We start from the raw sequence: 115,343 nt of genomic DNA on the forward strand, positions 1-115,343 counted from the left end.
GGCGCTCTGCGCCGAACAGGACATCACCGACGTCGAGCTCGTCGGCTGGTCAGTGGGGGGTGTACTGGCCCAGGCGTGTGCGGTCCGGCTCGCCGACACCGGTATCCGGGTACGGCACCTCGTCCTCCTCGACGCCTACCCCGCCGAGCTCTGGCGCGGCAAACCCGCCCCCGACGACCAGGAGCGGCTCCGCGGCGTTCTCGTGATGGCTGGGCAGGATCCGGACGATTACGGCGAGCTCGACACCGCCACCGTCGTCGCCGCACTACGCGCCGCGCCCGGGGCGTTCAGCGCGCTCCCCGATTCCGTGCTCTCCTCCGTCACCACCATGATCGGGCACAACGCCCGCATCATGCGGGAGCACCGCACGATCCCGTGGTCGGGAACCATCGACATGTTCCGCGCCGAACTCAACCCGGAGCACATGGACGAAGGGACGTGGCGACCGTTCTGCGGTGACCTTCGTGTCCATCGGATGCAGACCACGCATCCGGGCATGGTGTCACCCGAGGTGTTTGCCCGGGTCGCTGATCTCATTCAATGACCCGGTGCGTGTGCACCGGCGCCGCATCCACAATGACGAAAGGCCGCCCTCCCCGAGGTTCGGGGAGGGCGGCCTTGTCGGCGGGCTGACGGAGACTAGCGCTCCTGGCCCGGCTTCTTGAAGGGGAAGCCCAGCTCGCGGAGCAGGGCACGGCCTTCATCGTTGTTCGTTGCCGTGGTGACGACGGTGATGTCCATACCACGGGGACGGTCAACCTTGTCCACGTCGATCTCGTAGAACATGGTCTGCTCCGTGAGGCCGAACGTGTAGTTGCCGTGGCCGTCGAACTGCTGATCCGACAGTCCGCGGAAGTCGCGGATACGGGGCAGGGCGACGGTCAGCAGGCGGTCCAGGAACTCCCACATGCGGTCACCGCGGAGGGTGACGCGGGCGCCGATGGGCATGCCCTCACGCAGTTTGAAGTTGGCGATGGACTTCTTGGACCGACGGATCTCCGGCTTCTGACCGGTGATCAGGGTGAGGTCCTCGAGTGCGCCGTTGATGAGCTTGGCGTCACGGGCGGCGTCGCCGACGCCCATGTTGACGACAACCTTGACGACGCCGGGGATCTGCATGACGTTGTCGTAGTTGAACTCTTCAGACAGCGCGGTGCGGATGTCCTCGCGGTAGCGGGTCTTCAGACGCGGGGTGTAGTTCTCGCTCATGTTCAGATGTCCTTCCCGTTGCGTCGGGAGATGCGCACGCGCTTGCCGTTCTCATCGACACGGTAGCCGACGCGGGTCGGGTTTCCGTCGGAATCGATGACCATGACGTTGGAGACATGGATCGGCGCTTCCTGGGTGACGATGCCACCGGACTCGGCGCCACGCTCGGGCGCGGAGTTCGCGACGTGCTTCTTGATGCGGTTGACTCCCTCGACCAGGACCTTGGAACGCTTCGGGTAGGCCTCGATGACCTTGCCGCGTGCGCCCTTGTCCGGACCGGAGATGACGAGGACGTTATCGCCCTTGTGGATCTTCATTTAGATTACCTCCGGTGCCAGCGAGACGATCTTCATGAACTTCTTCTCACGGAGTTCACGTGCGACGGGGCCGAAGATACGGGTACCGCGCGGATCGCTGTCGTTCTTGATGATGACGGCTGCGTTCTCGTCGAAACGAATGTAGGAGCCGTCCGGACGACGGGTCTCCTTCTTCGTGCGCACGATGACGGCCTTGACGATTTCGCCGGCCTTCACGTTGCCGCCGGGAGTGGCTTCCTTGACGGTGGCGACGATGACGTCACCGATACCGCCGAAGCGTCGGGTGGAGCCACCGAGAACGCGGATGCACAGAATCTCCCGTGCACCAGTGTTGTCGGCGACCCGCAGACGCGATTCCTGCTGAATCACTATGGGTCTCCTGACCTGGATTTCAATGTGCGCCGGATTTCCGACCCGGACACACGCGGTCTGATGTACTTGCACGGCCGCTGACGCTCCGGGAAGAACCCGGTGAAGGCGACGAACACCGTACATGAGCAAGCACCGGCCAACCGGACACAGTCCGCCCGGCAGTACCTGCGATGTCGAAGGGTCTCGGCCCGCGCTCGGAAACGCACGGCGAGCCGACCCACGTCAGCGACCGAATTATTGAACCATACCGGACGAATTGCGGCAACCTCATCCCCCTGCCCCGCGGTCCAGGAACACGGGCGGAATACCAGGCAGACGCACTGGAAAGGGACGCTCTCTCCGATTCGGCCTCGGTTACCGTCGAGTGGCCGTGATCCGCCAGAAACCCCACCCGGCGGGTTCCGCAGCGTCGAGAACATAGCCGGCCCGCCCGAGCGTGTCCCGGATGTCCCGGCGGGTCGGGACCGACGCCCCGGAGACACACAGGCGGATGAGATCGGCCTCGTAATCCTCCGCGTCCCCGGCGCTCTCCTCCAGTTGCTGTGTCACCAGGACCAACCTCGGAACCCCGGTGGCGGCGAGCAGATCAGCAACGTCACCCGGGAGCGTACGGGCGAACGGGTCCACCACAACCAGCGTATCGACGCCCGAGACCTGCTCACCCGGCGCGTAACCGCGGCGGACGACCCCGTCGGCGCGCTGCACATCCGGCTCCCCCGCCGCGCACAGGCACACCACGGAGACATCCGTTCGGCGGTGCGCGCACTCCTCCGCATATGACGCTGCGGCGGCCCCCATGAAGCCGACCACCGGCCGACGGTCGCCGTCCGCCCGGAGGTCGAGCGCCGCTATCACGGCGGGCGCCGTCCACGCGGCCGCTGCCGCCTGCTGACTGCCCACTACCCGGGACACCGTTCCCGCGACGTCGAGGCCCCCCGCGTCCGCCCGGGCACCGAGGTCAACCGCACCACCGCTGCACACTGCTGCGTCGAGACGCAGAAACGCCAACAGCTTCACCAGCCCCGGACCCGCGAGCATCTGCACCGTACTCGATTCCGGGTCAGCGAGTTCCCGGCCCATCGCCGTCAACCGGACACCGGTGACCACTGGGCCATCTTCCTGCGTTTCAACGACGAGCCGAAGCAGCGCCTGCGATTCGAGGTACCGGAGGAAACGCACCGTGATCGACTCATCCATGCCGGTCGCGGCAGCGAGCGCCGCCGGGGTGTCATGACCGGCCCCAACCGCCGTGAAGATTCCGGTCCGCACCGCCGCCCGGAGCGCCAGCCCACCGGAGACATCCGCGAGGCGGGCCAACGCCCGCACCGGGGCGGCCCCGCCACCGTCGTCCTCGGCCTGCTCACGCCAGTAGCCGGTCAGTTCCCGATCCGCCGGATCAACATCATGGTCCTTGATGACCTGGCGCATCGCCCGCAGTTGTCCCGCTTCCCCGGCACACCACACGTAGACGCGACCCTCCGGCCAGTCCATCTTGGCGAATTCCTCGGCGAGATCCCCACCATCGGCACGGACTATCCAGCGCAGATCCACTGCGGCGGTGCTGTCGAGCTGCTGGATATGACACTGCTCCGCAACCTCCACGAGCACGGTCACGGACGCGGACGCAGGCAGCTCCTCGAGACAGCGGCCGATCGCCGGAAGCGCCGTAGCATCCCCCACCAGGACGAGGTGATCCGTGTGGGTCGGCAACACACCGCACCGTTTCGGCCCCGCGACCCAGACCTTCGCCCCAGGTGCCGCGGACAACGCCCAGCCCTCCGCGAGGCCGTGGCCGTGGCGGGCGAAATCGATGGAGACCTCACCTTCGTCGGCATCGAAGTGCCGCACGGTGTAGGTCCGGAAAAGGCGGTTCACCTCTTCATTCCACTGGAGCCTCCCGTCGCCCGTCGGCGGCGGGTACGGCCGCGATCCGGTGACGGGGTCGGGGAAGATGATGCGCACATCATCATCGAATCCATCGCTGATGAACGCGGGAACGTCATGCCCGTCACGGACGTGCGACCGAAGACCCGGTCCACCGAGAACCACCCGACGCATTCCGGGCGTGACATCCTCCGTCCGGATCACCTCGAGCTCCCGGATGCTAATCGGATAGATGTCGTGGTGTCGGCTGCTCCGCGCCATATGGGTACGACCCTTCCAAAAAGTGGGTAATAAGGTTAGGAAACCCTCATTCTACCCAACATGTAAAGGAGCGAACAAAGTTACCTCTTGCTCTTTCCACCGCCCCCGGAATTCCCCGGAAGGAACCTCCGCTCACCGGGCGAGATGACGCTCGATCACCGGCGCCATCGATTCCCACGCCTGAAGGGAGCTCATCGCGAGGTGGGCGCTGTCCACGGTGTGTGAACTGACCGGCTCCACACCGTCCAGGTCCTCCCAGGCCTTCAGCGGCTCCCAATTCAGGCCCGCCATATCCGTCGTGTCCCCGGCCCGGAGAACAAGCACCGGCCCCGTATAGGGCGAACGGGTGGCGGTCATGTGAATCATGAAACACCTCCCGGAGGCATCCTTCATGGCGTCGATCTCCTCATCAGAGAAGTTCGGGGCGTCCGCCGCCCGGATCATCTCTCCGATCAGTGCGTCATCGAAGTGCTCCAGAACCGCGAGAATGTCACCGAACCCACCGTCTCCCGGAAGCTCGGGGATCTCTTCATCCGGCTTATGGTGACGAATGAAGGTGTCCAACGCCGCAGCCAGACCGTTCGGGGTGTCCGGAGATATTCCAGACGGGTACGCATCTATGACACCGAGGAACTCGATGACCTCGCCATCCTGCTGCAGCATCCCCGCGATGGTGTGCGCGAGGGCGCCCCCGGACGAGTACCCGAGAAGCCGGTACGGTCCCTCGGGCTGTACCTGACGCACGAGGTCGAGATAGTAACGGCACAGCGCATCATGATCGAGGCCGATCGACAACGTGGTCTCCGCATCCGGTAGCTGCACACCGATCACCCGATAGTCCCCCTCGAGCAGCCCCGCCAGAGGAGCGTAGCTCCAGGCAAGCCCGACGACGGCATGGAAACAGAAGATCGGGGCGCCGCCGCCACCGGAAAAATCAACCAACACGCCCTCACCCGGCAACTGGACACGCGGTGCGGCACCATCCCCGTCAGAAGCGGTGACGGCGGCGGCGATGGCTTCCGGGGTGCGGTGGGTGAGGATCGTGTCAACACCCACGTCGAGCCCGGCACGCCGCAACCTGCCGAGCAACTTCATCGCGGACAGCGAGTGTCCCCCGCATGCGAAGAAGTCATCACTTGGCACAAGGTCGGTTCCGGTCAGTTCGCTCATGTGCCGGGCGATGAGCTCCGTGGCCTCCGCGCGATCCGGAATGGCACTGGAATTCTTGGTCATGATGCAGGAGGCTCCTTGGAGATGTGCTGTGCGGGACAACGTCGAAAAAGGGAAGTCACTTCCGGGAATGGTAGAGCCGGACCAGCTCTCGGCGATCCAGCTTTCCGTTCCCGGTGACGGGGAGTTGGTCAATCAGGGTGATCGTCGAGGGAACCGCGTAGGCGGGCACCCGGCCCCGCATCTGTGCAGCCAGGGTGTCGTAGTCCGGGCATCCCGGGTCCGCCACGATGAATCCCCGCAGCTCCGGATTCTCCCCTGTCGTGTCGGCCACCGCCGCAGCGGCACGAACGCCGTCGAGCCCACTCAACGCCGACTCGACCTCACCGAGGGTCACCCGGTTCCCGCGGATCTTCACCTGATCGTCGACCCGCCCGGCGTAGTACATCTGCCCCCGGTGCCAGCCCGCGAGATCACCGGTCCGGTACATACGGCCACCCGCATCCCCCTCGAAGGGACTGGGCACGAACGTCCGGGCGGTGAGCTCCTCGTCGCCGACGTAACCGGCGGCGAGCTGCACGCCGGCCAGATACAGCTCACCCGTCTCATCATCACCGACTTCGTTTCCCTCGGCGTCGAGAATGTGGACGGTGACATTGTCCTCGGGCAGCCCCAGCAGACAGGTGCCCTCCGGGCAGGGCGGGGTCGAATCCGCGGTGTACTCGACACAGGTCACGTCCATGGCGGCCTCCGTCGGACCGTACAGGCCCAGTATCCGGCATCCGATCTCATCCAGGCAGCGCTGCGCCAGATCCGTCGGTACCGCCTCCCCGCCGAGGAGCAGGAACCGGAGTCCGTTCAGTGTATCGAGGGAGTCACCGAAGTCCTCCAGGACCTCCGCGACGACCCGCATGTGGCTCGGCACCATAGACAGCACCGTGACCCGGTTGTCTCGGATGACATCCACGAAACCGTCGACATCCCCCGGCCACCAGGTCGCGGACGGAAGGACAACGGCTCCACCACCGGCCAGTGGGGTGATCATCTCCGCAACACTCACGTCGAATCCCACGGGCGCCTTCTGCATCCACCGGAAATCCTCGACCGGCCCCAGCGTGCGCACAAACCACTGCATGTGGGCGGCCGCACCCCGGTGCACGTTCAGGACGCCCTTCGGGGCACCCGTCGTCCCGGAGGTGTAGATCAGGTAGACGCCATCCTCCGGGGTGACCGGCCGAGTGAGCTCCCGCGCGTCGACGGCGGAAGTGTCCCCCTCCGGAGCCAGGGGGACCGGAATCACCGGCAGATCCGTGGCGGGAAGCTCCACGTCCCCGACGGTGAGCACCAGAACGGGCTCGGAGTTCTCCAGGATGTAGGCGATCCGCTCCGCCGGGTTCGACGGATCGACGGGGGTGTAGACGCCACCGGCACGGATCACTGCTGCCGCGGCGATCGGCAGTGCGGCCGACCGTCGGGCAACGACAGCGACCCGGTCCCCCGTGCAAACACCCGCGTCGAGGAGAGTCCGGGTGAACGCGTTGACCCGGGCATCGAACTCACGGTGGGTGAGCGTGGCATCCGCCGCCACCACGGCGTCGAGATCCGGGTGCCGCTGCGCCGCGAGTCGGATCATCTCGTCAACCGTCGCGGGCTCAACCGGGACCACCGGGCCACGGTTGCGTGCGGGTACGGGGCGGAGCTGAGAGGGTGAGGGTGAGGTTGAGGTCATGGATCCATTCTCGTCTGATGGTCTGGTGCGCCTGGCTGGTTCGTCGTCACCGGGAAACGCGGTCAGCCTCTGTCGCTGATGGCCCGGCTGCCCACGGAGACGAGTCCGTCACCGTCACCCGAGATGCCCCCGAGGATCCGGTCCGCGAGCAACCCGAGGCAACTGAGATTTCCGAATCCCGGTCCCTGGTTGAAGCCTGCCAACGTCGGGAGCACGAGAGGCGGGTCCATGCCGTCGACCGTGAGGTCACGTCTGATGCTTCCCTCGATACCAGCGACGAACCCCGCCCTCCTGGTGCCTCCTTCCGGATCAAACCCGGCGGCCATGGCGAGCTGGGCCCGGGCGCCATCGCCGAGGAGACCGATGAACCAGGACGGGTCGGCGCCGCGGGCATCGATGACCGTGTCGGCGGCGACGGAACTCCCGGGGTGCTCCACGTGGACGACGGGGCCGGTGGCGCTCGCTGTCACCGAGGACACCGATCCCATGACGTGCCTGCACCTTCCATCGCGTCCGATGAGTTCCAGGGACTGCAGGGAGAGGACACCCCGGTCCGTCCGGCAGAGCATCGCCCGTCGGGTGGCGGCGTCGAGTGACGTCCAAACTTCCGGGTCGGTGTAGAGCGCATTCTCTTGGAAGTTCTCTCCTCGGGACAGGAGGCAGGCGGTCGGTGCGACCGTAACGATCTCCGCGACCCGGTGGGCCGTGAGCTCTTCGATAATGCTCGCCGCGGTCTCTCCCCCACCGATGACACAGACGCGGCCGGTGAATCGGGCATCCGCGGCAATGCGGGCCCAGAAACCGGCGACGCTCAGCACGTTGCTGTGCTGGAGGAACCGACGCTCACTCGTTCCGGGGCCGGTGAGCATGAGGGCATCCGACGAGAGGATTCTCGGTGTCCCGGAGATCGCGTCCTCCACCCGGATGCGCCAATCGTTGTCGGAGATCTCAGCGTTGGTGACCCGTCCGGGCACGGGGTTCAGCCCGATCCGTTCACTGACCCAGCGGAGGTAAGCAGCCCATTCGCTGTGCATGGGCTGTGGGCGAGCTCTGTCAATCCACGCGGCGTACGTTCCCGCGTCGATGAGATGGGAGGTCCAGGACAATGCCGCCATTCCACGGTCGATCTCAGCGTCGATCCGGTGGTCGCCCGTGAGTTCGGTCCTGTAGGGGAAGCCGACGTCCTTTTCTGGGGACGTCCCCAACCGGTGGCGACCGTCCGTCCAGCCGCCCGCGGCCAGCCAGTGTGCACCGACGCCATGTGGATCGATCACCGTGATCTCCGGGACGTCCAGTCCGAGACGCTCGGCGACGTGGGCCTTGGCCGCGACCGCGACCGCTTTCGGGCCGGCTCCGACGATGGTGAGGGTGCTCACTGGGTTCTTCCGCTCCTGTCATTGTGTGGCGAGACGACTTGGGATCTGGAGCGCGGGACAGCACGACAAATCGCCAGCCGGTCCACGGACTCGTTGGAGGCCCCACATGCCGTAGGACAGCCTTAGCTTCAGCTTTTAACTAGCTTACATTGCCACAAGTCTTACCTAACCCACGGCACCCTAGTTGAGATTGGTTGGTCGTGGATCGTTCGCTGGATGACCACTTCACACCGTGGGCGGGGACGCATGGGGGCCAGTTGCACCGGTCAGGTCCTCGTCATGTCCTCCACCCGCCGGATCAGGGGGTCAAGCTCGGCCGAGATCCGCTCGGCGACGATCACCCCGGTGCTCAGGGCCTCGAGGATGAACTCATCGAGTTCCTCTGCGGGAATCGGCGCACCGAGCGGAAAATCGAACGTGACCGTCAGTATCCCTACATCGGGCAGGAGCGAAACCTTACCCGGTCCGGGGATGCCGTTGAGGGCGGCGGACAGCAGCTCCCCGGCGAGAGTCTCCGTCCGACCTTGGAGCGGCCTCGGGTAGGCCGTGGTGACGGTCAATCTGTCGCCAGGTTTACACACCTTGAACCAATAGGTGAGTTCCCCGACGATCACGATTAGCTCGCCGTCACGTGTGCCGGTGCCGAATCCGAGCGCGTGGAGCCGATCGCGGATGACGCCGATACCCGTGGGTGACGTGGATGGTGGCATCGTTGCCTTTCACTTCGATTGATGGCAGGTGACATCCCGGTTGCACACTGCCGACGAGGGCGCCGCGGAACGAAGGGCCACCTGAATGACTGAAGGCCCCGACCGGGTTCGGTCGGGGCCTTCAGGTTGGCTGGTCTCGGGCGTTCCCCGTGGCGGTTACCCCGCCACCGGAAATGGACCCCGGATGAAGCCGGACGGAACTAGCGGGCCTTCTCGACGATGTCGAGGAGACGGAAGTGCTTGTCCTTGCTCAGCGGGCGGGTCTCGATGATGCGGACGAGGTCGCCGACACCGGCGGTTCCGTCCTCATCATGGGCCTTCACGCGGCTGTTCGTGCGGATCGTCTTGCCGTACAGCGCGTGCTGACGGCGATCCTCGAGCTCGACGACGATGGTCTTCTGCATCTTCGTCGAAACAACATAGCCGGTGCGGACCTTGCGGGCGCCCCTCTCGTTGGTGGATTCCTGGTTGTTCACGTTTGCCTCACTCATGATTAGCCTTCAGCTCCCGGAACGACGGACAGACCCAGTTCACGTTCACGAATGACCGTGTAGATGCGGGCGATGTCACGCTTGACCGTCTTCAGGCGACCGTTGTTGGTCAGCTGGCCGGTGGCCATCTGGAAGCGGAGGTTGAAAAGCTCCTCCTTCGCCTCGTTGAGGCGGGTGACAAGCTCCTCGGCGTTGAGCTCGCGGAGCTCGAATGCGGGGGTACCGTTAGCCATTAGAGCTGGTCCTCCTTCTTGATGATGCGGACCTTGCAGGGCAGCTTCTGGGCTGCGCGACGGAGTGCCTCGAGGGCGACTTCCTCGTTGGCGTAGCTCATCTCGAAGAGGACGCGGCCGGGCTTGACGTTGGCCACCCACTTCTCGACGGGGCCTTTACCGGAACCCATACGCACGCCAAGCGGCTTCTGGGTCAAGGGACGGTCCGGGAAGATGTTGATCCACACCTTGCCGCCACGCTTGACGTGGCGGTTGATCGCGATACGCGCGGATTCAATCTGACGGTTGGTGATGTAGCAAGGCTCAAGAGCCTGGATACCGTAGTCACCGAAGGTAACGCGGTTTCCGCCCTTGGACACACCTGTCCGGGTGGGACGATGCTGCCGGCGGTACTTGACGCGCTTAGGGATAAGCATCTGTCTAGCCCTCCTGCTTCTGCTCGGCGCGCTGGCGACGCTGGCCGCCACGGCGCGGACGCTCGCGACGCTCGGCGCCACCACGACCACGGCGGTCGGACGGAGCGTTCATTTCACTCTCGCGCTTGCCGCCGACAACGTCACCCTTGTAGATCCAGACCTTCACGCCGATACGGCCGAAGGTGGTGTGGGCCTCGTAGGTGCCGTAGTCGATTTCCGCACGCAACGTGTGCAGCGGAACGCGGCCCTCATGGTAACGCTCGGTGCGAGACATCTCAGCGCCGCCGAGACGACCGGAACACACGACCTTGATGCCCTTGACCTGTGGCTGGCGCATCGCGGACTGGATGGCCTTACGCATCGCGCGGCGGAAGGCCACACGGTTGGTCAACTGCTCCGCGATGGACTGTGCCACCAGCTGAGCGTTGGCGTCGATGTTCTTGACCTCAAGGATGTTGAGGGCGACCTGCTTGCCGGTGAGCTTCTCGAGCTCGCCGCGGATGCGGTCGGCCTCGGAGCCACGGCGACCGATCACGATGCCCGGACGGGCGGTGTGGATGTCGACGCGGACCCGGTCCCGGGTGCGCTCGATGACGACGTCGGCGATGCCGGCGCGGTCGAGGCCCTTGGACAGGAAATTACGGATCTTGATGTCTTCAGCGACGTAGTCGCTGTACTGCTTGTCGGCGTACCAGTGGGACTTCCAGTCGGAAGTGATGCCCAGCCGGAGGCCGTGGGGATGAATTTTCTGGCCCACTACTGAGCACTTCCCTTCTGGCTCTCAACAACCACGGTGATGTGGCTGGTGCGCTTGCGGACGTGGAAGGCACGGCCCTGGGCGCGCGGACGGAAACGACGCATCGTCGGTCCCTCGTCGGCGTAGGCCTCGGAGATGACGAGTGAGTCGCGGTCCAGGCCGAAGTTGTTCTCGGCGTTGGCTGCCGCTGAAGCGACGACCTTGGCAACCGGCTCGCTGGCCGCCTGCGGGGCGTACTTCAGGATGGCGAGGGCCTCGGCCACGGACTTGCCGCGGACCAGGTCGATGACCCGCCGTGCCTTCATGGGGGTGACGCGGACGTAACGGGCCGTCGCGCTTGCGGACGTGATGGTGTCTTCGCTCATCGCTTATCGACGTCCCTTCTTGTCGTCCTTGATGTGACCCTTGAAGGTCTTGGTCGGGGCGAATTCGCCCAACTTGTGTCCGACCATCGAGTCGTCCACGAACACCGGCACGTGCTTACGACCGTCATGGACGGCGAAGGTGTGACCGATGAAATCGGGGAGAATGGTGGACCGACGGGACCAGGTCTTGATGACCTGCTTGGTGCCCTTCTCGTTCTGTGCATCAACCTTGGCAAGGAGGTGCTCATCGACGAACGGGCCTTTTTTGAGGCTGCGTGGCATTGTCTGTTACCTCCTAGCGCTTCTTGTTCTTGTTGCTGCGGCGACGACGCATGATCAGCTTGTCGCTCGGACGATTCGGGCGGCGGGTCCGGCCTTCAGGCTGGCCCCACGGGGAAACGGGGTGACGACCACCGGAGGTCTTGCCCTCGCCACCACCGTGCGGGTGGTCGACGGGGTTCATGACGACACCGCGGACGGTCGGGCGCCAGCCCTTCCAGCGCATACGGCCGGCTTTGCCCCAACGGATGTTGATCTGATCGGCGTTGCCGACCTCACCGATGGTGGCACGGCAGCGGATGTCCACGCGGCGGATTTCGGAGGAGGGCATACGCAGGATCGCATATTTTCCTTCCTTACCGAGGAGCTGGATGGACGTTCCCGCAGAACGGGCCAGCTTGGCGCCGCCACCGGGCTTCAGCTCGACGCAGTGCACTGTGGCACCAGCTGGGATGTTGCGTAGCGGCAGGTTGTTACCGGGCTTGATGTCGGCATTGGCGCCGGCTTCGACGGTGGCACCCTGACGCAGGTTGCGAGGGGCGATGATGTAGCGCTTCTCGCCGTCGACGTAGTGCAGCAGCGCGATGTTGGCGGTGCGGTTCGGGTCGTACTCGATGTGAGCGACCTTCGCCTCGATGCCGTCCTTGTCGTGCCGCCGGAAGTCGATCAGGCGGTACTGGCGCTTGTGTCCGCCACCCTTGTGGCGGGTGGTGATGTGGCCGTGAACGTTACGGCCGCCGGTCTTGTGCAGGGGACGCAGCAGTGACTTCTCCGGCGTCGAACGAGTGATTTCCTCGAACATCGACACGGAGCTTGCGCGCCGGCCCGGCGTAGTCGGCTTGTACTTGCGAATAGCCATGGGTTTTCTAAGTCCTTACCTTCGGCGCGCTTACGCGGCCGAACCGCCGAAGATGTCGATGGAATCGCTGCCTTCAGCGAGCGTCACGAAGGCGCGCTTGGTGGCCTTGCGCTGACCGAAACCGGAACGGGAGCGCTTGCGCTTGCCCTCACGGTTGGCGGTGTTCACGCTGGCGACCTTCACACCGAAGATCTGCTCGACAGCGATCTTGATCTGGGTCTTGTGGGCGTCCGGGGAGACGAAGAACACATACGTGCCCTGCTCCATGAGTCCGTAGGACTTCTCGGACACCACCGGGGCGATGATGATGTCACGCGGGTTGGCGATCGTGCTCATTAGTTCTCCTCCTCCTTGACCGCGCCGGTGGCCCGGTTGATGAAGGTGGTCAGAGCCTCAACGGAGAACACGATGTCGTCCGACTTGAGGACGTCGTAGGTGTTCAGCTGGTCCTCGGTGAGGATGTGCACGCCCGGCAGGTTGCGGACAGACTTCCAGGAGGTGACATCCTCACGGGTGAGGATGACCAGCACGTTGCGGCGTTCGGTCAGACGCTCGATGAAGGCGCGCGCCGACTTGGTCGACGGCGTCTGGCCCTCGACCAGTTCACTGACGACGTGGATACGCTCATGGCGGACCCGGTCGGTCAGGGCACCGCGAAGTGCAGCGGCCTTCATCTTCTTGGGGGTGCGCTGGGAGTAGTCGCGCGGCACGGGGCCGTGCGAGATACCGCCGCCGGTGAAGTGCGGAGCGCGGATCGAGCCCTGACGGGCCCGACCGGTTCCCTTCTGGCGGAACGGCTTACGACCGCCACCGGACACCTGTGCGCGGGTCTTGGTGGAGTGCGTGCCCTGGCGCTTGGCCGCGAGCTGTCCGAGGACGACCTGGTGCATCAGTGCAACTGATGCCTCGCGGTCGAAGATCTCGGCAGGCAGCTCGACCTGGCCGGCGGTTGCGCCGTCGGCCTTCTGGACGTCAAGCTTGAGGTTGGTCATGCGTGTGCACCGCCCTTCACTGCGGTTTTAACGGTTACGACGCCGCCACGCACACCCGGGATCGCGCCCTTGATGAGCAGCAGGTTGGCGTCGGCATCAATCTTCTGAACCTTGAGGTTCTGGGTGGTGACGCGCTCATTACCCATGCGTCCGGCCATCCGGGTGCCCTTGAAGACACGACCGGGTGTGGCGCAGGCACCGATACCGCCGACGCGGCGGTGTGCTGCCTGGTTACCGTGGGACGCACCCTGACCGGCGAAACCGTGGCGCTTCATGGCGCCGGCGTAGCCCTTGCCTTTGGACGTACCGGTGACGTCGACGAAGGTGATGCCCTCGAAGATATCGACGGTAACGTCCTGTCCCAGCTCGTAACCGGAGACATCGTCCATGCGGATCTCCGCCACGTGCCGGCGGGGGGTAACGCCAGCCTTCTTGAAATGACCACCGGCAGGCTTGTTCGCCTTGCGCGGGTCAATGTCGCCGTAGGCGATCTGGATGGCGTTGTAGCCATCGTTGTCGATGGTGCGAATCTGGGTGACCACGCATGGCCCAGCTTCGACAACGGTGACCGGGATGACCCGGTTGTCGTCATCGAAGACCTGGGTCATACCGAGCTTGGTGCCCAGAATGCCCTTGATCTCTGTTTCACTCATTACTTATTCTCCACTGGCTGAAAGACTGTTGTACGCGATCACTGGATGTTGACGTCGACACTTGCGGGAAGGTCGATGCGCATGAGCGCGTCGACCGTCTTCGGCGTCGGGTCAAGGATGTCGATGAGGCGCTTATGCGTGCGCATCTCGAAGTGCTCGCGCGAGTCCTTGTACTTGTGGGGAGAACGAATAACGGCGTACACGTTCTTTTCAGTGGGCAGCGGCACCGGGCCGACGACGCGTGCACCCGTCCGGGTGACGGTCTCGACGATCTTCCGCGCGGACGCGTCAATCGCTTCGTGGTCGTAGGCCTTCAGCCTGATGCGGATCTTTTGTCCCGCCACGTTTGTCCTCTTCCTTCGCTTCCCCACATCGCAATGATTGGTGGGGGATCGCTGTTGTCATCTCTATAACGTTGTCCGGCCGTGAACCACGGAAACTCGGGCGCAACGCCAGTTGTCCTGACCTGAACCTGTCTGAAAATCTGACCGGGAAAATCACCGGGTCACATGAACCACAAACAACCACCCGTTCTTCCACGCAGAGACCGGTTCTCAGATGATCCCGGATACGGAAATCATGATCGAACTAGTTACTGTGGGCGTATGAGGTGTGTCAGGTCGTCGGGATACGGACCACTCGACGCCAGAACCCCAGATGACTGAAATATATTCAGCTACCTGATTTCCGGCGTGGGCGGGCATCCTGCCTACTGCCGCTGTTTATTTGCCATGCTCCCTTGATGGTTCCCGGTCTCCGCAAGAGGAGGAAGCTAGAGCTTCCGCCATCTGCGGAGACACCGAGATTTCAGCAGTACCCTGATCAGATCGGGGAACCACAGACATCAGGTGCCATGTTTGCTCCACCAGCGCCATCGCCCGAACCGCGCAACCGCAACTGCAGGAGCTACGTGGTCAGCGCATACGGGTATGCCGTGTTGGAGCAACCTGAGTATTGAAACACACCCCTCGCCGAGTGGCAAGCGAACCCCCAAAAAGCGTCAAACATGTAACGTATTACGTACAGGGCAGCGCGATACCCACGCCCTCACCTAGGATCAACCTAGTGCACCGCCGACATGGTGCATCCACTACCGCTTGATTACACGAGGAGCATCTCAATGAGCGAAAACAAGTCCGACAGCAAGTCCCCCGCCACCGTCGAAGACAACAGCATCGAGCGCAACTCCGCCCTCGAGACCGACCACGGCCGCACCCACATCGATGACGTCGTCGTCGCGAAGATCGCAGGCATGGCCGCACGTGAGGTTTCCGGCGTTCACGCCCTCGGCGGCGGCGCCGCCCGCGCCCTGGGCGCACTGCGCGACATGGCTGGCTCCCGTGTTGACGTCCGCCAGGGTGTCTCCGTCGAGGTAGGCGAGACTCAGGCCGCAGCCGATGTTGCAATCGTCGCCGAGTACGGTGTCGCGATCCACGAGCTGGCCGACGCGATCCGCCGCAACATCATCAACGCTATCGAGCGGATGACCGGTCTCGAGGTGACCGAGGTCAACGTGACCGTCCACGACGTGCACCTCGATCTGGATGACGACAACCAGGAGTCCGCGGAGGATGAGGTCAAGGAACTCGAGGCGGCCGAGGTTGAGGTCGACCGCGAGCCCCGCGTCAAGTAGGACCTGACTCCGTGCAACCTGATCCCATCTCCTTCGAGCAGGCCGAAGCACTCCGGGATGAGATTCTCTCCCTCCCGGGGGTTGCCGGCATGCACGGTGGACAGTTCGGTGAGGTTGCGATGCTCTACCCCGGCGCCCGGGTGCGTGGACTCCACCTCTTCACGCCCCGCGGCCGTCCGGCCGAGACCCGGATGGAAATCCATCTCATCGCAGATCTGTCTCAGCTACCCGACCTCGGCGCACTAGCCGATAAGGTTCGCACCACCGCGGGAAGGTATGTCTCCGAACCCGTTGACGTCTTCTTCAGCGACGCTAGCTGACTGACGGTCCCCCACCCGTTCTGCCCGCCCGTCCCCATCACACTTCTACTCTGAAAGAGTGTCATGAAATCTCTTACCGTGATCGGCCTCATTCTCGGCTTCGCATTCGCTTTTGCCGTGATCGTCGGTGGTCTGGTCGGCTTCCTCTGGGCCCTCCTCTTCGTCACCGTCGGAGGCGTCATTGGCGCCCACTTCGACGGCAAAATTGACCTCCGCGCCATCATCAACGGCTCCAGCAACAGGGGGTAATCTCGTTGACGAAACGTTCTGGAAGATCCCGCAAATCCACGCGGCGCTCCAGCACCGATCCCTCAGCCACGACCGGCGCCCCCCAGAACGGAAATGGGGGAACCACCACCGGATCTGCTGAGTCTCGCCTGCGCGCGGAAGCTGAGCGTCGCGCGGATCAGGCGCTCGCCGAGATCGCCGATGCCGACGACAAGGCTGACGAGGATCGGCGCATCCTCCGAGGCAACGGGGTCTCCGTCCACCCCGGCGATGCCGACTGTGGAGATGCCGTCACCGATGTTCCTCAACCCGAGGAGTCAACGGAATCTCCGGATGCGCTTTCGTCAGAGTTCCCCGGACCGAATGATGGTCATGAAGGCGAGGAAGCCTCCGCTCGATCGGCCTCCGTCGAGCCCATGCCCGCCCCTGAACCCGACCCCGGGACCCCGGCCCGGAGCCGGGAGCCCGCGCCTGGACCCGCTACCGACGTACAGCCGGACTTGGTCGACCCCTCCGCAAACGACGAGGCCACCATCACAACCCCCGATCGCGACAACGAGCAGGCCGTTTCAGCGCGCGCCGAAACACCCGTCGAGGAAGTATCCGACGGAACGCTCAGCTCTGGGACCGGGGCAACGCAGAAACTTTCAGAGGCCCCAGATTCCGATGTCCCCGGGTCTACCGGAAACACGGTTCCGGACTACCTCCGGACTCCCAGGGGATCGGAGTACCACAGCCCAAGCCGCGGGCGGGTGAAGATCTCCGAAAAAACCGTTACTAAGATCGTCCGTCAGGCGGCAGCGAGTGTCCCCGGCACCACGGGTCAGGCCGGAGGCCTGGATGTACTCGGACGCAACTACCCGCGCTTCGACGTGGAGCTCGACCGCAACGCCGATGCCGTGGCCATCGATGCCTACATCGCCGTCAGCTGGCCTTCCCCCGTGACCCGAGTCGCCGAAACCGTCCGTACGACCATCTTCGACTGGGTGCGCGACATGACGAATATCCCGGTCGTCCGCGTCAACGTCACCGTCGGCCCCATCGTCCCCGGCGCAGACCGCGTGACCGAGGCCGAGCTCAGTGCCTTCGACACGACGCCGCGCCTGAGATCCGTCGTCGTCACCGCGACGAACGCGGCGCTCAACGAAATCACCTGCAGCTCCCGCGGTTCTGAACTAAAACCGGTGTCGGTCACATCCGGAAGCGACACGCTCCGACCGGTCACTGTCTCCGGACCGGACAACGCCGCACTCCGGGAGATCTCGACCGGAGTGCCCGAGGATCTGAGGCCGATCACGGTTTCCGAGCCCGGAGAACTCCATACCGTCTCCGTCACCGGAAAAGCAGCCGCACAGGTGTTCTCACCCCAGGTCTCCGCTAGCGCTCCATTACAGGAAATCTCCGTAGCGGATCCGCGGCCGCTCGCCGACATCACCGTCTCCGAGTCCCAGCCGCTCGCCGACATCACCGTGCCTGATCCCGCACCCTTGAAACCCGTGACTGCCCGAGAGCTCCCCTCGGTCGCGGTCTCCGTACCGGAGGCCCCCCAGCCCCGGTCCGTGATGGTCCCGCATCCGCAGGCACTCCGTAAGGTCGAGACCCCTGAGCCGACCCGGTTGGTCAGCGTCCATGCTCCGGACAGTCACCGCCTGGCCCAGATCCATGCCGAGACCCTACGGGTGAGTTCCATCAGAGAACCACGTCCGGTCCGGCTGACACCGGTCAAGCGTAATCCGATTGGTGTCACACGAAAGCCGCGGGTAGACGCACGACCGGTTTCCGAGGGGCGTCCGGTCAGTCGACGTAGGGTCAATGTCACTCCGACAGAACTCCGACCGATCACCATCAAACCCAGTACTATCGTTCCGGTCCGCGTCGACCCTGCCAATGTGAAGGCGGTTTTCAGAGATGAGTGAAGTCCAGACGGTCCGAGGGCACCGGCCAGCCGCCAGTCCCGTCGCTCGCTATCTGGCGATCTTGCTCGGCCTGCTGCTGCTTGCGGCAGCGGGCGTCGCCGGACGGGATCTCTACATTCGCTATGCCGACGTTGAGTGGCAGCCATGGGTTTCCACCGCAACCAACTGGATCAGCGCTCTCAGCTACCGGAACTGGATGCTGCCGGCAGGTATCGCTGCTCTCATCATCGGTCTTCTGCTGCTCTGGGCGTCAGTCCGCCCGAGAACGAAGACGCACCGGGAGATCAACTCCGAGGTCGCCGTCTGGATGCGACCCGTCGATATCGCCCGGATGTGCACCGCAAGTGCTCAGCGGGTCCCGGGTGTCATGGGAGCGCACACCGTCGCCCGCAAGCGCTCCATTGACGTCACCGTGATCGGCAACCCCCAGGACCAGAAGTTGCGGGACGAACTGCAGCAGTCCCTCCGGCCCCTGGCCGACCTGGTCGCGGGCGCGCCTGCGCTGAACGTTCAGGTCCAAAAAAAGGAGGCCTCCAAGTGAGCCACGGACTAGCTTTTGTCGACCGTCTGCTTGTCTTCGTCGTGGGTCTCGCATTGACCTTCCTCGGGGTTTGGTCCATCGGATTGTTCTTCGATGTCCCCGAGGCGCACCGCGTCACCGAGTATGCGGATCAGCAGATGTGGGCGAACGCTCCCGAACTCGGGTGGTACGACTGGGCGCTCGTTGGGGTCCTCGTCGGCGGTATCATCATCGGGCTCTGGTTGATCGTCGCAAATGTCCTACGCCGTTCTGTCACCGTGGTCACCAGCAGTGCATCCACCGACATGGGCGACATCAACTTCAACCTCAGCTCCCTCGCGGACGCCGTCGCTGACTCCCTCGAAGACACACACGGGATTTCGAAGGTCCGGAAGCGCGTCGTCATTGACCGAGGACTGACCACCATCGAATTCACCGTTGATGCCGCCTCCGACTGCAGCGTTCAGGGAATACAGACCGCAATCGAACAGGCCGATCGGGACCTCCGGGACGCCATCGGTCCGAGCGATGCCGCGACGTCCTACCGGATACACATGGACAGGGTCCCACAGAACCATGAACTCTGATTAACCTGAGGCGCTCCGTAACCTACGGTATCCGGTAGACCCCGCAGCGATCTCCCCTTCGGGGGCAGCTGCGGGGTCTCATCGTTGTTCGATGAACCAGACCCGGTACCGGCTCCTAAGCACTCGAACGGTCGACGCCCATGGCTAACCATCCGGGATGAGGTTCTCGGTCTCCCCGCGTTGAAAACCAGGGAGGCTATCCGGCATGCCCCGACCGATACAGCAACTCAGGGCACGGTCTCCGGTCACAGGAGTACACGTTAGGGCTGCAGTTCCCGCCCATCATCACCACTCCACAGATGAGCCCAGGACCCGGGCCCCGCATCCCCTCCCGTCGTGGAACTGTTCCTCAGCGGGCCTGTGAAAGAGCCCCATCTGAAAAGCGCAGGCACCCTCGATCGGGTGCTTACTGCCAGGCCTACCGGGGGACCGTATCCGACAGCCCGTATACAGAAACACACGCACCGCGCCTCCGATCACCGTAGCGACCCTGTTCGGAAACCTGTGTGCGCCCGAGACTGCTCTCAGAAATTCCGAAACCCCGGCCCACGCTGTACGTGGAACGGGGTTTCGGGTGCTAGGTTCCCGGGCGTCAGCCCTAGGACCTAGTCAAGATCATCGGTATTACTTGATGATCTTGGTGACGCGACCGGCGCCGACGGTGCGGCCGCCCTCGCGGATAGCGAAGCGCAGGCCTTCGTCCATGGCGACCGGCTGGATCAGGGTGACGGACATGTCGACGTTGTCGCCGGGCATGACCATCTCCGTGCCCTCCGGCAGCTTCACGACGCCGGTGACGTCGGTGGTGCGGAAGTAGAACTGCGGACGGTAGTTGTCGAAGAACGGGGTGTGGCGACCACCCTCATCCTTGGACAGGATGTAGACGGAGCCCTCGAACTCGGTGTGCGGAGTGTAGGCACCCGGCTTGGCCACGATCTGGCCACGCTCGACGTCCTCGCGCTTGATGCCACGGAGGAGCAGACCACAGTTGTCGCCGGCTTCGGTGTAGTCGAGCAGCTTCCGGAACATCTCGATGCCGGTGACCGTGGTAGTCTGGCTCTTCTCGCGGATGCCGAGGATCTCGACCTCCTCGTTGACCTTCAGCTGGCCACGCTCGACACGACCGGTGACGACGGTGCCACGACCGGTGATCGTGAAGATGTCCTCGATGGGCATCAGGAAGGGCTTGTCGGTCTCGCGCTCGGGGTCCGGGATGGACTCGTCGCAGGCCTTCATGAGCTCAACGATCTTCTCGGACCACTCGGGGTCGCCCTCGAGAGCCTTCAGCGCGGAGATGTGGATGATCGGAGCTTCCTCATCGTACTCCTGCTCACCGAGGAGCTCACGGACCTCCATTTCGACGAGCTCGAGGATTTCCTCGTCGTCGACCATGTCGCACTTGTTGAGCGCAACGAGGATGTAGGGGACGCCAACCTGGCGCGCGAGCAGAACGTGCTCACGGGTCTGGGGCATCGGGCCGTCGGTGGCGGCGACAACGAGGATGGCACCGTCCATCTGAGCCGCACCGGTGATCATGTTCTTGATGTAGTCGGCGTGACCGGGGGCGTCGACGTGCGCGTAGTGGCGCTTCTCGGTCTGGTACTCCACGTGGGAGATGTTGATCGTGATACCACGCTCCTTCTCCTCCGGCGCCTTGTCGATGGCGTCGAAGGCGAAGGCCTGGTTCAGATCCGGGTAAGCCTCAGCCAGAACCTTGGTGATGGCTGCGGTGGTGGTGGTCTTACCATGGTCGACGTGACCGATGGTACCGATGTTGACGTGCGGCTTCGTACGCTCGAACTTCGCCTTTGCCACTGTATGTCCTCCTGGACTTCGCGGTGGCTACGACTCTCGCAGCCACATAGGTGGTAGTGCCATACTGCCGACAGCCCCACGTCTTTCGAAAGGGGGCATACGGGTATGACTGGTTCATTTTTGTGCCAGTTACCTGATACTAGGTGCTCACGCCACGTTTTTCAAACCACGTGCGCGAGCCCCGTAACTCGGGTAACGGCCGGCTCAACATCCGGTGTGCGGAGGTTCAGCGGACCGTTACCCGAAACTGGGAAATATCCTCGGGGACGTGTCACCGAAACTCTCTGAGTAGCGGTGCCGCTCCTTCGGTCTCCGGATTGTTCCGGCCCCGTCCGCCCCGCGGTCGCGGGAACACCGACTGCGGGGGCGTGGGGAGGTGCCCGGGGATGAGGAACCAGTCATGGCGTTCTTCATCCCCGACCGGCGACCTCCTAGTTGGAGGTGCCGTTACGCTCGGCAATGATCTCGGCCGCCACGTTCGTGGGAACCTCCGCGTAGGAGTCGAAGATCATCGAGTAATTGGCACGGCCCTGCGTCTTGGAACGCAGGTCGCCGACGTAGCCGAACATCTGGGAGAGCGGGACCTTGGCCTTGACGACCTTGGCGCCCGCGCGGTCCTCCATGGCCTGGACCTGGCCACGACGGGAGTTGACGTCACCGATGACCTCACCCATGTATTCCTCGGGGGTGGTGACCTCGACGGCCATGACGGGCTCAAGCAGGACCGGCTTGGCCTTTGCTACCGCTTCCTTCAGTGCCTGTGAACCGGCGACCTTGAAGGCCATTTCGGAAGAGTCGACCTCATGGTACTGGCCGTCAAGCAGGGATGCCTTGATATTGACCAACGGGAACCCTGCGAGGTAACCGTACTGCATGGCGTCCCGGATACCGGCGTCGACGGAGGGAATGTACTCGCGCGGGACGCGACCACCGGTAACGGCGTTCTCGAACTTGTAGATCGCGGACTCGCCCTCTTCAAGGTCCTCGGGATTCGGCGAGTAGGGCTCCAGGGCGATGACGACCTTCGCGAACTGACCCGAACCACCGGTCTGCTTCTTGTGGGTGTACTCGAGCTTCTCGACGGGCTTACGGATCGTCTCGCGGTAGGCGACCTGCGGAGCACCAACGTTGGCCTCGACCTTGAATTCGCGGCGCATACGATCGACGAGGACGTCGAGGTGGAGCTCGCCCATGCCGCCGATGACGGTCTGACCGGTCTCATCGTCGAGCTTGACGGTGAAGGTGGGATCCTCTTCCGCGAGCTTTTGGATGGCGGTACCGAGCTTCTCCTGGTCAGCCTTCGATTTCGGCTCGATGGCGACCTGCAGAACCGGGTCCGGGAAGTCCATGGACTCCAGGATGATCTGGTCGTTGAGGTCGCAGAGGGTGTCACCGGTAGTGGTGTCCTTCAGACCGATGAACGCGTAGATGTTACCTGCGCGGGCCTCCTCTACCGGGTTCTCCTTGTTGGCGTGCATCTGGAAGAGCTTGCCGATGCGCTCCTTGTTGCCCTTGGTCGAGTTCATGACCTGGGCGCCCGGGTCAACACGGCCAGAGTAGACGCGAACGAAGGTGAGCTTGCCGAAGAACGGGTGTGCGGCGATCTTGAAGGCAAGAGCAGAGAAGGGCTCGTCGACGCTGGGCTTGCGGGACATCTCGACGGCTTCGTCGCCGACCTTGTGCCCGTGCACCTCACCGATATCCAGCGGGGTCGGGAGGTAGTCGATGACGGCGTCGAGCAGGGGCTGGATGCCCTTGTTCTTGTAGGCGGAGCCACAGAGAACCGGGAAGACCTCGGAGTTGACCGTCATCTTCCGGATGGCGCCCTTGATCTCCTCGATCGACAGGCCGTCACCACCGAAGTACTTCTCCATGAGCTCTTCGTCGGACTCCGCGACAGCCTCGAGCAGCTTCTCGCGGTACTCCTCGGCGATCTCCTTGAGATCCTCGGGGATCTCCTCGTAGGTCGGCTCGGTTCCGATATCGACCTTGCCGCGCCAGGTGATCGCGCGCATGTTCAGCAGGTCGACGACACCGTCGAAGTCGTCCTCCGCACCGATGGGCAGCTGGAGAACCAGCGGCTTGGCGCCGAGGCGCTCGATGATCGTCTTGACGGTGAAGTAGAAGTCGGCGCCCAGCTTGTCCATCTTGTTGACGAAGCAGATACGCGGGACCTCGTACTTCGCGGCCTGACGCCACACCTGCTCCGACTGGGGCTCGACGCCCTCCTTACCGTCGAAGACGGCGACCGCGCCATCGAGGACGCGCAGGGAGCGCTCGACCTCGACGGTGAAGTCGACGTGACCGGGGGTGTCGATGATGTTGATCTGGTTGTTGTTCCAGAAACAGGTGACCGCGGCGGAGGTGATGGTGATGCCGCGCTCCTTCTCCTGCTCCATCCAGTCGGTGGTCGAAGCACCGTCGTGGGTCTCGCCGACCTTCCGGTTGATACCGGTGTAGAAGAGAATTCGCTCGGTAGCGGTGGTCTTGCCGGCATCGATGTGGGCCATGATGCCGATGTTGCGGACCTTATTCAGGTCAGTAAGCACTTCTTGTGCCACAGTGTTCCCCAAACTCGTTGGTTCTTGGTGATTGCCCGGACGTCTGCCCGGACGGTGTTGTCACCGGTGGATATGAATTCTTTGCCGTACCGCGCCACGGCCCGTACCCGGGCCAGCCGCTCGTAGAGAGCTTAGGCCCTCCGGGTGAACCGGAGGTGAACGGCGCCGGCTGTCCCGCAACCCGCATCGTCGTGGACACGGGCCGGAAACGACCGACCGTCGATGAGCACGATGACCCCGACACCGGACCACGTCGTCCCGACCGCGCCGAATACGAGAGGCATCCGGGACGGCGGGTGTGACACGGTGTGAACGGCGAGGGGGCCATCAGCTGATCTACTGCTCTTACCAGCGGTAGTGGGCGAAGGCGCGGTTGGCCTCAGCCATCTTGTGGGTGTCCTCGCGACGCTTCACCGAGGCACCGAGGCCGTTGGCGGCATCCAGGATCTCGTTGGCGAGACGCTCGGTCATCGTCTTCTCACGGCGCTGGCGGGTGAAGTTCACGAGCCACCGCAGGGCGAGGGTGTTGGCGCGGCCCGGGCGGACCTCGACGGGCACCTGGTAGGTGGCGCCACCGACGCGACGGGAACGGACCTCGAGATCGGGCTTGACGTTGCCGAGGGCCTTCTCAAGGGTGCCGACGGGATCGGTTCCGGTCTTCTCGCGGCAGGTCTCGAGCGCGCCGTAGACGATGCGCTGAGCGGTGGACTTCTTGCCGTCCAGGAGCACTTTGTTGACCAGCTGGGTCACGAGCTCGGAGTTGTAGACCGGATCCTTGACTACTTCGCGCTTCGGCGCTGCAGACTTACGCATGTCTTACTTCTCCTTCTTCGCACCGTAGCGGGAACGGGCCTGCTTGCGGTCCTTGACACCCTGGGTGTCGAGGGAACCACGAACGATCTTGTAACGGACACCGGGAAGGTCCTTCACACGGCCGCCGCGCACGAGCACCATGGAGTGCTCCTGCAGGTTGTGGCCCTCACCGGGGATGTAGGCGGAAACCTCGATGCCGGAGGTCAGGCGGACACGCGCGACCTTTCGGAGCGCCGAGTTCGGCTTCTTCGGGGTGGTGGTGTACACGCGGGTGCACACGCCACGGCGCTGGGGCGAACCCTTGAGCGCCGCAGTCTTCACCTTGGTGGTCTTGTCGTGGCGGCCCTTACGGACCAGCTGCTGAATAGTGGGCATGAACCGTCTTTCTTGTCTGATCGGCTTCCTCGGTTCGATGTAGCCGACCGAGTACTGTACGTTCCTTGCTTGTCGCCTGAAAGCGCAAATCTAATGAAAACACGCGAAACCCAGTCAGCCGCTCTCGCTGGCCTACCGGGGAATTCAGGCTCCCACCATGGAGACGTGGGACTGTTGGATCAGACTACCCCATCAGTCACAGAAAAACCAACTCTCGGCCGCGGAGATCGTATGCAGGCTCGAACTTACTCCCCTCGCGTTTTATCACCGACACTGTCCATACCGTCGTGACAGCACCCGCAGCGATCCCCGGACGGTGGAACAGGGAAAGCCCCCGGTGAGATGGAGGTCATCTCACCGGGGGCTTCAGGGTAACGGGGGAATCAGGTTCCCCAGTTTTCCACCGCTGACTAGCTGTAGTCGTCCAGCGGGACGGAGGCGCCGGTGAACTCACCGTAGCCGTCGTCGCCGTAGATCGAGTCGCCGTAGGTCGGGATGGCGTACGCCGCGTTCCGCGCCGCCTCGGTCGGCTTGACCGAGATGTTGCGGTAGCGGGAGATGCCGGTACCGGCCGGGATGAGCTTACCGATGATCACGTTCTCCTTGAGCCCGATGAGCTTGTCGGAGCGCTTGTTGATCGCCGCGTCGGTGAGCACCCGGGTGGTCTCCTGGAAGGAGGCCGCCGACAGCCAGGACTCGGTCGCGAGCGAGGCCTTGGTGATACCCATGATCTCGCTGCGCAGGGCAGCCACCTCGCCGCCGACCGCACGGGCCTCGGCGTTGGCCAGCTTCGCTTCGGCGAGGTCCACGAGCGTTCCGGGGAGGAACTCGGTGGAGCCGGACTCGATGACGGTGCCGCGACGCAGCATCTGGCGGATGATGATCTCGATGTGCTTGTCGTGAATCGCCACACCCTGCGCACGATAGACGGCCTGCACCTCATCGATGAGGTGCTGCTCCACACCGCGGCGCCCGAGAACCTCGAGCACGTCGTGCGGATCGGCCGGTCCGCGGAGCAGTCGGTCGCCCACGTCAACGTGGTCGCCTTCCTGCAGAGTGCGGTCAATGTGCGAGCCCGGGGAGTACTCCATCGGGGCGTTGATCATCGCGAGACCCTGCCGCTTGGACAGTTTCTCGTAGACGACCTCATCCGAACCGTCATCCGGGGTGATGGTCAGGGTCCAGAAGTTGCCCTCATCCTCGAGGTGCACAGTTCCGGCAACCGACGCGATCGGGGCCTTGTTCTTCGGGACGCGGGCCTCGAAGAGCTCCTGAACACGGGGCAGGCCACCGGTGATGTCGCCACCGACACCACCCTGGTGGAACGTACGCATGGTCAGCTGGGTACCGGGTTCGCCGATCGACTGGGCGGCGACGATGCCGACGGCCTCGCCGATGTCGACCTGCTTACCGGACGCCATCGAGCGGCCGTAGCACTTCGCACAGACACCAGTGGGCGTCTGGCAGGTGAGAACGCTGCGGAGTTTGACCTCCGCGACACCGGCCTCGACGAGAGCGTCGATCTCCAGTTCACCCAGGTCGGAACCAGCGGCGAGAATGACCTCGCCCGCCGGATTCGTGGCATCAGCCGCGAGCACGCGACCAGTGACGGAGGTCTCGATGAGCTGGTGGCGACGGTAGCCGGTGACGTTGCCCAGTGCGTCGGTGACCTCGACCGCGACGGGGGCCTTGACACCCTGACGGGTGGCGCAGTCCTCCTCGCGGACAATGACGTCCTGCGCGACGTCGACGAGGCGACGGGTCAGGTAGCCGGAGTCGGCGGTACGCAGCGCGGTGTCGGCCAAGCCCTTACGCGAACCATGGGAGTTGTTGAAGTACTCCAGAACGGACAGGCCCTCGCGGAAGGAGGTCTTGATCGGACGGGTGATGTAGTCACCCTTCGAGTTCACGACCATGCCCTTCATGCCCGCCAGCGTCCAGATCTGGCGCATGTTACCGGCGGCGCCGGACTTCACGATCATGGGGATCGGGTTGTCGTCGGGGTACATGTCCTCAACGGCCTTACCCACGGTGTCCGTGGCATCCTTCCAGAGCTCGACCAGACGGTCGTAGCGCTCACGCTCGGTGAGTGCACCCTGGACCCAGTACTTCCGCTCGACCTCGCGGGCCTCGGCCTCGTACCGGTCGAGGATCTCGGCCTTGTTGGGGAGCACGAGCACGTCAGACATGGTGATGGTGACGCCGGACCGGGTGGCCCAGTAGAAGCCGGCGTCCTTCATCTTGTCCATCGTTTGCGCGACGGTGATCATCGGGTACCGCGAGGCGAGATCGTTGATGACGTCACCGAGCATGATCTTGTCGGTGCCGCCGCCCTTACGGACCATGACGCCTTCAAGGTAGGGGTAGTTCCACGGCAGCAGATCGTTGAACATGATGCGGCCGAGAGTGGTGTGCGCCATCCAGACGTCGCCGCGCTTCCAGCCATCGGGGAACTGCTCCGCCTCGATGTCCGCCGGTGGACGCAGGTGCGAGATACGGACCTTGATCGGGGCCTGCAGGCCCAGCACACCTCGGTCGTAGGCCATGATCGCCTCGGCGAAGGAGCTGTAGATACCACGTTCGGGGCCGTTCTCGGTCGCGGGCTCGTACGCGCCCTGACCACCCAGCTCGTCAGGGTTCTTGTCCAGCGTGAGGAAGTACAGACCCGTGACCATGTCCAGTCGGGGCATGGCCAGCGGCTTACCGGACGCCGGGGAAAGGATGTTGTTCGAGGCGAGCATCAGGATGCGGGCCTCGGCCTGGGCCTCCGCGGACAGCGGCAGGTGGACGGCCATCTGGTCACCGTCGAAGTCGGCGTTGAAGGCCTCACAGGCGAGCGGGTGCAGCTGGATGGCCTTACCCTCGACGAGCACGGGCTCGAAGGCCTGGATACCCAGGCGGTGCAGGGTGGGGGCGCGGTTCAGCATCACGGGATGCTCGGAGATGGCCTCCTCAAGCACATCCCAGACCTCGGGGCGCTGGCGCTCGACCATGCGCTTCGCGGACTTGATGTTCTGCGCGTACTCGCGCTCGACCAGGCGCTTCATGACGAAAGGCTTGAACAGCTCCAGCGCCATCAGTTTCGGCAGGCCGCACTCGTGCAGACGGAGCTGCGGGCCGACGATGATCACGGAACGACCGGAGTAGTCGACGCGCTTACCGAGCAGGTTCTGACGGAAGCGACCCTGCTTGCCCTTGAGGAGATCGGACAGCGACTTCAGCGGGCGGTTGCCCGGGCCGGTGACCGGACGGCCGCGGCGACCGTTGTCGAACAGGGCGTCAACGGACTCCTGCAGCATCCGCTTCTCGTTGTTGACGATGATCTCGGGGGCGCCAAGATCGATCATGCGCTTGAGGCGGTTGTTGCGGTTGATCACGCGACGGTAGAGGTCGTTCAGGTCGGAGGTGGCGAACCGGCCACCGTCGAGCTGGACCATCGGGCGCAGCTCCGGCGGGATCACCGGGATGCTGTCCAGGACCATGCCCGCCGGGTCGTTGCCCGAGCGCTGGAACGCGGCGACGACCTTGAGGCGCTTCAGGGCGCGGGCCTTCTTCTGGCCCTTGCCCTCGTTGATGATGGTGCGCAGTTCCTCGGCCTCGGCGTCGAGATCGAAGTTGCGGATGAGCGTCTGGATGGCCTCCGCGCCCATGCCGCCGGTGAAGTAGTCCTCGTAGCGGTCGACGAGCTCCGAGTAGATCGTCTCGTCGACGATCATCTGCTTCGGGGCGAGCTTAACGAAGGTGTTCCAGATCTCGTCGAGTCGCGCGACCTCGCGCTCCGCACGCTCGCGGATGTGCTGCATCTCCTTGTCCGCGGCGTTCTGCACCTTGCGGCGAGCATCGGCCTTCGCACCGGCGGCCTCGAGTTCGGCGAGGTCCTCCTCAAGCTTCTGGGCCCGGTCGGCGATGTCGGACTCGGCGTCGGCCTCGACGTCCTTCTTCTCCAGGAGCATCTCGGCTTCGAGAGTGGACAGGTCGTTGTGGCGGGCTTCATCATCGACGGAGGTGATGATGTTCGCCGCGAAGTAGATGATGCGCTCAAGGTTCTTGGGCGCGAGATCCAGCAGGTAGCCGAGACGCGACGGGACTCCCTTGAAGTACCAGATGTGGGTGACCGGAGCGGCGAGCTCGATGTGTCCCATGCGCTCACGGCGCACCTTGGACTTGGTCACCTCGACGCCGCAGCGCTCACAGATGATGCCCTTGTAGCGGACGCGCTTGTACTTGCCGCAGGCGCACTCCCAGTCTCGGGTGGGTCCGAAGATCCGCTCGCAGAACAGGCCGTCCTTCTCGGGCTTGAGGGTTCGGTAGTTGATGGTCTCCGGCTTTTTGACCTCGCCCTTGGACCAGCGGCGAATGTCGTCGGCCGTAGCCAGGCCGATGCGGAGTTCGTCGAAGAAGTTGACGTCGAGCACGTAACTCCCTTTCCCCCCGTCTCTCCGGGGGTGTTGTGTGAAGAAAAAGAATATCGGTGATTAGTTGCCCGCCCCGGTGGGGCGGGCGGCCGCGGTCAGACCGTCGTGCGGACCCGGGTGACCGTCAGGCCACGTCGTCGGTTCGCTCGTCGCGGGACAGGTTGATGCCCAGTGAGGCCCCCGCCTGGTCGAACTCGTCGTCGTCGGTGGTCCCGAGTTCCATCGGGGTGCCGTCGGCCGAGAGGACCTCGACATTCAGGCACAGCGACTGCAGCTCCTTGAGCAGAACCTTGAACGACTCCGGGATACCCGGGTCCGGGATGTTCTCACCCTTGACGATGGCCTCGTAGACCTTGACCCGGCCAACGACGTCGTCGGACTTGATGGTCAGGAGTTCCTGCAGGGTGTAGGCGGCACCGTATGCCTGCATCGCCCACACCTCCATCTCACCGAAGCGCTGTCCACCGAACTGGGCCTTACCACCGAGCGGCTGCTGGGTGATCATGGAATACGGGCCGGTGGAGCGGGCGTGGATCTTCTCGTCGACCAGGTGGTGCAGCTTCAGCATGTACATGTAGCCGACCGACACCGGGTACGGGAAGGGCTCACCGGAGCGACCGTCGAACAGTTGCGCCTTGCCGTTGCCGTCGACCAGCGTCTGGCCGTCGCGGTTCGGTCGGGAGTTCGCGAGCAGGCCCGCGAGCTCCTCGTTGGAGGCACCGTCGAACACCGGGGTGGCGGTGAGGGACTCCGGCGGGACGTCGTAGAGCGACTCGGGCAGGGTCTTGATGAGCTCGGCGTTCTTGACGTCTTCCGGATCGACGTGCCAACCGGCGGCGGCGAGCCAACCGAGGTGGACCTCGAGGACCTGGCCGATGTTCATACGACGCGGAACGCCGTGGGTGTTCAGGATGATGTCGACCGGAGTGCCGTCGGGTAGGAAGGGCATGTCCTCGGCGGGGAGGATCTTGCCGACGACACCCTTGTTGCCGTGGCGGCCGGCGAGCTTGTCACCGTCCTGGATCTTGCGCTTCTGGGCGACGTAGACGCGAATCATCTCGTTGACGCCGGCCGCGAGGTCGTCATCATCCTCACGGGAGAAACGGCGCACACCGATGACCTTGCCGGTCTCACCGTGCGGAACCTTCATGGAGGTGTCGCGGACCTCGCGGGCCTTCTCACCGAAGATGGCACGCAGGAGGCGCTCCTCGGGGGTCAGCTCGGTCTCGCCCTTCGGCGTGACCTTACCGACCAGGATGTCACCGTCGCGGACGTCGGCGCCGATGCGCACGATGCCACGATCGTCGAGGTCCTTGAGGACCTCCTCGGAGACGTTCGGGATCTCACGGGTGATCTCCTCGGCACCGAGCTTGGTGTCGCGGGCGTCGATCTCGTGTTCCTCGATGTGGATCGAGGTGAGGACGTCCTCCTCCACCAGGCGCTGGTTGAGGATAATCGCATCCTCGTAGTTGTGGCCTTCCCAGGGCATGAAGGCGACGAGCAAGTTCCGCCCGAGCGCCATCTCGCCCTTGTGGGTGCCGGGGCCGTCGGCGAGAACCTGGCCTTCCTCGACACGGTCGCCCATATTCACGATGGGCTTCTGGTTGTAGCAGGTGCCCTGGTTCGTCCGCTGGAACTTACGCAGCATGTAGGTGTCGCGGATACCGTCGTCACCCATCACGGTGATGAAGTCGGCGGCGATGTTCTCGACGACACCCGACTTGGTGGAGATGATGATGTCACCGGCGTCATAGGCGGCGCGCAGCTCCATGCCGGTGCCGACGTACGGCGACTCGGCACGGACCAGCGGCACAGCCTGCTTCTGCATGTTCGCACCCATCAGGGCACGGTTGGCGTCATCATGCTCAAGGAACGGGATCATCGCAGTGCCGACGGAGACCATCTGGCGCGGCGAAACGTCCATGTAGTCGATGCGCTCCCGGTCGACGACCTCGTTGTCTCCACCCTTCATGCGCACGACGACCTGCTCCTCGGAGATCAGACCGTCCTCGTTGTAGGGAGTGTTCGCCTGTGCGACGACGTGGCGGTCTTCCTCGTCCGCGGTGAGGTAGTCAATCTCGTCGGTGAGACGGCCGTCGACGACCTTGCGGTACGGGGTCTCGATGAAGCCGAAGGGATTGACCCGGGCATACGAGGACAGCGAGCCAATCAGGCCGATGTTCGGGCCCTCCGGGGTCTCGATGGGGCACATGCGGCCGTAGTGCGACGGGTGCACGTCGCGGACCTCGATGCCCGCGCGCTCCCGGGAAAGACCGCCGGGGCCCAGTGCGGAGAGACGCCGCTTGTGAGTCAGCCCGGACAATGAGTTGTTCTGGTCCATGAACTGCGACAGCTGCGAGGTTCCGAAGAACTCGCGGATCGCCGCGGAGACCGGACGCACGTTGATCAGCGAGGTCGGGGTGATCGACTCAGCGTCCTGGGTGGTCATCCGCTCCCGAACAACACGCTCCATCCGGGACAGACCGACGCGGACCTGGTTCTGGATCAGCTCGCCGACGGTGCGCAGTCGGCGGTTGCCGAAGTGGTCGATGTCGTCGGTCTCGACCGGGATGGTCCGGCCGCTCGGGGACTCCATGGAGTTCTCCCCCGCATGCAAGCGGACGAGGTACTCGATGGTAGTCGCGATGTCGTCCTCGGTCAGCGTGAGGTTACCCTCGTTGTCGCCGCCGAGACCCAGCTTGCGGTTGACCTTGTAGCGGCCGACCTTCGCCAGATCGTACCGCTTGGCGTTAAAGAAGGAGTTCTCCAGAAGCGACTGCGCGAGATCGCGCGTGGGCTGCTCGCCGGGACGCTGCTTGCGGTAGATCTCCAGCAGGGCCTCGTCGGTGTTGGAGACACCGTCGGCCTCGAGGGTCGACATCATGATCTCGGAGAAACCGAAACGCTCCACGATCTGCTCGGTCGTCCAGCCGAGCGCCTTCAGCAGCACGGTGACGGGCTGACGGCGCTTCCGGTCGATGCGGACACCGACGGTGTCGCGCTTATCCACGTCGAACTCGAGCCAGGCACCGCGGGAGGGAATCACCTTCACGGCGTGCAGGGGCCGCTCGGTGGACTTGTCGATGGTCTGGTCGAAATAGACTCCGGGAGAACGCACCAGCTGGCTGACAACAACGCGTTCGGTTCCGTTGACGATGAAGGTGCCCTTGTCGGTCATCATCGGGAAATCGCCGATGAAGACGGTCTGGGACTTAATTTCTCCGGTTTCGTTGTTGACGAAGTCCGCTGTCACGTACAGCGGAGCGGAGTAGTTGATGTCCTTGTCCTTGCATTCATCGATAGAGTTCTTGACCTCTTCGAAGCGTGGCGTGGACAGGGAAAGGGACATGTTTCCGGAGTAGTCCTGGATCGGGGACAGTTCCTCGAGGATGTCCTCCAGTCCACTGGTCACTCGGGCACCCTCAGGCGCTTCGGCCTGGGTGCGTTCACGCCACTCGGGCGTGCCGACGAGCCATGCGAACGACTCGAGCTGCAGGTCGAGAAGACCGGGCACCTCGATGGGCTCGGTGATCTTCGCGAACGAATAACGCTGCGGAGCTCCGGGGATTTCGGTCACTGACTTGGTCTGGCGGGAGACTGCCAAGATGCGTCCTTCCAGCACCTCACGCGGTGGGCACACCCACGACGATGGTGGGCCCGTTCCGCTAGAATTTTTAGCATGTGGTCTGCTGTGGAACCATTCATCTCCGGATAGCACTGAATGACCTTGTCAAACCGGTTTTTTGAACCAGGTTGGTCAAGGTCAGACAGGATAACCGGAAAGAGATTCCAGCGCAACGAGCTAGCTTATACTATTTTCTTCCGCCTGTAAAGCATCGGTTTCCGGTGGCTACCGTGGTCGATGTGGCAGTTCCGGGTGGGAACCAGGTCACCGACCGGCACCCGCCACGGTCCACACCGGGGAGCGGGAAACCGTACCTTTGGCGCCACCATAACAGATCAGCGGGCACACCGGATCCCAAATTCCCGCGACCGCACCGCATCACGTGTTGCGGACCGGCCCCGTAGTCCCTCGTCGGCGCCGCCGCCCGCCGAACAGAGCCCCGATCAACCCGATGATCATGAGGACGGCACCGGTGATGAGCAGCACGGTGATGACGGCGCGTTGCTCCGATCCGTCGGGGATCCGCTCGGCCTGTGTGATGAGACGGTCGACGGATTCCTCCGTCCCCTCGCCGGTGAAGACGAGGACCTGCTCACGCGGTTCACCGGTCCGGGTTCCGTAGTACGTCTCGAGGTTCTCGTGGATGTCCACGACCAGACCTGTCTCCGTGTCCACGTACCAGTCACGGTCAGCCGAGTAGAACAGGTACCCGGGCTCTGTTCCGCCATCCCCGGTCTCGAACGTCGTGGTGTTGAACATGTCGGCGTACCGCGTTGCCAGGTTCGTGGGCTCGATCGTCTGGCGGTAGATGTTGAGTTGCCGTCCGCCGCGCTCGACGGTGTCGGTGTACACCGCGGGTGCGCTCCCCCGCAGTGTCCCGTCAAACACCTCGTAGGTCGTCTTCCCCGGATCGGTGGGAAACTTCGCCCAGAGACCTGTCATGGGCACCTCCACCGGCGGAAGCCCGAGCTGGGATGTCATCGTCGCCGGCCCCACAGCCTCACCGGTGGTGCGATCCATGACGAAGCTCCACACCGACGCCTCGACAAGGCGCTCAATGTCCTCCTCGTTGGCTTCACGCATCATCGTCGATCCGATCCGAACGGTGACGGTCTCCGCGTCGGCCGGATCGAGCAGTTCAACGTGATGCTGGCGGATCACCGCTGCCGGAAGAATCTCCCCCGGCCCCGGGTTCAGCGTGGTCCGCGCGTTCTCGTCGCGCACGGTCAGCGTCGTGTCCTCCAACGACAGCGGCAGCCTCCCGTCGTCGTGGAAGAAGTGCGGCGACACCAGCCCCCAGGTGACGAGGGCGGCCCCCAATCCGAGGAGCAGCACCGAGAAAATACGCGACTTCGCAAGCATGACCCGATGCTACCCCGTGCGCCGCCTCGTAATGAAGCGTGGTTTTTGCCCCCTACGGGGTCCTGGCAGGGAACGGGAGGACGACAAGGGCCCGCACGGACCCCAGTTTTCAGGGGTAACCGAGCGGGCCATTGTCGTGGGCCACCGACCAGGCCGGTGGCGGAAGTGGATCCCGGGGGATTACTTCAGGGAAACCTTGGCGCCAGCCTCTTCGAGCTTGGTCTTGGCAGCCTCGGCGTCGTCCTTGGACGCAGCCTCGAGGATCGCCTTCGGAGCGGACTCGACGAGCTCCTTGGCTTCCTTCAGGCCCAGGCCGGAGACGATCTCGCGGACAGCCTTGATCACGCCGATCTTCTTTGCGCCGGCATCCTCGAGAACGACGTCGAACTCGTCCTTCTCTTCCTCAGCTGCGGCAGCGGCACCGGGGGCGCCGGCGGCGACGGCGGCGACCGGAGCGGCGGCGGTGACGTCGAAGGTGTCCTCGAAGAGCTTCACGAACTCGGAGAGCTCGATGAGGGTCATTTCCTTGAAGGCCTCGATGAGCTCGTCATTGGTGAACTTAGCCATGGTGGCAGTCCTTTCAGTTGGTGGCCCGGGTGCACCGGGCCGAAAAGTTTGTGCTGTGGTCTAACTCTGTGCATCTCCTGCCGTGTGACAGGAGATGACTTATTCTTCGCCCTGCTTCTTTTCCTGGAGCGCAGCGCTGAGGCGTGCGATCTGGGAAGCGGGTGCGTTGAACAGGCCTGCGGCCTTTGCCAAGCTGCCCTGCATGGCGCCCGCCAGTTTCGCGAGAGTGGTCTCGCGGTTGTCCAGCTCGGCGATGGCTTCAACCTGAGCTGCGCTCAGGAATTCGCCGTCCATGTAGCCACCCTTGACCACGAATGCCTTGTTGTCCTTACCGAAGTCCTTCATCGCCTTGGCTGCATCAACAGCCTCGCCCTTGATGAAGGCGATGGCGGTGGGACCTGTCAGGATGTCGTCAAGACCTTCGACGCCGGCTTCTTTCGCAGCCAGCTTGATCATGGTGTTCTTGGCGACGGAGTAGGTGACATCCGAGCCGAGAGCCCGACGCAGTTCAGTGGTCTGAGCCACGGAGAGGCCGCGGTACTCGGTGAGCACGACGGCGTTGGTGGACTCAAAGCGCTGCTTGAGTTCAGCCACTGCGGCGACGTTCTTTGCGTTAGCCATTACTTCGCCTCCTTCCTCATGTGTGTAGGTCGTCTGATCCGCCGGGGCACTGCCGCGTCACCGACCGTGTGAACGGTGGGAACATGACAAAGCCCCGTGCAAGAGCACGGGGGGCACACCTCGGAAAGAGGGAGGCTCCAAGTGTCTCCTGCGTGGGCCGTTCCGCGGTGCGGAAACCTTCGATCCCGGGGAACCGGGATGACCGACGGTCTTCGGTGAAACTTGAGCTCGTCGCGTTGAAAACGCGCCGTTCAAACTTCGGTGGCTCAGTGTATGCACGCGGACCCGGTAGGTCAAATCACTGGCGCCACCCATTCGTCGACGCATTCCCGGCCCCCTCCCCGATCGCCAGGAAGGACACGGCCCCCGGAGACGCAGAGAGCCCCGCGTCGTTCCATCACGATGGACGAACGCGGAGCTCTCCGGTCAAGCCGGGGATCAAGCCAGAGGTGCGCTGATTTAGACCTGAGGCTCGTCGAGGTAGTTCTTCACCACGGTGTTGTCCACGGGGATGCCGGGACCGTTGGTGGAGGAGATGGTGACCTTCTTCAGGTAGGCACCCTTGGAAGAGGAGGGCTTGAGACGCAGCAGCTCGTCGATGAGAGCGCCGTAGTTCTCGGCCAGCTTCTCGGCCTCGAAGGAAGCCTTACCCAGCACGGCGTGCAGGTTGGAGGCCTTGTCGACGCGGAAGGAGATCTTGCCGCCCTTGATCTCGGTGACGGCCTTCGCGACGTCCATGGTCACGGTGCCGGTCTTCGGGTTGGGCATGAGGCCACGTGGGCCGAGGACGCGGGCAACGCGACCGACCTTGGCCATCTGGTCCGGGGTGGCGATCGCGGCGTCGAAGTCGGTCCAGCCGCCCTGGATCTTCTCGATCAGTTCATCGGTTCCGACCATGTCGGCGCCGGCTTCTTCAGCCTGTGTCGCCTTTTCGCCTGCGGCGAAGACGACGACGCGGACGGTCTTACCGGTGCCGTTCGGCAGGGAGACGGTGCCGCGGACGAGCTGGTCGGCCTTGCGGGGGTCGACGCCCAGACGGATGGCGACGTCGACCGTTGCGTCGAAGTTGTCGGAGGAGGTCTCCTTGACGAGGCGGGCGGCCTCGATCGGGGCGTAGATGCGTCCCGCGTCGATCTTCTCTGCCTTTGCGCGATATGCCTTGGACTGCTTGCTCATTGTGATTCCTTAGTTTTCAGGGGTGAAAAGCGGTTGGGAATGTGTGGTGCGGGCCGAAGCGGGCCCTCCCACATACTCCGCTCCCGGTGTCCGGGGGCGGAGCCGCGAGGTGACTAACCCTCGACCTCGATGCCCATGGACCGGGCTGTTCCCGCGATGATCTTCGCCGCAGCGTCGATGTCGTTCGCGTTGAGGTCTTCCTTCTTGGTCTCCGCGATCTCCTTGACCTGGGCCATGGTGACCTTGCCCACCTTCTGGGTGTGCGGCACGCCGGAGCCCTTCTGCAGGCCTGCGGCCTTCAGCAGCAGCTTGGCTGCCGGCGGGGTCTTCAGCTTGAACTCGAAGGAGCGGTCCTCGAAGACGGTGATCTCGACGGGGACGACGTTGCCGCGCTGCTGCTCGGTGGCGGCGTTGTAGGCCTTGCAGAATTCCATGATGTTGACACCATGGGCACCCAGGGCGGGGCCGACCGGCGGGGCCGGGTTGGCCTGTCCCGCCTGGATCTGCAGCTTGATCAGTCCGGTGACCTTTTTCTTCTTCTTCGGGGGCATCGTAGTACCTCTTCCTTGTTACCGACGGCGGCGGCCGATGTCCGTGTGTGGGCGGGACCCGGGCTGTCCGCCCCGGTCCCGCACAACCACCGTCGTCGTCCGGATGCCGGGCCCCACCCGCAGTTCCGACTGCGTTGAAGGCGTAACCCGGCCACCGGGGATTGATGTGTGTGGTGTTCCCGGATCCCTGTACACGGGTGCACATCGTTATCCGGGGTGGCGCATCGCCCTTCTTCAGCTCCTCTGCCATTTCCGACTTCTCGGAGCTGTGATCCGGGCACACGCGAAAAGTCAGAATACCTGACCCGGTGAAAGTACACAAAACCCGTCCGGCGGACTGACCGCAGTGACGGACGGGTTGTGCGTCGTGGAAATGAAACGCCCTAGGTGAGCTTCTCGACCTGGTCGAAGGTGAGATCGACCGGGGTCTCACGTCCGAAGATGGAGACCAGGGCCTTGAGTTTGCCGCCTTCAGCGTCAATCTCGGAGATGGTCGCGGACACCGAAGCCAGTGCACCGGTGAGGATGGTGACGGCTTCACCGACCTGGAAGTCCACCTCGACATGCTTGCCCGCCGACGGGGAGGGCTGCGCGACGAGTTTCTCTCCGGAGGCATCGATCGTGCCGTCTTCGCCCTCTACCGGGGTGGTCTCTTGGGGCATCAGGAACTTCGCGACATCGCGGTGCTTGACCGGGGTGGCGTTGCCTTCGTTGCCGACGAAGCTGGTGACACCCGGGGTGTCCCGGACGACGGACCAGGAGCGGTCGTTGATGTCCATGCGGACGAGTACGTATCCGGGCAGGAGCTTGCGCTTGACGGGCTTCCGCTTACCGTCGCGGATCTCGATAACCTCTTCGATCGGGACGACGACATCGTAGATGGAGTCCTCGACTTCAAGGGTCTGGGCACGCATGTCCAGATTGGTCTTTACCTTATTCTCGTAGCCCGAGTAGCACTGGATGATGTACCACTGGCCCGGGAGCTTCTTCAGCTCTCGGAGGAATTTCCGGAGACGTGCCTTGTACTCGGCGAGCGCTGCCTCCTCCTCGGTTTTTTCCGCGCCTTCCCCGCTGTCATCGCCGAGTGCCGCCGCTGCGGAGGCCACGTCGGTAGGTTCAGCTGCGTTCCCGGTCGACTCCGCGGTGGCGTCCTCGGCGGTGACATCACCCAGATCCGGTTCACCGGAGGCCTCCGTCATCTGCAGATCCGCCTCCTGCACCGGCTGCTCGGGAATGGTGGCCTCGCCGGTGTTCTCGGGGGTGGTGTTGTCGTCGCTCATCTAGGTGTACTCCATTAGGTTTTCGATCGGGTGGGACGGCGGTGTGGACCGGTCCCGACAGGGTCTTTTCACCACATTCTACGCCGACCACCTCATGAAATATCCCGCCGGACCTCGTGGGTCGGGCGGGATACTGCGGGAAAAGTGTTCGTGGACGGGATTCTAGTTGGCTGTGAGCACCTTCTCAACTCCGAGACCGGCGAGGAAGTCAACGCCGGACACCAGAGCGGTCAGCACAATCAGGAATATGAGCACGATGATCGTGTAGATGAACATCTGCTTGGCGGTGGGCCAAATGACCTTCCGCATTTCCTGCACGACCTCGGGGAGGAAGCTGCCGGCGCGGGACACGAGTCCGGACTTCTCATCCTTGTCCCCGGAGACGGCAACAGATTCGCGGGCCTTCTTCGCGGCGTAGGAGTCACTGCTGGTGGTAGAGACTCCCACGACCTGCCGCTTACCGGCCGGACGCGCCGAACCTGTCGGCTTCGGCTTATTTTCGTCGGTCACGGTGCGGTGCTCCTCGGATCAGCGTGTGCATAAAGTGTGTTGCAGGGGCGACAGGACTTGAACCTGCAACCTGCGGTTTTGGAGACCGCTGCTCTGCCAGTTGAGCTACGCCCCTTCATGCACTGCGTTCTGCAGTACGCGACTACCCTACCAGATGCGTGAAGAGCCAGATGAAAGCACCTTCGACATCGTGGGCATCCGCAGGAATACCAGAGAAAACACCGCCCCGACACCTTGACGGTATCCGGACGGTGGAACGATATCCCGGTAGCGATGGCGAGAATTGAACTCGCGACACAACGATTATGAGTCGTTTGCTCTACCACTGAGCTACACCGCCATGTGGCCATTTCTCCACGACCGCGACCGTAGAAGACCCCGGCGGGAAAAACAACAGAGCCCCCTGACAGAATCGAACTGTCGACCTTTTCCTTACCATGGAAACGCTCTGCCGACTGAGCTAAGGGGGCACAGCCTCGTTGAACCGTACGACATGCGCCCGCTCCGTTGAAGCCTCACAAAGATTAACCCGATCCCACCGAACTACACAAATCAGCTGTTCAGACACATTTTCAGGCCACCTTCAACCCGGCAAGAGTGACGGGTTGGACGAATGACTCCCCTGTTTTCAACCCCAAAAAAGAGAGGAGCCCGCCCCGGTGGATCTTCGTGGAAGATACTGACCAGAACGGGCCTCTCTTTTGTGCCAGGTGATGGATTCGAACCAACGTAGGCTAAGCCGACGGATTTACAGTCCGCTCCCTTTGGCCGCTCGGGCAACCTGGCGTGCGCCGCTCACGCGGTGCATTGAACACTCTACTACGGCCTACGCGACCTTGCGCAAGTCTGCATGTCAGCCCCCATTTTCTGGACACTGGATCGGTTAGCCGACGCGACTCACCGTGAAGTGGGTGAGACGACGGAGAGCTGCCGTGGTGCGGTTCTGGGGGAGTTTCGCCAGCTCGGCGTCGGCAAGTTCCACGTAGTGGTGGACATCGGCCAACGCCTTCTCCCGGCCGGTCGACCGGTGCAGAAGATTGAGGGCCGCGGCCACCTCGTCGTCATCGGTGATCGGCCCGGTGAGCCTCGCCCGCAGTTCATCCCCCACGGGCCCCTCCTCCTCCAGTGCGTAAAGAACGGGCAGCGTGAAAACGCCTTCTTTGAGGTCGGTACCCGGCGTCTTCCCGGACTGGTCGGTGTCGGAGTAGATGTCGATGATGTCGTCGACGATCTGGAACACCGTGCCGATGGCGTATCCGAAGCGGTGCAGAGCATCGATCTGTTCGGGGGTCGCCCCACCGTGAAGTCCGCCAAGGAAGCCCGCGGACGCGATGAGGACACCGGTCTTCTCCCTGACGACCGCCCGGTAGTGATCGATGGGGTCACCGTCACCGGGGCCGACTGTCTCCCGCATCTGGCCGGTGACCAGTTCTCCAAAGGTTGCCGCGAAGTGCGCGACGGTGTCGACCCCGAGCTGCGCCATGATCCGGGAGGCCCGGGCCAGGAGGTAGTCACCTGCGAGGATGGCCATGGAGTTTCCCCACCGCGAGTTCGCGGAATCCACTCCCCGGCGCTTGTCCGCCTCGTCCATCACATCATCGTGGTAGAGCGTGGCCAGGTGGGTCATTTCCACTACTACCGCGGCCTTGACGACCTCGCGGCTGCCCGGGTTCGCCCCGTACTGGGAAGCGAGGAGCGCGAACATAGGACGGAAACGTTTCCCCCCTGCCGCGGCGAGATAGCAGACCTTCTCGGTGACGAACTGCTCACCGACGGTGAGTTCAGAGGCGAGGAGTTCCTCGACCTCACGCATGCCGACGGAGATCGCCTCGTTGAGTTGCTCGTCTCCCAGGTTGACGGACGTCCCCGGGGAGAACGTCTTGTCGCGGTCGCCTGGACCGTGCGACACGGTACGGCCGTTACTCATGCGTCGTTGCCCTCGTTGTTTTTTCGCGGCGGGCTGGACCGGCCGCCGGATTGGAGTGGTGTGCTGGAGCTGTTTCCGGTTCCCGGACATCGACGCCGTCCAACGTCGATGTCGCAGGTGATGCCAGGGTGATATCACGTTCCCGCGCGACGACCACCGCGGGCCCGGAACAGACTCGGGATCAACCGTAGCCGACGCGAACGGTTGCCGAACACTCCGGGGTGAAAACGCGGGAACTTCCGGAGGTGCGACAATGGGATGGTGAGTATCTCCCGCCCCTGGATCGAAACAGTCGACGTCCTCGTCGTGGGGGGTGGCCCCGCTGGGGCCGCCGCCGCGATCCACGCAGCGCACCGAGGATTCAGTGTCCTCCTCGTCGATGCAGCCCGCTTCCCACGCGACAAGACGTGCGGTGACGGCCTCACCCCACGGGCCATGCACCAGTTACGACTTCTGGGATTCGGTCCGGAGATCGCCGGTGGATACCGCTCCCGCGGGTTGAAGTTGCACGGGTTCGGCGGCGACGTGACGGCGCCGTGGCCGAACTCCGCTTTCGGGTCCGAGGGCTCCGCGATGCGCCGGACGCGCCTCGACGGGCTGCTGTTTGACACCGCTCGGGCAACGGAGGGAGTGACTGCGTGGGTGAACTCCCCGGCGGTGGATGTGTCGATCCGTGCGGGGCGGGCAGAGTCGGTGACGCTCTCCACCCCGGACGGTGAGCGCGTCGTGCGATGCAGTGCGGTACTCGTCGCGGACGGCGTGCGCTCCACCTTCGGCAAGCTACTCGGACGGGTCTGGCACCGGGGTGAGGTGTACGGGATCGCCGCCCGTGCCTACTGCAGCACCCCATTCTCCGACGAGGAGTGGATCCACTCCCACCTGGAGCTCCGCGACCAGGCGGGCGTGGCACAGCCCGGCTACGGGTGGATCTTCCCGTTGGCCGATGGACACGTGAACATCGGCTGCGGGGCACTGTCAACGACAGCGCGTCCCGCAAAGGTGAATACGAAAAAGCTCCTCTCCCACTATGCGGGGCTCCAAAGGGATGAGTGGCGCCTCGGGCCGGTGACCGATGTCGCGGGAGCACTGTTGCCGATGGGTGGCGCGGTGAGCGGGGTTGCAGGCCCCAACTGGATGCTCATCGGTGATGCCGCGGCCTGCGTCAATCCGCTGAACGGGGAAGGCATCGACTACGGTCTGGAGACCGCGCGCCTCGCGGTCGATCTGATCAACCCGCGGCGGGATCTGACGGTGGTGTGGCCCCGGGTGCTGCGGGAGAATTACGGGGAGGCATTCCTGCTCGCCCGGACCGCGGCCCGGCTGCTCACCTACCCGCGGTTGCTCCCGATGGTCGGCCCCTTCGGTTTCCGGGGGCCGCAGGCGGGTCCGCTGATGCGCGCCACGGCTCGACTGATGGGCAACCTCGTCACCGACGAGGACCGCGATGTGGTGGCCCGGGCGTGGCGTCTCGCCACGGGCGGCCTGTACCGGTTCCGGGGCGCGGACGCGGTGCTCTGGAGCTGATTCCCCTAGCTGGGCTTCACGGCGGAGTGGAGGGCGGTGATGCCCCCGGTCAGGTTCTGCCAACCGACCTCGGCCCACCCGGCTGCGGCGATCTCACGGGCCAGCTGTTCCTGGTCCGGCCAAGCGCGGATGGATTCCGCCAGGTACTCGTAGGCCGACGGGTCCGAGGAGATGAGACGGGCAAGAGCCGGCAGGGCCCGCATCAGGTATTCCTTGTAGACCTGCGCGAACACGGGAACAACGGGAGTAGAGAACTCGGCGACGGTGAGCCGACCCCCGGGCCGGGTCACGCGAGCCATCTCCCGGAGGCCGGCGCGGGTGTCGGCGAAGTTGCGGAGACCGAAACTGATGGTCACCGCGTCGAAGGACGCGTCGGCGAAAGGCAGTGCGAGGCCGTCCCCGGCGACCTTGGACACGGCACGGTGCGCACCGGCGGCAAGCATCCCGGTGGAAAAGTCACAGGCCACGCACCAAGCCCCGGAGCGGGCGAGTTCGACGGTGGACACGGCGGTACCTGCGGCGAGGTCCAGGACCCGTTCACCGGGGCGCAGATCGAGGCGCTGCCGGGTCCGGCGCCGCCAGTGGCGGTCACGTCCGAGGGAAAGCACCGTGTTCGTGATGTCGTACTTGGCGCCGACAGCGTCGAACATCCGCGCGACCTCGTCGGGATTCTTGTCCAGGGATGCCTTAACCACGCGATCAAGGCTACGCGACGACTAACGCCACCGTGCCCACGCCCCGGGCCGTACTCCACCGGAGCGTTCCGTCCGACGCTGGTCGGCGAGAACCGCCGAATAGTGTCCGCGCAGTTCACCGCAGACGCCTTCCCAGGTCCGGCCAGCGACCCGGTCGAGCGCCGCTGCGGACATCTTCTGCCGCCCCGCCAGGACGCGGTCCACCGCCGCGGGCAGGTCCGAGCTGAACGTGGCGACATCGAGGAGATCGCCGTTCTCCCCCGGGGTGATGAGGTCCACCGGCCCCCCGGCGCGGGGCCCGATCGTCGGCACGCCCGAGGCCTGCGCCTCCTGGATCGTCTGGCAGAACGTCTCGAATTCCCCGGGGTGGACGAACACATCGAAGCTGGCGTACGCCCTTCCCAGGTCCTCTCCCCCGAGGGCCCCGGTGAACACGGCACCCGGTAATGCATCCCGCAGGGCGCCGTACTCGGGGCCGTCGCCGACGATCACGAGCTGAAGGTCATCCCTACCGACCAGGGAGGCGAGCCGCTCCACGCCCTTCTCTGCGGCGAGCCGGCCGACGTAGCCGACGACGCGCCGTTTACCCGTCGGGTCCCAGGAGCGGCGCAGCTCCACACTGCGGTGGGCCGGATTGAACCGCACGGTGTCCACACCCCGCGCCCACCGGTGGACATCAGTGATCCCGTGGGCCGTCAACGCCTCCATCGCGGGGGTCGCGGGGGCGAGGGTGCGGGCGCAGGAGTTGTGGATCAGTCGGGTCCATTCCCACGCGGCGGTCGACAGTGCCGCCAGGTGGTACTTCTCCGCGAACCCGACCACGTCGGTCTGGTAGACCGCGACCGCCGGGACCTTGAGCTGTCGGGCGACGAACGCCCCCGCCGCCCCGAGGACGAATGGGCTGGCGAGGTGCACGACATCCGGCCGGAATGAGCGCAGGGCATGGTTGACGGCTGGTACGGGGACTCCGACGGGCAGAGAGTTGATGAGCGGGACCATCACGGTGGGCACCCGCACCACGGGGAAACCCGCGTAGGAGACCACCTCCTCCTCGAAATCACGTGCTCCCGGCGCGATGACGAGGGCATCGTCCCCGTGGCGACGCAGGTGCTCGAGGATCCGGAGGACAGAGTTGCTGACACCGTTGACGTTGGGAAGGAAGGACTCGGCGACGATCGCTACACGCATGTCCTCGATAATGGGCCTGTAGATGGACGCTGGGGTCACGGGCGGGTGACGGGAGGATGACAATGTCCGGAACTATGCGTGCCGCAGGATCCGCCGGTAGTGATCCATGAGTTCCGCGCAGAGAACAGGCCAGGTCCGGCCCTCGACAGAGTGGCGGGCGGTGGCCTGCATGGTGCTCCGCCCCGCCAGGACGCGGTCCACCGCCGCGGGCAGGTCCGAGCTGAACGTGGCGACATCGAGGAGATCGCCGTTCTCCCCCGGGGTGATGAGGTCCACCGGCCCCCCGGCGCGGGGCCCGATCGTCGGCACGCCCGAGGCCTGCGCCTCCTGGATCGTCTGGCAGAACGTCTCGAATTCCCCGGGGTGGACGAACACATCGAAGCTGGCGTACGCCCTTCCCAGGTCCTCTCCCCCGAGGGCCCCGGTGAACACGGCACCCGGTAATGCATCCCGCAGGGCGCTGTACTCGGGGCCGTCGCCGACGATCACGAGCTGAAGGTCATCCCTACCGACCAGGGAGGCGAGCCGCTCCACGCCCTTCTCTGCGGCGAGCCGGCCGACGTAGCCGACGACGCGCCGTTTACCCGTCGGGTCCCAGGAGCGGCGCAGCTCCACACTGCGGTGGGCCGGATTGAACCGCACGGTGTCCACACCCCGCGCCCACCGGTGAACGTTCCGGACTCCGTGTCCGGTGAGCTCGGCGATCGCTGCTGTGGACGGTGCGAGAGTACACGCGCAGGAGTTGTGTATCATCCGGGTGACCCGCCAGGAGGCGGAGATCAGCAACCGGAGGTGGTAGCGGAGAGCAAAGCCCGCGACATCGGTCTGGTAGACGGCGAGTGCCGGGACGCCGAGCCTGCGGGCGGCCGATGCACCGGCGGCCCCGAGGACGTACGGGCTGGCGAGGTGTACCACATCGGGGCGAAAGTCCCGCAGGGTCCGAACGAGTGGCACGGGGACTCCGACGGGCAGAGAGTTGATGAGCGGGACCATCACGGTGGGCACCCGCACCACGGGGAAACCCGCGTAGGAGACCACCTCCTCCTCGAAATCACGTGCTCCCGGCGCGATCACCAGAGCCTCGTGGCCGTGGTCCGCAAGGTGTTCGAGGATCCGGAGGACAGAGTTGCTGACACCGTTGACGTTGGGGAGGAAGGACTCGGCGACGACGGCGATCCGGAGCCGCTGTTCAGTCACCGGTGGGTGCCTCCCCTACGACGGCTGCGCCGGCGGTCCATCACGGCGATGAGCCACCAGGCCGCCGCGGCGAGGAGACTGGCAGTGACGGCGGTGATCAACGCGGGAAAAGCCGCCCACCGGAAGTCCCTGCCGGAGACCTTCACGAGGTCGGTGTTCGAACGGTCGTAATCCACCCAGACTCCGCTGCCGGCGGCCAGGTTACCGGGATAGAGCACGCCTCCCTTGGGGGCCCGGAGGCGTCCGTTCTCGTCGCGATACTCAACGGTGGTCCGCCACCAACCGGCATCGGTGACCACCGCATACGCCTGCGCCCGGTCGGCAGCGATCGTCCGGTCATTCAGCCAGGGGCCGATGACCATGGCGAGGGCCATCAGCAAGGCGGACACCCAGAATAGAATCACCAGCTGATGCTGCCTACGGCGCATCCGGTCGCGGGGTATCCGGGCGAGTGCCGCGCGTAACGGGACCCGGGTCACCTGCCGACCACCTTGCCCGAGAGTGCGGCGTGCAGATCTCTGCGGGTGGTTCGGGTGGTGCGCGCCTCGATGATGAGTGGCGGGTGGGGTAGTTCGATGGATTCCTCGAGTTCCCGGATGAGGTCAGCGGTGTTCTCCACCCTGCGGTGCTCCCAGCCGTAGGCTGCGGCGAGGTCGGAGATTCCCACCCCATGCGGGGTGCCGAACACGCGCTCGAAGCTGCCCCGCAGTCCGGGTTCCCCGGATTCGAGGGTCTCGAAGATTCCACAGCCGTCGTCGTTGGCGACGACGATCGTGAGGTTGTTGGGCAGCGGGTCACCGTCGCTGATGAACAGGCCTCCGGCATCGTGCAGAAAAGTCACGTCCCCGAGCAGGGCGACGGTGCGCGGGGCACGCGGCGAGATTCTGTCACGGGCCTGCGCGGCCAGGGCGACGCCGACCGCCTGGGAAACACTGCCGTCGATGCCGGCGGTTCCGCGCGGGGCGTGGGTGGCGACACCGTCGAACGGCAACCCCACGAGCGCGATGTCGCGGACGGGGTTCGACGACCCGACGAACAGGGTGTCACCAACCGCGAGGCCGTCGGCGACCGCCGCAGCGACGTGCAATCCGGTGAAACCAAATTCCTCACCGTCAAGAATCTCGCGGACCGCGTCCGCGGCCTGTTCCCCCGCGACCTCACAGAGCTTCAACCACTGCTTCGTCGGGTCCCCGTCGACACGCACCCGACTGGCGACCCGCGTCGCGGTGCCCGCGGGATCGGTGTACCCGTCGGACCGGGTGAGCACGGTGACCTCGATACCGGGATCCGATATCAACGCCAGGACATCGCGGTGGAGTGTGGGATGCCCGATGACGACGATCTGTTCCGGTCGGGTGTGCAGAACGTGCCCTTCTGCGGAGACTTGTTCCCTGGTGAAGACACCGGCGGCCGCAGGATGCACGGGCCGCTCGGGGGCTGGGGCGGTCGGTTCAGCGATGGTGGGGACGCCGGCGAGTTCCTCCACCGGCCAGGCTCCGTCACCGGCGATCACGAGGGTGGGGCGGGTCAGGTCGAGGTGCGCGGTGCCCCAGTCCCGGTGAGGTCGACGTCGCGGGGGCACACCGACCGGAAGCTCCGCCGGAGCGGGAAGCTCATCATCCACGAGCGGCACATCGAACGCGACATTCAGGTGCACCCGGCCATAAGCGAGAGCACGACGGGTGACGGCCGCGGCCTGCCCTGCATCGGATCCCGCCTCCACGAAAGCACAGTCTGCGAAACGACCGAAGATTCCCTGTTGATCGATGGTCTGCGACGCGCCGGTGCCGACGAGCCGGGAAGGCCGGTCAGCGGCCAGGATGACGAGCGGTAGATCACTGTGGTGTGCCTCCACCATCGCGGGCAGACAGTTGGCGACGGCAGTACCGGAGGTCACGATCACGGCGGCGGGCCGATGGTCCACCCGTGCCATGCCGAGAGCGAGAAACGCCGCGGAACGCTCATCAAGCCGCACATGGAGCGTCAGCTCCGGGCGGGCCGCCGCAGCCAGGGCCAGCGGAGCACTGCGTGACCCGGGGCAGACGACGACGTTCCGGATTCCTGCGGCGACGAGTTCCGCAATGATCGCGGCGGCGGTTGCGGTGGCGGGGACAGTCATGTTCTGCAGAGTCTAACCGGGTCACCCGGGATGACCTTTCACACACCGACCTGTCGCTTCAGACACTCCAGGGACTCCCGCAGATGGGCATGCCAGAAGTCGACGGTGGCGGTGTCCGCCTCGAGACCCGCGAGCCGGTCCAGGTCCGGTTGAACGGCGGCGCAGGAGATGTGACCACCCACGATGCTCCGCCCCGCCGCAGCAACGTCGGCAACGTCTTCAATGAAGAATCCACCGGTTCCCAGCCCAGCCGGGGCGGGTGGGACGTCGATCTCGTCGTCATCCGTGTGTCCGGGCAGGGCGGCCACCGCGGCGAGACCGGCATTCACCCCCACCGCAGTGTCCAGGGCGCTGGCGACGGTGACCGAGACCCCGTGGTCGGCGATCTTCTCCGCGATGTCGAGCAGCCGACGCACTCCGCCGAGGGGGGCGACCTTCACCACCGCGACATCCAGTGCCCGGGCCTCCAGAACGGCGAACGGGTCGCCTGCACGCCGGATCGATTCATCGGCCGCGACCCGGCAGAAGATCCCGGAGCGGACCAGGCGCCGACGCAGTTCCGCCAGTTCGGCGGTGGTGGAACAGGGCTGCTCGAAGTAGTCCAGTGGACCGAAGGCACGGGCCGCGTCGAGCGCACGGTCCACGGTGAAGCCACGGTTCGCATCGACCCTGACCAGTGCATGCGGGACCGTTTCCCGGACGGCGGCGATGCGGGCGACATCGTCATCGAGGGTCTGTCCCGGCTCCGCGACCTTCACCTTGACTGTGCGGCAGCCCGGGAATCGGGCGAGAATCTCCGGGACCTCCCCCGGTTCCACGGCGGGGACCGTCGCATTGATCTCGATGCTGTCCCGTTGCGGGGCCGGCGCCCCGAGGTACGCCATCTCGAGGGCGGCGGCCAGCCAGGCTGCGGCCTCGTCCGGTTGGTAGTCCCGGAACGGGGCGAACTCACCCCAGCCGATGGGGCCGTCGATCAGCAGCGCTTCCCGGCTCGTTATGCCCCGGAACCTCACCCGCATCGGCAGTGCGACGGTGTGTGACCGGCCGATGAGTTCATCGGCGTCGAGGATCGCGATCAGTTCGACGAGGTGGGGGTCCAGGGGGGCGTGGGTGAACGGCATGGTCCCCAGGATACGAAACGCTACCGTTGTCCCCATGGACACACCGGACTACAGCACCGACAACCCCTTCGACCCGACGCAGTGGCGCGAGGTCCCGGGATTCGATCTCACCGACATCACCTACCACCGGCATATCGGCGAAGGTCGGGCGAACGGCATCGTGCGCATCGCCTTCGACCGGCCCGAGGTCCGCAACGCGTTTCGGCCGCACACCGTCGATGAGCTCTACCGGGCGCTCGATCACGCCCGCCGCACCCCCGATGTGGGGTGCATCCTGCTGACGGGCAACGGCCCCAGCGTGAAGGACGGTGGCTGGGCGTTCTGTTCAGGTGGGGACCAACGCATCCGTGGCCGCTCCGGATACCGGTACGCCGACGGTGAAACCGCCGACACCGTCGACACGGAGCGGGAGAAGGTCGAGGGCGGGCGCCTGCACATCTTGGAGGTCCAGCGCCTGATCCGCACCATGCCCAAGGTGGTCATCGCCGTGGTCAACGGGTGGGCCGCAGGAGGCGGCCATTCGCTGCACGTCGTCTGCGACCTGACCATCGCCTCGCGTCAGGAGGCACGGTTCAAGCAGACCGACGCGGACGTCGGGTCCTTCGACGCCGGCTACGGCTCGGCGTACCTGGCGAAGCAGGTGGGCCAGAAGTACGCGCGCGAGATCTTCTTCCTCGGGCGGACGTACGACGCGGAACGCATGCAGCAGATGGGGGCGGTGAATGAGGTTGCGGACCACGGGAAGCTGGAGAACGTTGCCGTGGAGTGGGCTCGGGCCATCAACGGCAAGTCACCCACGGCGCAGCGGATGCTGAAGTTCGCGTTCAACCTCACCGACGACGGGTTGATGGGACAGCAGGTGTTCGCCGGTGAGGCGACACGCCTGGCGTACATGACCGATGAGGCTGTCGAGGGCCGGGACAGTTTCCTGGAAAAGCGGGAACCGGACTGGTCGGCGTTCCCGTACTACTACTAACCGGCAGCACGGAGCCGAGACGGTTGAAGGGGTGTGCGCGCGTCCGACGAGACGCCTGCGGATCGGCAGAATTCACCTAAAGTTCATCTTTCCATTTCCGGCCCGTCGCAATGACCGGCCACGAACCTTTTGGCCACACCTGCCACACCCCACAGTCCGGTAAACGCAGGTGAAACAATGGCAGAACGGTATCCGTCGGACAAGAAAACTACAGTTTAATACCCCTGTTTGGTCAAAACGGTCAGATCAGCGCCCACCAGACCTTCCGAATGCCTGTTTTTTCCTTCCAGATAGGGGCAACCCTGCGGCATACTTCTATGGTGTGACCGAATTGATCATCCTGCTCATCGTGGTTGCCACGGCCTTGGCGTTCGACTTCACCAACGGCTTCCACGACACCGGCAACGCCATGGCCACATCGATCGCCACCAGGGCGCTCCGCCCAAAGATAGCGGTGACACTTTCGGCCGTTCTGAATCTGGTCGGCGCATTCCTTTCCATGGAGGTCGCCACAACGGTGGCGAAGGGGATCGTCGATCTCGACCAGTTCAACCTCACAGACCCGGACCAGGCACACCAGTTGCTCCTCGTCGTCTTCGCGGGCCTGATAGGCGGCATCGTCTGGAATTTGCTGACCTGGCTGCTCGGTATCCCGTCCTCATCCTCCCACGCCCTCATCGGTGGCCTCATCGGTGCTGCGGTCGCTTCTCTTGGCATACAGGGCGTCGCCTGGAACGGCGTTCTCGCGAAAGTCATCGTCCCCGCGATCTGCGCCCCCGTCGTCGCCGGACTGGTCGCCACGGTCGGTACCTCGCTGGTTTACCGCTTCACCCGCCCGGTCGCCGAGAGCGACAGGAACCGGTACTTCCGCTGGGGACAAATCGGATCCGCGTCCCTCGTCTCCCTCGCACACGGCACCAATGACGCTCAAAAGACCATGGGGGTCATCTTCCTCGCTCTTGTCGCGACCGGTGGCCTCGGGGCGGACTCAGGCATCCCGTTCTGGGTCAAATTCTCCTGCGCAATCGCCATCGCACTGGGCACCTACGTCGGCGGCTGGCGGGTCATCCGCACCCTCGGCAAGGGTCTTGTAGAGATCGACTCTCCGCAGGGTATGGCCGCCGAAACCTCCTCAGCCGCGATCATCCTCACGTCCTCCCACTTCGGCATGGCGCTGTCCACCACTCATGTCGCCACCGGGTCGATCATGGGATCCGGGTTCGGTAGAAAGGGCGCAAAGGTCCGCTGGAGCGTCGCAGGACGCATGGCCGTCGCTTGGATGATCACGCTGCCAGCCGCGGCACTCGTCGGCGGACTGACGTGGCTGCTCGCCCACACGGTGGGTAGTGTCACGGACGACCTCGTGGGGGTCATCCTCGCCTTCGCCATCCTGGTTACGCTCGCCGGTCTGATCTGGGTCCGCTCCCGCCGCGCCCCGGTCAACTCCGGAAACGTCAACGCCGACTGGGACGCCGCGTCTAACCATGTCACCCCACCGATCGAGATCATCACCGACCACGAGGATCCGTTGATCCCGGCCGACACCGTCGGCACCCGAATCAGTGACACCGCCGAGAGGACCGTCCGATGAGCGCCGCCACCCTGATCTCCGATCTGCTGCAGGTACTCCTGGCCGGACTCGTCCTCGGTGCCGGGCTGCCCGCACTGTTCGCGGTCGGCATCCGCCTGGCCACCCCGGCCACCAATAGCACGACGCAGACCATTCCCACGTGGCGCCGGGGGCTCGCGAGCCTGTGTTTCGCGGTGATCATCGGCGCGATCATTCTCGGCATCATGTGGATCACCAAAGGGGTCCTCCACGACACCTTCGGTCTAGACATATTCGGCACCGAGGCACACTGATCCCCTCCACTCCCCTGGCCCCGGCACGCACGAGCAGCTGCGTGCCGGGGCCAGACCTTTTTCATCGGGTTTCCGACGTGTCCGGCTTGCACCTGAACCTCGATATAGCTAGGCTGATCAATCATTGATAATTACCAACTAATTTAGTGCCCCATCATCGTTGGTCAACCACTACCTGATCTGACGGCACACGAACCACGCTCCACGCACCACGAAAGAAAGGAGGCCGACACCATGTCCCTGCTTCACATGTCCGCCGCGAGTCCGCTCCGGCGCACCGTCGACCGGATCCTCAACTGGCTGCGCCCGGCCCCCACCCCGACTCCCACACCCTTAACTATCCTCGCCGAACCCCTCCGGGTCAGGGAACTACTCCACGAAGATGACGACATCTTCGTCTGGTACCTCATCGACGCCGGCATGACCCCGGCTACCAGGGAAGACATCGAACTCGCCTGGGTGATCCTCCATGGATTGCGGCCCAGCGAAGAAACCGTCTCCCACCTCCGCGACTCCGTCCTCGAACCGCTCGGCCTCAACGCCGGTTAAGCAGGGCCCCACCGGTACGTAGACTTTGCTCCCATGAGCACCCGAATCCTACGTCCGCTCCCTGTTCCACCGGACAATCCCGCGGCGATACTCCCGGATCTCGCCGAGGCGATCTCCGGGAATGTCACATGGCTCCCGGTACCCGCAGGGCGGAGGCGCGAGGACCGGGACCGGGCGGACCTACTGATTCGCTCCCAACGCTGCGGGGAACCCGTAAACCCGGAGATCGCGGTCGTGGTCTGCACCTCCGGATCGACGGGCACACCGAAGGGCGCGCTCCTCACCCCGGGCAATCTCGTCTCCGCAGCAGACTCCACGCATTCGGCGCTGTCCGGCGAAGGCCATTGGCTTCTCGCCATGCCCGGCCATCACATCGCGGGCCTCCAAGTTCTAGTCCGCGCACTCGTCGCCGGAACCGAACCGGCCTGCCTCGATGTCTCCGCAGGTTTCCGGACGGACGACTTCACGAAACTCTCCCACCAGCTGACCGACGCCGCCACCGCTGACGGACTTCCCGTCTACACCGCGCTCGTCCCACTGCAGCTGGCCAAGGCACTGGACACACTCGCCGGGATCGAAGCCCTGCGCAGATTCAACGCGATCCTCATCGGTGGCGGGCACCTGCCCCGCCACCTCAGGGAGTCCTGCGACCGACTGGGGATCCGAATCGTCGCGACCTACGGGTCCTCCGAGACCACCGGCGGCTGTGTATACGACGGACAGCCAGTACCGGGCACCCGGATGCGGATCCGCGACGGCCGAATCCATCTCGGCGGGCCGATGATCGCGGCCGGCTACCGGACCTCACCCCCGGGCGACGATTCCTTCGCCGAACCCGGATGGTTCGCAACACGGGACCGGGGCGAGATCACCGGCGGTGTCCTCACCGTCACCGGACGTCTCGATGATCTCATCGATTCCGGCGGCCTGAAACTGCACCCAGGGATCATCGAAAACGCGATGCTCGACATCAACGGAATCGACTCGGCCTGCGTCGTCGGGATCCCGCATCCCAGACTCGGGCAGGCCGTAGTCGCCGCCTACACCGGCACAATCGAGCCGTGGGAGGTCATCGAAGGGCTGGACGATCTGCCCAGGTGGCAACTACCGAAGGACGTCCGGCACCTGACCACCATGCCACTCACCGGACCCGGAAAACCCGACCGCGACGCGGTGAGAAGACTGTTCACTGCCCCCATCCGCTGAACCGAGGCCTCAATTGCACCCGCACCGCGGTGGTCGGCCAAGATGGTGGCATGGCTGAATCAACCACCACCCCGCGCCCCAGACCCACGGACTGGCTCGAAGGCGCCCGCCCGCACACCTGGCCGAACGCTTTCGCACCCGTCATCGCGGGGACAGGGGCCGCGGCCGCGACGGAAGGACTCGTCGCATGGAAGGCAATCGTCGCGGTGGTGGTCGCCCTCGCGCTCATCATCGGTGTCAACTACGCCAATGACTACTCGGACGGCATCCGCGGCACCGACGACGACCGCTCGGGGCCGCTCCGATTGACCGGCTCCGGACTCGCCCGCCCCAAACACGTCCGGTCGGCCGCGTTCGCCGCGTTCGGTGTCGCCGGCATATCCGGTCTCGTCCTCGCCGCGACGAGCGCGTGGTGGCTGATCTTCCTGGGGGCGGCATGCATCGCGGGGGCGTGGTTCTACACCGGCGGGAAGAATCCCTACGGGTACCGGGGTCTCGGCGAGGTCGCGGTGTTCGTGTTCTTCGGTCTTGTTGCGGTGCTGGGCACTGAGTTTACGCAGGCTGGCCGGATCACCTGGACCGGGCTGGCCGCTGCAGTTGCGGTGGGCTGTTTCTCCTCTGCAGTGAACCTGGCCAACAACCTCCGGGACATCCCCACCGACAGGCGGAGCGGAAAGGTCACGCTCGCAGTCCGGCTCGGTGACCGGGGCACGCGCCGGTTGTGGGTCGTTCTCGCCGGAGCCCCCTACCTGCTGAGCCTGGCCATCGCCGCAGCCCACCTCCCGGCGCTCGCCGCATTCATTGCGCTACCAGTGTCGATCGCCGCTGCAGAACCGGTGGTTCAGGGACGGACGGGACGGGATCTCATCCAGGTACTCGGTGCAACCGGAAAGGCGATGTTGCTGTGGTCCATTGTCACAGCTAGTGCATTGATATTCAGCTGAGCGTGGAAGCCGCCATTCAGCGGTCCGCCAACTGGCTCTTGACCCATTCTTTGTGAGCATGCCGCTGCGCGTTCCACACCGCGAGATTCCGGGTCACCCTGAGCCGCAGAGAACGGAACACGAACATCGACAACGGGAAGGCGACCAACAGTGCCAGCAGCGAGGAGATAATCAGGGGCACCGGTGCACCGATGAGAATGGCCAGACCCTGGATCACCACAGTCAGCAGAAGAAACAGTCCCAGCCTCGCGAGACCGTAGAGCACCATGTCCCGACGAACACGACCACGTAGTTCCTGATCGAGTTCCGGGGCGTCATTGACGGGGTTTTCACTCACACCAACCGACACTACTAAACCGTTCCCGAGGACCCGTATTGTTGTTGGGGTAACCCCCGTCGGAAGGAATCCCTGTGGGACGTCTCATACTGCTGCTCCTGATCATCGTCGTCATCGTTCTGGTGTGGAAGGCCTTCGGCCCGGGAAGTCGTCGCCGATATGGCGCAATGTCCGCGCAGCCGCAGATCAAGGGGCCGGACGACGACGATGAGTTCCTCTGGAGCATCAAGAAGCAACGGTTCAAAGAGCGGCGAGCCGCGGAGCAAGCAGCACTGGAGGAAGAAGAACGCATGCGGCGAGCGCGGGAAAAGTACCGGGAACAGCCGGAGAAACCAGCAGACAGTGACGAACGTGGGGATTCCGACACCACTGGAGAGTGACTTTTCTCACCTTACGACCCCGCACACAATTTCCTCCGTAAAGCCGTCCCCCATCCCGCCGCCTAATCGGGAAGTGCTGGGGATCAAAGGTATACACCCAGCACACCCCCGGTTTCGGGCACCACATCGACGCCAGCCATACCCCGCCCCCAACCAAATAGGTACCGCCATTCGGGGGCGGATACTCCCCCGTCAGCTGACATGGCAGGAACAAAACCGCGGAGACCTGCGGTTATTAGGCTACCCACAGTTGCGCTATATTGGGCAGCATGCCCTTCCTGAACGAGATGGCCGATCCCACGGACGGAGCACCGGGCCACCACCACGATGCCCCCGTCCCAGGCGGCATTGCTGTTGATGAACGCCTGAATTCATCAGGTAACGCCATCGTCCGGGCACTGCCCCCGGAACTCAGTGAACGCGCCAGCGAGCTATTCAAGGCACTGGGCGATCCGACGAGACTGAAACTTCTTTATCTCATCGCCGAGAGCAACACCAGCGAGATCTGTTCGCACGAACTGTCCGTCGCTCTCCGGGTCTCTGCGCCGACGATCACGCATCACATGAAAAAACTGGCGGCGGCCAAACTGGTCAATAGGGAACAGCGGGGGAAATGGGCGTACTACACCGTCAATTCCGATGAGTTCAACCGGGTCCACGCCCTGATCCACGAGCTCTGAGCACTGGTCACTCCGCACACTAGACGCCATCGACGGCGTCGGCGATGAATCACCGTCCCCGCTGCAACGTCTGCAGCAGATAGTCGCCGTACCCGGACTTCCGCAGCTTTTCCGCCCGATCCGCGAGTTCCGCGTCACTCAGATACCCCATCCGCCAGGCGATCTCCTCCGGGCACCCGATCTTCAGCCCCTGACGCTGTTCGATGGTGCGCACGAAATCACCGGCAGCCATGAGTAGGTCGATGGTCCCGGTGTCGAGCCACGCCGTGCCCCGGGGCAGCACCTGAACCTGCAGACGTCCCCGTTCCAGATACGCGGAGTTGATGTCGGTGATCTCCAACTCACCCCGCGCACTCGGTGTCAGGCCACGGGCGATGTCGACCACCTCGTTGTCGTAGAAGTAGAGTCCCGGTACCGCGAAGTGCGACTTCGGTTCGGCGGGTTTCTCCTCCAACGCGAGCGCCCGGCCCGATTCATCGAACTCGACCACCCCGTAGGCGGAGGGATCCGCTACCCAGTACGCGAAGATCGCGCCGCCCTTCGGCTCCGTGAACCGCCGGAGCTGGGTTCCCAGCCCCGCGCCGTAGAAGATGTTGTCCCCGAGGATCAGCGCGACCGAGTCATCACCGATGTGCTCCGCCCCGAGGATGAACGCTTCAGCCAGTCCATTCGGTTCGGACTGCGTGACAAAGCTCAACCGAATCCCGAACTGGCTACCGTCGCCGAGCAGCCGCTCGAACTGGGGCAGGTCGGCGGGCGTCGTGATGATCAGGATGTCGTCGATACCCGCGAGCATCAGCGTCGACAGCGGGTAGTAGATCATCGGCTTGTCATAGACCGGGACGAGCTGCTTACTCACCCCGAGTGTGATCGGATGCAGGCGTGAACCGGTCCCACCGGCGAGGATGATGCCTTTCACAGTCCGGCGTCCTCATTGGCCAGCGCCCAGCCGTTCTTCAGCTCCGACTCGTAGGCGAGACAGGCACCGATATCAGGGAGGATCCCAGCCGCACGCGCCGAAGCCAGCGAGGGGGCGTCCGCATCCTTGTCGGACACGATCCGATCCCCTTCAGCCACCGGCCACTCGATGCCCAGCTCCGGATCGAAGGGATCGATACCGTGCTCGGCATCCGGGTTGTATCCGGAGGAGGTCAGGTACACGACGGTTGCATCGGTGACGGCGGCGAACCCGTGGGCGAACCCCACGGGGATATAGAGGCAGCGCCGATTCTCGTCGTCGAGTTCGACGGCGACGTGTCGACCGAAGGTGTCCGACCCGACCCGGGTATCCACCACCACGTCGAGTATCCGTCCGTGCACGCAGGTCACCCACTTCGCCTGCCCTGGCGGAACATCGGCGAAATGCAGCCCACGCACCACCCCGGGCCGGGAGACACTGAGATTCGCCTGCTGCAGATCGAGCGGATAACCGGTGTGCTCCTCAAAACGGGCGGCGGAAAACCACTCATGGAAACTCCCCCGAGCATCGGGGAAAACTCGGGGATCATCGATGAGGATCTCGGGCAGGTCCGGGTGCGGTTCAGGCATGCCACCAGTCTATCCGCGCGCACGGGGCACTAGCCGATGACCGCCTCGGTTTCCGCGTAGTTCGCCTCCGCGACGGCGCGCGCCTCCCGCCACCATCCCGGATTGTCGCGGTACCAGTCGACGGTCTGCTCCAGTCCGGCCCGGAAATCGGTGTAACGGGGTTTCCACCCCAGAGCAGTCGTCGAGGCAGCGTCGATCGCGTAACGACGATCATGCCCCGGGCGGTCGGTGACATGCACGAAGTCATCGCGGTCCCGGCCGAAGATCTCCAGCAGATCGCCCACCACCTCACGGTTCGACCGCTCTCCGTCAGCACCGATGAGATAGGTCCGCCCGATCTCCCCACGCTCGATGACCGCCCAGACAGCATCATTGTGATCGTCGACGTGGATCCAGTCCCGGACATTGTCACCCGTACCGTAGAGCCGAGGCGTTCCGCCCTCCAGCAGTGTGGTGATCTGCCGCGGAATGAACTTCTCCGGGTGCTGCCTAGGCCCGTAGTTGTTGGAGCAGTTGCTGATCGTCGCCCTGAGACCCGCCGAACGGACATAGGCACGCACGAAGTGATCACTCGCCGCCTTCGACGCCGAGTACGGGCTCGACGGATTGTAGGGGGTTTCCGGGGTAAACCGGGCCGGGTCATCCAGTGCCAGATCCCCGAACACCTCGTCGGTGGAGATGTGGTGGAACCGTACCCCGTGTCGGGCCGCCGCCTCCACGAGCGTGACGGTGCCCTCCACATTGGTACGGACGAAGGCGAAGGGGTCACGCAGCGAGTTGTCGTTGTGGCTTTCGGCGGCGAAATGCACCACCAGATCCGCTTCCGCGACGAGATCATCGACGAGGTCCGCCGCGCGGATGTCCTCCTTCAACAGCGCGAACCGCGCGGGATCCAGTCCGGTGAGATTCGCGGGATTGGCGGCATAGGTCATCGCGTCCAGGACAGTGACACTGGCATCGGGGCGCTTGTCCAGGGTACGGCGAACAAAGTTGGAGCCGATGAAACCGGCACCACCGGTGACGAGGATTCTCATGCAGCCGATTCTACGGGGCGGATTCCCCCGCACGACCTGTTCAGTGTCCTGCCGCCACCAGCCCCGCCATGATGAGAAGCAGGAATCCACCGGCCGCCTGGATCCACATCATTCCACTGTTGGATCCGGTCAGCCAACCACGGACCCGGGCCGCGGCCTCGACCCACGCAGCGTCGATGAACAGTCCCGTGATGATGGGAACCAGGCTGAGGATCACCAACCCCGGCAGGGGGTCGGTGTCGGCGGGCAGGTATCCGGGGATGACCGTGCCAAACATGACGATTACTTTGGGATTCGAGGCACCGACGAGCAGACCGGACATGAACGCCGGTTTCGCACCACTGTTCTCCGGTTGAATCTCGGGGATCTCGAGGCCCTTAGGCTTCCGGTGCACATGCCATGCGGCACGCAGGTAGACGACGCCCAGGGCGATCAGCACCACCACCCCCACCCAACGAAGGACGGTGAGAAAACTCATGGTTCTCGCTGCGATGGTTCCCACCGCGGTGAGGATGAGAACTCCCGTGAACGCGATACCGAGGGTATTCCCCACGACACCAGCCATCGCCGGGCGGCGCCCCAAAGCGAGTGCCTGCCCCACGAGGAACACGATGCTCGGTCCCGGAACGGCAATGAGGACACCGGACACCACGGTCAGCGCGAGGACAGCAGACAGCACAGAGCGTTTACTCCTGATTCAGAGTGGTTGTCGAGTTACCCGGGACACCCTACGGCACCCGCGACATCCCGCTTGATCTGAGACACCACATAGCTTCTTGCAGCCTGTAGGAACGAGGAAACCCCCAGGGTGTGGCGAGACGACACCCTGGGGGTTTCCGCATCCATGAGGAAGCTACCCGACGATCACCGGCACATTCTCATCGTCTGATCCCAAGTGCGTGGAATAAGGCATTCAGTTGTCCGGTGGTTGTCAGCCACCCGATCAACGGAACTGCGAGCAGGAACAGTACTGAGAGGACTCGGGTGACCTGGATGATGGTGCTACTTGACGCACTCCCCTCCGAATCCACATCCGGGGTCGGTTCCGTGGTCGGCTCACTGGTCGGCTCGGGGGTCGGTTCCGGAGTGGGCTCCGTCGTCGGCTCCGTCGTCGGCTCCGGCGACGGTTCACTGGTCGGTTCCGGGGTGGGCTCCGGCGTGGGCTCACTGGTCGGTTCCGGGGTGGGCTCCGGCGTCGGTTCCGTGGTCGGTTCCGGCGTGGGCTCGGGGGTCGGTTCCGGCGTGGGCTCCGGGGTGGGTTCCGGTGTCGGTTCCGGTGTCGGCTCGGGGGTCGGTTCCGGGGTGGGCTCCGGTGTCGGCTCGGGGGTCGGTTCCGGGGTGGGCTCCGGCGTGGGCTCCGGGGTGGGCTCCGGCGTGGGCTCCGGTGTCGGTTCCGGTGTCGGTTCCGGTGTCGGCTCGGGGGTCGGTTCCGGCGTGGGCTCCGGGCTCGGTTCCGTCGTCGGTTCCGGCGTGGGCTCCGGGGTGGGCTCCGGCGTCGGTTCCGGTGTCGGCTCGGGGGTCGGTTCCGGCGTGGGCTCCGGGGTGGGCTCCGGCGTCGGTTCCGGTGTCGGCTCGGGGGTCGGTTCCGGCGTGGGCTCCGGGCTCGGTTCCGTCGTCGGTTCCGGCGTGGGCTCCGGTGTCGGCTCGGGGGTCGGTTCCGGCGTGGGCTCCGGGCTCGGTTCCGTCGTCGGTTCCGGCGTGGGCTCTGCAGCTGAGAACTCGATCTCGATCTCCACAACCTGCGGATCCGCACCATCACCGATACTGACTAGAACAGGAATTTTTACCGTCGTACCCGCGTTACTCTCAGTCGGCGTGTAGGTGACCAAACCATCCTGATCAACGACGACACCGCCAGGCGCGGAATCACCGACGGTGAAAGTAGCCCCGTCCGGCACATCAACCGACTCACCGGAATCAGGATCAGTGAACATGATCTGGACCCGTACCGGACCATCGACATCCGCGTTCTCAACAACCGGCGCACCGGGGACGGGCTGGCTGGGCTCGGGTTCGGGCGTGAAACCGACGTGGAACACTGCGCTGAGTTCCTCTGATGTCCCATCTGCATAGGTGATGACTAGCGGAACCGTTATGGTCTGGCCGTCATCGGCGAGCCGAGGGGTGAAAATCACCCGTAGGCCGTCTTCAACTTCAGCTCCGAGCGGAGCACCATTTCCGAGTCGAACCACATAGCCGATAGTGGCAACGTCACCACGGAACTCAATCGTCGCGATGGCGGGTTCTCCGGCAACAGCTGTAACGGGTGCGTATACCGGGTCAAAGATATCCGCGTCTGCCAACACAGCCTGGTCGGTGATCTTGAAAGTCGCCGTCACATCATCGTAGCTACCATCAGCAAAGTTGATTCTGACCGGGATCTCCATGACAGTACCGACCTTAGAAGAATCCGGCCGGACAGTTATCGCTCCGGTGGTTCCATTTACCCTTACATTCTTATCTGTGCCCGAATACGCGAACCGGGTGCCTGCAGGAATCCGCCCTATAGACTCACCATTCTTTTCGAATCTCGGCCGACCAATCCGGATCACCCCTCCGCCAAGGTACTGTATCTCTTCGAGAGAATACTGGACAACATAGTCTTCAGCGGTGGGAACTTCTCCAGGCAGCGCCGAACCAATTCGGAACTCGACATAGGCCAAATCCTCGGACCCGTCAGGGTAGAAGACCATCACGGGAACCTTGACCACACTATCGGCGTCGTCGCCTCCCGGTTGGAATGTTACCTTTCCGGTGTCGGGATCGATCTCGACACCGCTAGGTGCCCCCTCCCCTACCACAAACCTCACTGCATCCGCCGAAGAAATCTGGATTCTCTCACGCTCTAAAGTGGCCGTCTTATCCGCCATCGGAACTCCGGACACAACATCTGATTCTGTATCTCCAGCGAAAACGGAATCGTAGTAGACATCGTACTCATCAGAAAGTGTTGAGATCTCTCGGTCCGGATCCGGAACCTCACGTTCCAAAATCCTGTAGTTGACAGCTCCCCGAGTCTCAGCACCGGACGGATATTCAGCGCGCACCAAGAGTGTGTAGCTGCCGGTTGCAACGTCTTCACCCGGCAAAACAGTCACCTCCCCAGTATCTGTGTCCAGCTCCGCATAGGAAGGCCAATTACCCATTTTATGGAAAACAGTACCTGAAGGAACATCGACAAAGTAGGACCTACCGCTGAAAAATAGGGAGGGAGACCCGCTGCGGAAGATTTCACCCCTTCTAATTTCCGCTCCAAAAATCCGGTAAAACAGAGTCGCAAATTTGTGCGCTTCTGCCCGGGAGAAACGAGCATTGCTCCAACCGACACTGCCATCCTCGTAAATAATCTTTACATCGACGACAACGAACTGCGGAGTATCTTCTCCAACCTCTAGACTAACAACACCAGTCAAAGAATCGATGGAAACTCCATCGGGAACCCTGCCAGCTAGTTCGAATCGTCGGGTGCCCGAATATTCTCCGATGGTTATCGGTAGCTCGGTGGTTACAGTGGTTCCCGACTCAATATCGTACACAGAGTCATATGTCACGTAGGGACCACCGGGGGAGAAAACTGAAATCCGCAGCTGAGTATCTATCTCCCTACCTTCAGGGAGTGTTACCACTACAGGGATGACAATCTCACTACCCCAGTTGGAATCAGCCGGTACGGCGAATTCAACGTCTCCGTCCTCATTGACAGTAGCACCTTCGGGGGCGCTGCCGCCCAGTCTGTAGCTCGTTCCGTCGGGAGCATCTATGTAGCTATCATAGTCCAATTTGAAAGAGGCGCTGGAACGAACAGATTCCCCAGGCTTCGCGGATTTGCTAGGGTACCTAACGCTGATCCTTGATTCGTCCGGCACTTCGCGGAATCGAACGGGAACTGTCGTGGTGCTACCGTCTGGGAATGTCGCCGTGACAATCGTACCGATGAGCCCGCCGGTATAGTCCTCCGGAACGGGCATCGAAACCCGACCGTCGGAATCTACCGTGGTACCAGGTAGGGCGAAATCTGGGACAGAGAACACTGGGCCTTCAGAGCCCTCTACCAGTGTGTACGACGGCAAGAAGGATACTGCGACTTTTCCGGCAACTGCGGTTTCTCGGGTGAAATAACTCAAACCTGAGTAATCCGCTTCGCTTACCGATTTGAATGTAATTACCGCTCGATTAACGGATCCATCAGCATAGACAACCTCAACAGGTACCGCTGTCGAGGCCCCGGGTTCCATACCAGAGGGATCGAATGTCACCTCGCCGCTTTCAGAATCGATGGTCGCGTTTTCCGGAGCGTTCTCAGAAAGAATAAACTCCCGAATCATCGAATCGGAATCTGTCGGTAGCCCATAGAACTTTGGCTCAACCTTGTATTTTGCCGGAACTCCGGGAATCACTGAAATACTCTTGTCGTCAACCCAAGAGAGTTTAGAAATTTTCGTTACGGTAAATTTAAAGGATGCAACCTTTGACTCTCCACCCGGCATCGAGAGGATGACGTTCCCTTCCACAATTGAACCAAATTCAACATCATTGCTTGGCGTATAGGAAACAATGCCCGTCCTGGGGTCTATACTCATTCCCGATGGGTAACCCGGCTCGAGCGAAAATTCGGATCCCTCAGGAGCTACCTTCAGGTCAACCAATTCGTAGCCACTGTAGAATCGTGGCGAGATATTTGCTTCCGATCCCTTATAAGAATTTTCCTCCCCGTAGTTCATCCTAAGATCGTCCAGGTCCGCTGCACCAATGACGTGGACTCGGAAGGAAATCTCCTCGCTCGAACCGTCGGCGTAGATGACGTTGACCGGGATGTCGATGTCAGAGCCTGCTTCCGACTGCTTCGGAGTATAGGAAATCGAATTCAGTCCGCTGATTCCATAGCTCACACCATCCGCTACCGGTTCCTTCAGCTCTATAATATAGCGATCTGAACTGGGCACATTCAGGTAATGATCGGCAAAGTTTATGTACTCTGTGTACGTCACTCCGGCGCTGGCGAATTGAACTTCATTTATGTACGGATGAAGAGCCTCCTTCATTGAGACCAACTTAACGGATTGATTAAATTCGATACTTGAGCCATCTTTGAACGTCAAAGTCACCGGAATGGCCAAGTCTTTCTCCGCACTTCCGAGAATCCTGATCGCGCCATCCTTGCAACTTTTGCTGGGCTGTTTGACTATCTCCCATTCAGCGCCCTCCTCAAACTGACATCCTTCAAGATTCTCGGGCTGCTGCCATGATTTAAGCTCTTGACCGTAACGTTTTTTGAAATCAATACCATAGATGTGAAAAACGCTACCTATGTACCCAAGCGCCTCTTTGGTGATAACATGGTATTTATCAGCTTCCTGTGGAGGACCTCCTACGACGAAGGCCGCTGCGGCCCGCTCTTTTGTTCCATCTACATAGGAAACTTCAACGTTCGCAAGAACGAATCCCTCGTCGTCACTAGTCGAGGAATCCAGCGTGACTACCCCTGTGGACTCATTAATTGATAGCCTCTCGTCCGGAGAATCAACCAAGCTGTAGCTCGCCACGATCTTCTCGGGTTTGACCCCTGTCCAGGAACCGCGCGATTCCTCAATTGGTTCGAGATTTCCAGACGTTCCCGGGTCTAGCTGAAGCGCTTCATCCGGATACCGGATGTCGATCCCTTCAGCAATCGACAAAATAGTCAACGGTTTGACTTCCGAGCGGACCTCCTCACCATTCGGAAGCGTTGCAACAACAGCAAAAGCGGCTTCATTCATCTTTTCTGTAGTTTTCGGACCCACCGTCACTTTCCCACTTTCGGCATCAATTGAGATACCCTCCGTGGTTTTTTCAGGATCCAGACTATAGGTAATACTTGCCTTATCTAAGCCGGTGTAGCTGTACTCGGAAGACCATGTGGGCCAGAAATCGTCAGCACCGCCATAAATCAATTTTTCGACCCGGTAATAGGTGAGCGACAATATTTCATTTGCCGGACGGACTTCAAAAACGGCATCAATGACGCGGATTATTTTCCCATCGACCGAGAAGGTAACCGGAACGGTTCTGGTTTTACCTAGGTCATCCTCGGTAGGAGTCCACGTGAGTGCCGCAGCCCCTTCTTCGACACTCATTGTAATGTCCGAGTCTTCCTCGGAGATCGAAACGGTTACCACTTCCGGATGGTATTTCGGCCTCCCATAAAGTCCGGTTCCGACAAGTTGAATAGTTACCGGCACCCCTACAAGTGCTCGGTTTTCTTTAGGGTAACTGAGTATAACGTCTTCCACACTTGCAATTGTTAGTGAGACGCTGATTCTCTCAGCAGACTTATCAACATAAGTAACGTTGAGGGGAACTTCGATTGTTTTCCCGTACTGGTCGGCGTTTGCTTGGACCACTATTCTTCCATTTGAGTTCACAACTATTCCGTCTATTGGCTCAACCAGTTCGACGGACTCCAGTGCCGCTATACCGTAGGTGGGTTCTCCATCATGCGTCAGGGCACTCAGTGGCACATCGCTGGGAAGCAACGGATTCTCGATGTTTGTATTGTTGTACCGGAGATCGTAATATTCACTGAATTTGGTGACGGTGAAACTTGCCGCCACTTCCCCCGTCGAACCATCGTCATATGTTATAATTACCGGAACGTCGACGAGGGTTCCCAATTGATCAGATGTTGCGGTAAGTCTAACCGTCCCATAATCGTCAATCTCCGCGCCCTCAGGTGCTCCATCACCGAGTTCAAAAGACACGACACCATAGTCGTTATTTGAATAGGTCTCTTGATATTCAGGTGTCAGTGGATCATCCATCCCAATGAACGATGTTGCGACAACCCCGACGCCTGCCACAGTCTGCTTGTACCACGGGATGACCCGATCTGCCCGCTTGCCACTTCCCCCAACCTCGTCAGCGCTCGCGATTGCACCGACCAACGGTGGTTGAACCACGACAACGGTAGGGGCGAGCAGCGCCACCGACGCGACTGCCGCGATGTATCGAACACGGCTTGCCCGGGAGAATCCCAATTTCCCGAATGCTGAGTACGATCTTTTCATGTTTTTCTCCTGGAGGTATCAAGTTGCACGGGTCGAGCCGGATCATCACGACCGACCCACGGCACTGAGATAGTTGTCATCTTCAAAGTAGCCGGATTAGACGCCCCTGGAGACGCAGATAAGATGACTTGATATGACCTATCATCAGGTAAAACTACCTCCCCACATTCCGTTTAAAGTAGGAATCTACATAAGTCTGTTTTCGTGCTAAATGGGGATTATGTGAGAAAACTGAGAACTTCCCCCCAATAGATTTGACGGTCAAAGTACTACATTTCACCCGCCCAAAAATCACCCCTTTACACAACGCCTCATTCGAACATGCCTGACACCCACCCCCATTCAGGTGAGTCAACACACCTCCGCCTTCCAGCCAGACAGAAAAACCCTCCCACGTCGGGGAGGGTTCATGCGCGCGGTAGGAAGGTCAATTCGCGAGGCCCGCGTACGAGTGCAGGCCGGCGGTCACAAGGTTGATGAAGAAGAGATTGAACACCATCGCCGAAAGACCTGCAATGTTGATCCAGGGGGCCGCCTTTCGCCAGCTCGGTGTCGAACGGGCGTGGAGGTACGCGGCGTAGAGGATCCAGGTGACGAAGGACATCGTCTCCTTGGGGTCCCAACCCCAGAAGCGCCCCCAGGCGGATTCCGCCCAGAGGGCACCGAGGATGACCCCGAGACCGAATACCGGGACCGCCCAGGTGGCCGCGCGGTAGGCGATCCGGTCGAGGGTGTCGGCACCGGGAAGCGGTCGGAGAATCTCACCGATCTTTCCGCGTTCCTCCCCCTTGGGTTGTGCCTGACGGAACAGGTAGAGCATCGACGCGACACCGGAAAGCATGCAGATTCCGGCACCGAACGACACGATCGACACGTGGATCGGCAGCCAGAACGACCGGAGCGCGGGAACCACCGGACCAGAGGCGACGTGCAGTTTCGTTCCGCCGTAGAACATCAGGATGAGCACGGGTACCAGTAGCCAGGGCCACATGGCCCGCAGGTCCTTCCGCTGGATCACGAGGGCGGCGATCGCCATGGTGAGGAAAGTGACGAGCGAGATGTACTCGTAGAGGTTGCCCCAGGGGAAGCGACCCGCGGACAGACCGCGCAGCACGATGGACGCCCCCTGGAGGATGAGTCCGAGCCACAGCATGGATTGGACCATCCCACCGAGCTTGTCGACGCCGCGCACCGGCTCCGTATTCTCCCCAGGTGACGGCGGGGGATCCCCGGCGACCGTCCCGGTTCCGGCGGCACCGACCAGTTCACGCTCACGCACTCTGGTGGTCTCTGCGGCGACCTGGCTGGAACGACGGATGTAGTAGACGAGCGCGATGACGAGGCCGATGACGTAGATAACGAAAGCGGTCCGGTAGGACAGATCGGAGAAATACGCCAGGTTGCTGTTGACGGGCATCAGATCCAACTCTCGGTGTCACATGTTTCTGACCGTGAACGAGAAGCCACGGTTGTTCAAAAGTCCAGCTTACGCTACCTCAACGAGGCGATTCCACCCGGGAAGTCACGCGTCGTCGTCGTCTTCATCATCAGGGAGACCGAGGAGTCTACGGTGGAATCGACCGTGTTCCTCGCCCCATCCGGCGCTGTCGGTACGGGAGAGCCCGGCGGTCTCAACATGTGTCACACCGTCTTCTGCTGTCCGCACACGGACCCAGACGCGTCGGCGTTTCACTGCGAGGGAAAGCACGAGGCCCCCGAGCATCGCGATGGCGCTGATAAGAACCCACCGCTGGGTGGGGTCATGGCTGATCTGGAGATTGACGAATTCGCTGGCGCCATCGAACGTGACGCGCGTACCGTCATCCAGGGTCACGGAATCCCCGCGGAGAAGATTCACGCGTTCGATCTTCTGCAGGGCACCGCTGTGTATCTGCCCCGAATCGAGGCTGAAGATACTCTGCCCCCTGCCCGCGTCGAGGCCCGTATCCCCGCGGTAGATGTCGATGGCGAGTGCGGGATCACGCATCGCCGGGAAGGCTGAACTCAACAGTTCATTGTTCTCCCCGGTGAACTGGGCGGTGGGGGCGAACAGCCCCTGGATTCCGAGCTGGTTCTGGCGCCGCTCGAACAGGTCGGGGTACATGCCTGCGGGGGGATCGAAACGCATCGCCCCGGAGGAGAGGAAGTAGGTGAGGTCATCGGGACGGAACTGCACCATCTGGGTACGGGACTCACCGTTGGGCCAGGTGACCGTGATCTGTGGGGCGAACCCGTGTCCCTGGAGATAGATCCGGTCACCCTCGATCCGCAGGGGATGGTTCACCTCAAGGGTGTAAGGATTCCACTCTGAGGAATCGGTGAAGATGTCGTCGCCCTTCGCCCACCGGATATTCGACGTGAACATCTCGGCCTGGCCGTTGGCGAGGTAATCGGCGTTGAAATCCTCAACCTCGACGCAGAACGGAGAAAGATCAGTGCCGTCGACCAGGGTTCCCCACCTGTAGGAGTCGTAGTTGGCGAATGCTGTGTTGCAGAACTGAGAGTTATCCGCTCCCGCGACGACGATCACCTGTCCCTCGTAGTACACGAGTCGGCCGAGGGCGATGGTGAAGAGGATGCCGACCAGCCCGAGGTGGAACACGAGGTTGCCGAATTCGCGCGCGTATCCGCGCTCAGCGGACAAGGATCGCGCCCCGGAACGGTCCTCCGCCGCGGAATACTCCTCGACGCGCCATCCTCTCAGCAGATCGTGGGCCTCCGCGAAAACCTCATCGGGAGTTTTTGCGACAGCCCCGGTTCCGTGGTGCGGTAGCCGTGAAAGGTTACGTGGGGTGCGTACCGGGCGGCTGCGCATGGAGCGATAGTGCTCGATCGAACGCGGGAGAATGCAGCCAATCAGGGAGATGAACAGCAGTACGTAGATCGCTGTGTACCAGCTGGAACTGAACACATCGAACAGTTCGAGGCGATCATAGATCTCGGCGACCCGCCCGTTGGCCTCGATGTAGTCAGAGACCGATCCCTTGTTGAGCTGTCGCTGCGGCAGCAGGGCACCGGGGATCGCCCCGAATGCGAGGAGGAAAAGCAACGCGAGGGCTGTGCGCATGCTGGTGAGCCAGCGCCATGCCTTCAGCGGATACCGGGAGAGGGTGGTCAGCATCGTTGGGGTCTTCGTCCTCCGGCAGGAAACGGGTCCCGGGGCGACTGGACCCCGGGTGGGTCATCGACGTGTCAATCTACCAGTCACGACGCCTCTGGCCTGATTCGTAGATCTGAAGGCGTACACCATCCGGGTGGGTGTTTCGGCACCGGAGAATAAACCCGGCGATCCCGGAGGAGACGGCTACCCCGTCTAGATCAGTGTTCCGCCATAGTCGACCGTCCACTGACGGACCCAATTAATGAAGTGGGCCCACTGGCCGCTGACGAGCGCGAGCCCAACGAGTATGAGCGTGATTCCGCCGATAATCTGGATGGTGCGGGAATATCTCCGCAGCCAGCTGACACCACGCATGGCGGAGGCGGATCCGAGTGCGACGATGATGAATGGAAGTCCAAGTCCGAGACAGTAGGCGACGATGAGTGCGACGCCGCGGGCGGCGGTCATGCCCTCTGTTCCCGCGGAGACGGAGATGATCGCGGCGAGGGTAGGGCCCAGGCATGGGGTCCAGCCGAGTGCGAAGACCCCACCGAGGAGGGGTGCCCCCACCCAGGTTGACCACTGCCGCGGATGAATCCGCCGTTCGGTCTGAAGGGGCCGGATGAATCCGAGGAACGCGATGCCCATGATAACGGTGACCACCCCGCCGATGCGTTGGAGCAGGTCGGCGTTGAGGGTAAGTACGCTGATCGCACCGAAGACGGTAGCGGTGGCGAGGACGAAGACAACGGTGAACCCGAGGACAAACAGGAGTGCTGCACCCGCGACACGCCACCGTCCGCGTTTGGCGACGCGCGGGCCGCTGTCGGATGAATACTCCATCTCCCCGCCGACAACACCGGCGAGGTAGGACATGTATCCGGGAACCAGCGGCACGACGCAGGGACTGGCGAAGGACACCAGCCCGGCGAGTGCCGCCGCGAGCAGCCCGAGCAGAAGGGGACCGGACACCGCCGCATCGGCCACGCGGGAGCCGAACCCGGCGTCGGCGAGGAGAATGAGACCGTCGGTCACGGAGCTTCCTCCAGAAGCGGCCCGGTCACCGCGAGGATGTCGTCGGCGGTGATCTCCCGGAGGAACACGGCCGCAGGCCGATGCTTCCTGTCGAGGACAATCGTCGTGGGGATCACGGAGGCGGGGATGCCACCGAGGGCCGCCGCAGTCTTGAAGGGCGGATCGTAGAGGGAGGGGTACGTCAGTCCGTTGTCCTCCATGAAGTCCCGAGAGATCTCCGGGGCATAGTCCCGGACGTTGATACCGAGAACCGTCCCTCCTCGTCCCTCGAGCTCCTCCTGCACGACCTGGAGGTCGTCGGATTCCGTGCGGCACGGTCCACACCACTGGCCCCAGGCGTTCAGGACAACGACCTGGCCCTCGTAGTCAGACAGGCTGATGGTCTCCCCGGGATTCTTCAGGGATTCCCCGGAGAACGGGGTGACCGGGCGGCGTTCTTCCTCGGGATAGGTGATCTCGAGGGCGCCGCCGGGCGAGGCGAACTGGAAGGTCTCCACCGTGGCATCCGGGGTGTCCCCATCACCATCCAGAGAGCAGCCGGCGATCAGGATCGACGTGCTCACCAGGACGGCGGTGAGGGTACGGCTGGTGCGGGACAGCATCGTCAGATCTCCTGCGCGGGTTCCGTGTAATAGATGTCGCTGATCTCTCTGCCCTGGAACACCAGGGAAGTGACGGAAGCGAGGTTGCACTGACGGGAGAGATGCGCGAGCGGCAGCCCCTGCACGGTGCGCTGGACGCAGACGACGGGCAGTTGATGGCTGACCAGAATCGCCTCGTGCCCCTCCGCGTCACGACGGGCCCGCTCAACAGCCTCCATCATGCGTTCGGCGATCTCCGTGTAGGGCTCACCCCAGCTCGGCACCCAGGGACGAGTCAGCAGCGGCCAACGGGTCGGATTCCAGAGTTGGGAACGCCACCCCTTCGTACGGAGTCCCTCGAACCGGTTCCCCGCTTCGAGCAGGTTCTCGTCGGTGTCAATGTCGCAGCCGGTGATCCGGGCGAAGGGTTCCGCGGTCTCCTGAGCCCGTTGCAGGGGCGAGGCACGCAGCACGGTGACATCGTGCCCCGTGAAACTCGCCGCCGTGCAGGCGGCCTGGCTCCGACCTCGGCTGGAGAGCCGGTAGCCGGGGATCCTTCCGTAGAGGATGCGTTCGGGATTGAATACTTCGCCGTGCCGGACAAGATGGACGATCGTGGTGCTCATGGGGCGCTTTCGGTCGTGGTGTGGGACGTGGACTGGGTCAGGCGGCGGCCGCAGCCGCAGCCTTCGCCGCTGGGACGAGGGCAGCCTCGATACGTGCGAAGTCATCGTCGGTGAGCGCGGAGGAGACGAACCAGGTCTCGAACACCGACGGGGAGACGAAGACCCCGTTGTCCAGCAGTGCGTGGAAGAACGGCGGGAAGCGGAAGGTGTCGGCGGCCTGCATGTCCGCGAAAGTCCGGCCCTCACCGTCGGCGAAACGGACGGACAGCATGTTTGAGGCACGCTGGATGTGATGGACCACTCCCTCGCGGGTCAGTGCCTCGGACACGAGAGCGTCGAGCCGGTCTGCGTTGGCGTTCACCGTGTCATAGACCTCCGGGGTCGCCAGCCGCAGTGACGCCATCCCCGCGGCCACGGCGACGGGGTTCCCGGAGAGTGTGCCCGCCTGGTAGACGGGCCCACCGGGAGCGAGATGTTCCATGATGTCGCTCCGCCCACCGAAAGCAGCCGCGGGCAGGCCTCCGGAGATGACCTTGCCGAAGGTCGTGAGATCCCCGGCGACCCCGTCGACGCCGTACCAGCCGGAGTAGGAGGTACGGAACCCGGTCATCACTTCATCGATGATCAGGAGCGCACCATTGTCGTGGGCGATCTTCTTCAGCGCGGCGTTGAAGCCGGGCACCGGGGCGACGGTACCCATGTTTCCGGCTGCGGCCTCGGTGATGATGCAGGCGATCTCACCGGTGTTCTCGACGAAGGCGGCGTGCACGGCGTCCAGGTCGTTGTAGGGCACGACGATCGTGTCCTGAGCGGTCGCCCCGGTGACCCCGGGCGAGTCCGGGAGGGAGTACGTCGCGACACCGGAGCCTGCGGAGACCAGCAGCGAGTCGACGTGCCCGTGGTAGCAGCCGGCGAACTTCAGGACCTTCGGCCGCCCGGTGTATCCGCGCGCCAGACGGACAGCCGACATGGTGGCCTCGGTGCCGGAGTTGACCAGCCGGACCTCATCGACGCTGGTGCGCTCGACGACGAGCTCGGCGAGTTCAACCTCGGTGGTGGTGGGGGCGCCGTAGCTCAGGCCCCGCGTGGCGGCGTCCTGCACGGCGGCGACGATCTCCGGGTGCGCGTGCCCCATGAGCATCGGACCCCAGGAACAGAACAGGTCGACGTAGTCGTTACCGTCAACGTCCGTGAGATGACTGCCCTTCGCCGAAGCAATGAAACGGCTCTGCCCGCCGACCGAACCGAAGGCCCGGACCGGCGAGTTTACTCCACCCGGGGTGAGTGCACGGGCGCGCTCGAACCAGCGTGCAGAGCCGTCGGTGTTCTGGGACGTCGGAAAGCGTGAAGTCATGGGGCCATTGTAGGCGGTGCCGACGCGGGTTCCACGTCCTGTGCGGCACCTCGGGCGGCAGCACGCCATTCCGTACCGGAGAACTTGGTTCTTGGTGCCCAACGCCCTGAGCGGTAGCATAATCGGTAACATGACCGGTTCCGCGGCCCACCTTCGTGTGGGAGCCCAGGGCCGGTCCTTGTTTTCACCGATCACGGTGACGATGTGCCCGTGAGCGCACGAGCTAACTGGCTTCGACGAGTCTCCGCACCGCCGCCCGGGCTCCGGCGATGATCGCCGGGACACCCACACCGTCAACCCAGGCCCCGGACACCGCAACGGTCGGAATTTCGTCGAGCTCCGCTCGCACGGTGGCGACGGTGGCGAGATGGGTATCGGAGAACCGGGGTAGCCCACCCCACCAGTACTGGGTGTAGATCTCGGAGAGACTGGCGGCGCGCCCGTCGAATCCGGTGATGGTCTGCAGGTCGTCGAGGGCGTGATCGACGAGTTCATCCTCCTCGATCTTCAGCATGGAATCGTCACCAAAGGTGCCGAAGGAGGCGCGCACGAAGGCCCCTCCCCGTTCACCGATGTGCGGCCACTTCTTCGATGAGAAGGTGAACGCCTTGGCGTGCATTCCGGGTTCGTCCGCGGCGATGAGCACCCCGGAATGGTCCGGCAGCCCGTCTGCGGAATCGAAACGCATGCCGACGACGACGGAAGACGACAGTTTCACATCCCGGGCAGCGGCCGCAGCGGCCGGGGCGACCTCACGCAGGAGGACGGCGGCGGTGGGGGCGGGCACGGTGATGAGAACCCGGTCGTAGGCGGTGTCACCGGCGCCGGCGACACGGTACTTTCCCGCGTCGGGCACAACCCCGGAGATGAAGGTATCCAGGTGGATGTCCGCCCCGGACTGTTCCGCGAGTTCCTCGTAGAGTTCCGCGTACCCGCCACGGAACGCACCGAACACCGGCGTCTTTTCCGGGGTGAGTTTCTCCTTCGGGGTGAGGGTCTTGCGGGCCTGTTTCTTCTCGTCGAGATTCTTCAAGGCCCGGCTCAGGGTGACGGACTCCCCTGCCTCGGCGAGGGCGTCGAGCTCCGCGGCGAGCTGCGGCACGGTGGCGCGCAGGCCGAGTTCATCCGCGGGGCAGGAGTACACGCCGCCGAGCAGTGCCGAAACAACGTGATCGACGACATCATCACCGAAGCGCTCGCGCACCAACCTGCCGACGCTGGTATCTCCCCCGACCGTCCAGTCGATGCCCGGCGCGTCCCCCTCGGCGTCGATACGTGCCCGGGTGTCTTCCCCGACGAGGTCCCCGAGGGATGCCGAGGCGGAGGGGATTCCCATCACGGTGTCGTGCGGCAGGGGGTGGAGCCGCCCACCGGAGTAGATCATCGACGTGTGCGGCCCGGGGTGCACGATGCGGTCGGCGAGTCCGAGGTCCGTGAAGAAGTCGGTGGCGTCCGCGCGGAACGCGAGGTATGCCTCTGCACCCATGTCCGTCGGCCCGGCGTCGAAAGCGACGGTGCGCAGTTTGCCGCCGATGCGGTCGGTGGCCTCGAACACGTCGATGTGTGCGTCCGGGGCGAGGGTACGGATCTCGCGGGCGGCGGTGAGGCCGGCGAGACCGGCCCCGATGATGGCGTACGAGGTGCTCACGGGTTAAACAGTGCTCCTGTGGGAAGGGTGCGTGATTGCGGACGGGCGTGGTCCCCGCCCAAGCCTAGTACCCCGGCGCGCACCGGTTCCCGCGGGTCCGGGCAGGTGGGGAATGTAAGTTCTACCCGGCGTGGATCGCGGCGACGGCGGCAGTGATCGCGTCGGGATCGGTGTCGGGGAGCACACCGTGGCCGAGGTTGAAGATGTGGCCGGTGGCGTCGCCCGCGGCGATCGCGGCGGCGGCCTCCCCGCGGATGCGGGCGATCTCCTGTTCGACGACCGTCTCTCCGGCGAACAGGAGTGCGGGGTCGAGGTTGCCCTGGAGGACCTTCGTTCCGCTGGTGGCACGGACCCGGCGGGCCGCCTTGTCGAGGGGCACGCGCCAGTCCACGCCCATGACCTCACTGCCGGCCTCCGCCATGGAGCCGAGAAGCTCGCCGGTGGTCACACCAAAGTGGATGCGCGGGATCTCGCCAGCGATGCTCGCCAGTATTTCGGTGGAGTACGGCAGAACGTGCTCGCGGTAGTCGCGTTCGGTGAGGAATCCTGCCCAGGAGTCGAACAACTGCATGGCGTCGATTCCCGCGGTGACCTGGGTGCGGAGGAAGGCGGTGACGGTGGGGACGATGCGGCGCATGAGCGCGTGCCAGGTGTCAGGGTCGGCGTGCATCATCGACTTGGTCACCTGGTGGTTTTTGCTGGGCCCGCCCTCGACGAGATAGCTGGCCAGGGTGAACGGGGCGCCGACGAACCCGATCAGTGCCTGGGTGTCGGTCAGCTCATCAAGAATGAGATCGATGCCTGCGGCGACGGGTTCGATCTCGTGATCGAGGATCGGGAGGGCGTCAACGTCGGCTCGGCTGCGGATCGGGGAGGCAACCACGGGGCCACGACCGGGGACGATCTCGACGTCGACACCGGCCGCTTTGAGAGGGACGACGATATCGGAGAAGAGGATCGCCGCATCCACGTCGTGCCTGCGGACGGGTTGCATGGTGATCTCGGCGAGCAAGTCAGGCATGAAACAGGAATCCAGCATCGCGATACCCTCGCGGACCTTCCGGTACTCCGGGAGGGAGCGCCCGGCCTGCCGCATGAACCACACCGGCGGGCGGGAAGGGGTCCGGCCTGCTGCGGCATCAAGGAGGGGAGCGTTGTCGAGCGAGCGGCGGGCCGCCGGTGTAGATGCTGTCATGCGTCCCATCCTGCCTGACCCTCTCGCTCGAAGGCCAGACGGGCCGGGACCGAAGGCCAGATGAAGGGTCCGGCGCCGGGGCGGAGGTATGAATGCGCTCACACTCCACCCGCGAAATACCCCCCTCCACGCCACCGGGGGTTTAAATGGTGACGTCACGTTTATTTCCCCCGGCAGAGGATCGTAGAGGACCCAACCAATGAGCGACCATCATCCAGCGACACTGACCGACGCCGAGATCTTCGCGGCGCACGAGGGCGGCAAGATCGGCACGATGTCCCGTCGGCCCCTGGACAGCGTGCACGACCTGTCCATCGCCTACACCCCCGGCGTGGCCCGGGTGTGCGAGGCCATCCGGGAGGACCCCGCGCTCTCCCACGACTACACGTGGGCGGGCCGCAACGTGGCGGTGATCTCCGATGGCAGTGCTGTCCTGGGGCTGGGCGACATCGGCGCGCGGGCAGCGTTACCCGTCATGGAGGGCAAGGCGCAGCTGTTCGGCCGGTTCGCCGGACTCAACGCGGTGCCCATCGTGTTGGACACCACGGACGTGGACGAGCTGTTCGCCACGATCGTGGCCCTCGCCCCGTCGTTCGGTGCGATCAACCTCGAGGACATCTCAGCACCCCGCTGCTTCGAGCTGGAGCGTCGGCTGATCGAGGCGCTCGACATCCCGATCATGCACGATGATCAGCACGGTACGGCGATCGTGATCACGGCGGCGCTGCGGAACGCCTGCGTCCTCCTCGACAGGAAACTCAGCGATCTGAAGGTGGTGGTCTCAGGAGCCGGCGCCGCCGGAGTCGCCTGCGCGAAGATGCTCATCCACGCCGGCGTCCGCGATGTGGTCATGCTGGATTCCCGCGGGATCATCCACCCGAACCGCACTCCCCTGAACTCCGTGAAGCAGGAACTCGCGCGTATCACCAATCCGCGTCGTATCTCGGGTGGTGTGGCCGAGGCACTCACCGGAGCGGACACCTTTATCGGCTTGTCCCGTGGACACGTCGGCGAGGATGCGCTCAAGCTCATGGCCCCGGACCCCATCCTGTTCTCCCTGGCGAACCCCGATCCGGAGATCACCCCGGATCTCGCATACCGCTACGGGGCGATCGTCGCGACCGGGCGCAGCGATCTACCGAACCAGATCAACAACGTGCTCGCGTTCCCGGGGATCTTCCAGGGGGCGCTGGCCGCCCGAGCCACGGGGATTACCCCGGCGATGAAACTCGCGGCATCAAGGGCGATCGCGAACATCGCGGCGGAGCATCTCGACCCGGAGTACATCGTCCCCTCGCCGCTCGATGCGCGGGTCGCTCCCGCGGTGAGCACTGCGGTGCAGTCGGCGGCACTGGCAGAGGGCTAATCCTCCCTCGGTGCCGGGGTGCTGCGGCGCTCCTCGCGCTAGAATTTCCGGACCCGCTGCGAGCGATACTCGATGATGAGCGATGAGGCGACCATGAGGACGGTCGCCGCCATCGGGTGCAGGACGCCTGCGGCGGCGGCAGCCATCGCGACCCCGTTGTAGGTCCAGGCGAGAATGATGTTGCGGTCCGCGAGCGCCGATACCCGGCGAGACAGGACGATCATCTCGGGCACGGTCTCGACGTCGTCCCGCAGCAGCACGACGTCGGCCTCGTCATGGTCGAGGTCGTCGGCGGACCCCATCAATACGCCGATGTCCGCGACCCGGAGGCAGCCGAGCACGGAGGTGTCGCCGACCATCACGACGGTCTCGCCACGGGCGTGCACGCTGCGCACCGCGATGTCCTTCTTGCCCGGCGCGATACCCGCCAGCACCTTCGAGATTCCGAGGTTGTCGGCGAAACGACGCGCGACGGGATAGGTGTCCCGGGTCAGCATCATCGTCTCCAGGCCGAGGTTCTCCAGCTCCGCGACGGCGTCGATCGCATCGTCCTTGACCTTGTCGTAAAGCGTGATGACGCCACGTGCCTTCCCCTTCCAGCTGACGACCAGCGGGGTGCCACCTGCGACGGAGGCGGTCGCGAGGCGACCGTCGAGTTCCGACAGGTCCCGCGGACGCCACAGCATGGCGTCGACGGTCCGGAGCTCGAGATTGCCGGCGGAATCGGGCATCGGGATCTCGACCTGGCCGGAGAAGTTTCCGCCGTCGGTGATTCGGACGTGGTTGACCTCAATCCAGTGCGGGACCTCCTCGCCACCGGCGCCTGCGTCCCGGGCCTCACGGGCGGCGCGGACGAGCGCCTTGGACACCGGGTGGTCGCTCTCCATCGCGAGAGCACCAGCGACCCGGAGCACCAGTTCGGGATTCTCGCCCATCTCGGTGGTGATGGTCTCCAGCGCCATTTCACCCTTCGCGAGGGTTCCCACCCGGTTGAAGATGACCGTGGTGACCTCGTCGAGTTCCCGTATGGTCTCGGCGTTGCGCATGAGGACACCGCGACGGGCGGAGGTCTCGATGCCCAGCCGCATGGCGATCGGTGTGGATAGGGCCAGTCCGACTGGGCCGACGCAGGCGAGCATGGCGAGACCAGTGGCGAACGCGGCATTGAGGTTGCCGCTGATTAACCACCAGAGGAAGAAGTCGAGGGTCGCGAGGCTGAGTGCCCACGGCACGAGCAGCGACGCGGAGCGGGTGGCCAGCTGCGCGGAGCGGTTCTGGTACTGGGAGGCCTCCGCGATCCACCGGTGCATGCTCGCCAGGCGGGTCCGTGATCCGGTGCGCTGGACGCGGATCTTCAGCGGCCCGCCGAGGTTCATTCCTCCGGCGTGGACGTCACTGTTGACCTTGACGTCGAGGGTTTCCCGGCCGCCGCCGATCAGACCGGGGACGATGGTAGAGGCGCCGCCGATGACCCGCCCGTCGGCGGGGATGACCTTGCCGGTGGGAACGATGATGTCATCGCCGACGCGGATCTCCTGCAGCGGGATCGTCTTCTTCACCGGTTTGCCGCTGCGCGCGTTCTTCCGCACCACGGTCACCTCGGACACCGTGGACTCGATGTTCTGTCCCTCCTCGTCGAGGAGGGAGTTCCTGCCGGAGCGGGTGGCCAGCCGCCCCGCTAGGAGCAACACTGTCGATCCGCAGGCAACGTCGAGGAAAAGCTCGCCGGAGGAGAAGATCGAGTGGTTGACGGCGAGCCATTCGGGGGATGATGTCCACCCGACATCGCCTGCCTTCGTGAACGTCAGCATCATGATCGACCACAGGTAGGCGGAGATGATCGCCACCGAGCTGGCGGCGTCCAGGGCTGACATACCCCGACGCAGGCCTGCGGCCGTCGCCCGGTGGAAAGGCCACGCACCCCAGAGGACCACCGGGGTCGCGAGGGCGAGACACACCCACTGCCAGTAGTCGAACTGAAGGTCGCGGAAGTAGTTCATCACCAGGACGGGAATGGTCAGCGCGAGGCTGACGAGGAACCGGAGCGGCGTGAGTAGTGCCCGGGCGGTGAAGAGCACGTCGGTGGGCTCCGCTTCCCGCGGCAGGGTCCGGACATCCGATCGTAGGCGTCCCTTGTCCCGGGAATCCTGTTCCACCTCACGGAGGCTCCGTGGACTGGGGCGGCGACCGAGACCCCGGATGGACAACCCCGACCGGGAGTGCCGGTGCTGGGCGAGGCGTTTCCGCCGGTTCGCTATCTCAAGGCGTTCCGCACGCCGACGGAGCGAGGATCGGGTCAGATACGCCTTGACCCCCACTTCCGAGAGCCTGCGGATCAGATCCTCTGGGTTGACGTCGTCCGGTACGGTCACCCACGCCGTCGACGTCGGATAGATCACGCTCGCGCGGACACCTTCAACATCGTTGAGGGCACGCTGGATCTCGGTGACGTGCACCGCGGACTTCACGCCATCGAGTTCGAGGGCGAAGGAGGTCCACCCACCGCCGGACCGACGTGCGAGCCGTAGCTGGAGCGACTCATCCCCGTTACGGGTACCCAGGCCGGCCTTGCGGGCGGCTTCCTTCGCGTCGGCGATCGCCTCGGCGACCTGACGCTCCGATTCCCTCAGTTCCTCCGGGGTGCTGTCCTGGACGAAGACCTCAGGAATCGGGTTGTCGGTGTTCGTGCGGTCATCCTTTTTCGGCGTCACGGTTTTTCCTGGTGTCGGTCGGAAGATGGACACACCCGGCGCACCGGGTGGAACGGTCCTCGGTTCTCGAATCTACCCGGATCAGAGCACCGATCACGGGTTTTCCGGTCACTTCCCCGGGGTGCCCGCGGCCTTCCCGCCACCGGTGTCCTTCTCCTGCCACTCGACGGCATCGGGGCGGCGGCTGAGGATCAGCCCGAGGACACCGGCGATGGCGGCGAGGATCTGCAGGCTTCCGTCGATGAGGTAGAGTGCCGTCGGCACGGCGGTACCGGCGGGGGTCGCGGTGAATACGACCACGGCACGGATAGCGAAGTAAACGCTGAAGAACACCAGCAGGGTCCGCAACCACCTCCAGCCACTGTTCCGGGCGTAGCCGTACACAGCAAATCCGAGGAAGACCATGATGCCGATCCCCAGCACGCCGGCCATGATGATCGCGACGGTGATCACCGCGTCGACGGGGACCGCACCGGTATCACCGAAGTCCGCGTTGGCCTTGACCTCGGAGGGATCGATAAGGCTGATCGCCACGTTGAATACCTGGTGGATGATTTCGAGGACCACCATCGCCCACCACAGTTGGACCGCGAGTCGGGCGGATTCCGGGATGGTGGGGGCCGGTTTCTCCTGGGGCCGCCCGGGTTGCTGCGTCATACGGGTGTCCTGTCGTCGGGAATGTGTGTCCAGCGGATCGCGGTGGATACCGGTGTATCCGTGACTGTCGGTGTCTTCCAGATCTTCCGAAGGTCCGGATTCCCCGGTGTCCCTGGAAAGTGCTGCTCCCCACGGTAGCTGTGGGCGGAAAGGAGCCGGACGTCGGGGGACGGAGTCCCCGGCTAGTTCCGGTGGTCCTGCAGCCTGCGGGCCGCGGCCACCGCGAAATAGGTGAGGATCTGGTCGGCGCCCGCACGCTTGATGGATGTCAATGACTCCATCATGACGGCATCGGCGTCGACCCAGCCGTTCGCGCCCGCCGCGGCGATCATCGCGTACTCACCGGACACCTGGTAGGCGGCGACGGGCACCGGTGAGGTGTCGGCCACCGCGCGCAGCACGTCGAGGTATGGCAGTGCCGGCTTCACCATGACGAAGTCGGCGCCCTCGTCGATGTCGAGCTCGACCTCCAGGAGGGACTCTCGGAAGTTGGCGGGATCCTGCTGGTAGGCGCGTCGGTCACCGTCGAGGGATGAGCCGACGGCTTCGCGGAACGGGCCGAAGAACGCGGAGGCATACTTCGCCGAATAGGCCATGATGGCGACATCCCCGTGCCCCGCGTCATCGAGGGCCTCACGGATCGCGGCGACCTGGCCGTCCATCATCCCGGACGGGCTGACTATGTGGGCACCGGCCTCGGCCTGGGAGACCGCCATCTTCCGGTAGAGGTCCACGGTGGCGTCGTTGTCAACGATCGTGTGCCCCGACCGGTCCTCGGCCAGAACTCCGCAGTGACCGTGGTCGGTGAATTCGTCGAGGCAGGTATCGGCCATCACGAGAATGTCGTCGCCGAAGCGCTCGCGGACCGCGGTAACCCCCCGGTTCAGGATGCCGTCGGCATGCCACGCGACGGAGCCGGTGGCGTCCTTGTCGCCCGGTCGGGGAACGCCGAACAGGTCGATGCAGCGGATGCCCGCGGAGCGGGCCTCCTCGACCGCGGCAAGGAGTGAGCTGGTGGTGTGTTGCACGACCCCCGGCATGGAGCCGATGGGGTTGGGTTCGTCGATGCCGTCGGCGATGAACATCGGGAGAATGAAGTCCGCCGGTCGGAGTGTGTTCTCTGCGACCAGCTCACGCATCGCCAGGCTGGTGCGCAGACGACGCGGGCGACGGACCGGACGGGAAGAAGCAGTCACGGGAAATAGACCTCTCGGAAGGGTTGCTGGTGTCGGAAGGGACGCACTTACCGTCCTACTCCCCACGCGCGGGTCGTGCACGGCGTGCGCGCGGACGTCAGGAGTTCGTCCGACGTGAGCGGCGCTTCTTGCGCGGGGGCGGCAGTTGCCCGGCGGCACGCAGGGCCGCGACATGGGCGGCCAGCGCATCGACGAGCTCAGCGACACCGGCGACCGAGGGCTGAACATCGACCCGCAGTCCCATCTCCGCAGCGGTGGCCGCAGCCATCGGACCGATACAGGCGATGATGGTCCGCTGGTGCGGTTTGCCCGCGATACCGACGAGGTTGCGCACGGTGGACGAGGACGTGAAGCAGACGGCGTCGAAGCCCCCGGACTTGATCATCTCGCGGATCTCGGCGCTGGGCGGGGCAGCTCGTACAGTGCGGTAGGCGACGATGTCGTCGACCTCCCACCCGAGGTCAACAAGACCCTCGACGAGTGTCTCGGTCGCGATATCGGCGCGGGGCAATAGAACCCGGCCGACGGGGTCGAGATCGGAGTCGTACTCGGGGAACGCGTCGACCAGGCCGACGGCGTTCTGGTTGTTCGACCGCGGGGTGAGTTCCGGGGTGATCCCGAGGTCACGGATCGCGGCTGCGGTCTTGTGTCCGACGGCGGCAATCCGGACGCCGGCGAAGGAGCGGGCGTCGAGACCGAAATCGGACATCTTCGACCACAGTGCCTTCACAGCGTTGACGGAGGTCAGTACAACCCACTGGTAGCGACCCTCGACGATGCCCTTGACGGCGCGTTCCATCTGCGCGGGATTCCGCGGCGGTTCCACTGAGATCGTGGGCACCTCCTGCGGGATGGCGCCGTGGCTAGCGAGCCGGGTCGACATCGGCGCGGCCTGTTCCTTGGCGCGCGGCACGAGGACCCGCCATCCGTACAGCGGTCGGTTCTCCCACCAGGAGTACTTCGAGCGGTCATCCACCGACGTGCCGAGGGAGACGACGAGCTGGCCGGGAAGCTCCCCGTCGAGCTTGCCCAGGGTGGACAGGGTGGTGTCGTGGGTGCGCTGAAGTCGGGTCGTTCCATGCACGGTGACGGAAACGGGGGTCTGCGGAGACATGCCGCGTTCAAGAAGTTCCTCCGCGATAGTCACCAGCTGGTCCCGGGTGGCTTGCAACACGAGCGGCTGCGGTGCGGTGGCGAGCTGGGACCAGTCGACGTCGCCGCTGGTGATGTCGGTTTCCGTGTAGGTAGAGCCCAAGGCGATGCCCGCGAAGGCGGGAACGGTAGAGGGCACAGACATGCCGGGGACTACCTGGAACTCGAGGCCCGCGGCTGCGACGGCGTTGATCTCGGCGAGGACGGAGTCACTGGTCAACGGGTTTCCGGCGACGAGTCGGATGACATCGGAACCGTCAGCGACACCTTCCGCGAGGAGCTTGGCGATGTCCTCCGGGCCGAGGTCGGAGATCTCCGTGATCTCCGCGGCGGTGGGTGCGGGCGGCCGCGGCGGCTTGCGGCGAGCACCGGCGGCCTTGGCCTCCGCGCACTGACGGGCGTAGGCCTCATCCGCAGCGTCGAGTTTCGCTTGCGGGACCGCCAGCTCGCTGGCCACGATCTCGCGGACACCTCCAAGGACCCCTGGATCGGTCACTGCAATGGCCGTGTGGCTGAGCACCTCACGGGCACGGACGGTCAGGAGATCGGGGTTACCCGGACCCGCTCCGACGAAGATGACGTTCCCCGTCGCGGGTTCCTGGGCCTCGGGGGCCGGATGGGCCATACTCATGTGTGTCTTTTCTTCAAGGCTTGGGTTCTCGGGCGCGGCCCGGCTGGACGCCGCACGTGGCGGACAGGAGTTATGGGTCCGGGGTCGGTGCCAGATACCCCGGTACGACAGCAGCGCCCGGACGGGGCACGGCAACGAGTGGACTGGATGATCACCCGGTCACGTTGTCCGCGGGCGTTGAGCACATACCAGGACAACGATAAAGCATCGGCGGCAGGGTTGAAAACCAGCGAGGCTTTCAGGGGCACTGCGTACCGTACCGGTCAGGCGCCGGGGCTTGCCCGACGTCGAGTCGGTCGAGAAGTTCTCCGGCGTCCGGGGTGGCGACGATGATCCGCTGCACCGTCGGGTGGTCGAGCAGGATTTCTATCCCCGGTTCGGTACCGTGACAGATCGCGAAGGTGGAGGTGATGCCCGAACTCCCGGGAGCCACCGGCCCCGTGAGCGTCCCGGACCGGGTCACGCCGTTGATGGCGGTGCCGGACAGGTGTGCCCCCGCGACCTTCTCCACCGCAGCGGCTGCATTGTCCAGGGGACGGGCCGCACGGATCGCGCGCCGCGGAACGGTGAGATGACTGCGCCTGGCGACCGCCTTCTCCCACCAGCTCAGCTGCACGGTGAGCGCCGTGTCGGTCAGTTTCACCCGAACCATGATCAATGGTCCCCGGTCGCCGCCATGATGTCGGCAGCGCCCCGATCGAGGAGCTGCCGGGCGAGATCGTCACCGAGGTCGAGGTGGCGGCCCAGGTCGGTGGTCCCGGACACGACGAGTCGCGTGGATCCGTCCAGCGCGAAGACGCCGGCGGTGAGGGTGATCCGGTCACCGACGATCGTCGCGTGGCTGGCGACGGGGGCGGTACATCCGGCCTCCAGGCGAGCGAGGATACGGCGTTCCGCTGCGGCACACGCGGTGGCCGAGGGGTCGGTGAGGGTCTCGATCGCGGAGACCGCCCCGGGGTCCGACTGCCTGCACTCCACAGCGAGGGCGCCCTGGGCCGGGGCGGGAACGAGGACGTCCGGGGCAAAGATCTCGGTGGCGCGCTCCCCCATACCGGTACGGTGAAGACCCGCATAGGCAAGGACGACGGCGTCGAGACGACCATCGGTGACGTGCCCCATGCGGGTGTCGATATTGCCGCGCAGGGGGCGGATGTCGAGGTCGGGGCGCAGGGCGCGAAGCTGGCTCACCCGGCGCGGTGCGGAGGTCCCCACCCGGGCTCCCTCGGGGAGACCCTCCAGGGTCAGGCCGTCGCGGGCGATGAGCGCCTCGCGGGCGTCCGCTCGCGGGGGGACAACGAGCCGGAATCGGCTGTCCGGGGCGGTGGGCAGGTCTTTGAAGGAATGGACCGCCATGTCGCAGTCGCCGGCGGCCATGGCATCCCGCAGTGCCTGGGTGAACACGCCGACACCGATACGTTCGACGGGCGCCTGGGAACGGTCGCCCGGGGTGGTGATGATGGTGAGTTCGGCGTCGAAGCCCGCTGCGATGAGCGCGTCGCGGACGGTCCCAGCCTGGGTGGTCGCCAACTGGGAACCGCGGGTGCCGATGCGGAAGGTCATGACTGCCGCTACCTTTCTGCGGCGCCGCCTGGCGCCACCGTGTCGTCATGGGCGCCTGCGGGGCGGCGCCGTCGGTTCGAACTCTAGCGTTCCACGGCGTCGGACGTGAACCGGGATCCGGTCAGGATCCCGCTACGGTATCCGCGACGGTGGCGCGGATCGAGGTGATCATCTCCGTGTCACCCACGGGCAGGTCAACGGCGGCGACTGCGACGGGGCGTGCCGGCTGGGGCGGGGTGAGCCCGAAGAGTTCCTGCAGCGCGGACTCGTAGGAAACGGTCCCCGAGTGGGCCGCGAGTTCCTTTACTCGGACGGTCGGCTGATGCAGGAGCTTGTCGACGACCCGACGAACCGTGCGCGAGACCTCCTCACGGTCGGAGACCGACATCGTCGGGGTCCGCTGCGCGAGGCGTTCCATCTCCGCCTCCACGAGGTCGGAGGCGTGTCGGCGCAGGGCCGCGACGGCCGGAACGACGTCGCGGATCCGCTGCGCGGAGGAGTAGGAATCGAGCTCCTCCGAGACGATGCGCATCGCCTGAGCCTGACTGTCATCGTCGGTGTCGCGGCGGGCCTCGTGCAGTCGCTCGATGTTCACGAGACGGACACCGGGCAGGTCGGCGACGGCGTCGTCGATGTCCCTCGGGAGGGAGAGGTCGATGAAGGTCAGCGAACAGCCAGCGGGAACGTCGTCCGCCGTCACGGTGAAGTTGTCCGCGCCAGTGGCGGAGATGACGATATCGACCTCGGAGAGGGCCGCGGCGCGCTCGTCGAAGTCCACGACCCGAGCGGGAACCCCGGCCTCGCGGGAGTGTTCGGCGAGGATCTCGGCGCGGCTGCGGGTGCGGTTCGTCAGTACGAGACCGTCAACGCCCATGCGACCGAGGTGGGTTGCGGCCAGCGAAGCCATGACGCCGGCGCCGAGGACCATGGCGGTGGTTCCAGAGAACGGACGGTCACGGCCGTCGCTCCCGAGCTGCCGAAGCGCCTCCGAACAGGCGAAGGAGACCATGGAGGCACCGGCGTCGTCGATGTCGGTCTCGGTGTGGACCCGCTTGCCGGTATGCAGTGCGCACTGGGCGAGGGCGTGGAGCGTAGGGCCTGCGGTTCCGAGTTCCCGGGCCTGGGAGTACGCGGCACGGACCTGCCCGATGATCTGCTGTTCGCCGATGACCATTGAGTCCAGGCCGGAGGTGACAACGAGCATGTGCTCGGCCGCGGCATCGGCGTAACGGACGTAGAGGGAGCGGCGCAGGAGGGCGGTGTCGACACCTGAGATGGCGTGCAGGACCTCGACGACATCGTTGACACCGGTGTGGAAGCTGTTGGTGACGCAGTAGATCTCGACCCGGTTGCAGGTGGAGACGATCATCGCCTCGGAAAGCGACGACCGCCGGATCAGTGCCCTCGACGCCTGCTCACGCGCGACGTCGTCGTTCATGCTGACCTGTTCGAGGACAGCCACGGGGGCCGACCGGTGCGACATGCCGACCACGAGGACGCTCATGCTGTACACCTCACTGCTTTCGCTACTCTTTTTCCACTGGTGGGACACCACCGTTTGATTAGGCATCAATCAAAAGGTTGACCCCGCGGTACACCCCGCGTCATCTTTGCTCAAAAGTAGCCCGCCTGCCCCGTTACTACAACAAAGCCTGCGCTAACTCGTCATCGTCGACCTCCCAGCACGCAAACTCCTCACCGTCGATGACCACGACGGGAACCCGGTCACCGTACTCCATCGCCAGTTCCGGGTCCGTGTCCACGTCCCGCAGTTCGAGTACCCCCCCTGCCGCCCCCACAACGGGCTCTATCTGTGTCGCGACACGCACACATGACCCACATCCTTCACGCACCATCAACTCGACAGTGTGCCCACTCACGGCGCCTCCATCCCCGGAACCATTCGTCAATCGTTGTCACCGTGCACCCGGTTGCCCCGACGGGTGCCCTACGATTGGAGACGTTACTGCACGTTCCACTGACGAAAAGGCACCCGACGCGCGTGAGCACTTCCACCCCCGATGACGGTATCCTCGGCAGCCCCGAGGATTTTCTCGCCACCTGGTCTGCCTCCCGAGGCAATCTGCGACGCTTCCTGGAGGACACCGCACTCCCCCCGGTCGACGAGTCGACTCAGCGGGCAGCCGGTGAGGCCGCTGCCGCGGCGGCCATCGCCCAGGCCTTCGACCTTGAGCTGGAGGACTTCACCTCCGGAATAGCCTCGGTGTCCGGCGCCTTCGAGGCCGCCGGATCCAACCACGTCAACGCCCCCGACCCGGCCATCCAGCAGGATGTCGGGACTGCGGCGTTCTTCGACGTCGACAACACCCTGATTCAGGGAGCGTCGATCCTCGTTTTCGCCCTCGGCCTGGCCCGGAAGCGCTATTTCCGGGTCGGCGAGGTCCTGCCCGTGATCTGGAAGCAGATCAAGTTCCGAGTGACGGGTTCGGAGAACGCAGAGGACGTCGCCGAGGGCCGTCAGCAGGCTCTGGAGTTCATCAAGGGCCGTGATGTGGCCGAGCTCGTGGAGCTGTGCGAGGAGATCGTGGACACCCACATGTCCGAGAAGATCTGGCCCGGTACCCGGGAACTCGCGGAGACACACCTGGCCGCGGGACACCAGGTGTGGCTGGTCTCCGCCACACCGGTGCAGCTGGCCCAGATCCTGGCCCGACGGTACGGCTTCACCGGCGCATTGGGCACCGTCGCGGAGGTGAAGGACGGCAAGTTCACCGGCCGTCTCGTCGGCGACATCCTGCACGGCCCCGGCAAGAGGCACGCCGTCGCCGCGCTCGCCGCGGTGGAGGGCCTTGAACTGGAACGTTGCGCTGCATACTCGGACAGCATCAACGATGTCCCGATGCTGTCAATGGTGGGCACCGCCGTCGCCATCAACCCGGATTCAGCACTCCGCAAGGAAGCAGAGAAACGCGGGTGGGAGATCCGCGACTACCGCAGCCTGCGTAAGGCCATCCGGGCCTTCGGTGTCCCCGCCCTGGTGGGCGCCGGGTTCAGCGTCCTCGGCTGGACGTGGGTCAAGCGGAACTGATCACCCCTAGGCCAGTTCCGGGACGATCATCGGTCCACCGGTGACCGGGTCCGGGACGACGCGGGCCTCAAGCCCGAACACGTTCCGCAGCAGGTCGGCGTCCATCACCTCGTCCGGGGTACCCGTCGCCGCGATCCGCCCCTCCCCCATCACAAGCAGGTGGTCGGCGTACCGGACCGCCAGGTTCAGGTCGTGCAGGACCATGATGATCGTCTTACCCTCCTCGTCGCAGAGCCGCCGCACCAGGGAGAGCACGTCGATGCTGTGCGCGAGATCGAGGTAGGTCGTCGGCTCGTCGAGCAGGAGCGTGGGGGTGTCCTGCGCGAGGGTCATCGCGATCCACACCCGCTGCCGCTGGCCGCCGGACAACTGGTCGAGGGTCCGCTCCGCGAGGTCGGGTACGCCGGTGGTCTCCAGCGCACGGCCAACCTCGGCCTCGTCCCGGGTCGACCACTGGCTCCACCACGTCTGGTGCGGGTGCCTGCCTCGGGCGACGAGCTGTGCGACGGTGAGCCCGTCCGGGGCGACTGGTTGTTGCGGCAGCAGGGCGAGCAGTCTCGCCCTCTCCCGCCGGGGTACCGAGCGCAGATCACGGTCATCGAGCAACACGCTGCCCTTATAGGACAGCAGCGTGGAGAAGCAGGACAGCAGCGTCGACTTCCCGCACCCGTTCGGCCCGATCAACGCGGTAATCCGCCCCGCGGGGATATCGGTGTCGATGCCGTGCAAGATCTCCGTGTCGCCGTAGCCTGCGGTCAGCCCGCAGGCACGGAGCCGGGATTCGCCGTTCGGGGACATCAGTGTCCTTTCCGGTTGAGGGAGACGATCATCCAGAGCAGCACCGGAGCACCGGCCAACGCAGTCACGATACCGACGGGGACCTCCCACGGGAGGAGCGCCCGCGCAGCCAGGTCTGCGGCGGCGACCGTGACGGCCCCGGTCAGCGCGGAGAGCATGAGTGGCGGGGTCGCCGCTCCGGCGGCGATCCGGGCGATCTGGGGCGTGACGAAGGCAACGAATCCAATGGGTCCGGCGGCACTGACCGCGACGGCCGCGAGAACGACCGCCGTGAGCAGCTGCGCGGCTTGCGCCGCGGTGACGTGGTGCCCGAGGGTATGGGCCGTCGCGGGCCCCAACGCCAGCGCCCCGAGGACGAAGGCAAGCCACCCGGCGGCGAGCGTCGCCGTAAGGAGGACCGCGGCCGGGGCCCAGGCGTGGGCAAAGTCCCGTCCATTGAGGGAGCCGGTGAGCCAGAGCTGCGCGGCGGCCGCCCGTTCCAGGGTGGTGCGGGCGATGATCCAGGTGTTCACGGCTCCCAGAAACATGGAGACGGCGACACCGATCAGCACGAGGCTCAACATGTTGTTGCGCTCTCGTCCGACGAGGAACCACACCACCACAGCGGTACCGAGTGCCCCGACCACCGCGGTGAGTGTCAGCCCGATGGATCCGAGGAGCAGACTGGTCCCCTGCCCGAGGACACCGCCGGTGCCGGCGAAGGCGATGACGCTGACGGCAGCGAAACTCGCGCCGTGGGTGACACCGAGGATGTCGGGGCTGGCCAGTGGATTCCGGGCGAGGGTCTGGGTCAGTGCCCCCGAGAATCCCAGGCACGCCCCAACGAGCAGGGCGACGACGGCTCTGCCGAGCCGCAGGTCCCAGACGATGGTGCGTTCGATCTCCGTTCCGCGTCCGAGGAGAATGCGCCACACATCCGTCGGGGCCAAAGGATAGCTACCGAGACCGAGGCCGACGGTGAACACCGCCGCCCCGAGACCGATGAGCAGGAACCCGACGAGCAGAGTACGGGGCCGCCAGACGACGGAGATCCCCGCGGTTCGGAAAGCCCTGATTCCGGTCACAGTCCCACCACCGTCCGCCTGCGCACGAGCAGGATGAACACCGGGACGCCGACGAGCGCGAGGACGATGCCCATCGCCATCTCGTCCGGTCGGGCCATCACGCGGCCTGCCATGTCGGCCCAGAGCGTCAGGATCGCGCCCGCCACCGCCGCACCGGGGATGATCCTCCGGTAGTCCGGCCCGGCGAGGGTACGCATGATGTGCGGCGCGGCGAGGCCGACGAAGGACAGAGGGCCGGCGGCGGCGGTCGCCGCACCACCGAGCATCGCGACGGTGATCAACCCGAGGACCCGGACCCGCGTCACCGGCAGGCCGAGGCTCGCGGCCGTTGTCGTACCGAGGGCGATGAGATTCAGGCCCGGGGCCTGGGTGAGTGCCACCACGAGCCCCACACAGATCACCGGAGCCGTGGCGGTGACCACGTCCATCCGACGGCCGGCGAGGGAACCCGTCGCCCAGAGCCGCATCTGGTCGAGGACGATGTCACTGGACAACACCATGAGATGCACATACGCCATGAGAAGCGCACTGACCGCCACGCCGGCGAGAATGACCGTCACCGGGTTCGCCGCGGTCGGACCGCCGGAGGAGAGGACGAAGATAAGGATCGTGACCACAGCGCACCCAGCCATCGCCGGATAGACGTATCCGGAGGCGGTCGTTGCGACACCGGAGCCGATCACCGTGACCACGGCGGCCGCGGCTCCCGCGTTGATCCCGAGGATTCCGGGGTCAGCGAGCGGATTCCTGGTGTGCCCCTGGATGATGGCACCCGCGGCGCCCAGTCCAGCACCGCACAGGACCGCGAGAATCGTCCTTGGCAGCCGGTACGTGCCGATCAGCACCGTGAGCTCATCGACATCGCCGGGGGTGACGAGGGGATCACGGAGATAGTCGAGCGCGCCGGGCACCCGGTGGAGGGCTTCCCCAACAGCGTTCACCCGGGAGCCGACCGTGAGACTCATCAGGGCGCTGCCCACCAGCACACCGATGAGTAGGAGTATCACCAGCACGAACCGCCCGCTGCCGGGTTGGGCCGGGCGTGCGGGCGGAGCGTGGGATGTGGTGGAGTGGGTCATTCCGGGGATCAGGAAGCGAAGAGCTCCCGGATCCGCTCGACCATGTCCGTGGCCGAGAAGTAGTCCAGTCGGAAGGTGTCGGCACCGAGAGCGTAGACGCGCTTGTTCTGGACGGCTGCGGTCCCGGCGAGCGCCGGATCCGCAAGCACGGTGGGTACGAGCTTGTCGGCCGCGGCGGCCAGCAGAACTGTTTCACCGTTCATGGCGACGGGGAGATTCTCCCCGGAGACCTTCACGATGTCACTGCGCTTGCCCTTGGATTCGTTGCCCTTGACCGAGTCGGGGATCGGTGCGATCTCGAAGCCGAGGGAGGCCAGTAGGCGATTCTGTGCGGCCTCGTCGGTGAATACGTTCGCGCCCTTACCGTCCGGCAGGTAGACCATGGTGTTCACGGGCTGCTCGGGCAGGGTGATGGCGTCGGCAACCTCAGAGACGAGGGCGTCGAAGTCGTCGAGGGCCTTGTTGGCTTCCTTCTCGTGGCCGGTGATCTCGCCGAGCTGACGGGTGACGTCCTCCCAGGTCTTGTCACCGTAGTCGATCACGACTGTCGGTACGACGGGGGACAGCTGATCGACGAGATCAACCGCGGAATCGCGGCCCGTGGCAGCAACGAGGACCAGATCGGGCTTCTCGGCGAGGATCGCTTCGAGATCGGGTTCCTTGGTGTAGAGCGGGTTGACACCACGTTCCTCGGCAACATTGGCCCACTGCTTGAAGAAGCCCTGACTGTTCGAGAAGGGGGTGTCCGGTTGGCCGGCACCGGACGCCACGACGGGAGCGTCGATGGCCAACAGGCTACCGGTGAGCGTGACGGAGGTGGAGACGATACGCTCGGGCTCAGCCGGGATCTCCACCTCACCGTTCACGGCATCGATCGTGCGGGGCCAAGACGCCTCGGTGGCGGCGTCCCCGGTCGAGGAGGTCGCCGCAGCAGTCGTCCCTGAGGTGCCTTCCCCGGTACTGCCGGGCTCCTCAACGGATGAGTTGCACGCGGTCAGCCCCAGCGCGAGCACCACGGTGGTGGCTCCTGCCTGCAGCATCCGCCGCAATGTCCGGGGGGCACGCTTCAGTGTCGATGTCATACGGTCGAATCTCCCATTCACTCGGTTGTCCTCCCGGCACGGAGAGGGTTTCGAATTCGAGTGCAACCCTACCCTTAAACGGATGACAATGTTAGGCATGGTAACCCTGCCACACGGTTCCGCGCACAAAGGTCCGGCCCCACCCCCATACCGATACGGGGCGGGGCCGGACCTGAAAGCGGACCTGAGGGCTTACTTGCCGAGTTTCCTACGCTGGACGCGGGTACGACGGAGCATCTTGCGGTGCTTCTTCTTCGACATGCGCTTGCGGCGCTTCTTGATCACTGAACCCATGGGGTTTCCTCGCTTTTGCTCGTAGGTGTATGTACATACCCTGCCCACTGTCTCCGGCGTGCGGTCGCGGGGCCGAGTGCACTTTCAGTCCACCGGACACCGCCGTCACACCCGAGGTGACCATGTCAACCGGGAGACCGGAAAACCGGTGTCCCGGATAACGGCCAACCGACGTCAGAACGACGGTCGCCGAAAACGTTCGCAGGCACGAATGGCCTCATCATACCGGGGCGAAGGGCCAGCACAAAAAAACTCCGGCCCCGTCAACCCAGATAACCGGGAGGCGCGGGGCCGGAGTTTCCTCCGGTAACGGGAATCGACGGTAAACCGTCAGCCCACGTTGTAATAGGAGGAGTCAAGGTAGTCGTTGACTGCCTTCTCGTGGACGCGGAACGAACGTCCGACCCGGACCGCCGGCAATTCACCGGAGTGGACCAGGCGGTAGACCGTCATCTTGGAAACGCGCATGATCTCCGCGACCTCGGCGACGGTCAAAAAGGTTCCGTTTTCTTCATGTGCCATATTTATTCAACCCTTCAGCCCGTGGCGCGCTGCAGGCTTCCCCTCCTGCAGATCGGTCACGCACGTGCTTTAACAAGCCTACCGTGAACCTTGTGACTGTTGCGACATAAGTGGCCGATTATTTCGGCGCACACGGCGCCGGGACCAACGCCCCCGTTGTCACCACTGGTCACAGGGGAAACGAGGGGAAAAGAAACACCCCGGCGGACACACCCGCGACCGCGGATTAGTCCTCGTCGTCGTCGGAGACCGACGCTGTGCCGGAACTCATGCGGCCGATTTCCGCCGACCGCTGCGCACAGGCCTGGGTCGCACGGTAGAAGGCGGCACGGATCCCATTCTCCTCCAGTGCCCTGACGGCCGCGATCGTGGTACCTCCGGGTGAGCAGACGTTGGCGCGCAGCTCCGAAGGGCCGAGATCACCCTCGAGCATCATGTGCGCCGCACCGGTCAACGTGGACACGGCGAGCTGGGAGGCAAGCTCCCTGGGTAGCCCCAGGTTCACGCCCCCGTCGATCATCGCCTCGGCGACGAGGAACAGGTAGGCCGGAGACGAACCCGACATGGCGGTCACCGCATCCATCTGATTCTCCTCAACGACGACGACATCACCGACGGTGCCGAGAAGTTCACGGACCTGGTCGAGCTGGTCGCCACTGACGAAGCGACCACCGGCCACCGCGCACATGCCGCGACCGACGAGCATCGGAGTGTTCGGCATGACCCGCACGACCGGGGTGCCCGCGGACACCACGTCCTCGAGGCTCCGCAGAGAGACACCGGCTGCCATGGAGATCACCGTGGTGTCCTCCGCGTTATTGTCGATGGTGTCTGAGAGCTCTGCGAGCACCGCCACGGTGTCCTTTGGTTTCACGCAGAGGAACACGACATCGACGCCGTCGGTGGCCTGACGGTTGTCCGTGAAATCGATGATCCCGTATCCGTCGGTCAATTCCTTGCCGCGTTCCGGCCGCCGATTCGACACGTGGACGTCCTTGGCGGACACACCACCGTGCACGAGACCCGAGATCAGCGCCTCGCCGATCTTTCCTCCACCGATTACAGCAATTTTCGTCATGGCCTACACCCTGCCATGAACGTCCCCCGTCCGCAGAAGCCACCCCGGCGGGGCGGTTCCGGCTGCATCTCAGGCGGTGAGCAGCGGGCCAAAGGTGACGGCCAGGCCCGCCAGGCCCGCGAGGAACATCGACAGCCCGTCCCGCTCGGTACGGAGCGCATGGACGACCCCGATGATGCCGCAGGTGACCGCGATGGCCAGGACCGCGGTGATCGCGGTGTCGAAGTGACCCCAGAGTTTCTCAAAACCGAAGAACAGCGCGACACCGACGATGAGTCCCAGCAGGATCATGCCGATCACCGCCACCACGGACACCTTCTCCTGCCCTGCGACGGCATCTTCGCCCTCGGGAGTGGTGTCGGAAGGGGCGATGCCGTCCGCTGACGGCATCCCCGCATCCCCGGCGGTGATGGTGTCCATCGATGTCGTGGGCGGAGCCTCATCGACGGCGATCGCGGGGGTGGGGACCCCGCTGGCCGCGTCCGGGGTCTCCTCCGGCGCCTCGGGGGTGCCCACCGGTGACGGGGCGCTGGCGCGTTCTTGCTGGATCTGGCGTGGGGTGATGCTCGGGAATTCACCGGTGGTCAGTCGGATCGGGTCGTCATCTGTGACGACCGACAGGACGACCGTCTCGTCTGAGCTGGGCCGTGTACTTTCCGGAGCGGAACCGGACTCGGCGGGCTTCCCGGGAGCGTCCGTGGGCGTGGTCTCCGCGGTCGTGGGGGCCTTATCGGCGTCGCTGCCAGCGGATCCGCCGGCATTCTCTTCCGGGGTCTCCGCACCCTCACCGCCGACAACGGCCGGTGGTGCGGGAACCGTGACGGAGGTCGCCGCCTCATCAGCGACGGACGCGCTGTGCCGGGAGCCAGCATCCGGTACCGGGGTTTCCTCCGAATCCCGATCAGCCGTATCCAGCGGGACACTGGAATGGCGGCTCTCCGCAGGTTTGGATTCGACAGCGGGAATGGATCCCGTCAGTTCAGCGACGGAAACCCCACCCTCGTCCAGGCTGCGGCGGCGGCGACGGCGACGGGGGGCGCAGTCCTCACCCTTTCCTTCTTCGGCTGCGGCGCGCGCCATCAGCTCCGCCACGGTGAGTTTCTTCTCGCTCATGTGCGCGTCCTTTCGTAGTCCATTCCCTGTTCCGTCCGGCGCAGGATCACTCCTTCACGGAGCGCCCAGGGGCAGATCTCCAGTTGTTCCAAGCCAAGCGCACGCATGGCCGCTTCCGCAACCAACGCCCCCGCCACGATCTGGTGGGAGCGGTCGGAACTGACGCCCTCCAACTCCGCGCGGTCCGCAGCTGTCATCCGGGAGATGAAGGCGATGAGCTGGCGAAGGCCCGGGGCCGTCAGCGTACGCTTCACTCGCGGACCGGCCGAGGACGGGGCGGCGCCGGTGAGCCGCGCGAGTGTCCGAAACGTCTTGGAGGTACCCACCGCGAGTTCCGCTGGTCCGCAACGCTTCATGATCTTCGCCGGTTCCACCAGCTCCGCGTCGATGTAGTCACGCAGAATGTTGATCTTCTTCCGACTCGGCGGATCAGTGTCGAACCACTGGTGGGTCAGTCGACCGGCGCCTAGATCGAGAGAGAACGCGGCATCCGGAGTTTCATCCGTCCCTGTGGACAGTTCCAGGGATCCGCCCCCGATGTCGAGGTTGGTGATCCGCCCCGTCGACCAGCCGTACCAGCGGCGCACCGCAAGGAACGTCAGCTTCGCCTCATCCTCACCGGAGAGGACCTCCAGCCGAACGCCGGTCTCACGCTCGACGGTGTCGATCACATCCTGTCCGTTGGTCGCAGATCGGATTGCGGACGTGGCGAAGGGCAGAATGTCCGCGCAGTTGAGCTGCTTAGTCAGCTCTGAGGCCTCAGCGACCCCCTTTACCAGGCGTTTAATGCCTTTCTCATTGATGGCACCAGCGCCGTCGAGGTACTCGACGAGCCGCATGGTGGTCTTCCAGTCGCTCATTGCGGTGGGACGACCGCCCGCACGGGCATCGACCACCACAAGATGGACCGTGTTGCTTCCCACGTCCAATACACCTAATCGCACATTCCCAGGGTAGACGGTCTAGCGTAGGCAGGTGTGAATTGCCCGCAGACCGAACTCGTGTCACGGCCGGTGCAGTTGGGTTTCCCGGCCAGCTCACCGGCCGCGGCGTCGATCCGTTCAGGCGCGGAGCTGCCCCCGGACTTCCCCCGCGAATGGTACGAGTTCACCGATCCCAACGATCCCGAACACGTCTTCTCCATCGACCTGACCTGGCTCGAGTCCCACTACAGCTGCCAGTTCGGTACCGGCACGTGCCGGGGCATCGACGCGGCCCAGTCAGATGTCGGCTGTTGCGTACACGGCGCTTTCCTGTGTGATGAGGAGGACCGAGAACAGCTTGTCGACGCGGTGTCCCGGATGCCCGCGCACTTCTGGCAGCTCCGCCCCACCGGAGCCGACGCATGGCTCGCGGAGCGCGCGGAAGATCGGGAACCTGACGCTCTCGAACCCTGGTTGGAGTGGGATGAACTCGACGGGGACGACGGGGAGCCCGAACCTGCTCTGAAGACGGTTGTCACCGACGGCGCCTGCATCTTCGCGAATCGGGCGGGGTGGTCCACCGGGGCCGGTTGCGCCCTGCACCAGTGGGGTTCAGCGACCGGCGAGGACCTCACGGTGGTCAAGCCGGAGGTGTGCTGGCAGCTACCTCTCCGTCGTCTGGAGGACTGGGAGGACCGGGGGGACGGCTCCGAGATCCTGCGCACCACGATCACCGAGTACACGCGCCGCGGCTGGGGCGAGGGCGGGGAGGACTTCGACTGGTACTGCACCACCTCACCGGCATGCCACGCCTCACCGCACCCCGTGTGGCTGAGCCACCGGCAGGAGCTGATCGCGTTGATGGGGGCGGACGCCTACGCCGTCCTTGCCGAGCACTGTGGCCGACGGAGGGCCGCCGCCGATGCCCTCCGTGACTCAGGCGTCACCCGGGATGTAATGCTCGGCTCCCCCCATCCGGCGACGGTGGCCGCCCGGCGGTCGTCCCCGCCGGCCGGGCCGGATCAGTCCTCGAACTTGTAGCCCAGGCCCCGGACCGTGACCAGGTACTGCGGCCGGGAGGGCTCCTCCTCGATTTTGGCGCGCAGACGCTTCACGTGCACGTCGAGGGTCTTGGTGTCGCCGACGTAGTCCGCACCCCAGACCCGGTCGATGAGCTGGCTCCGGGTGAGCACCCTGCCGGTGTTCCGGAGGAGATACTCGAGAAGATCGAATTCTTTCAGTGGCATGGCCACCTCTACGCCGTCGACAGACACGGTGTGCCGTTCCACGTCCATCCGGACCCGACCGGCTGATAGGACCTGGGTATCGCCGCCATCATCGTCGACGTCGCCCCCTCGCCTCAGCACCGCCCGGATCCGGGCGATGAGTTCCCGGGACGAATACGGTTTCGTCACGTAGTCATCGGCACCGAGCTCAAGTCCCACCACCTTGTCGATTTCCGAGTCACGGGCAGTCACCATGATGACCGGAACGGACGACATCGACCGCAGCCGCCTGCACACGTCGGTACCGGACATCCCGGGCAGCATGAGATCGAGCAACACGATGTCGATCTCGTTCCGATCGAACTCCACCAGGGCGGTGGGCCCATCCGGGGCGATGACGACTTCGAAGCCCTCCTTCCTCAAAAGGAAGGCCAACGGGTCGGCCAACGACTCCTCGTCCTCGACGAGCAGGATGCGGGTCATGTTGCACGGTCCTTTCTGCGGGCGCGCAGTGGCGCCGGTTTCTTCTTCAAATCAATGGAGTGGGTGAGGTCCACTTCGTCGGGAGGCTCATCGCCCCGGTCCCGGTGGACCGGCAGTATGAGCGTGAACGTTGACCCGGTTCCTGGCCTGGACCAGAGGGTGATCGAACCTCCGTGGTTCGCAGCGACGTGTTTGACTATCGCCAAACCGAGCCCGGTCCCGCCTGTCGACCGAGACCGGGCCTTGTCGACACGGAAAAACCGCTCGAAGACCCGTTTCTGATCCTCCGGGGCGATGCCGATGCCCCGGTCGGTCACGCGGATGTGCACCTCCGAACCATCGTCGGTGATCTTCTGGGAGACCGAGACCGTGGTTTCGGAGGGCGAATAGTTGATGGCGTTACCGATCAGGTTGGACACCGCGGTTGTGAGCAAACTCACGTCTCCATCGACCTCTACACCGGTATCTGCCCCCCGAATCAGGGTAATATTCGCGTTCTCCGCAGCGAGTTCATTGCGCGCAAGTGCCTCCCCGATGACCGCATCAACGGAGACGGGTTCCATGCCGGGGAGCTTCTCAGCGCCCTGGAGCTTAGACAGGGAGATCAGCTCATTGATCATGTCCGCGAGCCTGTGCGCCTCCTTGGTCAGGCGGCCACCGAAATAGCTAACCGACTCCGGGTCATCCGCGGATTCGATGAGTGCCTCGGCGAGCAGTGCCATCCCACCCACCGGGGTCTTGAGTTCATGCGAGACGTTGGCGACGAAGTCCCGGCGCGCGGACTCCATCCGAACATTCTCCGATTCGTCCGTGCCGTAGACGATGACAAACCGGGAGTCGACCCGGGTGAGGGGTTTGACGACAGCCTGAACAGCCATCACCCGGCTACCGGCGCGTTTCTGTGGCCCGGCGAGATCTATCGACCGGGGCTCACGGTCCTTGAAGACCTCACCGGCGCACGCCCAGACCTTCTCGTTGAGGGACCGCTCGTGCACGATCCCCATCTCATGGGCCCGGGAATTAGAGAGGACCACGTCTCCCCCACGCCCAACGACGGTCACCGCCGTTGGGGCGCCCTGCACCGCGAGGTGCAGAACCTGGGAGACCGTGGTCACCTGGTGCTCCGCGAGGGTCGCCGCAGAGCGTTTCGTCCGGAGCCGCTGCCGGAGGAACTCAACGGCGGGTGTCGCCCATAGCGTGAGGATCACGCCACCGGCGAACCCCGCCCATACAGACAGAGACACCTGCCGCCTACCTCCGGATCGTCAGCTCTCAGGACCAGATCCGTCGGGCTACTTGCCGCCCTGGGCGGCGACGGCTGCGGCACCGGCCGCTGCCGCCTCGGGATCGAGGTAGGTTCCGCCCGGGTTGAGGACGTTGCCCTTCTCATCAAGCTCGAAGATGAGCGGGATTCCGGTGGGGATGTTCAGACCCGCGATGTCTTCGTCGGAGATGCCGTCGAGGTGCTTGACCAGGGCCCGGAGGGAGTTTCCGTGTGCCGCCAGCAGGACGGTTTCACCCGCCAGTACGCGGGGCAGGATCTCCTCGGTGAAGTACGGCACGAAACGTGCGACGACGTCCTTGAGGCACTCGGTGTCCGGCACCGTGTCGAGGTCGGCGTAGCGGGGATCGTGTGCCTGCGAGAACTCGGAGTCCGGGTCCAGTGCCGGCGGCGGAGTGTCGTAGGAACGGCGCCATGCCATGAACTGTTCCTCGCCGTACTTGTCCTTCGTCTCGGCTTTGTTCAAGCCCTGGAGGGCGCCGTAATGACGCTCGTTGAGGCGCCAGTCACGGACGACGGGGATCCAGTGCCGGTCAGCGGCATCGAGGGCGATGTTGGCCGTGTTGATGGCGCGACGCTGCAGGGAGGTGTAGACCACGTCCGGCAGGATGTCGTTCTCGCGCAGCAGCTCACCACCGCGGCGGGCTTCAGCGCGACCCTTGTCGGTCAGGTCGACGTCCACCCACCCGGTGAACTGGTTCGAGGCGTTCCACTGGCTCTGGCCGTGGCGGAGCAGAATTAACTTTCCAGTACTCATACCCACCATTGTTCCACGCGCCGCGTCATCGTGCCCACGGTGGACGGGAAGCCCTGGCAGGATTCACCGGATATTCACGCGAGGGCCATCGGTTGACGTGGTCACCCGGACGCCCTGCGTGAATAGCACCGTTCCGGGGCGTGCTCAATGATCCCGCGGTAGAGTTCCGCGAGATTCGCGGCGGTCCGCGGCCAGCTGAATTCCGCGGCGTGCCCCACCGCGGACTCACCCATCGCGATCCGCGCAGCATCGTCGTCGAGTAGGACGGCGAGGGCATCCGCCCATGCCGTCGCCTCGTGCGAATCGACCAGCACACCACTCTTCCCGTCGGCGACGGCGATCGGGAGCCCCCCGACGCGCGCTGCGACGACAGGGGTGCCCGCCGCCTGCGCCTCGACTGCGACCAGACCGAAGGACTCGTTGTAACTGGGGACCGCGACGATGTCCGCAGCCCGGTAGACGGTGACCAGTTCCTCCGGGGGTCGGGGGTCGAGGAATCTGATCCGGCGTGCGACACCGAGTTCCTTCGCGAGGTCGCGGTACTGCTCGGGGGTCGCCGCAGGCCCGGACGGACCACCGCAGATGATGACCCGGAGATTGCGGTGAGGGTCCCTCCGGAGCAGTTCCGCCACGGCCCGGACCAGAACCTGTGGCCCCTTGAACTCCTGCAACCGGCCAACGAAGGCGACGACCTTCGCGTGTAACGGGATCCCGAGTTCACGGCGACAGCGTTCGGTCGCGCGTTCTGTACCCGGGGTGAAGAGTTCAGTGTCGGCGCCCGGCGGGATGACGGTGATCGAGTCCGGTACCGCGTCATAGTGGCGCTCCAGGTTCAGCGCCTCTTCACGGGTGTTGACGACCAACTGATCCGCGTTATCCACTATCTGCTGCTCACAGATGCGGCGGGCCTCCGATTCCGGCGAGTCCTCCGCGCTGATGTGTTCGTTCTTCACCGCCGCGAGCGTGTGGGCGGTGTGCACCAGCGGGACCTGCCAGACGTCCCGGAGCAGCCATCCGACCTGCCCGGAAAGCCAGTAGTGGGAATGGATCACGTCGTAGCTGAGTGCTGCACAGCGGGCGAACAACAGGATTCCTCCGGCGAACGCGGCCAGCTGCGTCGGTAGCGCTTCCTTGTCTAGCCCCTCGTAAGGGCCGGCAACGATGTTGATGACCCTGAGGTTGGGTTCCACCTCGACTACCTCCCCCTGGCTGGGCCGGGTGGCGCGGGTGAACACATCCACCGAGATCCCGTTTCTGGCGAGCTGCCGGGCGGTGGAGGCGATGTAGACGTTCATTCCCCCTGCGTCCCCGCGACCGGGCTGCTGCAGCGGGGACGTGTGCATGGAGATCATCGCGACGCGCATGACGGCCATCATAATCTTCGCCCCCCACCGGTACCCGGTCCGACCGGGAACACGAGTGAACACTCATCTTTCGAGGCTATACTCGAATAGTACTGACGTTCTCCCCACCGGCCGAGGGGGATACCCACGCGAGGCTGGATCATCATGCTCCACGCCTGCTCCTGCCATCACCCACAGCGTCGGCACCACTTCGGGCGATGCACACGATCCCCCGCCGGTGCGCACATATTCCTACGAAGGGACACCATGTCGGCACTTGAATCAAAAGCCTGGCTCGAACACTACGCGGACTGGACACCGCACAGCCTCGAGTACGGCGACACGACGCTGATCGACCACTACAACAACAACCTGGCGGTCAACGGCGACAAGAACGCCACCCGATTCTTCGGCCGGACCCAGTCCTACAACGATCTCGACCGCCAGGTGCGGCGGGCGGCCGCCGGGCTCCGGGCTTTCGGTGTCCGCCCGGGCGACCGCGTCGCCCTCCTGATGCCGAACTGCCCGCAGCACATCATCGCCTTCTACGCGGTGCTGAAGCTCGGCGCCACCGTCGTGGAACACAATCCTCTCTACACCGCCCACGAGCTGGAGCATCCGTTCAACGACCACGGCGCCCGGGTCGCCATCTGCTGGGACAAAACCTCCGGAACCCTGGAGAAACTGCGGGGCCGCACCCAGCTCGAGACGATCATCAGCGTCAACATGACCGAGGCGATGCCCCGCAGTCAGCAGCTCCTACTGAAGCTGCCACTCCCGATGATCCACAAGATGCGCGACCGTCTGACCGGAGATGCACCGAACACGGTCCCCTGGGAGGCACTCATCGGCCAGGCCATCGGGGGCGACGGCCGCAATCTCGAGGACCCGGAGATCACGAAGGACGACATTGCCCTCATCCTCTACACCTCCGGCACCACCGGCGCCCCCAAGGGTGCGCAACTGAGCCACGCGAACCTCGTCGCCAACATCATCCAGGGCAAACACTGGGTGCCCGGGCTGGGCGAAAAGGACGAGGTTATGCTCGCTGCATTGCCGATGTTCCACGCGTACGGCCTGACCATGAACGTCACCCTCGGTGTATTCATCGGCGGCGAGATCATCCTGCTGCCGGCCCCGGATCTGAAGCTCATCATGAAGGTGATGAAGAAAAACACCCCAACCTGGCTGCCCGGTGTCCCGGCACTCTACGAGCGCATCGTCGAGGCCGCGGAAACCGCCGGGATCGATATCTCCGGCGTGCGGAACAGCTTCTGCGGCGCCTCGACCCTGCCCACCCGCACCGTCGAGCGGTGGGAGCGCTACACCGGTGGTCTGCTCGTCGAGGGCTACGGCCTGACAGAGACGTCGCCGATCATCGTCGGCAACCCGATGACCCCGAAACGGCGCCCCGGCTACGTCGGGGTTCCCTTCCCGGACACCGAGGTCCGCATCGCTGACCCGGACAACCTCGACGTCACGGTTCCCGACGGCCAGGAGGGCGAGGTTCTCGTCCGTGGCCCCCAGGTGTTCCACGGCTACCTGAACCAGCCGGAGGCTACCGAGAAGTCCTTCCACGACGGCTGGTACTGCACCGGCGACGTCGGGGTCATGGAACCGGACGGGTTCATCCGCCTGGTGGCACGCATCAAGGAGGTCATCATCACGGGTGGATTCAACGTGTACCCGGGCGAGGTGGAGGAGGCACTGATGGCGCATCCCGATGTCGCCGACGCCACCGTGGTGGGGATGCCCCGCTCCGACGGCTCCGAGTCCGTGGTCGCCGCGATCACCCTCACTGAAGGGGCCGCCCTCGATCCGGAGGGGCTGAAGGAACACTGCCGTGAACTGTTGACCAGGTACAAGGTACCCCGGCGGTTCTACCACTTCGATGAGATGCCGCGGGACCAGATCGGCAAGATCCGCCGCCGGGAGGTCCGGGACCAGCTCGTCGAGCGCTACGGCAGCGAGGCGGAGAAGAAGGCGCTGAGAAAGGCCGAGGAGAACCGGGGGAAGTAGCCCTCCCCAACGTGAATGGCCCACCCGAGGTGGGCCGTTCATGTGTCCGCTGCCGTTGTCCGGGGCACGGAGACGGTCACCCGTCGATGTCGACACCGACCCAGACGGGTTCCGGGTGCAGGGTGACCCCGAAGGCGTCCCGAACCCCGGCGCGCACCTCACGGGCGAGTGCCACGAGATCTGCGGTCGTGGCCGCTCCCCGGTTCGTCAGCGCGAGGGTGTGCCGGGTGGACAGTCGCACCGGAGCCTCCGGGCCCGGATGCCCCTTACCGAACCCGGCGCGCTCGATGAGCCACGCCGCCGAGAGTTTCAACAGCCCTTCACCCGCGGGATAACAGGGCATCGCGTCCGCGACCGTGCCGCCGTACAGACCGGCGACGGCGACCCGCACGTCCGCGACGTCACTGTCGGCGATGACGGGATTGGTGAAGAAGGATCCGGCGGACCAGGTGTCATGGTCCGCCGGATCATGGACCATCCCTTTTCCGCGTCGCAGTTCAAGGACGGCGTCCCGGACCAGGGCCGCTGGTCGACGCACACCGTCCGCGGTCCCGGTATCGGCGGCGGTCACACCCAATCGCCGGGCGAGTTCCCCGAACCGGAGTGGTGCGCTCAATCCATCGGTGCGAAGCTGGAGTTCGATCGCCAGCACGACACCTCTACCGGTGTGTTTCAGGTTCGAGGTCCGGTACCCCAGGTCGAGTGCCTCAGTCGGCACCCACTCCACAGTGCCGGTCGCCCGTTCCAGGAGGAGCACCCGAGTGAGCACATCGGCGATCTCCGCCCCGTAGGCCCCGACATTCTGCACCGGTGTGGCCCCGGCGCTCCCGGGGATACCGGAGAGACACTCGATCCCGCCCAGCCCCGCGTCGATGGCGGCGGCAACGACGTCGTCCCACACGGCTCCCGCTTCCGCGCGCAGCACACCCCGCTCCGCATCGATGTGAACGTCTGTGCAATCCGCGACGACAGCGATCAGGGGCAGGTCCCCATCAGCGACGACGAGGTTCGAGCCGCCGCCGACAACCAGTAGCGGAATCTCCAGGGAGTCCGCCCGGGTGACCGCGGTGCCGAGCGCAGCCGTCGTCGCGCAGTACATGGCACCCACCGGGCGGCCACCGAGATGGAGGGTTGTGGCATCGGCGAAGCGGAAGTCGTCGGCGAAGCGGATCCCGTCAACCCCCTGGAGAGCGTCATGGAGTTCGTTAAATCTGTGGGTCAGCGATGAAGGGGACACCCTCTTAACGGTAGTCTTAACCCATGACCACGCGTAAAGAGAACACTGCAACCGTCAATTTCCCGCCGGCAGCGGTCCACGCTGCACTGACCAACCGCGAGTACTGGGAGTACAACGTAGCCCACCTCTCCTCCGAAGCCGGCGAGGTGCACTCCTTCGAGGCCGTCGACGGTGGCGCCGAGATCGTGCTCTACGAGGTTATGCCCACCGACCTCCTGCCCGAGGCCGTCCGCGCGATGATCAGCCAGGCGCTGAAGATCAAGCGCACCGTGAAGATCGGCCCGCTGAACGGCTCCGACGCCGAGGGCCGCTACGTCGCGGACGTCAAGGGCGCACCCGTCGACTTCGCCGGCGACTTGAAGCTGACCGGTGATGAGTCCACCGCCACGATGCACTACAACCACGAGATCAACGTCACGGTCCCGTTCATGGGTCCCGCCATCGAGCCGAAGGTTGCTGACGCCGTCGCCGAGCTCACGGTCACCGAGGCTGAGCTGACCGAGAAGTGGATCTCCGAGAACAACTGAGCCATCCGTACGTCCCCTGATGGCCGATCACGCGCACAATCTGGCTGCGGATTTCTCCGCCGGTCGTGGTCGGCCCATCGGTGTGTCCACCCGCGGGACCACCAACCAGAACCGGCTCCGCCGGTGCGACCGGTGGATGCTCCATGAGCCACGTATCGGCGGGGTGCTGCGGCGAGCTGACGCTCCGCTGGCGCTCGATGTCGGATACGGCGCCTCGGACACCACGACCGTCGAGTGGGCGCAGCGCCTGCGCACGCTCCGACCGGACATCGCGGTCTCCGGTCTGGAGATCACCCCGGAGCGGGTTCTTCCCCCCAGGGACGGCGTCACCTTCGAGCTCGGCGGATTTGAGCTCGCAGGGCACACCCCCCACCTGGTCCGTGCCTTCAATGTGCTCCGCCAATACGACGTCGAGCAGGTCCGTCCGGCATGGGAAACCGTGACCTCGCGGCTCGCCCCAGACGGGGTCTTCGTCGAGGGAACCTGTGACGAGCTGGGACGCCGATGCAGTTGGGTACTTCTCGACGCACGCGGCCCTGTCTCGCTCACCCTCGCGTGGGATCCGTTCGACGTCGAACGTCCCTCCGATGTCGCAGCGAGGCTCCCGAAGATCCTCATCCACCGGAACATTCCGGGTGAACCCATCCACGCGCTTCTGACCGCAGCCGATCGTGCCTGGGAGCATGCCGCCGGTTGGGCGCCTCACGGGCCACGGGTCCGGTGGCGGGAGGCCCGCCGTCTCCTCGCCAGATCGGGGGTCCCGCTCACTCCCATCCGTCGCCCGGTCCGGGACTGTCTGCTCTCGGTTCCGTGGTCGGCGGTGGCGCCGGCTTAGGCGGTTCCCGCAGCAGGCGACGGACGGTCGCATCCCGGGACACACACCTGGATGTCCCCGCCCGCCGTACCGTCACCCCGCCGCTGCCGCCCGCCGTGTTCAACCAACCGTGGGAAGGACTCCGGTTGATGCACCGGACGGGCCGCCCGGGCGTGTGGACCGGGACCGGACGTCATCTCCTTTCCCACGGTTCGGCGGAGCTCCACCGCTCGTTCCCTCCGTACAGCTACCGTTCAGGCAGGTCAGAGAACACTGTTACCGAAAGTTACGGGGACGGCAGGGGACGATCACGGTACCCCCACGATGTGGCCCGCCGGTGTGGCGCAGGGGACGAAGATCAGGAACACTGGGAAAAATGAGTAGACCTGTGAGCAAGAAACGCGGTTCAGTCTGGTGGAAGATCCTGTTGGGTGTCATCGTCGTCCTCTTCATCATCCTCCTGGTCGCGGAGGTGGCACTCAGAATGTTCATCACCAAGGAGCTGGAGGACGATTTCACGAAGCAGGCCGCGATGACGGGTGTAGTGACCGAGGAGAAGCCCGAGATCGGATTCGGACCGGCGCCCCTCCTGCTGTCGATCGCCACCGGTACGATTCCCACGGTGAACATCTCGACACCCTCCACCCTGCAGATAGTTCCCCCGGTCGGCGGCGAGTCCGGCCTGACTGTCAAGGGCACGCCGGCCGCAGACCTCCGCATCACGGATCTCGCACTGCGCGGATCAGAGGGACTCGTCGCCGGGCACATCGTCGTGGAGACGGACATCTCCGATGACATGATGCTCGCCCAAGTTCAGACAGCGATGCTGGAGCAGACCAGCATGGCCGGCGACGGTCTCACGGGTGCGCTCCTGCAGAACCTGGTGAAGGTCACCGACATCACGACCGATCCCGGGACAGGCACCCTGGACATCGAGTTCACCGACGGCGCCGCGCACATCGTGATCAGACCGAGTGCCGTCGACGGGCAACTGCAGATGGAGGCCACGGAGGCCCGTCTGTTCGGTTTCGCACTGCCCGATGAGGTCGCGGATACGATCAGCAGGGCCCTGAAGTCAGGTGCCGCGGACATGGGCGAAGGAATGGCCGTCGATGATGTCTCCGTCCGCCGGGGGGGCATGCACCTGCAGATGAGCGGGGAGAACATCAACCTCAACGAGATGGGGTGACGGGAAGGGTCACTCCCCGGAATCGGTGGTGGGGGCGGCGTCGAGGATCGCGGACACCCCATCACCCACGGACAGCCGGGTCGCCCCCGCCGCGATGAGCTCCCTGGCCTGATCGAAAGCCGTGATTCCACCGGCGGCTTCGATCCCGAGTTCCCGCCCCACTTCGTCCGCGATGATCCGGACCGCCTCCGGGGTGGCCCCGGGACAGTCGAACCAGCCGGTCGAGGTACGGACATAGTTCGCCCCCGCCGTCCGGGCGGCCCGCGCAGCCGTTCGGATCGCCGCGTCGTCCAGGAGACCGGTCTCGATGATCACCTTGAGGGTGACCGGTGCGGGTACGGCCTCCCGGACCGCGACGATCTCCCCAATCATGCGGTTGGTGTCCCCGGCGCGGGCCGCGGCAAGGTCGATCACCACATCCACCTCATCGGCGCCGGATTCCACCGCCAGACGGGCCTCCGCCGCCTTGATTAGCTGATGGTGCTTCCCCGAGGGGAACCCGCAGACGGAGACGACCCGTAGCCCGTAGCCGTCCGCGGCGCTCGTCGCGTGCAGCATGGACGGTGTGACACACACGTGACCGACCCCGAGTTCGAGGGCCTTCGCAACGTGCTCCCGGACCTCCGCGACACTCGCCCACGGGGCATCGAGTGTGTAGTCGATCATGGCGGCCAGGCGGTCACGGGTGATGGTGTCGTTCATAGCTAAAGAGCCTAGCTTGTTCACGGCGGGACCGGCGGTGAGCGGTACTTGACCTCCGGAGTAGAATCCCTGGAATGAGTAACACCCCGAACTCCCACACCTCACCTGTCGCGGAACGTCAGCTGGTCCTCACCCTCGGGTGCCCGGACACCACAGGAATCGTCGCCCGTCTCTCCACATTCATCGCTCAGCACGGCGGATGGATCACCGAGGCGGACTACTTCACGGATCCTGACTCCGGATGGTTCTTCACCCGGCAAGCCGTCCGGGCGGAATCTCTCGACACACCGGTGGAGGAATTCCGGGCGGAGTTCGACGAGATCGCCGCCGGGTTCGGCGCCGGCGCCCGCTGGCGGATCTGGGACACAGCACGCCCGAAGCGCGCGGTCATCCTGGTCAGCAAAGAGGGTCACTGTCTCCACGATCTCCTGGGCCGGGTCGACCAGAACGACTACCCGATGGAGGTCGCCGCGGTCATCGGCAACCACGAGGATCTTCGGGGCATCGCGGAGAACCACGGCGTGCCCTTCCACCATGTGCCGTTCCCGAAGGACGCCGTCGGGAAGCGTGCCTCGTTCGACCGGGTCGCGGAGCTGGTCAACGAGCACGAGCCGGACGCCGTCGTCCTCGCCCGCTTCATGCAGATCCTGCCACCGGATCTCTGCGAGATGTGGGAGGGCCGCGCGATCAATATCCACCACAGCTTCCTGCCGTCGTTCATGGGCGCCCGCCCCTACCACCAGGCGTACAAGCGCGGTGTGAAGCTCATCGGAGCCACCTGCCACTACGCGACCTCGGCGCTGGACGACGGCCCGATCATTGAGCAGGACGTCATCCGGATCACACACAAGGACACCCCCGCCGACATGCAGCGTCTCGGACGCGACGCCGAGAAGATCGTCCTGGCCCGGGGCCTGCGGTTCCATCTCGAGGACCGGGTGCAGGTCTACGGGAACCGCACGGTCGTCTTCGACTGATCCGACGTCCACCGGAGTCCGTCCGGCGGACATGGAGGTGCCCCGGGCGGTCTCACACAGAGCCGACCCGGGGCACCTTCGTCTTCATCCCTGTTTCACCAGGTGTTCTCCCCATCCACGATGTCCTTCAGCTGAGGTCTGACGTCGAACCAGTAGAGACCGATGACGACCATGCCGACCCAATGGAGGAGTTGCACGTCGATGAACATCGCGACGGCTGAGGCGACGAGTATTCCCGTCCACACCAACTTCTGCTGCCGGTCGGCAGCGGTGAAGGCGTCGTCGCGGGTGACCGCGCACAGAGCCGCTCCGACGAGGCCCACGATGCCGATGATTGCCATCATCAGGCGCACTACCTGTCCGAGGACGCGCGCGGCCTCGTATAAGAACATATCCATCGGCGAACCGGAGACCTTTCGAGTCGGGGACGGGAACGGGCAGGGCGACACACCGGCTACCCCGGAGGTGGCTACTTACCGGAGTCGGTGTCGTCGCCCTCGGTGATCACTTCACCATCGATGATATCTGTCGTGTCCGACTTGTCCGAACCGGATGCTTGGACCCGGGTGCGGAGATCATCGATTCGTTCTCCACCGGTGTTCTTCAGGTCGCGGACGACTTCACCGGCACGGGCGACGAGGTTATCGACCGCGTTCCTGACCTCGTCGACGGTGGAGGTGTTCTTCGCCGCATCGTCGTGGTCATCACCGCGACTGCGGTCACGCAGTGCCTCGACTGCTTCGTCGAAGGCACGACGGGTGGAATCGACGGCCTCCTGAAACGCGGTGCGCGCCTGCTCGGCGGCCTCGGTCTCCCGGGTATTCCCGGCGGCGTTGCGCACGGATCCCGACAGATCGCGGATGGTGCTTTCCGCGGTGGCGGCGAATCCGGACACGACTTTCTTCGCCTCATCCAGGGAATCGGCGTCGACGAGATCCTCAGCAGCTTTCTTCGCCTCTTCCGCGGTGTCCTCGACGCGGTCGGCGGACGACTTCTTCTCGTCCCGGTCGCCGACGTTGCGGAGGTCCTCACGGAGCCTGTCACCGAGTTCCCCGACGAGGGGGCCCAGTGCGGCGCCCGCACTGACCCAGGCGTTGAAGGGTTCGCGGAGCTTCTCAAGTGCGTCGGCGAGAACACTGCTGCCGTTACCGCGCTGTCCCGCGTCCGCGGCGCCGTCCGCTGCGGTGGTGGTGTCCTCGGGGCCCTTGTCGTTCGGTGTCGGGTTGGTCATGGTAGCTCCTTCATTCGTGGGGAAACAGTTCGGTGCCTGCGGATGTCCGTGTCAGGCACCGAAGATGATGTGGGAGACAGTGTAGATGCCGAGACCCGCCAGGGCACCGACGATGGTGCCGTTAAGTCGAATGTACTGGAGATCCTTGCCCACCATCAGTTCAATCTTCTCCCCGGCTTCATCCGCGTCCCAGCGCTGGACCGTCTCGCTGATGATCGAGGTGATCTCCTCGGCGTAATTGTCCGCGAGAAATGCCGCGGCCCCGGTGACCCTGCGATCAAGGGATTCCCGGAGTTCCGCGTCGTCCAGGAGATTATTTCCCCAGGTCATGGCGAGCTCGGTGATCTTGGTCCGGAGCAGCGAATCGGGGTCCGAGGTCGCGGCGAGAAGGGATGTCGACGCGCTCCTCCAGATCGTCGCGGCAGCGCCACGCACCGGGGTCGATCCCATGACGTCCCGTTTGATCGACTCCACCCGTTCGATCATCTCCGGGTCATTCTGCAGGTCGTCGGAAAGCTGTCGGATGAAGCGGCGCACGGCCTGGCGTGCCTCGTGATCCGGGTCCGCGGCGACAGCTGCCGTCCACTGGACCAGCTCGCGGTGCACCTTCTCGCCGATGACGTCGTTGAGGATCTGCGGTGCCCAGGCGGGACGCCGCTCATCGAGCATCCGAATGATGAACGGTCCGGCGTCCTCGGCCTTGACATGAAGCCAGTGGACGAGCTCGTCGACGACCGGCTCCGCCTTCCCCTCATCAATCAACTGCGCCATGAGGCGTCCGGCGGGCGGCCCCCATTCAGGCTCCGCGACTCTGTCGATCAGGGTCGAGTTGATCACCGCCTCCGCATCAGCGGGGTCCAGGGCACTGACGATCCTCCCGGTGAGTCGACCGACCTCCTTCGAGACGGTGCGCGCATTGACCGGGTCAGACAACCATCCGCCGAGCCGGTTGGGGATGCCCGCAGCCCGGACCTTGGCGGTGATCAGTTCCGCGTTGAGGAAATTCTCGCCGACGAAGCCACCGAGGGATTCGCCGATTTGGTCCTTCTTGTTGCGGACGATCGCGGTGTGCGGGATGGGAAGGCCCATCGGCCTGCGGAACAGAGCGGTCACCGCGAACCAGTCCGCCAGCCCGCCGATCATGCCTGCCTCGCTGGCGGCACGGACGAACCCGACCCAGGTTTCGGTCTCTCCCGGTCGGGTCTCCAACCATCGGCAGAACAAGTAGATCGCTGCTGCGACGATCAGGAGACCGGTGGCAAACGTCTTGTACCGTCGCAGTTGTCGGCGGCGCTCCGCCTCCACCTCGGGGGACGGCCCGGGAACTGCGAGGGGGCCGGCGCCCCTGTGTGCGGTGAATTCATCTGTGCCCATCGCACCATTATGACGGGTGGCGGCGGAGGATCGAGTATTCGCGGTGTCCGACTCAGAGCTGTACGACGATCGCGGCGGCACGCCACGGTGGTTCCGCGTCCCAGAGCTCGATGGCTCGGGGGATGAGGTTCAGCACGACGAGGACAGTCATCAGGGCGATCAGCATCCAGAGGATCTTACGGCGCATCCCATGAAGTGTAGCGGCGGATACGATGAAACCCCACAGCCCCCGTTTCCGGGGTGCTGTGGGGTGGGATCGGTAACTGGGGACGGGAAGGCTAGTGGCGCCCGGTGCGGGCCGCGTACTCGCGGTAGTAGCGGCGTCCGTGGTGGATCATCCAGAAACCACCGACGAGGAAGACAACTGCCAGAATTGCTCCGACGACGGCCATCATGGCCCAGTTCTGTTGAGTGCCAACCGACCACGTGCCCAGACCGAAGAGCAGGACACCGAATCCGGCGAGGGAGCTCAGCAGAAGCCCCATCCCGATCCAGGTGGATGATCGGATGAGTGAGGAGTGCTGTGCGTCGAGGCTGGAGGGATGGTAGCCCTCGACGTAGTGCGGTTCACCCTCGAACAGGGGGAATGACCGCTCGGCGTTCGCCGGAACGGGGGAGTGGCTGCCTGACATAACGGATGCTGCCTTTCGTGGTCGTACCGTCGGCCCGGGGTCGTCGTCGCGACGAGCCTAGGCGTCCTTTGCGGTGAAGGCCGCGCGGGCCCTCTCTTTGTTGATGGCCGCAACCGCAGTCAGCGGGATACCGGCCGGACATACGTCCGCGCATTCGCCGAAGAGCGAGCACGGGCCGAAGTTGGTCTCTACCTCGTCGACCATATTACGCGCCCGGCGACCACGTTCGTTCTTGCCGAGGGGCATGAGCGAGAGGTGCACTAGCTTGGCACCGGTGAACAGGTGGGCTGCGCCGTTCGGGCACGCTGCGACGCAGGCACCGCAGCCGATGCAGGCCGCATGGTCGAGAGCGAGCTCCGCGGTCTGGTGATTCATGTGCAGGGTGTCGGCGTCCGGAGCGGTACCCGCGTTGACCGATACGTAGCCACCTTGCTGCATGACGCGGTCAAGCGCGGAGCGGTCGACGATCATATCCTTGATCACCGGGTATGCAGCGGACCGCAGCGGCTCCAGCTTGATGGTGTCTCCGTCGGAGAAGTTGAACAACCGTTGCTGACAGGACGGCTTGTTTTGTTCGGGTCCGTGCGGGCGACCGTTGACGGTCAGACCGCAGGTACCGCAGATACCCTCCCGACAGTCGGAGGCGAAGGCGAACGGTTCCTTGCCGGATTCGATCAGCGTTTCGTTGACGTGGTCCAGAAGCTCCAGGATGGACATCTGCTCCACGGCGTCGGGGACATCGATGGACTCGTAGTGACCCTCGGTCGTGGGTCCGGCCTGGCGCCAGATCTCGAGATGCAGTTTCATTACTTGTAGTTCCTTGTCTGCAGAGGGATCGCATCGAAGTACAGCGGCTCCGCGTGGCGGATGAACTTGTTCTCGCCGTTGGGCTCCCAGGCGGAGACGAAGCACCAGTTGAGGTCGTCACGTTCTGCCTCGCCCTCGTCGGAGAGGTGATCCTCGCGGAAGTGGGCGCCACAGGACTCGTCACGGTCCAGGGCGTCGACGCACATGAGCTCTCCGAGATCGATGTAGTCGGCGACCCGGTTGGCGTACTCGAGAACCTGGTTCATCTCCTCCGCGTTGCCGGTGATGTTCAGACCGCTCCAGAACTCCTTGCGCAGTTCGCGGATCTGCTCGATGCCCTTGGCGAGATCATCGATGTTCCGCGAGACACCGCAGCAGTAGTAGAGGATGTCGCCGAGCTTGCGGTGGAAGAACTCCGGACCGTGCTCGCCCTTGATGTTCATGAGCTTGTCCAGACGGGACTGGGCGCGCTCGACCGCAGCGACCGCGTCGGGATCGTCCTCGGACATCCGCTCGGAACCGAGCAGGGGGCCGAGGTAATTCGGCACGGAGAACGGCAGGGTGAACCAGCCGTCGACCGACGCCGAGAGCAGTGAGTTGGCGCCCAGGCGGTTGGCTCCGTGATAGGTCCAGCCCGCCTCGCCGCCGGCGAAGAGACCCTCGATGGACGTCATCATATTGAAGTCGGTCCACAGGCCACCCATGGTGAAGTGGCAGGTCGGGGCGATGCGCATCGGTGTGACGTAGGGGTCCTCGCCGATGGTCTCCTCGTACATCTGGAAGAGGTTGGAGTACCGCTCCCGGATGGTGTCCTTGCCAAGACGTTCGATGGAGTCACGGAAGTCGAGGTAGGCGGAGTTGTGCATTGGGCCGCAACCGAGTCCGGCGATGATCTGCTGCGATATCGCGCGGGAGGCGACGTCACGGGGGACGAGGTTACCGAAGGCCGGGTACCGGCGCTCCAGGAAGTAGTCGCGCTCGTCTTCGGGGATCGAGTTCGGGTCGCGGTCGTCCTTGGGTTCCTTCGGCGACCAGATGCGGCCGTCGTTGCGGAGGGACTCCGACATAAGGATCGTCTTGGACTGCCACTCCGAGTTGACCGGCAGGCCGGTCGGGTGGAACTGGATGAAGGAGGGGCTGGCCATGTAGGCTCCGTGCTCGTACGCACGCATGATCGCGGATGCGTTCGAGTTCTTTGCCAGCGTCGACATGTAGTAGACGTTGCCGTATCCGCCGGTGCACAGGATCACGGCGTGACCCGTGTGGGCGCTGAGCTCGCCGGTGATGAGGTTACGCATGACAGCACCGTGGCAGCGCTTCGTGCCGTCTTCCTCCTCCTTGACGATCAGGTCGACCATCTCGTTGTGCGTGAAGATCTCCACCGACCCGAGGTGAATCTGGCGCTGCAGGGCGGCAGCGGCGGAAAGCTGGAGCTGCTGACCGGTCTGGCCACGGGTGTAGTAGGTGCGGGAGACCTGGACACCACCGAATGACCGGGTGGCGAGGGTGCCGCCGTATTCACGGGCGAAGGGGGCGCCGATGGCGTTCATGTGGTCGATGACACGCACGGATTCGTAGGCGAGACGCCAGCAGTCGGTCTCACGGCAGCGGTAGTCGCCGCCCTTGACCGTGTCCTTCACGTGGCGGTAGGCGCCGTCGTTGTCGACCTTCTTACCCCGGGCGGAGTTGACGCCACCCTGGGCGGCGATCGAGTGGGCGCGGCGGGGGGCGTCATGGTAGGTGAAGGCCTTGACGTCATAGCCAAGCTCACCGAGAGCTGCCGCCGCACCGCCGCCGGAGAGGCCGGTGCCGATGACGATGATGCGGAACTTGCGGCGGTTCAGGGGGGAGACCAGGTTGTAGTGATCCTTCTGCCATTCCCAGGCGTCCTTCATCGGAACGCCCTTGGGCGCGTGATCTTCGAGGATCCGGCCCGGGGTGACACCGTCGACACAGGAAGCCGGCTGGATGAAGTCGGGCTTGGTGTCAGTTTCAGAGTGAGTGCTCATAGTGTGATTACCTTCCGGGACCTAGTGGATCCAGCCGAGGGCGATGGCCAGCGGGATGGAGATATTGCCCACCATGACCGCAGCAGGAACCAGGTAGGAGACGAACAGCAGGACGGCGCGGGTACGGTGTCCGGTGATACCCAGGTCACTGACGGCGGTGAACAGTCCGTGGGACAGGTGCACGAACAGCACGATCATCGCGGCGATATAGAAGATCGCGACAGGCCAGCGGCTGAAGCTGGCGACCATGTTCGCGTAGACCGCCCCATGCTCGAAGACCTCGGAGGCGGCGGGCTGGACACCAAGGGTCAGGTCGAGGATGTGGAAGACGATGAACAGCAGGAGCACCAGTCCCGACACGATCATCGTGCGGGTCGCGAATGAGCTCAGGCCACCCATCAGGTTGGTCCGACGGAACTTACCCCGCGACTGGTGCGCACGCCCGGTCAGGGCGAATGCACCGTAGACGTGCAGGATCAGTGCGGTCAGCAGGACGATCCGGAAGATCCAGAGCACGCCTTCCCGGGGAACAAGCGGCTCACCGACGGTTCGGAGGAATTCTCCGTAGACGTCGATGGCGGGCTCGCCGTCGTGGGCGGGCAGGAATATCTTCAAGTTTCCGATCATGTGGATCAGAACGAAGCCGCCGAAGATGAGGCCGGTGATGGCCATCGTTAACTTCAGCGCCCAGCTCGGAACCTTCGGCCGCTCACGCAGCGGCTTCTCAGTAATTTTGCCGTGACGGATTGCGTCACGGTCCATATCTTTGACAGTCATGGCACCTCCAGTGTTGACCTAACCTTACGGCGCGTTCAGCCCGCCAAACCAGCAGTTAACAATGTGGGTGACATAGCTCACGCCAGTCAACCCTGCCGTCGCGGCGCGGTTTAGGGTAGCGTTACCTGGTTCGACCATTGGCCCGAGTGGTTGACACCACCCCCACCTGCCGAAACAGTGTCTAATTTAGAGAAACATCTTAGGGTGTGATCTGCGACACTAGACACACTGGTGTCGCATCCCGCCTACCCCATTCGGGATCAAACTTTAGTTGAACCTACCCCCGACTCCCCTGAAATACCGCACTCCACCGCTCCCGCCACCCCCCTTCAAGGGTTCAGTATCCCGCACACTGACCAACCACCTCGCTGCACATCCGGACCACCTGGTGGAGAGCTGCCCCCTAACTCACGACCCACCGCGACGGAGAAGCACTGTTCACCCTGGTTTTCGGGCCGCGACAAGGACCTTCTCCGGCACCCTCCCGGAACCGGCCGTACCGCCAGGAGAGAGACTCCAGGCATTCCGGACACCCTGCGTCGGCGGACGACGCCACCTCCCCTGCCTCCACCCGAACCGCCGACACCGGTCAACCCCCGATTCGAGGGATGTTGCTAACGTGCATCGTCCACAAGCAAATCCCTGTAAAGGTCAGGCGCCGTCGCTTAGACTCCCACCCATGGGTAAGACGTATGTGGGATCCCGGCTACGCCAGCTCCGGCGCGAACGCGACCTGAGCCAGGCCGCCCTGGCCTCGACACTCGGGCTCTCCGCGTCCTACGTCAACCAGATCGAACACGACGTCCGCCCGCTCACAGTCCCGGTCCTCCTCCGGATCACCGAGGCCTTTGGGGTCGACGCGAC

General features: G+C 64.5%; 110 protein-coding genes and 4 tRNA genes (2 of these 114 running past the window's edge). 26 read left to right on the forward strand and 88 right to left on the reverse strand.

What is annotated here, in order from left to right:
• On the forward strand, nt 1-544 hold the end of the coding sequence (locus JDV76_RS00575; protein ID WP_198734943.1) for a non-ribosomal peptide synthetase. The gene continues 3,416 nt to the left of window position 1, outside the view; the window shows 544 of its 3,960 coding nt (coding positions 3,417-3,960); its start codon lies beyond the left edge, outside the window; the stop codon is at nt 542-544.
• Between the two features lie 95 nt (nt 545-639).
• Here JDV76_RS00575 and rplE read toward each other — a convergent pair whose 3' ends face one another.
• The 19 genes from rplE to rpsJ all read right to left on the reverse strand — a co-directional run bounded on the left by rplE (nt 640) and on the right by rpsJ (nt 14,417).
• Complete coding sequence (rplE, locus tag JDV76_RS00580; protein ID WP_198734944.1) at nt 640-1,209, reverse strand: 50S ribosomal protein L5; 570 nt, start codon at nt 1,207-1,209, stop codon at nt 640-642.
• Between the two features lie 2 nt (nt 1,210-1,211).
• Nucleotides 1,212-1,526: a 50S ribosomal protein L24 gene (gene rplX, locus JDV76_RS00585; RefSeq protein ID WP_198734945.1), complete on the reverse strand. Its 315-nt coding sequence runs from the start codon at nt 1,524-1,526 to the stop codon at nt 1,212-1,214.
• Nucleotides 1,527-1,895: a 50S ribosomal protein L14 gene (gene rplN / locus JDV76_RS00590; RefSeq protein ID WP_198734946.1), complete on the reverse strand. Its 369-nt coding sequence runs from the start codon at nt 1,893-1,895 to the stop codon at nt 1,527-1,529.
• A gap of 357 nt (nt 1,896-2,252) precedes the next feature.
• Nucleotides 2,253-4,043, reverse strand: coding sequence for a siderophore-interacting protein (locus JDV76_RS00595; RefSeq protein ID WP_198734947.1), 1,791 nt, complete (start codon nt 4,041-4,043; stop codon nt 2,253-2,255).
• Between the two features lie 132 nt (nt 4,044-4,175).
• Nucleotides 4,176-5,276 (reverse strand): thioesterase domain-containing protein, encoded by a 1,101-nt coding sequence (locus tag JDV76_RS00600; protein WP_198734948.1) that lies wholly within the window; start codon nt 5,274-5,276, stop codon nt 4,176-4,178.
• A gap of 55 nt (nt 5,277-5,331) precedes the next feature.
• Nucleotides 5,332-6,942 carry an amino acid adenylation domain-containing protein gene (locus JDV76_RS00605; RefSeq protein WP_198734949.1) on the reverse strand — a complete coding sequence of 537 codons (1,611 nt, stop codon included), beginning with the start codon at nt 6,940-6,942 and terminating at the stop codon, nt 5,332-5,334.
• A gap of 62 nt (nt 6,943-7,004) precedes the next feature.
• On the reverse strand, nt 7,005-8,318 hold the full coding sequence (locus JDV76_RS00610) for a SidA/IucD/PvdA family monooxygenase (RefSeq protein WP_198734950.1): 1,314 nt from the start codon (nt 8,316-8,318) through the stop codon (nt 7,005-7,007).
• A 266-nt stretch (nt 8,319-8,584) separates the two neighbouring features.
• Nucleotides 8,585-9,028 (reverse strand): hypothetical protein, encoded by a 444-nt coding sequence (locus JDV76_RS00615; RefSeq protein ID WP_198734951.1) that lies wholly within the window; start codon nt 9,026-9,028, stop codon nt 8,585-8,587.
• Nucleotides 9,029-9,228: 200 nt separating this feature from the next.
• Complete coding sequence (gene rpsQ / locus JDV76_RS00620) at nt 9,229-9,519, reverse strand: 30S ribosomal protein S17 (RefSeq protein ID WP_198734952.1); 291 nt, start codon at nt 9,517-9,519, stop codon at nt 9,229-9,231.
• A 2-nt stretch (nt 9,520-9,521) separates the two neighbouring features.
• Complete coding sequence (gene rpmC, locus JDV76_RS00625; protein WP_198734953.1) at nt 9,522-9,752, reverse strand: 50S ribosomal protein L29; 231 nt, start codon at nt 9,750-9,752, stop codon at nt 9,522-9,524.
• Nucleotides 9,752-10,168, reverse strand: a complete 417-nt coding sequence (gene rplP / locus JDV76_RS00630; RefSeq protein WP_198734954.1) for a 50S ribosomal protein L16 — start codon at nt 10,166-10,168, stop codon at nt 9,752-9,754. The genes rpmC and rplP overlap by 1 nt, the downstream gene beginning before the upstream one ends.
• Nucleotides 10,169-10,172: 4 nt before the next feature.
• Entirely contained in the window at nt 10,173-10,925 is a 753-nt protein-coding gene (gene rpsC, locus JDV76_RS00635; RefSeq protein ID WP_198734955.1) for a 30S ribosomal protein S3, read from the reverse strand.
• Nucleotides 10,925-11,290: a 50S ribosomal protein L22 gene (gene rplV / locus JDV76_RS00640; protein WP_198734956.1), complete on the reverse strand. Its 366-nt coding sequence runs from the start codon at nt 11,288-11,290 to the stop codon at nt 10,925-10,927. The genes rpsC and rplV overlap by 1 nt, the downstream gene beginning before the upstream one ends.
• A 3-nt stretch (nt 11,291-11,293) precedes the next feature.
• Complete coding sequence (rpsS, locus tag JDV76_RS00645) at nt 11,294-11,572, reverse strand: 30S ribosomal protein S19 (RefSeq protein ID WP_013241207.1); 279 nt, start codon at nt 11,570-11,572, stop codon at nt 11,294-11,296.
• A gap of 13 nt (nt 11,573-11,585) precedes the next feature.
• Nucleotides 11,586-12,428 carry a 50S ribosomal protein L2 gene (gene rplB / locus JDV76_RS00650; protein ID WP_198734957.1) on the reverse strand — a complete coding sequence of 281 codons (843 nt, stop codon included), beginning with the start codon at nt 12,426-12,428 and terminating at the stop codon, nt 11,586-11,588.
• A gap of 30 nt (nt 12,429-12,458) precedes the next feature.
• Nucleotides 12,459-12,764: a 50S ribosomal protein L23 gene (gene rplW, locus JDV76_RS00655; protein ID WP_198734958.1), complete on the reverse strand. Its 306-nt coding sequence runs from the start codon at nt 12,762-12,764 to the stop codon at nt 12,459-12,461.
• Nucleotides 12,764-13,420, reverse strand: coding sequence for a 50S ribosomal protein L4 (rplD, locus tag JDV76_RS00660; protein WP_198734959.1), 657 nt, complete (start codon nt 13,418-13,420; stop codon nt 12,764-12,766). The genes rplW and rplD overlap by 1 nt, the downstream gene beginning before the upstream one ends.
• A complete protein-coding gene (rplC, locus tag JDV76_RS00665) occupies nt 13,417-14,073 on the reverse strand; it encodes a 50S ribosomal protein L3 (RefSeq protein ID WP_198734960.1) in 657 nt (218 codons plus the stop codon). Before rplC ends, rplD begins: the two co-directional genes overlap by 4 nt.
• 38 nt (nt 14,074-14,111) lie before the next feature.
• A complete protein-coding gene (gene rpsJ / locus JDV76_RS00670) occupies nt 14,112-14,417 on the reverse strand; it encodes a 30S ribosomal protein S10 (protein WP_003854291.1) in 306 nt (101 codons plus the stop codon).
• A 776-nt stretch (nt 14,418-15,193) separates the two neighbouring features.
• On the opposite strand from rpsJ, the gene JDV76_RS00675 reads away from it, so the two are divergent.
• From JDV76_RS00675 to JDV76_RS00700, 6 genes are all read left to right on the forward strand, one after another.
• Nucleotides 15,194-15,706 (forward strand): Asp23/Gls24 family envelope stress response protein, encoded by a 513-nt coding sequence (locus JDV76_RS00675; protein WP_198734961.1) that lies wholly within the window; start codon nt 15,194-15,196, stop codon nt 15,704-15,706.
• 11 nt (nt 15,707-15,717) lie between these two features.
• The gene (locus tag JDV76_RS00680; RefSeq protein WP_198734962.1) at nt 15,718-16,026 is read left to right on the forward strand and encodes a hypothetical protein; all 309 of its coding nucleotides are present in this window, start codon (nt 15,718-15,720) and stop codon (nt 16,024-16,026) included.
• Between the two features lie 63 nt (nt 16,027-16,089).
• Nucleotides 16,090-16,275, forward strand: coding sequence for a hypothetical protein (locus JDV76_RS00685; RefSeq protein ID WP_198734963.1), 186 nt, complete (start codon nt 16,090-16,092; stop codon nt 16,273-16,275).
• A gap of 5 nt (nt 16,276-16,280) precedes the next feature.
• Entirely contained in the window at nt 16,281-18,170 is a 1,890-nt protein-coding gene (locus JDV76_RS00690; RefSeq protein WP_198734964.1) for an Asp23/Gls24 family envelope stress response protein, read from the forward strand.
• Complete coding sequence (locus tag JDV76_RS00695) at nt 18,163-18,711, forward strand: DUF6286 domain-containing protein (protein ID WP_198734965.1); 549 nt, start codon at nt 18,163-18,165, stop codon at nt 18,709-18,711. The genes JDV76_RS00690 and JDV76_RS00695 overlap by 8 nt, the downstream gene beginning before the upstream one ends.
• Entirely contained in the window at nt 18,708-19,277 is a 570-nt protein-coding gene (locus JDV76_RS00700) for an Asp23/Gls24 family envelope stress response protein (RefSeq protein WP_198734966.1), read from the forward strand. The genes JDV76_RS00695 and JDV76_RS00700 overlap by 4 nt, the downstream gene beginning before the upstream one ends.
• 624 nt (nt 19,278-19,901) lie before the next feature.
• Here the strand turns inward: JDV76_RS00700 and tuf are convergent.
• The gene (gene tuf, locus JDV76_RS00705) at nt 19,902-21,092 is read right to left on the reverse strand and encodes an elongation factor Tu (RefSeq protein ID WP_198734967.1); all 1,191 of its coding nucleotides are present in this window, start codon (nt 21,090-21,092) and stop codon (nt 19,902-19,904) included.
• A gap of 431 nt (nt 21,093-21,523) precedes the next feature.
• Complete coding sequence (fusA, locus tag JDV76_RS00710) at nt 21,524-23,653, reverse strand: elongation factor G (protein ID WP_198734968.1); 2,130 nt, start codon at nt 23,651-23,653, stop codon at nt 21,524-21,526.
• Nucleotides 23,654-23,808: 155 nt separating this feature from the next.
• On the opposite strand from fusA, the gene JDV76_RS00715 reads away from it, so the two are divergent.
• On the forward strand, nt 23,809-23,955 hold the full coding sequence (locus tag JDV76_RS00715; RefSeq protein WP_198734969.1) for a hypothetical protein: 147 nt from the start codon (nt 23,809-23,811) through the stop codon (nt 23,953-23,955).
• Between the two features lie 43 nt (nt 23,956-23,998).
• Here JDV76_RS00715 and rpsG read toward each other — a convergent pair whose 3' ends face one another.
• From rpsG to JDV76_RS00795, 16 genes are all read right to left on the reverse strand, one after another.
• Nucleotides 23,999-24,466, reverse strand: a complete 468-nt coding sequence (gene rpsG, locus JDV76_RS00720; RefSeq protein WP_198734970.1) for a 30S ribosomal protein S7 — start codon at nt 24,464-24,466, stop codon at nt 23,999-24,001.
• Nucleotides 24,467-24,469: 3 nt separating this feature from the next.
• Nucleotides 24,470-24,841 (reverse strand): 30S ribosomal protein S12, encoded by a 372-nt coding sequence (rpsL, locus tag JDV76_RS00725; protein ID WP_198734971.1) that lies wholly within the window; start codon nt 24,839-24,841, stop codon nt 24,470-24,472.
• A 410-nt stretch (nt 24,842-25,251) separates the two neighbouring features.
• On the reverse strand, nt 25,252-29,256 hold the full coding sequence (locus JDV76_RS00730; protein ID WP_198734972.1) for a DNA-directed RNA polymerase subunit beta': 4,005 nt from the start codon (nt 29,254-29,256) through the stop codon (nt 25,252-25,254).
• Nucleotides 29,257-29,380: 124 nt separating this feature from the next.
• Nucleotides 29,381-32,878 carry a DNA-directed RNA polymerase subunit beta gene (gene rpoB, locus JDV76_RS00735; RefSeq protein WP_198735310.1) on the reverse strand — a complete coding sequence of 1,166 codons (3,498 nt, stop codon included), beginning with the start codon at nt 32,876-32,878 and terminating at the stop codon, nt 29,381-29,383.
• A gap of 381 nt (nt 32,879-33,259) precedes the next feature.
• Nucleotides 33,260-34,243, reverse strand: coding sequence for a cell envelope lipid trafficking protein PgfA (gene pgfA / locus JDV76_RS00740; RefSeq protein WP_198734973.1), 984 nt, complete (start codon nt 34,241-34,243; stop codon nt 33,260-33,262).
• A gap of 180 nt (nt 34,244-34,423) precedes the next feature.
• Entirely contained in the window at nt 34,424-34,810 is a 387-nt protein-coding gene (rplL, locus tag JDV76_RS00745) for a 50S ribosomal protein L7/L12 (RefSeq protein ID WP_198734974.1), read from the reverse strand.
• 99 nt (nt 34,811-34,909) lie between these two features.
• Nucleotides 34,910-35,431: a 50S ribosomal protein L10 gene (gene rplJ, locus JDV76_RS00750; RefSeq protein WP_198734975.1), complete on the reverse strand. Its 522-nt coding sequence runs from the start codon at nt 35,429-35,431 to the stop codon at nt 34,910-34,912.
• Nucleotides 35,432-35,890: 459 nt separating this feature from the next.
• Complete coding sequence (gene rplA, locus JDV76_RS00755) at nt 35,891-36,607, reverse strand: 50S ribosomal protein L1 (RefSeq protein ID WP_198734976.1); 717 nt, start codon at nt 36,605-36,607, stop codon at nt 35,891-35,893.
• A gap of 113 nt (nt 36,608-36,720) precedes the next feature.
• A complete protein-coding gene (gene rplK / locus JDV76_RS00760; protein WP_198734977.1) occupies nt 36,721-37,158 on the reverse strand; it encodes a 50S ribosomal protein L11 in 438 nt (145 codons plus the stop codon).
• A 383-nt stretch (nt 37,159-37,541) separates the two neighbouring features.
• Nucleotides 37,542-38,357 carry a transcription termination/antitermination protein NusG gene (gene nusG / locus JDV76_RS00765; RefSeq protein ID WP_198735311.1) on the reverse strand — a complete coding sequence of 272 codons (816 nt, stop codon included), beginning with the start codon at nt 38,355-38,357 and terminating at the stop codon, nt 37,542-37,544.
• Between the two features lie 243 nt (nt 38,358-38,600).
• On the reverse strand, nt 38,601-38,948 hold the full coding sequence (gene secE / locus JDV76_RS00770) for a preprotein translocase subunit SecE (protein WP_198734978.1): 348 nt from the start codon (nt 38,946-38,948) through the stop codon (nt 38,601-38,603).
• A gap of 42 nt (nt 38,949-38,990) precedes the next feature.
• Nucleotides 38,991-39,063, reverse strand: a tRNA-Trp gene (locus JDV76_RS00775).
• 153 nt (nt 39,064-39,216) lie between these two features.
• Nucleotides 39,217-39,288, reverse strand: a tRNA-Met gene (locus JDV76_RS00780).
• A gap of 57 nt (nt 39,289-39,345) precedes the next feature.
• Nucleotides 39,346-39,418, reverse strand: a tRNA-Thr gene (locus JDV76_RS00785).
• A 234-nt stretch (nt 39,419-39,652) separates the two neighbouring features.
• Nucleotides 39,653-39,734: transfer RNA gene (locus JDV76_RS00790), tRNA-Tyr, on the reverse strand.
• A gap of 97 nt (nt 39,735-39,831) precedes the next feature.
• Entirely contained in the window at nt 39,832-40,875 is a 1,044-nt protein-coding gene (locus JDV76_RS00795; RefSeq protein WP_198734979.1) for a polyprenyl synthetase family protein, read from the reverse strand.
• A gap of 267 nt (nt 40,876-41,142) precedes the next feature.
• Here JDV76_RS00795 and JDV76_RS00800 point away from each other — a divergent pair, with 267 nt between their 5' ends.
• The gene (locus tag JDV76_RS00800; protein ID WP_376992989.1) at nt 41,143-42,399 is read left to right on the forward strand and encodes a geranylgeranyl reductase family protein; all 1,257 of its coding nucleotides are present in this window, start codon (nt 41,143-41,145) and stop codon (nt 42,397-42,399) included.
• Nucleotides 42,400-42,404: 5 nt separating this feature from the next.
• Here the strand turns inward: JDV76_RS00800 and JDV76_RS00805 are convergent, their stop codons facing one another.
• From JDV76_RS00805 to JDV76_RS00830, 6 genes are all read right to left on the reverse strand, one after another.
• Complete coding sequence (locus JDV76_RS00805; protein WP_198734981.1) at nt 42,405-43,094, reverse strand: demethylmenaquinone methyltransferase; 690 nt, start codon at nt 43,092-43,094, stop codon at nt 42,405-42,407.
• A 21-nt stretch (nt 43,095-43,115) separates the two neighbouring features.
• Nucleotides 43,116-44,282 carry a glycosyltransferase family 4 protein gene (locus JDV76_RS00810; RefSeq protein ID WP_198734982.1) on the reverse strand — a complete coding sequence of 389 codons (1,167 nt, stop codon included), beginning with the start codon at nt 44,280-44,282 and terminating at the stop codon, nt 43,116-43,118.
• 72 nt (nt 44,283-44,354) lie between these two features.
• Nucleotides 44,355-45,479, reverse strand: a complete 1,125-nt coding sequence (locus JDV76_RS00815) for a glycosyltransferase (protein WP_198734983.1) — start codon at nt 45,477-45,479, stop codon at nt 44,355-44,357.
• Nucleotides 45,476-45,958 carry a DUF3592 domain-containing protein gene (locus JDV76_RS00820; protein ID WP_198734984.1) on the reverse strand — a complete coding sequence of 161 codons (483 nt, stop codon included), beginning with the start codon at nt 45,956-45,958 and terminating at the stop codon, nt 45,476-45,478. Before JDV76_RS00820 ends, JDV76_RS00815 begins: the two co-directional genes overlap by 4 nt.
• The gene (gene menD, locus JDV76_RS00825; RefSeq protein ID WP_198734985.1) at nt 45,955-47,598 is read right to left on the reverse strand and encodes a 2-succinyl-5-enolpyruvyl-6-hydroxy-3-cyclohexene-1-carboxylic-acid synthase; all 1,644 of its coding nucleotides are present in this window, start codon (nt 47,596-47,598) and stop codon (nt 45,955-45,957) included. Before menD ends, JDV76_RS00820 begins: the two co-directional genes overlap by 4 nt.
• Nucleotides 47,599-47,636: 38 nt before the next feature.
• Complete coding sequence (locus JDV76_RS00830) at nt 47,637-48,674, reverse strand: o-succinylbenzoate synthase (protein WP_376992991.1); 1,038 nt, start codon at nt 48,672-48,674, stop codon at nt 47,637-47,639.
• 79 nt (nt 48,675-48,753) lie between these two features.
• On the opposite strand from JDV76_RS00830, the gene JDV76_RS00835 reads away from it, so the two are divergent.
• The 6 genes from JDV76_RS00835 (at nt 48,754) to JDV76_RS00860 (ending at nt 54,257) form a co-directional block, all read left to right on the forward strand.
• Nucleotides 48,754-49,695 carry a 1,4-dihydroxy-2-naphthoyl-CoA synthase gene (locus JDV76_RS00835; RefSeq protein ID WP_198734987.1) on the forward strand — a complete coding sequence of 314 codons (942 nt, stop codon included), beginning with the start codon at nt 48,754-48,756 and terminating at the stop codon, nt 49,693-49,695.
• A gap of 322 nt (nt 49,696-50,017) precedes the next feature.
• Nucleotides 50,018-51,286 (forward strand): inorganic phosphate transporter, encoded by a 1,269-nt coding sequence (locus JDV76_RS00840; protein ID WP_198734988.1) that lies wholly within the window; start codon nt 50,018-50,020, stop codon nt 51,284-51,286.
• Nucleotides 51,283-51,558: a hypothetical protein gene (locus JDV76_RS00845; RefSeq protein ID WP_198734989.1), complete on the forward strand. Its 276-nt coding sequence runs from the start codon at nt 51,283-51,285 to the stop codon at nt 51,556-51,558. Before JDV76_RS00840 ends, JDV76_RS00845 begins: the two co-directional genes overlap by 4 nt.
• 234 nt (nt 51,559-51,792) lie before the next feature.
• Nucleotides 51,793-52,107, forward strand: a complete 315-nt coding sequence (locus JDV76_RS00850; RefSeq protein ID WP_198734990.1) for a hypothetical protein — start codon at nt 51,793-51,795, stop codon at nt 52,105-52,107.
• 33 nt (nt 52,108-52,140) lie between these two features.
• Nucleotides 52,141-53,313 (forward strand): o-succinylbenzoate--CoA ligase, encoded by a 1,173-nt coding sequence (gene menE / locus JDV76_RS00855; protein ID WP_198734991.1) that lies wholly within the window; start codon nt 52,141-52,143, stop codon nt 53,311-53,313.
• Between the two features lie 50 nt (nt 53,314-53,363).
• On the forward strand, nt 53,364-54,257 hold the full coding sequence (locus tag JDV76_RS00860) for a 1,4-dihydroxy-2-naphthoate polyprenyltransferase (RefSeq protein ID WP_198734992.1): 894 nt from the start codon (nt 53,364-53,366) through the stop codon (nt 54,255-54,257).
• A gap of 16 nt (nt 54,258-54,273) precedes the next feature.
• Here the strand turns inward: JDV76_RS00860 and JDV76_RS00865 are convergent, their stop codons facing one another.
• Complete coding sequence (locus tag JDV76_RS00865) at nt 54,274-54,594, reverse strand: DUF4229 domain-containing protein (RefSeq protein ID WP_248140711.1); 321 nt, start codon at nt 54,592-54,594, stop codon at nt 54,274-54,276.
• Between the two features lie 74 nt (nt 54,595-54,668).
• Here JDV76_RS00865 and JDV76_RS00870 point away from each other — a divergent pair, with 74 nt between their 5' ends.
• Nucleotides 54,669-54,974, forward strand: a complete 306-nt coding sequence (locus tag JDV76_RS00870) for a hypothetical protein (protein ID WP_198734993.1) — start codon at nt 54,669-54,671, stop codon at nt 54,972-54,974.
• A gap of 269 nt (nt 54,975-55,243) precedes the next feature.
• Nucleotides 55,244-55,654 carry an ArsR/SmtB family transcription factor gene (locus JDV76_RS00875; RefSeq protein ID WP_376992981.1) on the forward strand — a complete coding sequence of 137 codons (411 nt, stop codon included), beginning with the start codon at nt 55,244-55,246 and terminating at the stop codon, nt 55,652-55,654.
• 49 nt (nt 55,655-55,703) lie between these two features.
• Here the strand turns inward: JDV76_RS00875 and rfbA are convergent, their stop codons facing one another.
• The 13 genes from rfbA to hemE all read right to left on the reverse strand — a co-directional run bounded on the left by rfbA (nt 55,704) and on the right by hemE (nt 74,818).
• Nucleotides 55,704-56,573 (reverse strand): glucose-1-phosphate thymidylyltransferase RfbA, encoded by an 870-nt coding sequence (gene rfbA / locus JDV76_RS00880; RefSeq protein ID WP_198734994.1) that lies wholly within the window; start codon nt 56,571-56,573, stop codon nt 55,704-55,706.
• Nucleotides 56,570-57,202 (reverse strand): dTDP-4-dehydrorhamnose 3,5-epimerase, encoded by a 633-nt coding sequence (gene rfbC, locus JDV76_RS00885; protein ID WP_198734995.1) that lies wholly within the window; start codon nt 57,200-57,202, stop codon nt 56,570-56,572. The genes rfbA and rfbC overlap by 4 nt, the downstream gene beginning before the upstream one ends.
• A 29-nt stretch (nt 57,203-57,231) precedes the next feature.
• On the reverse strand, nt 57,232-58,236 hold the full coding sequence (gene rfbB, locus JDV76_RS00890) for a dTDP-glucose 4,6-dehydratase (protein WP_198734996.1): 1,005 nt from the start codon (nt 58,234-58,236) through the stop codon (nt 57,232-57,234).
• Nucleotides 58,237-58,276: 40 nt separating this feature from the next.
• Nucleotides 58,277-58,915, reverse strand: coding sequence for a LysE family translocator (locus tag JDV76_RS00895; RefSeq protein WP_198734997.1), 639 nt, complete (start codon nt 58,913-58,915; stop codon nt 58,277-58,279).
• Nucleotides 58,916-59,114: 199 nt separating this feature from the next.
• Nucleotides 59,115-65,033: a Rib/alpha-like domain-containing protein gene (locus JDV76_RS00900; RefSeq protein WP_232958700.1), complete on the reverse strand. Its 5,919-nt coding sequence runs from the start codon at nt 65,031-65,033 to the stop codon at nt 59,115-59,117.
• A gap of 673 nt (nt 65,034-65,706) precedes the next feature.
• Nucleotides 65,707-66,696: a c-type cytochrome biogenesis protein CcsB gene (ccsB, locus tag JDV76_RS00905; protein ID WP_198734999.1), complete on the reverse strand. Its 990-nt coding sequence runs from the start codon at nt 66,694-66,696 to the stop codon at nt 65,707-65,709.
• A 105-nt stretch (nt 66,697-66,801) separates the two neighbouring features.
• Complete coding sequence (locus JDV76_RS00910) at nt 66,802-68,400, reverse strand: cytochrome c biogenesis protein ResB (RefSeq protein ID WP_198735000.1); 1,599 nt, start codon at nt 68,398-68,400, stop codon at nt 66,802-66,804.
• Between the two features lie 192 nt (nt 68,401-68,592).
• The gene (locus JDV76_RS00915; protein WP_376992992.1) at nt 68,593-69,399 is read right to left on the reverse strand and encodes a cytochrome c biogenesis CcdA family protein; all 807 of its coding nucleotides are present in this window, start codon (nt 69,397-69,399) and stop codon (nt 68,593-68,595) included.
• 11 nt (nt 69,400-69,410) lie between these two features.
• Nucleotides 69,411-70,016: a TlpA disulfide reductase family protein gene (locus tag JDV76_RS00920; protein WP_198735002.1), complete on the reverse strand. Its 606-nt coding sequence runs from the start codon at nt 70,014-70,016 to the stop codon at nt 69,411-69,413.
• Between the two features lie 2 nt (nt 70,017-70,018).
• On the reverse strand, nt 70,019-70,621 hold the full coding sequence (locus tag JDV76_RS00925) for a histidine phosphatase family protein (RefSeq protein WP_198735003.1): 603 nt from the start codon (nt 70,619-70,621) through the stop codon (nt 70,019-70,021).
• A 37-nt stretch (nt 70,622-70,658) separates the two neighbouring features.
• Entirely contained in the window at nt 70,659-71,975 is a 1,317-nt protein-coding gene (gene hemL / locus JDV76_RS00930) for a glutamate-1-semialdehyde 2,1-aminomutase (RefSeq protein WP_198735004.1), read from the reverse strand.
• A gap of 223 nt (nt 71,976-72,198) precedes the next feature.
• Nucleotides 72,199-73,623 (reverse strand): protoporphyrinogen oxidase, encoded by a 1,425-nt coding sequence (locus tag JDV76_RS00935; RefSeq protein WP_198735005.1) that lies wholly within the window; start codon nt 73,621-73,623, stop codon nt 72,199-72,201.
• A 121-nt stretch (nt 73,624-73,744) separates the two neighbouring features.
• Complete coding sequence (gene hemE / locus JDV76_RS00940; RefSeq protein WP_198735006.1) at nt 73,745-74,818, reverse strand: uroporphyrinogen decarboxylase; 1,074 nt, start codon at nt 74,816-74,818, stop codon at nt 73,745-73,747.
• 199 nt (nt 74,819-75,017) lie between these two features.
• Here hemE and JDV76_RS00945 point away from each other — a divergent pair, with 199 nt between their 5' ends.
• The gene (locus JDV76_RS00945) at nt 75,018-76,184 is read left to right on the forward strand and encodes an NAD(P)-dependent malic enzyme (protein WP_198735007.1); all 1,167 of its coding nucleotides are present in this window, start codon (nt 75,018-75,020) and stop codon (nt 76,182-76,184) included.
• A gap of 38 nt (nt 76,185-76,222) precedes the next feature.
• On the opposite strand, the gene JDV76_RS00950 is transcribed toward JDV76_RS00945, so the two are convergent.
• The 8 genes from JDV76_RS00950 to JDV76_RS00985 form a co-directional block, all read right to left on the reverse strand.
• Nucleotides 76,223-78,853, reverse strand: coding sequence for a heavy metal translocating P-type ATPase (locus tag JDV76_RS00950; RefSeq protein WP_376992993.1), 2,631 nt, complete (start codon nt 78,851-78,853; stop codon nt 76,223-76,225).
• A 150-nt stretch (nt 78,854-79,003) separates the two neighbouring features.
• The gene (locus tag JDV76_RS00955; protein ID WP_198735008.1) at nt 79,004-79,552 is read right to left on the reverse strand and encodes a hypothetical protein; all 549 of its coding nucleotides are present in this window, start codon (nt 79,550-79,552) and stop codon (nt 79,004-79,006) included.
• 182 nt (nt 79,553-79,734) lie between these two features.
• Nucleotides 79,735-80,748 carry a porphobilinogen synthase gene (gene hemB / locus JDV76_RS00960; RefSeq protein WP_267173268.1) on the reverse strand — a complete coding sequence of 338 codons (1,014 nt, stop codon included), beginning with the start codon at nt 80,746-80,748 and terminating at the stop codon, nt 79,735-79,737.
• A gap of 97 nt (nt 80,749-80,845) precedes the next feature.
• Nucleotides 80,846-82,531 (reverse strand): bifunctional uroporphyrinogen-III C-methyltransferase/uroporphyrinogen-III synthase, encoded by a 1,686-nt coding sequence (locus tag JDV76_RS00965; RefSeq protein WP_198735009.1) that lies wholly within the window; start codon nt 82,529-82,531, stop codon nt 80,846-80,848.
• 238 nt (nt 82,532-82,769) lie between these two features.
• Nucleotides 82,770-83,174 (reverse strand): hypothetical protein, encoded by a 405-nt coding sequence (locus JDV76_RS00970; RefSeq protein ID WP_198735010.1) that lies wholly within the window; start codon nt 83,172-83,174, stop codon nt 82,770-82,772.
• An 11-nt stretch (nt 83,175-83,185) separates the two neighbouring features.
• Nucleotides 83,186-84,091: a hydroxymethylbilane synthase gene (gene hemC, locus JDV76_RS00975; RefSeq protein ID WP_198735011.1), complete on the reverse strand. Its 906-nt coding sequence runs from the start codon at nt 84,089-84,091 to the stop codon at nt 83,186-83,188.
• A 121-nt stretch (nt 84,092-84,212) separates the two neighbouring features.
• Nucleotides 84,213-85,595, reverse strand: a complete 1,383-nt coding sequence (locus JDV76_RS00980; RefSeq protein ID WP_198735012.1) for a glutamyl-tRNA reductase — start codon at nt 85,593-85,595, stop codon at nt 84,213-84,215.
• A gap of 136 nt (nt 85,596-85,731) precedes the next feature.
• Nucleotides 85,732-85,947, reverse strand: coding sequence for a glutaredoxin family protein (locus tag JDV76_RS00985; RefSeq protein WP_198735013.1), 216 nt, complete (start codon nt 85,945-85,947; stop codon nt 85,732-85,734).
• A gap of 146 nt (nt 85,948-86,093) precedes the next feature.
• Between JDV76_RS00985 and JDV76_RS00990 the strand changes: the two genes are divergently transcribed.
• A complete protein-coding gene (locus JDV76_RS00990; protein ID WP_248140713.1) occupies nt 86,094-87,140 on the forward strand; it encodes an HAD family hydrolase in 1,047 nt (348 codons plus the stop codon).
• A 6-nt stretch (nt 87,141-87,146) separates the two neighbouring features.
• Here JDV76_RS00990 and JDV76_RS00995 read toward each other — a convergent pair whose 3' ends face one another.
• The 9 genes from JDV76_RS00995 to JDV76_RS01035 all read right to left on the reverse strand — a co-directional run bounded on the left by JDV76_RS00995 (nt 87,147) and on the right by JDV76_RS01035 (nt 95,114).
• The gene (locus JDV76_RS00995; protein ID WP_198735015.1) at nt 87,147-87,938 is read right to left on the reverse strand and encodes an ABC transporter ATP-binding protein; all 792 of its coding nucleotides are present in this window, start codon (nt 87,936-87,938) and stop codon (nt 87,147-87,149) included.
• On the reverse strand, nt 87,938-89,002 hold the full coding sequence (locus JDV76_RS01000) for a FecCD family ABC transporter permease (protein WP_248140715.1): 1,065 nt from the start codon (nt 89,000-89,002) through the stop codon (nt 87,938-87,940). Before JDV76_RS01000 ends, JDV76_RS00995 begins: the two co-directional genes overlap by 1 nt.
• Nucleotides 88,999-90,081: a FecCD family ABC transporter permease gene (locus JDV76_RS01005; RefSeq protein WP_198735016.1), complete on the reverse strand. Its 1,083-nt coding sequence runs from the start codon at nt 90,079-90,081 to the stop codon at nt 88,999-89,001. The genes JDV76_RS01000 and JDV76_RS01005 overlap by 4 nt, the downstream gene beginning before the upstream one ends.
• Nucleotides 90,082-90,089: 8 nt before the next feature.
• Nucleotides 90,090-91,163, reverse strand: a complete 1,074-nt coding sequence (gene fepB / locus JDV76_RS01010; protein ID WP_198735017.1) for a Fe2+-enterobactin ABC transporter substrate-binding protein — start codon at nt 91,161-91,163, stop codon at nt 90,090-90,092.
• A gap of 192 nt (nt 91,164-91,355) precedes the next feature.
• Nucleotides 91,356-91,457, reverse strand: a complete 102-nt coding sequence (locus JDV76_RS01015; protein ID WP_003855542.1) for a 30S ribosomal protein bS22 — start codon at nt 91,455-91,457, stop codon at nt 91,356-91,358.
• 330 nt (nt 91,458-91,787) lie between these two features.
• Nucleotides 91,788-91,979 (reverse strand): helix-turn-helix domain-containing protein, encoded by a 192-nt coding sequence (locus JDV76_RS01020; RefSeq protein ID WP_198735018.1) that lies wholly within the window; start codon nt 91,977-91,979, stop codon nt 91,788-91,790.
• Between the two features lie 226 nt (nt 91,980-92,205).
• Nucleotides 92,206-93,057 (reverse strand): pyrroline-5-carboxylate reductase, encoded by an 852-nt coding sequence (gene proC, locus JDV76_RS01025; protein WP_198735019.1) that lies wholly within the window; start codon nt 93,055-93,057, stop codon nt 92,206-92,208.
• A gap of 69 nt (nt 93,058-93,126) precedes the next feature.
• Nucleotides 93,127-94,170, reverse strand: coding sequence for a hypothetical protein (locus JDV76_RS12415; protein ID WP_232958701.1), 1,044 nt, complete (start codon nt 94,168-94,170; stop codon nt 93,127-93,129).
• Entirely contained in the window at nt 94,167-95,114 is a 948-nt protein-coding gene (locus JDV76_RS01035; RefSeq protein ID WP_198735020.1) for a Ppx/GppA family phosphatase, read from the reverse strand. The genes JDV76_RS12415 and JDV76_RS01035 overlap by 4 nt, the downstream gene beginning before the upstream one ends.
• Nucleotides 95,115-95,147: 33 nt before the next feature.
• Here JDV76_RS01035 and JDV76_RS01040 point away from each other — a divergent pair, with 33 nt between their 5' ends.
• Nucleotides 95,148-96,134 carry a DUF3109 family protein gene (locus JDV76_RS01040; RefSeq protein WP_198735021.1) on the forward strand — a complete coding sequence of 329 codons (987 nt, stop codon included), beginning with the start codon at nt 95,148-95,150 and terminating at the stop codon, nt 96,132-96,134.
• Here JDV76_RS01040 and JDV76_RS01045 read toward each other — a convergent pair.
• From JDV76_RS01045 to mshA, 4 genes are all read right to left on the reverse strand, one after another.
• Nucleotides 96,116-96,802 carry a response regulator transcription factor gene (locus tag JDV76_RS01045; RefSeq protein ID WP_198735022.1) on the reverse strand — a complete coding sequence of 229 codons (687 nt, stop codon included), beginning with the start codon at nt 96,800-96,802 and terminating at the stop codon, nt 96,116-96,118. The genes JDV76_RS01040 and JDV76_RS01045 overlap by 19 nt on opposite strands.
• Entirely contained in the window at nt 96,799-98,040 is a 1,242-nt protein-coding gene (locus JDV76_RS01050) for a sensor histidine kinase (RefSeq protein ID WP_198735317.1), read from the reverse strand. Before JDV76_RS01050 ends, JDV76_RS01045 begins: the two co-directional genes overlap by 4 nt.
• A gap of 54 nt (nt 98,041-98,094) precedes the next feature.
• Nucleotides 98,095-98,841, reverse strand: a complete 747-nt coding sequence (locus tag JDV76_RS01055; protein ID WP_198735023.1) for a phosphoglyceromutase — start codon at nt 98,839-98,841, stop codon at nt 98,095-98,097.
• Nucleotides 98,842-98,942: 101 nt separating this feature from the next.
• Nucleotides 98,943-100,205, reverse strand: coding sequence for a D-inositol-3-phosphate glycosyltransferase (gene mshA, locus JDV76_RS01060; protein WP_198735024.1), 1,263 nt, complete (start codon nt 100,203-100,205; stop codon nt 98,943-98,945).
• 246 nt (nt 100,206-100,451) lie between these two features.
• On the opposite strand from mshA, the gene JDV76_RS01065 reads away from it, so the two are divergent.
• Nucleotides 100,452-102,203, forward strand: coding sequence for a long-chain-fatty-acid--CoA ligase (locus JDV76_RS01065; protein WP_198735025.1), 1,752 nt, complete (start codon nt 100,452-100,454; stop codon nt 102,201-102,203).
• Between the two features lie 76 nt (nt 102,204-102,279).
• Here the strand turns inward: JDV76_RS01065 and JDV76_RS01070 are convergent, their stop codons facing one another.
• Complete coding sequence (locus JDV76_RS01070; RefSeq protein WP_267173272.1) at nt 102,280-103,440, reverse strand: UDP-N-acetylmuramate dehydrogenase; 1,161 nt, start codon at nt 103,438-103,440, stop codon at nt 102,280-102,282.
• A 23-nt stretch (nt 103,441-103,463) separates the two neighbouring features.
• On the opposite strand from JDV76_RS01070, the gene JDV76_RS01075 reads away from it, so the two are divergent.
• The 3 genes from JDV76_RS01075 (at nt 103,464) to JDV76_RS01085 (ending at nt 105,970) form a co-directional block, all read left to right on the forward strand.
• Nucleotides 103,464-103,967 (forward strand): DUF2505 domain-containing protein, encoded by a 504-nt coding sequence (locus tag JDV76_RS01075; RefSeq protein WP_198735026.1) that lies wholly within the window; start codon nt 103,464-103,466, stop codon nt 103,965-103,967.
• Nucleotides 103,968-103,986: 19 nt separating this feature from the next.
• Complete coding sequence (locus JDV76_RS01080) at nt 103,987-104,802, forward strand: class I SAM-dependent methyltransferase (protein WP_198735027.1); 816 nt, start codon at nt 103,987-103,989, stop codon at nt 104,800-104,802.
• 367 nt (nt 104,803-105,169) lie between these two features.
• Nucleotides 105,170-105,970 carry an LmeA family phospholipid-binding protein gene (locus tag JDV76_RS01085; RefSeq protein ID WP_198735028.1) on the forward strand — a complete coding sequence of 267 codons (801 nt, stop codon included), beginning with the start codon at nt 105,170-105,172 and terminating at the stop codon, nt 105,968-105,970.
• 9 nt (nt 105,971-105,979) lie between these two features.
• Here the strand turns inward: JDV76_RS01085 and deoC are convergent, their stop codons facing one another.
• A complete protein-coding gene (deoC, locus tag JDV76_RS01090; RefSeq protein WP_198735029.1) occupies nt 105,980-106,672 on the reverse strand; it encodes a deoxyribose-phosphate aldolase in 693 nt (230 codons plus the stop codon).
• A gap of 74 nt (nt 106,673-106,746) precedes the next feature.
• Here deoC and purU point away from each other — a divergent pair, with 74 nt between their 5' ends.
• Nucleotides 106,747-107,649, forward strand: coding sequence for a formyltetrahydrofolate deformylase (gene purU, locus JDV76_RS01095; RefSeq protein ID WP_198735030.1), 903 nt, complete (start codon nt 106,747-106,749; stop codon nt 107,647-107,649).
• A gap of 95 nt (nt 107,650-107,744) precedes the next feature.
• On the opposite strand, the gene JDV76_RS01100 is transcribed toward purU, so the two are convergent.
• The 8 genes from JDV76_RS01100 to JDV76_RS01130 all read right to left on the reverse strand — a co-directional run bounded on the left by JDV76_RS01100 (nt 107,745) and on the right by JDV76_RS01130 (nt 114,479).
• Nucleotides 107,745-108,041: a DUF2516 family protein gene (locus JDV76_RS01100; RefSeq protein WP_198735319.1), complete on the reverse strand. Its 297-nt coding sequence runs from the start codon at nt 108,039-108,041 to the stop codon at nt 107,745-107,747.
• A 77-nt stretch (nt 108,042-108,118) separates the two neighbouring features.
• Entirely contained in the window at nt 108,119-108,880 is a 762-nt protein-coding gene (locus tag JDV76_RS01105; RefSeq protein ID WP_198735031.1) for a CGLAU_01105 family protein, read from the reverse strand.
• A gap of 51 nt (nt 108,881-108,931) precedes the next feature.
• Nucleotides 108,932-110,254 (reverse strand): DUF445 domain-containing protein, encoded by a 1,323-nt coding sequence (locus JDV76_RS01110; protein WP_198735032.1) that lies wholly within the window; start codon nt 110,252-110,254, stop codon nt 108,932-108,934.
• A 52-nt stretch (nt 110,255-110,306) separates the two neighbouring features.
• Complete coding sequence (locus tag JDV76_RS12755; protein WP_255520401.1) at nt 110,307-110,441, reverse strand: hypothetical protein; 135 nt, start codon at nt 110,439-110,441, stop codon at nt 110,307-110,309.
• 91 nt (nt 110,442-110,532) lie between these two features.
• Nucleotides 110,533-110,886 (reverse strand): hypothetical protein, encoded by a 354-nt coding sequence (locus JDV76_RS01115; protein ID WP_198735033.1) that lies wholly within the window; start codon nt 110,884-110,886, stop codon nt 110,533-110,535.
• A gap of 57 nt (nt 110,887-110,943) precedes the next feature.
• Complete coding sequence (locus JDV76_RS01120) at nt 110,944-111,693, reverse strand: succinate dehydrogenase/fumarate reductase iron-sulfur subunit (protein ID WP_198735034.1); 750 nt, start codon at nt 111,691-111,693, stop codon at nt 110,944-110,946.
• A complete protein-coding gene (locus tag JDV76_RS01125; protein WP_198735035.1) occupies nt 111,693-113,702 on the reverse strand; it encodes a fumarate reductase/succinate dehydrogenase flavoprotein subunit in 2,010 nt (669 codons plus the stop codon). The genes JDV76_RS01120 and JDV76_RS01125 overlap by 1 nt, the downstream gene beginning before the upstream one ends.
• Nucleotides 113,703-113,723: 21 nt before the next feature.
• Complete coding sequence (locus tag JDV76_RS01130) at nt 113,724-114,479, reverse strand: succinate dehydrogenase cytochrome b subunit (protein WP_198735036.1); 756 nt, start codon at nt 114,477-114,479, stop codon at nt 113,724-113,726.
• 679 nt (nt 114,480-115,158) lie between these two features.
• Here JDV76_RS01130 and ramB point away from each other — a divergent pair.
• Nucleotides 115,159-115,343: the start of an acetate metabolism transcriptional regulator RamB gene (gene ramB / locus JDV76_RS01135; protein ID WP_198735037.1), read on the forward strand. 1,246 nt of this gene lie beyond the right edge of the window; 185 of the gene's 1,431 nt are visible here — the first part of the coding sequence; it begins with the start codon at nt 115,159-115,161; its stop codon lies off the right edge, out of view.

It is taken from the genome of Corynebacterium marambiense, from assembly GCF_016342275.1.
In the GTDB taxonomy this organism is placed as follows: domain Bacteria; phylum Actinomycetota; class Actinomycetes; order Mycobacteriales; family Mycobacteriaceae; genus Corynebacterium; species Corynebacterium marambiense.

What these genes read in the sequence shown, in the direction of transcription:
- rplE (WP_198734944.1), bottom strand. Translation starts at nt 1,209, where the DNA reads ATGAGCGAGAACTACACCCCGCGTCTGAAGACCCGCTACCGCGAGGAC.
- rplX (WP_198734945.1), bottom strand. Translation starts at nt 1,526, where the DNA reads ATGAAGATCCACAAGGGCGATAACGTCCTCGTCATCTCCGGTCCGGAC.
- JDV76_RS00595 (WP_198734947.1), bottom strand. Translation starts at nt 4,043, where the DNA reads ATGGCGCGGAGCAGCCGACACCACGACATCTATCCGATTAGCATCCGG.
- JDV76_RS00600 (WP_198734948.1), bottom strand. Translation starts at nt 5,276, where the DNA reads ATGACCAAGAATTCCAGTGCCATTCCGGATCGCGCGGAGGCCACGGAG.
- JDV76_RS00605 (WP_198734949.1), bottom strand. Translation starts at nt 6,942, where the DNA reads ATGACCTCAACCTCACCCTCACCCTCTCAGCTCCGCCCCGTACCCGCA.
- JDV76_RS00615 (WP_198734951.1), bottom strand. Translation starts at nt 9,028, where the DNA reads ATGCCACCATCCACGTCACCCACGGGTATCGGCGTCATCCGCGATCGG.
- rpsQ (WP_198734952.1), bottom strand. Translation starts at nt 9,519, where the DNA reads ATGAGTGAGGCAAACGTGAACAACCAGGAATCCACCAACGAGAGGGGC.
- rpmC (WP_198734953.1), bottom strand. Translation starts at nt 9,752, where the DNA reads ATGGCTAACGGTACCCCCGCATTCGAGCTCCGCGAGCTCAACGCCGAG.
- rplP (WP_198734954.1), bottom strand. Translation starts at nt 10,168, where the DNA reads ATGCTTATCCCTAAGCGCGTCAAGTACCGCCGGCAGCATCGTCCCACC.
- rplV (WP_198734956.1), bottom strand. Translation starts at nt 11,290, where the DNA reads ATGAGCGAAGACACCATCACGTCCGCAAGCGCGACGGCCCGTTACGTC.
- rpsS (WP_013241207.1), bottom strand. Translation starts at nt 11,572, where the DNA reads ATGCCACGCAGCCTCAAAAAAGGCCCGTTCGTCGATGAGCACCTCCTT.
- rplB (WP_198734957.1), bottom strand. Translation starts at nt 12,428, where the DNA reads ATGGCTATTCGCAAGTACAAGCCGACTACGCCGGGCCGGCGCGCAAGC.
- rplW (WP_198734958.1), bottom strand. Translation starts at nt 12,764, where the DNA reads ATGAGCACGATCGCCAACCCGCGTGACATCATCATCGCCCCGGTGGTG.
- rplD (WP_198734959.1), bottom strand. Translation starts at nt 13,420, where the DNA reads ATGACCAACCTCAAGCTTGACGTCCAGAAGGCCGACGGCGCAACCGCC.
- rplC (WP_198734960.1), bottom strand. Translation starts at nt 14,073, where the DNA reads ATGAGTGAAACAGAGATCAAGGGCATTCTGGGCACCAAGCTCGGTATG.
- JDV76_RS00675 (WP_198734961.1), top strand. Translation starts at nt 15,194, where the DNA reads ATGAGCGAAAACAAGTCCGACAGCAAGTCCCCCGCCACCGTCGAAGAC.
- JDV76_RS00685 (WP_198734963.1), top strand. Translation starts at nt 16,090, where the DNA reads ATGAAATCTCTTACCGTGATCGGCCTCATTCTCGGCTTCGCATTCGCT.
- JDV76_RS00695 (WP_198734965.1), top strand. Translation starts at nt 18,163, where the DNA reads ATGAGTGAAGTCCAGACGGTCCGAGGGCACCGGCCAGCCGCCAGTCCC.
- rpsG (WP_198734970.1), bottom strand. Translation starts at nt 24,466, where the DNA reads ATGCGTAAGTCTGCAGCGCCGAAGCGCGAAGTAGTCAAGGATCCGGTC.
- rpsL (WP_198734971.1), bottom strand. Translation starts at nt 24,841, where the DNA reads ATGCCCACTATTCAGCAGCTGGTCCGTAAGGGCCGCCACGACAAGACC.
- pgfA (WP_198734973.1), bottom strand. Translation starts at nt 34,243, where the DNA reads ATGCTTGCGAAGTCGCGTATTTTCTCGGTGCTGCTCCTCGGATTGGGG.
- rplL (WP_198734974.1), bottom strand. Translation starts at nt 34,810, where the DNA reads ATGGCTAAGTTCACCAATGACGAGCTCATCGAGGCCTTCAAGGAAATG.
- rplJ (WP_198734975.1), bottom strand. Translation starts at nt 35,431, where the DNA reads ATGGCTAACGCAAAGAACGTCGCCGCAGTGGCTGAACTCAAGCAGCGC.
- rplA (WP_198734976.1), bottom strand. Translation starts at nt 36,607, where the DNA reads ATGAGCAAGCAGTCCAAGGCATATCGCGCAAAGGCAGAGAAGATCGAC.
- rplK (WP_198734977.1), bottom strand. Translation starts at nt 37,158, where the DNA reads ATGCCCCCGAAGAAGAAGAAAAAGGTCACCGGACTGATCAAGCTGCAG.
- nusG (WP_198735311.1), bottom strand. Translation starts at nt 38,357, where the DNA reads ATGACGGAGGCCTCCGGTGAACCGGATCTGGGTGATGTCACCGCCGAG.
- JDV76_RS00795 (WP_198734979.1), bottom strand. Translation starts at nt 40,875, where the DNA reads ATGAGTAACGGCCGTACCGTGTCGCACGGTCCAGGCGACCGCGACAAG.
- JDV76_RS00810 (WP_198734982.1), bottom strand. Translation starts at nt 44,282, where the DNA reads ATGCGTGTAGCGATCGTCGCCGAGTCCTTCCTTCCCAACGTCAACGGT.
- menD (WP_198734985.1), bottom strand. Translation starts at nt 47,598, where the DNA reads ATGACTGTCCCCGCCACCGCAACCGCCGCCGCGATCATTGCGGAACTC.
- JDV76_RS00835 (WP_198734987.1), top strand. Translation starts at nt 48,754, where the DNA reads ATGGACACACCGGACTACAGCACCGACAACCCCTTCGACCCGACGCAG.
- JDV76_RS00845 (WP_198734989.1), top strand. Translation starts at nt 51,283, where the DNA reads ATGAGCGCCGCCACCCTGATCTCCGATCTGCTGCAGGTACTCCTGGCC.
- JDV76_RS00850 (WP_198734990.1), top strand. Translation starts at nt 51,793, where the DNA reads ATGTCCCTGCTTCACATGTCCGCCGCGAGTCCGCTCCGGCGCACCGTC.
- menE (WP_198734991.1), top strand. Translation starts at nt 52,141, where the DNA reads ATGAGCACCCGAATCCTACGTCCGCTCCCTGTTCCACCGGACAATCCC.
- JDV76_RS00860 (WP_198734992.1), top strand. Translation starts at nt 53,364, where the DNA reads ATGGCTGAATCAACCACCACCCCGCGCCCCAGACCCACGGACTGGCTC.
- JDV76_RS00875 (WP_376992981.1), top strand. Translation starts at nt 55,244, where the DNA reads ATGCCCTTCCTGAACGAGATGGCCGATCCCACGGACGGAGCACCGGGC.
- rfbC (WP_198734995.1), bottom strand. Translation starts at nt 57,202, where the DNA reads ATGCCTGAACCGCACCCGGACCTGCCCGAGATCCTCATCGATGATCCC.
- rfbB (WP_198734996.1), bottom strand. Translation starts at nt 58,236, where the DNA reads ATGAGAATCCTCGTCACCGGTGGTGCCGGTTTCATCGGCTCCAACTTT.
- JDV76_RS00900 (WP_232958700.1), bottom strand. Translation starts at nt 65,033, where the DNA reads ATGGATGATCCACTGACACCTGAATATCAAGAGACCTATTCAAATAAC.
- ccsB (WP_198734999.1), bottom strand. Translation starts at nt 66,696, where the DNA reads ATGCCCGTCAACAGCAACCTGGCGTATTTCTCCGATCTGTCCTACCGG.
- JDV76_RS00910 (WP_198735000.1), bottom strand. Translation starts at nt 68,400, where the DNA reads ATGCTGACCACCCTCTCCCGGTATCCGCTGAAGGCATGGCGCTGGCTC.
- JDV76_RS00920 (WP_198735002.1), bottom strand. Translation starts at nt 70,016, where the DNA reads ATGCTGTCCCGCACCAGCCGTACCCTCACCGCCGTCCTGGTGAGCACG.
- JDV76_RS00925 (WP_198735003.1), bottom strand. Translation starts at nt 70,621, where the DNA reads ATGAGCACCACGATCGTCCATCTTGTCCGGCACGGCGAAGTATTCAAT.
- hemL (WP_198735004.1), bottom strand. Translation starts at nt 71,975, where the DNA reads ATGACTTCACGCTTTCCGACGTCCCAGAACACCGACGGCTCTGCACGC.
- hemE (WP_198735006.1), bottom strand. Translation starts at nt 74,818, where the DNA reads ATGACAGCATCTACACCGGCGGCCCGCCGCTCGCTCGACAACGCTCCC.
- JDV76_RS00945 (WP_198735007.1), top strand. Translation starts at nt 75,018, where the DNA reads ATGAGCGACCATCATCCAGCGACACTGACCGACGCCGAGATCTTCGCG.
- JDV76_RS00955 (WP_198735008.1), bottom strand. Translation starts at nt 79,552, where the DNA reads ATGACGCAGCAACCCGGGCGGCCCCAGGAGAAACCGGCCCCCACCATC.
- JDV76_RS00965 (WP_198735009.1), bottom strand. Translation starts at nt 82,531, where the DNA reads ATGAGTATGGCCCATCCGGCCCCCGAGGCCCAGGAACCCGCGACGGGG.
- hemC (WP_198735011.1), bottom strand. Translation starts at nt 84,091, where the DNA reads ATGACCTTCCGCATCGGCACCCGCGGTTCCCAGTTGGCGACCACCCAG.
- JDV76_RS00980 (WP_198735012.1), bottom strand. Translation starts at nt 85,595, where the DNA reads ATGAGCGTCCTCGTGGTCGGCATGTCGCACCGGTCGGCCCCCGTGGCT.
- JDV76_RS00985 (WP_198735013.1), bottom strand. Translation starts at nt 85,947, where the DNA reads ATGGTGCGTGAAGGATGTGGGTCATGTGTGCGTGTCGCGACACAGATA.
- JDV76_RS00995 (WP_198735015.1), bottom strand. Translation starts at nt 87,938, where the DNA reads ATGTCCCCGAACGGCGAATCCCGGCTCCGTGCCTGCGGGCTGACCGCA.
- JDV76_RS01005 (WP_198735016.1), bottom strand. Translation starts at nt 90,081, where the DNA reads ATGACCCACTCCACCACATCCCACGCTCCGCCCGCACGCCCGGCCCAA.
- fepB (WP_198735017.1), bottom strand. Translation starts at nt 91,163, where the DNA reads ATGACATCGACACTGAAGCGTGCCCCCCGGACATTGCGGCGGATGCTG.
- JDV76_RS01015 (WP_003855542.1), bottom strand. Translation starts at nt 91,457, where the DNA reads ATGGGTTCAGTGATCAAGAAGCGCCGCAAGCGCATGTCGAAGAAGAAG.
- JDV76_RS01020 (WP_198735018.1), bottom strand. Translation starts at nt 91,979, where the DNA reads ATGGCACATGAAGAAAACGGAACCTTTTTGACCGTCGCCGAGGTCGCG.
- proC (WP_198735019.1), bottom strand. Translation starts at nt 93,057, where the DNA reads ATGACGAAAATTGCTGTAATCGGTGGAGGAAAGATCGGCGAGGCGCTG.
- JDV76_RS12415 (WP_232958701.1), bottom strand. Translation starts at nt 94,170, where the DNA reads ATGAGCGAGAAGAAACTCACCGTGGCGGAGCTGATGGCGCGCGCCGCA.
- JDV76_RS01045 (WP_198735022.1), bottom strand. Translation starts at nt 96,802, where the DNA reads ATGACCCGCATCCTGCTCGTCGAGGACGAGGAGTCGTTGGCCGACCCG.
- JDV76_RS01055 (WP_198735023.1), bottom strand. Translation starts at nt 98,841, where the DNA reads ATGAGTACTGGAAAGTTAATTCTGCTCCGCCACGGCCAGAGCCAGTGG.
- mshA (WP_198735024.1), bottom strand. Translation starts at nt 100,205, where the DNA reads ATGCGCGTCGCGATGATCTCCATGCACACGTCCCCGCTGCAGCAGCCC.
- JDV76_RS01065 (WP_198735025.1), top strand. Translation starts at nt 100,452, where the DNA reads ATGTCGGCACTTGAATCAAAAGCCTGGCTCGAACACTACGCGGACTGG.
- JDV76_RS01075 (WP_198735026.1), top strand. Translation starts at nt 103,464, where the DNA reads ATGACCACGCGTAAAGAGAACACTGCAACCGTCAATTTCCCGCCGGCA.
- JDV76_RS01080 (WP_198735027.1), top strand. Translation starts at nt 103,987, where the DNA reads ATGGCCGATCACGCGCACAATCTGGCTGCGGATTTCTCCGCCGGTCGT.
- deoC (WP_198735029.1), bottom strand. Translation starts at nt 106,672, where the DNA reads ATGAACGACACCATCACCCGTGACCGCCTGGCCGCCATGATCGACTAC.
- purU (WP_198735030.1), top strand. Translation starts at nt 106,747, where the DNA reads ATGAGTAACACCCCGAACTCCCACACCTCACCTGTCGCGGAACGTCAG.
- JDV76_RS01100 (WP_198735319.1), bottom strand. Translation starts at nt 108,041, where the DNA reads ATGTTCTTATACGAGGCCGCGCGCGTCCTCGGACAGGTAGTGCGCCTG.
- JDV76_RS01105 (WP_198735031.1), bottom strand. Translation starts at nt 108,880, where the DNA reads ATGACCAACCCGACACCGAACGACAAGGGCCCCGAGGACACCACCACC.
- JDV76_RS01110 (WP_198735032.1), bottom strand. Translation starts at nt 110,254, where the DNA reads ATGGGCACAGATGAATTCACCGCACACAGGGGCGCCGGCCCCCTCGCA.
- JDV76_RS12755 (WP_255520401.1), bottom strand. Translation starts at nt 110,441, where the DNA reads ATGCGCCGTAAGATCCTCTGGATGCTGATCGCCCTGATGACTGTCCTC.
- JDV76_RS01115 (WP_198735033.1), bottom strand. Translation starts at nt 110,886, where the DNA reads ATGTCAGGCAGCCACTCCCCCGTTCCGGCGAACGCCGAGCGGTCATTC.
- JDV76_RS01120 (WP_198735034.1), bottom strand. Translation starts at nt 111,693, where the DNA reads ATGAAACTGCATCTCGAGATCTGGCGCCAGGCCGGACCCACGACCGAG.
- JDV76_RS01125 (WP_198735035.1), bottom strand. Translation starts at nt 113,702, where the DNA reads ATGAGCACTCACTCTGAAACTGACACCAAGCCCGACTTCATCCAGCCG.
- JDV76_RS01130 (WP_198735036.1), bottom strand. Translation starts at nt 114,479, where the DNA reads ATGACTGTCAAAGATATGGACCGTGACGCAATCCGTCACGGCAAAATT.